The sequence below is a fragment of the Parafrankia discariae genome, assembly GCF_000373365.1.
GTDB lineage: Bacteria > Actinomycetota > Actinomycetes > Frankiales > Frankiaceae > Parafrankia > Parafrankia discariae.
In genome coordinates, this window is the sequence record NZ_KB891192.1 from 1 (window position 1) to 115,087 (window position 115,087).

Here is a 115,087-nt window from a genome sequence, read left to right on the forward strand (position 1 = left end):
CGCCGACCCGAGTGCGATCCGGCGGCTCGCCTCGGGTCGGCGGCGCTACGGCAACCTCAAGGACGAGGCCGCCGACTTCATCCGGGAGGCGATCGTCTCCCGCGCGCTACCCCCACGCAGCAAAATCGATCAGGACGAGGTCGCCGACGCGCTCGGGATCAGCCGCGCCCCGGTCCGCGAGGCCCTCATCGAACTCGCACAGAAAGGCTTCGTCGACGCCGTCCCCCGGCGCGGCGCGTTCGTCGCCGAGGTCACCGTCGAGGACATCGAGGACCACTACGAAGTTGTCGCCCTGGTCTCCGGAATGACCACCCGACGCGCCGTGCGCACCCTCACCCCGACGCAGATCGAGGAACTCGCCCGACTGCACCGCGAGATCACCACCACCGGCGAGGAGACCCGCCGCCGGAGCCTGGACCGCCGGTTCTTCCAGATCATCGCCACCGCCGGCAAATCACCACGCCTCGACGCGATCCTCGACTTCCTCGGCGGCGTCCTGCAGGGCAGCTTCTACTACGACGCCCCCGCCTGGGAGAACAACGAGACGAAATACCGCGAACGACTACTGACCGAGATCCGGGCCGGCGACGTCACGGCGGCGGCCCGCACCAGCGAGGAACACGTACGCTCCTGCGCCGCCGTCACCGTCGAACACCTACGCACCCGCGGCTACCTGCCACCGGCACCGGCGGCACCGGCGGTGTCACCCGCCGCCGGGCCCTGATCCTGTCGTAGGGCTATCGCGAACGGTGAGCGGTCGCGAAGGCGCGTAGCTCACGGGCGACGTCGGGGCCGGACGGCGTGTACATGACCTCGCGGAACCCCGCCTCGGCGAGCCGGCCGAGCTTGCGGCCGACGCCGGCGGCGTCTCCGACCAGGGTGCCGACGTAGACATCGCCGGCCATGGTGTCGACGTCGATGTGCTCCAGCAGGGGGCGGTCACGCTCGGAGAGGTGGGTGACATGGCCCTCGAAGGTGAGCAGGTGGCGCTCCTCCTCGGAAGCCAGGCCCTCGAGGGCCTGCCGCCACTGCTCGCCGCCGGGCAGCGCGTCCACCCCGGCCGCGCCGCGGACGGCGTAGGTGGTGTGCCAGCCCACGACCTGCCACGGGCCGATCGCCTCCCGGACCCGGTTCGAGTTCGGGTCCTCGCCGGGGTCCAGCACGGTTCCCGAGACCATCGTCGTGGTCGGCAGCGTCGGGTGCGGCGGCCCGATCGTGCCGTCAGCCACCTCCGGGGCACGCTTGTTGCCGCGCGGGCCGAGGACACTGAGCCACAGCGGCACCTCGACCGGCCGGGCGGCGGCCATGCCGGGCCAGTGCAGCATCCGGGCCGCCCGGCCGTCCAGCACCGTCGTCTCGCCGGCGAGCAGCCGGCGGACCGACGCGACGTAGTCGAACAGCGCGTCCAGCGGCATCGCCCGCTGCCCGATCGCCATCCGCGCCGTGTAGCCGGTACCGAAGCAGGCCCGGAAGCGACCGCCGGAGAGCCGGGCGATGGTGGCGATGCCGGACGCCATCGTCATGACGGAGCGCTGGGTCGGGATCAGGACCGCGGTGGCGAGACCGATCCGGGTCGTCCGGGTGGCGGCGAGCGCCAGGTGCGCGAACGGGTCCTCCCACAGCGGCGCCGAGTCGAAGATCCACACCCGCGCGTACCCGAGCTCCTCGGCGAGCACGGCGAGGTCGGCGAAGTCCGGACCCGGCGGGAGCCCGCACGACAACTCAAACTCGTTCGCGTCGGTCATGGGACCGTTTCTACCAGGCAATCGAGCGTGATGACATCGCAACCGACATCGCAACCGAAGACGCCCGGCGGAGGTATCAGTCTCCGCCCAAAGCATCCACCCAAATCCCTGTGTCGACTTTCCCACTGATTCATTCGAGCGTCAAGGCCGCCGACACGGACCCGCCGGCGGAACGATCAGGTGGACGCCGCCGGTCGAGATCCCCCGGTTTCCGTGGACGCACAATTCATCAGTCGACTAAGGTCCCAACAACTGCCTGGCGCCGTGGGACGGCGGATCCAGGAACCGAGTGAGGAGAAGCAGGTGCCGAAGGGATACGTGATCCTTACGGAGAACATCCACGACCCGGCGGGCATGGCGGCCTACAGCAGGGTTTCGGGGGCCACCCTCGCCGAGTACGGTGCCGCCGTGCGGGTCGTCGACGACAACGTCGAGCTCATCGAGGGCGAGTGGCCGGGCCGGCGGACGGTCGTCCTCGAGTTCGAGTCGGTCGAGCAGGCGCGCGAGTGGTACCACTCGGCCGGCTACCAGGCCGCGGTCCCGCTCCGGCGGGCGGCGGCCGACTGCAACGCGATCATCGCCTCGGGCTTCTCACTGTGACCCGCTGACCCGCGGGCCGGGTGTCCCTGGTAATTCCGGACTATGGACGCCCTCGAAATCACGCTGTTGGCCGCGGAAGCGGAAAAGAAGCGTCCCTCTCAAACGCCTAGCATTGAGGAGCCCGATGGCGACCGGACCAGGAGCAGCGAACCCGGAATCACCCGACTCGCCAGCGTCAGCGTCAGCGCCCAGGCTGCCACCGCTTCCGTTCGAGCAGTGGGACGAGGAGACCCGGTCCACCCTTCTGCGCTACCTGCGGCGACCCGAGCTCTACCTGTCGGGCGCCCCGGAGGCCCCGCCGATGCCGAAGGCACTCGGGCTGTTCGCGCACCACGTCCGGCTGAGCGAGACCTTCCTCGCGTTCACCGGTCTCTTCGCCGGCGACCACGCCACGCTCGACCCCCGCTACCGCGAGCTCCTCATCCTGCGGGTGGCCTGGCGCACCCGTTCCAGCTACGAGTGGTACCAGCACACCCGGATCGGCGTGCAGGCCGGCCTCACCACCGAGCAGCTGTACGCCGTCCCGCACGGGGCCGAGGCCGAGGTGTGGACACCGGTCGAGCGCGCCCTGCTGGCGGCGGCCGACCAGATGATCGACCAGTTCCGGGTCGGCGACGACACCTGGCGGCTCCTGGCCGCCGAGTTCGACGCGGGGCAGCTCCTGGAGCTGTCCTTCGTCATCGGCGGCTACCTCTGCCTCGCGGCGGTGCTCAACAGCGTCGGCCTGCAGCCGGACCCGCCGACCGAGCCGGTCGACGCACCCGTACTCCCCCCGGCGTGAGCCAAAACATCTAGATGCATCGCATTGGCGACCGAACGATCACACACGGCCGCCAACGCATCATCATCGCACCCCGGTAGGCTGGGCAGACCGCAAACACCCAGAGAAAGTCGATCATGGTGGCCCAGTCCAGGAAAGCACGGAGTCACGACCGGGCCACACCACGCGAAAAGCCTCAGCGCATCGCTGACGAGCTTCGGCGGCTCATCGTCGAAGGCGATCTTTCCGAGGGCGAGTCGCTCGGCCACGAGCCGGATCTGGTCGAGCGGTTCGGAGTCTCCCGGCCCTCCCTGCGCGAAGCCCTGCGCATCCTCGAGACCGAGGGCCTGATCTCGGTCCGGCGCGGTGTTCTCGGCGGAGTGGTCGTCCACCGGCCCGACCAGCGGATGACGGCCCGCACCGCGGCGCTGGTGCTTCAGGCCCGCAACGTACCGCTCGCGGATGTCCACGCCGCGCGCAGCATGCTCGAACCCGTCGCCGTGCGCTTCGTCGCCGCGTTGCCGGATCACGCCTCGGCGGCCACCGAGCTACGGCGGCTCACCGCCGAACAACTCGAGGTGATCGACGACCCGGAGGCGTTCGGAAACGCCAATTCGCGCTTTCACGCCCGGCTCGTCGAACTGGCCGGGAACCAGACACTGGGCATTGTCGCCGAAATGCTCAACGAGATCGTCGCCCGCGCCGTCGCCGCGGTCAGCCGGCCCGAGGACGGAAGGGAAACCACGGACACCCGGCTACGCGGGCTCCGCTCCCAGGCCCGACTGGCGACCCTCGTCGAGGCGGGTGACGCCACCGCCGCCGAGGAACACTGGAAAGAACACATGACGGTCTCGGGAAAGGCGCTGCTCGCCCAGGACGCCAAAACCGTCATCGATCTGATGCAGCATCAGTACTGATTTCGAGGTCAGCGGCCCTCGAAGACGGGCGGGCGGCGCTCGGCGTAGGCCGTGAACGCCTCCCGCATGTCCCTGGTGTGGACGTTCACCGTCTGGGCCAGTGCCTCGACCTCGAGGGCCTGGGCGAGTGACGACGTCCCGGCGGCGGCCAGCGCGCGTTTGGTCATCGACAGCGCCACCGGCGGCCCGGCCGCGATGGTGCCGGCGATCTCGCGGACCGCGGCGTCCAGGCCCGCCGCGGGCACGACCGCGTTCACGAAACCGATCTCGGCCGCCTGCGCCCCGCTCCCACTCCCGTTCGCGGGGCCCTCGCCGCCGGCGCCGCCGAGTTCCGCGCCGGTGCAGAAGTTCCCGCCGGCGCCGGTCAGCAGCAGCGCCCGGTCCGCCGGGTTCCGCGCGACCTCGGCCAGGATCCGGTCCAGGTCCGCCCAGTTGGCCCCGTTCAACGCGTTCTTCTTCTCCGGCCGGTTGAACGTGACCGTCACCAGGCCGTCGCCACGTTCGACAAGCGTCGGGTCCATCAGGTCGTCTCCCCGGGCAGCAGCACAGGCTTGATCACCCTCCCGGACCGCGACGCCTCCTCGGCGGCGTTGATCTCCGCGAGCGGGAAGGTCTCGACCAGCCGGTCGAACGGGAACAGGTCCTGCCGCCACAGGTCGATGAGGCGGGGAACGAGGAGGTGCGGGTCGGCGCCGCCCTCGAGGATCCCCGACACTGTCCTGCCGACCAGCGCCATCGGGCCCAGCGTCACCGGCCGGCTCTGGACGCCCACCAGCCCGCAGTGCCCGGCCATCCGCAGCACCGCGACCGCGTTCGCGATCGACTCGACGTTCGCCGTGGTGTCGAAGCTGAAGTCGGCGCCGCCGTCGGTGAGGTCCCTGATCCGCGGTACGAGGTCGGGATCGGTTCCGTCCAACGCGTGGGTGGCGCCGAGTTCGCGGGCCAGCTCCAGCCGATGCTGGTGGAGATCGACGGCGACGATCGGGGACGCGCCGACCGTCCTCGCCGCCAGGATCGCGGCCATCCCCACCGCGCCGGCGCCGAACACGACGAAGCTGGCGCCGGCGGTGACCTTCATCCCGACGAGCACCGATCCGGCGCCGGTCAGCATGCCGCAGCCGAGGGGGCCCAACTTCGCCAGCGGCAGGTCCCGGTCGACCGGGACCGCGTTGCGCTCGGTGGCCAGGCAGTGTGTCGCGAACGACGACTGCCCGAACCAGCGCGAAGAGATCGCGTTCCCCGCCGCGTCCCGCGCCCCCGTCGATCCGTCGGCACGTCGCCCGAACATGTTGCGGACCAGGAACGTGTCGCAGTAGGGCGGCAGGCCCTTCCCGCAGTTCCGGCAGTCACCGCAGAAGTCGAAGGTGAGCACGACGTGGTCGCCGACCGACACCCGTCGCACTCCCGCGCCGACGGCCTCGACCACGCCGGCGCCCTCGTGACCGGTGACGATCGGCGGCGGCGCGAACGACCTGGGCCGGCGGGGCACGAGGTCGGTCTGGCACATGCCCACGCCCACCACCCGGACCAGCAGTTCACCGGGACCAGGCGGGTCGAGCTCGATCTCCTCGAGCTCGTAGGGCCCGTCCAATCGGCGCAGCACCGCCGCGATCGCCTTCATCGAACGGCCTCCCGGCTCGGTGGTGTCCGCCGTCCGCCGTCCGACGGGCGCGGGCTTCGGGCCAGGATCGTAACCATTTGGTATAGATGTTTTCAACCGGTTACCCCGTTCGGCGGTGGCGGCAGAGACGGCGCGCACCGCGGGATGCCGTGCCGGCACCCACTCGTCGGCCCGGGCGGCGTCGTCGAGCAGACCCCGGAACGTCATGTCGTGGCCCTCTCCTGCGCGCGGACGGCGGCGGTCTTCCGGCGGTGGTGGCACCTACCGGCAATCATCTCGATTCTGAGGCTAGAAAAGTATAGATATATTACCTAGACTCCGCGATCAAGTGACCGGCGAACAGGCGGGCCCGCCGGAGGGACGGATCATGGAACAGGGCACCCGGAAGAGCGGCTTAGGTACCCGGCCGCGCGTGCGCGCACTGGTGGCGGCGGCCGTCACCGTGCTGGCGCTCGCCGGCCTTGCGGCGTGCGGCGGAGACGACGCCGACCCGGGCCGGGCGGCCGGCTGCGCGACCGACTTCATCCAGGCCGACGTGGCGATCACGGTTCTTCGGCGACGCCGGGCTGGAGCTGGACGTGGTCGCCATCCCGCCCGACCAGGCGGACATGACCCCGCAGATGATCCGGATCGCGGCCGGCGGACCGACCGAGGTGCACATCATCGGCGGTGACGCCTTCTGCATCTCGGCGTTCGAGGGGCTGCGGGCGGCGAACTTCGACGGGCCGGTCAGCGTCGTCAACCACTGAGCCGGGCGCTCGACGGCTTCACCGGGGACGTCACCCCCGCGCGGCTCATCGAGAAGATCCGCTCCGCGCCGGAGCTGCCGCTGCCTGCGGCACCCGGCCTGACCTTCCGCTGCGACGGCAAGGCCAACCCGCTCGTGCCGGCCGCCTGCACCCGGGGCGGGCTGATGACGACCCTCGACGCGAAGGGCGACCCGACCCTGCCCTACAAGCCGTTCGGCACCGAAGGCTGAGAAGCGAAGCTAATTTGCAGCAAAATAAATACATATTTTGCTATTCTGCCGGTCTGTCGCGGAAGGACTGGTCATGGATCTCGACGAAGCGGGCAGCGTCTTCACCGACCCGACGGCGTACGCGGACGAGAAACGGTGGCACACCGCCACCGCGCTGCTGCGCCGCGAGTCGCCGGTACACCGGATCGAGTCGGCCGGCTTCGCGCCGTTCTGGGCGGTCACCCGGCACGAGGACGTCCTGACGATCTCGCGGGACGCGCAGGTGTGGCACAACGCGCCGCGCACGGCCGTCAGCCAGGATCCGAGCGCGCCCGCGCCGCCGATCCGCTCCCTGGTGCAGATGGACGCGCCGGACCACCCGGTCTATCGACACATCAGCGCCGACTGGTTCAAGCCGGCCGGGGTCCGGCGGTTGTCCGACCGCATCGCCCAGCTCGCGAAACGCTTCGTCGACCACATGGCGGACCTCGGCGGCGAGTGCGACTTCGTCACGGACGTCGCCGCGCACTATCCCCTGTACGTCATCCTCTCCCTGCTCGGGCTGCCCGAGGACGACTTCCCGCGAATGCTCAGGCTCACCCAGGAACTGTTCGGTTCCGACGACGTGGACCTCGCCCGCAACTCGGGGGACACCGCCGCCCTGGAAACACTGCTGGACTTCTTCCAGTACTTCCAGGCGGTGATAGCGGACCGTCGCACCACCCCGACCGACGACCTCGGCTCGGTGATCGCCAACGCCGCGGTCGACGGCGGCCCGATCGGCGAGCTGGAGGCGGTGGGGTACTACGTCCTGATCGCCACCGCCGGGCACGACACGACGAGCGCGGCGATCTCGGGCGGCCTGCACGCGCTGCTCGAACACCCGGACCAGTGGCGCCGGCTGGCCGCCGACCCGGGCCTGGTACCCACCGCGGTCGACGAGATGATCCGCTGGGTGTCCCCGGTCAAGCACTTCATGCGGACCGCCGCCGAGGACACCACCGTGCGCGGCGTCCGGATCGCGGCCGGCGAGTCGGTGCTGCTGTCCTACCCCTCGGCCAACCGGGACGAGGACGTCTTCGCCGACCCCGGCGCGTTCGACGTCGGCCGGACCCCGAACAAGCACGTCGGCTTCGGCTTCGGCGCCCACTACTGCCTGGGCACCCATCTCGCCCGACTGGAGGGCCGCGCCCTCTACAACGAGCTGGTCCCCCGGCTGCGCGAGGTCGAGCTGGCCGGCCCGCCCGAGTACATGCGGACCCTGTTCGTCGGCGGTCCCAAGCGCCTCCCGATCCGCTACACGATCGCCTAGCCCGCCGCCGCGGACACCCACCCGAGCTGCTCCGGAGGCCGGGATGACCGAATCGGTGGGTGGACCGCGGGGCTGGATCGTCGACGATCCCGACGCGGCCACCGTGCCGTTCCTCGAGCGGTTCCAGGACCGGCTCTCCCCCCACCGACACGGACACGCTGTGCCGCACGGCCGATCACTTCGCCCGGTGGGGCCGGCGGGTCCGCACCCGCCGCACCCTCATCCACGGCGACTACCGGCTCGACAACCTCCTGTTCGGCGACGCCCACGAGGTGATGGCCGTCGGCTGGCAGTCGCTGGAGATCGGATTCCCCGGCCGCGACGTCGCCTACTTCCTGTCCACCGCGCTGCCGCCCACGCTCCGGCGCGCGCGGGAGCGGGCCCTGGTCCGCAGCTACCACGAGCGGCTCGTCCGGATGGGGGTCGAGGACTGTTTCCGGGACTACCGGCTCGGAACACCGCAGGCACCGTTACTCACCGTACTCGGCTGCGTCTACGCGACCAACGAGCCCACGGAGCACTCCGACCGGATGTTCCTGTCCATGGTCACAAATTCGTGCGCCGCCATTCGCGACCTCGGCACCCTGGATCTGCTCGACAGCCACGCCCGATGATCCGGGTGTTCCCCGGACCGGGAGAAGGCCCGACCGACGCACCGCCGGACGGCGCGGGCGAGTTCGACGAATGCGGCCGCCGACCGCGAATGCGGACCGGCCCGGGTGGCGGTGGCGACCGCGGCCGACGTTCTCCACCGTTCGGGTGCGGAACTCGGCCCACTATTGATGTGCCGCGAGCCTAAATGCGACCCGGCCGCATTCGCCGATCAGAACACGGCGGACGGACCGGTCGGTCGCGACGGCGGCGAGGGGTGGTCGGGCCAGGCCGGTGGACGGCGGAGCATGATACGCGGATGTCGCCGGCGGCACCGGCCGACCACGGCCGACTACGGCCGACCCGGGCGCCGCTCCGCCCGAGACTTCGGCGCAAACGCCGCCGGTCCCGCCGACGACTGACCGCCGACCCCTGGCGTGCCTCCACCCGCCGGCCTCCTACTACGCCAAACAGGGCGACGACTTCCGCGGCGGAGCCGCCAGCGCATCGATCATGATCTCGGCTTGGTCCCCTCGCCAGTCAAGATCACCTGAGGGCAACCTTAGACGTTGACGCTGACGTCGAAAGTTGGGAGCATGTGCTCGCTCGCCCGCCAGACAATAGCCGGCCAATCAACCATGGCCTTGTGAGAGCCGCCTGCTCCCGACACGGCTGTAATTCGTGGTTGATGGTTGTGCGATGCAGACAACTTCAAGACTCAGAGGTGGAAGGCATATGGAGAACACGGTGCCGCGTGACCGAACGAGGTGGTCGCGCCGGCGGTCAGCGAGGGCCCTCTTAGCCCTGCCCCTGGCCATGCTCCTGTTCGTCGCCGCGTGTAGCTCGGACGACGAGGACGCCTCCACCCCGACGGAGACGGCCTCGGCCACCAACGTGCTCGGCCCCGTCGACAAGGCCGCCGGCGAGCCCGTCAAAATCGGGGTCGTCTCGGACGGCCGGTCCGCCTCCATCGACAACTCCGTCCAGTTCTCCGTGGCCGAGGCCACCGCGAAATGGTGGAACGAGCACCACGGAGGCGTCGGCGGCCGGCCCATCGAGCTGGTGACGTGCGAGACGCAGGCGGACCCGGCCAGGGGTACCGACTGTGGGAACCAGATGATCGAGAAGAACGTCGTCGCGGTCGCGGTCGGCGAGTCGGCGGTGGCCGAGGGTGTGTGGCAGCCGCTGGCCGACGCGGACATCCCCGTGATGTTCTTCGGCGCCGGCAGTGAGTCGATCCTGTCCGACCCCAACAGCTTCACCGTGGGCGACCCGACGTTCGCGACCTTGCAGCAGCCGCTCATCCTCGCGAAGGACAAGGGCCTCAAGAAGGTCACCGAGGTCGTCATCGACGTGCCGGCCGCGCTGCACAACGCGCAGGACATCGCGCCGCCGCTGATGGAGAAGGCGGGTCTCGACTACCAGCTCATCCGGATCCCCCCGGGCACGGCCGACATGACACCGCAGCTGCAGAGCGTCGCGGGTGACAAGTCCAGCGTCGTGTTCATCGTGGGCAACGACTCGTTCTGCATCAGCGCGATCAACGGCCTGCGCTCGGTCGGGTTCGAGGGCACTGTCAGCGCCATCTCGCAGTGCATCACCGACGCCACCCGTAAGGCCGTGCCCGGTGACGCCCTCGAAGGGATGGTCATCGGCGCCTCCGTTCCGGTCGGCGGAAGCGACCCGTCCAGCGTCCTCTACAACACGGTGATCGAGACCTACGGGAAGGACATCGACACCGGCTCGTCCTCGGGCCGGGGCATGTTCGTCACGTTCGCCGGTCTCCTGACCTCGCTCGAGGACATCACCGGTGAGATCACCCCGAAGACCGTCACCGCCGCCATCAAGGCGATGCCCGAGAAGGAGCTTCCGGGCGCCGCCGGGCTGCACTTCCGGTGCAACGGCAAGGCCTACCCGGAGCAGCAGGCCGCCTGCGTGCGGGGTGGGTTGACGACGACCCTCGACAGCGATGGTCAGCCTACGGAGTACAAGGTTCTCGGTAGCTCGGCGATCCCGGACTGACGATCGAGATCCACACTCGTCGGGGGGTACTTCCTAGATAGCCGGTTCGGCCCCCGCTCGGACAACGTGCCGAGCGGGGGCCGAACCGGCCCGCGTTTTGCAGGACTGATCTGGACAATGCCGGGAGATCGTGATGGAACATATAGGTTCGCTGCTTCTCGGCCTGGGAAACGGCGGGGTTTTCGCGGCGCTGGGACTCGCGCTCGTGCTCACCTACCGGAGCTCGGGAGTCATTAACTTCGCGACCGGGGCGGTCGCGCTCTACGTCGCCTACTCCTACGCCTTCTTACGCGACGGCGAGTTACTCGTCCTGTTTCCCGGGCTCCCCGCGTCGGTCGACATCGGCGGAGACTGGGGACTGGCCCCCGCGGCCGCGCTCTCCCTGCTGTTCGGAGCACTGCTCGGCGCCCTTTTGTACCTGGTGGTGTTCCGGCCGCTGCGTGAGGCGCCCCAGCTGGCCCGGGCGGTGGCATCCCTAGGTGTTCTGGTGGTCATCCAGTCGGTGATGGCGATCCGGCTCGGTACGGCGCCCGTCAGCACCGAGGCGATCTTCCCGGCGGAACGGTGGGAGTTCGGCGGCGCGAAGGTGCTGTCCGACCGGCTTTATCTCGTCGTCGCCGTCGTGGTCCTGACGCTGGTACTGACCGCGGTGTACCGCTTCACCCGATTCGGACTGCTCACGAGGGCGGTCGCGGAATCCCAGACCGGCGCCTACGTCAGCGGCGTGTCCCCGGACCGAATCGCTTTGTTCAACTGGATGATCAGCGGCGTGACCGCCGGCGCCGCCGGCATTCTCATCGCGCCGTTGACCCCGCTCTCCCCGACCACCTACACGCTGTTCGTCGTGCCGGCCCTCGCCGCCGCCGTGGTCGGAGGCTTCGCCAATCTCATCCCGACCGTGGCCGCCGGCATCGCCATCGGCATGGTCCAGTCCGAAGCCCTCTCTCTCGCCTCCAACGACGCGTGGTGGCTGCCGAGAACAGGCGCGGCGGAGCTCGTCCCGCTGGTGGTGATCCTGCTGGCGCTGCTGGCCACCGGGCGCGGCCTGGTGGTCCGAGGCGGCCTGGTCCGCCAGCCGCTGGGCCGGGCACCCCGACCACGCTCGCTGACACTGCCCACGGTCTTCGGTACCGCCGTGGGCGTGCTCGCCCTGCTGGTCACCACCGGAACCTGGCGCAGCGCCGTCATCGGCACCTTCATCGCCGCGATCATCGGCCTGTCGCTCGTCGTCGTGACCGGCTACGCGGGCCAGGTCTCGCTGGCCCAGCTCGCGCTGGCCGGCAGTGCCGCGTTCACGCTGAGCGGCCTGACCCAGAGCTGGCACGTCCCGTTCCCGTTCGCGCCCCTGCTCGCCGCGCTCGTGGCCACCGTGCTGGGCGTGGTGATCGGATTACCCGCCCTGCGATTGCGGGGCCTGACTTTGGGCATCGTCACCCTCGCCCTGGCCTACGCCATCGAGGCCGTCTGGTTCCGTAACACCCAGATCGTCAGCAGCGCGGGTGCCAAGGTGACCCAGCCCAAGCTGTTCGGCCTCGACCTCAGCATCGGCACCGGCCACGCCTTCCCCCGCATTCCCTTCGGCCTGCTCTGCCTGGTGGTCCTGGTGGCCGTGGCCTGGGGTGTCGCCCGGCTGCGGACCAGCGCGCTGGGTTCGGCCATGCTCGCCGTCCGCGCCAACGAGCACTCCGCCGCCGGCATCGGGATCAACGTCGTGGCGATCAAGGTCGCCAGCTTCGCGATCGCGTCGTTCATCGCCGGCCTGGGCGGCAGCCTGCTGGCCTACCGGCGCGGTGTCGTCACCTTCGACTCGTTCACCGCGATCGGCGGACTGGCTCTGCTGTCCACCGCGTACCTGGCCGGCGTCACCTCGGTCTACGGCGGCATCCTCGCCGGCATCATGGCGGCCTCCGGCATCACCTTCGTGGCGATGGACCGCTGGGTCCACCTGGGCGACTGGTTCCCGGTCATCACGGGCATCGGTCTCCTCGTCGCCCTCATCGGTCACCCGGAGGGCCTCGCCACCGGCGGCCACCAGCTCGCCGACAGGCTGGACCGACTACGCCACCGCAAGCTCGTCCCGGCCGGGGCCGGGGCCTCGACCGCAATCGCGACCTCGATCTCGACCTCGACCGCCACGGAGCCGGCCGCGCCCACGAGCACCGGGACAACAGAACCGGCGGTGCCCGCGGTCACCGACACGACAGAACCGGCCGTGTCGGCGGTCGCGGACACGCCGGAACCAGCCGTGCCGGCGACCGCCGACACGGCAGAACCGGCTGTGCCGGCGCAGCCGGCGGCCACGGTGCTCGACATCTCCGGGCTCACTGTTCGCTACGGCGGCGTGACGGCTGTCTCCGAGGTCTCGCTGCGGGTCCACGCCGGCCAGATCGTCGGCCTGATCGGGCCGAACGGCGCGGGCAAGACCAGCGTGATCGACGCGACCACCGGGTTCGCCCAGGCCTCGGGCACCATCCAGCTGGTCGGTGAGCCCATCGAGGGCCTGCCGACCCACGCGCGGGTGCGGCGCGGCCTGGCCCGCACCTTCCAGTCCCTGGAGCTCTACGACGACCTCACCGTCGAGGAGAACGTCAGCGCGGCGCTGTTCGGCGCACGCGGCGAGGAGCGTCACCGCGCCCTGGCGGCCGCCCTCGACCTGGTCGGCATCGCCGACCGGGCCGACCGGCACGCCGACGAACTGAGCCAGGGCGAACGGCAGCTGGTCTCGATCGCGCGGGCCTGCGCCACCAGCCCACGGGCCCTGCTCCTCGACGAGCCGGCCGCCGGGCTCGACACCACCGAGACCTCCTGGCTCGGTGAGCGCATCCGCTCGATCAGCGACACCGGGGTCGGCGTGATCCTCGTCGATCACGACGTCTCGCTCGTGCTGTCCGTCTGCGACTACATCTACGTCCTCGACTTCGGCAAGGTCATCGCGGAGGGGACCCCCGCGACGATCCGCGCGGACCGAGCCGTCGCCGACGCCTACCTCGGCTCCGTCCACGACGCCTCGGCGGAGGTCGAGGCGGAGACGGCGGCGGCGGCGGAAGCCACCCCCGCGGACCCGACCCCCGTGGACAAGACCCCCACGCCGGCAGCGGAAACCACCGCCACGGACACCACACCGGCGCCGGCTGCTACGACAGCGGCGGAAACCACCCCACCGCCGGCGACGGAAACCACCACCACAGACAACGGCCCAGCCCCGGCAGCCGAAACCACCACCACCACGGACACCACACCGGCGCCGGCTGCTACGACAGCGCCGGCTGCTACGACAGCGGCGGAAACCACCCCACCGCCGGCGACGGAAACCACCACAGACAACGGCCCAGCCCCGGCAGCGGAAACCACCACCACGGAAACGACCCCACCGCCGGCGGCGGAAACCACACCCGCGGACACAACCCCAGCCCCGGCGGCGGAAACCACCCCACCGTTGGCAGCGCCTTCGACGGCGACCACATCCTCGGCGGTGACCCGATGACCATCCGACTGGAATGCGCCGACCTCACCGGCGGCCGAGGCAGCACCACCGCCTTCCGCAACGTCGATCTCGCCGTCGAGGCCGGGACGGTGCTGGCGCTGCTCGGTCCGAACGGCGCCGGCAAGACCACGCTGCTGCTGACCCTGGCCGGACTGCTACCGGCTCAGGGCGGGACCGTCAGTGTCGACGGCGCGCGGCTGCGCAGCGGCCGGCCCACCGCGGCGAACGCGGCCGGCGTCGTGCTCGTCCCCGACAACCGCTGCCTGTTCACCACCCTCTCCGTCGAGGAGAACATCCGGGTGGCGGCCAAGCGCAACGGCCCCAAGCCGCGAGATCTTCTCGAGTCCTTCCCGGCTCTCGAGAAGCGGTGGACCCTGCCGGCCGGGGCGCTCTCCGGCGGTGAGCAGCAGATGCTGGTCATGGCCCGGGCCCTGATCCAGCAGCCCCGGGTACTGATGATCGACGAGCTCAGCATGGGTCTGGCGCCCCTGATCGTCGAGGATCTGTTCGCCGCCGTCAGTCGCATCGCCAACGACCACAAGTGCGCGGTGATCCTGGTCGAACAGCACGTCAACCTCGCCCTCGAGGTGGCCGACGCCGCGGCCGTCCTCAACCGCGGTCATATCGTCCTGCGCGGGCCGGCCAAGGATCTGGCCGCCTCTCCCGAACTCCTGGAGAACGCCTACCTGGGCATTCACGGTGCGGAGGTCGAGCAGAGTCCTGCCGTTGCCGCGGGTTGACAGGGCGCCGGTGCGGTGCGGGTGGCCCACCGGCACCGCACCGCACCGGCCCGTGGCCGGAACGGCAGATGCGCCGCCTCGCGGGCGGGCCGTCCGGTCAGCCGGGCGGGCCGTCCGGTCAGCCGGGCGGGCGCCCGGCGGGGTGCCCCGGTTCCGGCTGGCTTCGGGGCAGGCGGCAGGCCCGCTGGGCGATGATGTTGCGCTGGATCTCGCGTAGATCCCGGTACCGATGGTCGGCACCGGCCGCGCGGACGCCCGCACCTGGGCCAGCACCGCCAAGGCCTATGTCGGACGGGTCGGCCCCGAGGCGATCCAGGACTGCGTCCAGCTGCACGGCGGGATCGGCGTCACCTACGACCTGCACCTGCACCTGTACCTGCGCCGGGCCCTGGTCGACGCCCGGCGCCTCGGCACGATCGACGACAGCCGCACCCGGGACCTCATCGGCGAGGGGCAGATCCTCGCCCTCGTCACCCGGGCCCTCGTCGAGTCGGTCAGCCGCAGGATGGCCGCCGGCGCCCTCCCGCACCACGCCGCCGCCATGGGCCGGTTGTTCAGTGGCACCGCGACCAGCCGGCGCGCGGCGATCGCGACCGAGCTGTGCGCCGACACCGGCGTGGTCTGGGCGCCGCACGAGGAGGTCGGTGCCCAGGTCGCCCGTGGCTACCTGGCCCGTCAGGCGGCCTGCATCGGCGGCGGCACGACCGAGATGGCCCGCAACGTGATCAGCGAACGGCTGCTCGGCATGCCCCGCGAGCAGCGGGCCGACACCGGGGCCTTCCGTGACGTCCCGCGCGGGCCGCAGGCGAGCGGCGCCCCCTGACCTGGGGCGGGCTCTGACCTGGGGGCGGGCCCGCCGGGCGGCTTCACCGGCCGGGTCGCGGCGGTGCCGCCCCCGACGGCTGCGGACCGGTGTTCGGCGCCAGCCAACGTCCGTCGGCCTGGATCCGCCCGGGTTCGGGCAGCACCTCCGCGGCCCGGCCCGCGATGGCCTCGACCAGCCGGATCGCCTGAAGCACAGACAGATTCAGAACGATCTCGGCGCCGGCATCCGCCTGCAACCGCACCGACACGTCCGCCATCGTCACATGCCCTTCGTCGCGGGTCTGATCGCCCCCTGTGTCGAGGAGGTGCTGGTGACGCTACGGGGTAAGCCCCCGGCGGCGTCGGGAAAGGTGGCCAGCGGCACTTCACCGCCACGATCCCCGGCGCCTCGACCAGTGTGCCCGCTACCGGCCCGGCTCGCGCTGCGCGAAGAGGGGCTCGCGCTGCGCGAAGAGGGGCTCGCGCTGCGCGAAGAAGAAGGACCGGGCGTTGTCGTAGAGCCAGGCCTGGCGGACCTCGTCGGTCAGGTCGAGGTCGGCGACCTGTTCGCCTTCCTCCTGTCGCCCCGCGCGGGGTACCTCACCGGCGCGGTCATCAACATCGACGGCGGCACCCGGTTCTGAGCCGGCCCGGTTCTGAGCCGGTCCGACTCAGAACCGGGCGGGGGACAAAACGTCCGGTCAGTCGCGGGTCACCCGCCAGCTGTCCCCACCCACCCGGTTACCGGGATTCCACCTGAAGATGTAGCCGCGGTCGTCGTCGTGGTTGTAGACGGCCGCGTAGAGCCAGCCGTCCTTCTGCCTGTTCTGCAGGCCGATGTGGTCCCCGTCGCGCAGGACCGTGCTGCCGGCGATGGTGAACCCGCACTGTTCCAGCACCCGGACGGTGCTGTTGATGGTCAGATCCTCGCCGTAGGGCCCCCGCAGCTCGCGGATACGCACGATTGTTCCGCTCCCGACGAATTCGGTGCCGCCATCGACCGAAAGGTTGTGCAGCACCTTCAGTCCGTTGTGACCGTAGGTGCTGATCTTGTCGCCGACGTCGATGTCCTCCCCGAACCGTGCGCCGTTGATGCCCTGTGTGCTCAGCTTGCTCCCGACCGTCAGGTCGTCGTTGGCGCTCAGCAGCCCGTTCACGTCGAGCCGGGACCGGGCGGTGAGAGTGCCCGAGACCGTCAGCTCCTCCTGGACCGTCACGTCGTCGCGGGCGGACAGCGACCGGTACACGTCGAGCGTGGACTCGGCGGTGACCGGGCCGGAGACGGTCAGTGTGGACGTGGCGGTGACCGGGCCGGAGACGGTCAGTCCGGTCAGGGTGGGGTTGTTGACGGCGATGGTGAGGCTGGCGTACTGCTCGACCGATTCGAAGCCTTCCGCGGCCTGCTGTCCGCCGCCGACGGCGGACGCCTTCACGATGAAGGTGGTGTCGCGCAGGACCGTGCCCGACGGGGCGGACCACGAGGTGCCGGTTCCCTCGAACACGGGGGCCGCGTTGCTGCCGTCGTACAGCCAGAAGTAGGAGCCGTTGCTCTCCCAGGAGAGCTGGAGGGACTCGCCGGCGTCGATCCTCGTCCTGGGGACGGTCGGCCTGTCCGTGCTGCGGGCCAGGAAGTTGCGCAGGTAGAAGACGGGCGGGATGACGGGCAGGGTCAGGGTCCGCGGATTCTTGCGGGTGAATTTCTGCGGTTGCGTGCCGGAGGATTCGACGATCTGCACGACGAGCGGGTCACCGGTGGCGGTGGCGATCAGGCCGCTGATGCTGAAGGCCAGGGGGTAGGTGACCGGATCGTTGGGGTTGGGGTTGCGGAAGGTGAGCTGATGATGCTCGGTGAGCTCCTGCTCGGTGTCCGCCACCAGCGACACCGGCTTCCATCTGTCGTTGTTCACCGCGATGCGCGGATTCTCGGTGAAGTACGCGGTGCCGCTCTGCGGGTTGACCGGCACCGAGATCGCGATCTTGTCGGCGTAGATGGTCTGGTCGCCATGGTCAACGGAGATGTTGATGCAGGCATTGGTGCCCTTCTCCGGGTCACCGCCCGCCTCGAGCGGTGACGGGCTGGTGGCGAGTAGGTAGTTGAACAGAGGGTTTGCGGCCATTGCGAATCCTCCTGGCGTGCGGGTCCTTACCGCGGTGTCCTGACGTGCGTCGGAGAGGGAACGTGGTTACTGCTCCGGGTCGGCGAGAAAGCGGAGCAGGCCGTCCTCGAGAAGAACGGGGCCGTCCGGGAACCGCGCCTCCAGCGGTGCCGGGATCAGCGCGTACGGCACCCAGGGAGCCTCACCCGGCGCCGGGCGCAGCCAGGACCACGAGCCGTTCTTCTCGGCCGGCCGGGGGAAGGCGAGCGTCTCGGGGTCGGCCTCGGGGTCGGCCTCGGGCGGGCTGGCCGGAGCGTGTTCGGTGGTGAGGACGGGACCGAAACGGAAGAGCGCCTGCAGGTGACGCAGCGCGTCGTCGGTGTGCCGGGGCGGGACGGTGACGGTGGCGGTGGGGGTGATGCCGCTGGTGGCGTGGACGGGGGCCCGCGGATCGAGGAGCAGGAGCAGCCGGGTGGGCGCCGGGTCGCCGAACGTCAGCGGAACGTAGTTCCCGGCCGACACGGCGCCGGGCGGCCCGATTTGGGTGGTGTAGTCCTGCCGGTCGTCGGGAGCGGTGACGCTGTGGAAGCAGTCGTAGTCGTAGGCCCCGTGCGGGTCGGTGGCGTAGTAGCCGATGAGGCCGTCGTCGCGGGCGGCCACGTCGCCGAGGCGGATCTCGAACTGGTCGCCGGTGAAGGCCGGCGGCGGCGGGTCGAGGGTGGCGGCCCATCCGGTGTCGCGGATGGGGGGTCCGTCGAGGGTCAGCCGGAGCTGCGCGGGGACGAGGGCCAGCGGGCGCCCGAGGAGGAGGGACAGGTTCTGGTCGGCGCGCTGGCCGAGCGGGTCGGTGGTCCACAGGGTGGAGTCGATGACGTCGAGGAAGGCTGTGAGGTTGGCTTCGGTGGCGAGCGTCGGGGAACCGATGAGGGCCGCGATCTCGGGGGCGTGGGCGGCGAGCTGCTCCGGGGTGGTGAGGGTGCTGCCGGGTGGGGGTTCCCACTGGCCGGTGCGCTGGCCGTCGGTTCCGGTGAGCAGCTGGTAGGTGCCGAGCAGGAGCCCCGCCGGGTCGTAGAGCAGCAGGCTGTGGTCGAGGTGGTTGGGGAGGATCCAGCCGCTGATGGGGCTGGGGTCGGCCGCGGTGCCGACGATCCGCGTGCCGGTCCGGGCGTCGAGGAGGTCGAAGTCGAGCCGGGCGGGTTGCAGGGGGCGCGGGGGTAGCTGGGCGACGGAGGCGATCGTCGGCGTCAGCGAGGTCTCGACGGCGAGGGCGGTGTCGACGGTGAGCGGGAAGTTGCGGTAGTCGTGCAGGCCGCTGCTCGCGGTGTCGGCGCTGACGACGTCCAGGACGCGGCCGAACTTGTCGTAGAGGAACAGCTCCTCGACGCAGATCTGCCCCTGTCGGGTCTCGTGGAAGGGGGCGCTGGCGCTGCCGGGCAGGTACGGGAAGCTGCTGACCCGGCCGCGGTAACGCGCGGGCAGCCCGTCCTCGGTGGCGGCGTCCGGGTAGCCGACGAGGTCGGCGACGGTGGGAAAGTCGGTGTCGTCGGTCGTGGGGCGGCGGAAGGCGCGCAGGTCGCGGGCGGCCAGGCGATCGTTGAAGCCGGTGAGTTCCTGGGCGAGTAGCCCCCAGTCGCCGATCGCGGTGAGCCAGGTGTCGAGCTGGTCCTGCTGGTCGTCGGTGCCGTGCTGGGCGACGTACTCCTTCAGCCTGGCGGCGAACAGGGAGCGGGGGTGCGGGCCGAGCGCGGAGACACCCGTGACGGTGACCCTGTCCAGGGGGATGTCGACGTCCTCCGGTGTGAAGCGGTAGTCGGTGCCGTCGAAGGTCCAGCAGCGCCGCGCGCCCACGGTGTGGGGGATGTGCCGGTAGGAGATCTTCCACTCCATGAACAGCGGCTCCCAGGGCTGGGTCCAGGGTTCCAGGCCCAGCTCCGGGAGGGTGCCGGTGTAGGCGCCGGGTGGGTGGGCGCTCAGGACGGCACCGACCTGCTCCGCCGGCTGGCCGCCGGCGGCGGCCAGCGCGGCGGCGTTGCCGGGATCGAGCAGGAAGTACTCCGCGAGCAGCCCGGGTACCTCGGGTGGGAAGGCGTCGAGACCCGCGACGGCGGGTACCGGGCCGCGGCCGGGTACCGCGGTGATCGTCGTGCCGGCGACCGTGACGGCGCTGATCAGCGCGGCGCCGTCGTCGGTGAGTGGCCGTACGGGTATGGGCTGGTCGGGGACGGTCGCGTCGGCCGGGGGCAGTATCCCCGACAGGCTCACCACGGGGTTGTTGCTCTGCGCGTACGGGGGACGCGGGACGGCCTTGAGCTCGGCGCCCCCGCCCAGCGCCTTCGCCACGGCGAAGGCGCCGACCCCGGCGAGGAACGCGTCATGGGCGCTGGCGTGGGGCTGGGTTTGGTCGGGCTGGGGGACCTTCGCGGCCAGTTCCCGCACCTGGGCGGTTCGGACGCCCACGGTGTGGGCGAGAGATCCCTCCTGCTCGGCGTCGAGCTCCCGCGCCATCAGGTCCTGGTCGGGGACGTCGTCGGGCGGGAACATCGACGCCCCCGCGATCCCGTTCTTCAGCCACAGGGCGTTGAGCCGCCACTGGAGGTCCCGCAGCTCGCCGAGCCGCTCGTCGAGCTGACGCTGATCGTCGTTGAGCGTGGCCAGCCACGCCGGCGGGACGAAGGGAGCCGGCGCCGCGGCCTCGGCGTTCGAGCCGGCGGCGGGCGAGCTGTCAGTGGGCGAGCCGGCGGTGGGCGAGCCGTCAGTGGGCGGGGGGTCGGCGGGGGGCGGTGTGACCGTCCAGCGATGGCCGCCGGTCGACGTGGCGAACGAGGCGTCGCGGACGTGGCGGCGTACCCGCTCGTCGCCACCCTTCTCCTCGGCGACGGCGAGCAGGTCGTGCAGGAACGCACGCAGCAGCGCCACGTCGGCGGCGGAGGGCGCGGCGCCGGTCGCGTGCAGCGCCTGGCCGGCGAGGGCGGTGAAGGCGTCCTCGGTGGTGTTGCCCAGGGCGACGCTCAGCGCGCCGTTGTCCTGGATCGTGTCCAGCGGGTCCGGGACGGGCGCCGCGCTCGCGGCGGGATCCCAGCCGACGGTCAGGGCCGTGCCCGCGTACAGGCTGCGGGTGATCGGGCTGACCGCGGCGTCGTGAGCGGCCTCGCCGGTCAGGCGGGGATCCTGCCAGCCGAGGTGCGCGAGCTGGTCGGCGTAGGAGGTGCCGGGCGGGCGGGACGCGAGGACGTCGGCGTCCGGATCGGAGTACCAGCCGACGACCCGGTAGCCGAGGGCGGTGGCGGACGTGATGTCGGAGAGGTCGTCGAGGAAGGAGAAGACGTTGGTGTTGTGCGGGGTGTAGGTGGTGAAGTACGGGTCCCCGCTGCCCATGGCGGTGACGAACAGGGGGTCGCGGCCGGCGCGTTCCGTCCACGGGGTGTCGGTGTGCGGGAAGGCGAGCCCGATCTGGACCTGCCCGGCGTCGGGGTCCATGGTGTTGCGGTACGGGTCCGGGCTGGCCTGCCAGGCGCGCAGGGTGGTGGCGTCGACCAGGTAGGGGCTGGAGCGCGCGAGGCCGTGTCCGTCGTCCTGCGCCCGCGGGCTGTACGGGCAGTCGCTTTCGATCACCCACGCCCTGGCGAGGCGGGTGCCGGTACCGCTGAAGCGGATCACCAGCCAGCGGTTGGGTACCAGCGGGTAGTCGATCTCACCGGTCGCCGGGTCCTGCACGCCGTGGCGCAGCCCCCTGGGCAGGGTCCAGTGCAGGTGGACGCCGGTGTGGCTGTGCACCGGGTCGTTGCTCTGGCGGTCTCCCCCGTCCGGCTCCGGGCTCAGGTAGTCGTCCAGCGCCAGGTAGGTGTGCTGCCAGCTGCGGAACGCGTCGCGGCCCTGGAGAGCCCGGTTGACCACGAGGACGTCGAGGTCGACGGGGACGACGAGCGCGGGGCGGGCGGTCAACCTCGGTCTCCGTTCGGGCCGGTGAAGCGGATGGCCTCGGGGACCTTGACCATCTGCAGGGCCAGGTCGGCGGGACCGAGGGGGCCGACGGCGGTGCCGTGCGCGGCGTCCAGAGCCGCCGCCAGCGCGGGGACGAGCGAACCGAGGTCCAGGATCCGGCCGTCGACTCCGACCCTGAGGTGATCCAGGACGGGGAAGGTGAGGTCGGTGCCGATCTGCTCGCCGAGTGGCAGACCCCGCGGTGAGCGGGGCGGGGTCAGCAGGTTGCGCAGCGGGATCAGGCCGTGGTCCTCGACACCGAACCGGAAACCCTCCTGGGGCTCCCTGAGCTCGACGGCCGCGGGCAGGCCGTCGAACAAGCAGAGCAGCACGGTGGGCGCGAGATGGTCCATCCGCAGGAGGGGCAGCGGCTCGCCGGCCGCGTCGCTGGCGCGTACGGCCAGGTTCGGCCAGCCGGAGACGAGCGCCGAGCGCAGCAGCAGACCGGATACCGGCCCGAACGCCGTGCCCACGGGTGCGGGGTCACCGGCCTCCATGTCACCGGCCTCGATGCCGCGCTGCGTCGCGCGGTACCCGGCCGCCTTCTCCGCCGCCGCGGCCCGGATCGTCGCGGCGACGATCTGGTCCTGGAGGGTGTCCCGACTGGACTGCGCGCCGATGCTGAGAGCACCGGAGACCAGGGCGTCCAGCCAGCTGGGGTCGAGGTGGAAGAAGCGCAGCGACTCCCGCGGCAGCATCCGTTCGTCGGGCACCAGGTGGGTGAACGGCACGGGGTGGAGCAGCAGAAGCCGGCCGAGCCAGTCCGCGACCCGGTCGAGGTGTTCCCCGAGGCCGTCGTCGGCGTCCATCGCGCCGGCGAGGGCGGCCCGGGTGGTGTGCGAGCGCAGCACGGCCTCGATCCCGCCGGCCGGGTCGGCGGACGGCGCGGCGGGCGCGGGCGGGGTCCACGGGTCCTGAGGCCTGCCCGGTGGCGTGCCGAGGGCGGTGAGCAGGTGGCCGTCGAGCAGGGTGCCGAACGCGGCGCGCGCCGTCCTCGGCCGCGGGCTCCCGCTGCCGTCCTGCCGCAGGTGGGTGCTGGTGGCCTGGTGGTGGAGGCTGTCCACCAGGTGCCGGGTGGCGTGCTTGAACGCGAGCAGGTGCTGGGCGAAGGGGGCGTCGGCGAGGGCGAGGGCCCGGCCGGTCTCGAACGCGGCGGCCAGCGACAGGTCGAAGCTGCCCCAGGCCGGGTCGTAGGCGATGAGCGCGTCGGCGGTGGTGGCCTGCGCCGCCCGGTCGGTGGCCAGGGGCAGCACGGGGATGAGCGGCCCTCGGTACCAGCCGTAGGTGGCCTCGCCCGAGCGGGTCAGGTAAGGCAACGGCAGGTACCCGTCGTCGATCCGCCGGACCACGTGTCGCCGCGCGGCGGTGTCGGTCTGCCCGGGCGGGCCGGGCAGGCGCAGCCACATGTCGTCGCGCCCGGCCCGGGTACCGGAGGGGGTCCGGGTGAGTCCTTCGGCGAGGTCGGCGAAGTCCGCCTCGCGGTCGGGCTGGGCCTGGAACGACCAGCTGCACAGGGACAGCAGCGCCACCGAGGAGCGGCCCTGGAAGTCCGGGGCGTCCGCGAGGATCCGTTCGTGGCCCTCCAGGGAGACGAGATGCACGATGTTCTTCGTGCCGGTCCCGGGGTCGGAACCGGGCGGGGCGGCGGCCGGGAAGCGGTTGGCGACGATGACGGAGAACAGCCCGTCCTCCTGGAGGCCCAGGATGGGCCGGTCCCCGGTGTTGGCACCGCGGCAGTGGGCGAGGAAGCGCAGCTCCTCCAGCCGAGGCGCCACGGCGTGGAACTCGGCCGCCGCGACCTGGATGTACACGCACGGGTCGCCGGGCCCGATGTCGGACTCCACGGTCAGCGCGGGCTTGAGCACGGCGGGGTCGCCGGCCAGGAACTCCGCCACAGTGGCGGAGATGGTGCGGGTCGGGGTGGTGAGGCCGCCGACGAGCTGGTCGTCGGTGAGCACCAGCAGTGCCAGCCACGGGGTGTCGCGCGAGGCCCCGCCCAGCGGACGTTCCCACGGCAGCATGGGGTCGCCGAGCACCACGTGCGGCAGGACCTCGGCGAACCTGCCGCTCGAGGCGTCGGGAGGCTGCTTGGCCACCACCGCGTCGGCGTCGATCCGCACCTGCGGGCCGCGGACGGTGAACTTCTGGGCGGCCGTGAACGGCCCGCCCACGACCGGCGCGCCGTCCTGCGCCCCGCCGCGCAGGGTGTGGGTGACCTCGATCCGGTAGTCGCCGGCGCGCAGGGCGGGCAGGTAGTGGTCGTGCAGCTCGATGTCCCCGAGGGGGATCGTGTCGCGGGCGGGGTGCTGCGGGCTCGGGCTCATCCGCGGCTCCCCGCTTCCTGCGCGCGCTGGACCATCGGCGCCTCGCTGTAGAAGTGGGCCGCGCCCGCCGCCAGGCCCGCCAGGGCGCTGTCGCCGAGATCGGTGAGCAGTTCGGCGTCGGCCAGGGCGGCGTACATCTGGTCGCGCCCGCTCCTCGCGTCGCCCCGGTCGAGGTGCCCGAGCAGATCCACGCAGGACGGGTCGGGTGCGCCGACGAAGTCGCGGTTGGCCACCGGCTCCCGGGGCAGCGGCGACAGACCGGGCGGCAGCTCGTCCTCGCTGTACTCGCTGAGCGGGAAGACCCCGCGCGAGCCGGCCAGCTCGGGCCGGGGCGCCTGGACGTCGAAGCCGACCGGCCGGTCCGGCAGCACCTCGGCGCTGGGTGTGGACGGCGTGTGGCTGAACGGGGTCGGCGGGGCACCCCACAGCGACGCGGGCACGCCCCGCGTGCGGGCGGTGAACGTCCAGCCGTCCGTCGACGCGGGCCTGTCCGCGTAGAAGAGCCTCAGCCGGTGCTCACCGACCAGGCCGGCGCGGTCCATGGGACGCACGTCGACCAGGGGGCCGTCCCCGGGCCCGGACGAGGCCAGGGGCGCGTCGCCCGTCCGCAGGTGGCTGGCCGGCACCGCGGACTGGGTGAACAGGCGCAGGTCCCGGGCCCGCGCCTGCCACACCTTGCCACCCGTGCCCTGGGCGCCTGCGCCCTGGGCGCCCGCGCCGGGATCCTCCTCGGCGCCGTCGACGCCGGAGACCGGCGCGATGGTGACGACGTCCGCCGGCTTCGGGAGCAGGCTGGCGAACACGTCCCACCCCAGCGCCTCGGTCTCGGCTCCCCCGCGGGAGCCGCCGAAGCTGACGGTCACGTCGATGAGGGGGAAGTGCGCGGTGACCGAACCGCCGGTCGGCGGCCCCCACAGGTGCAGGGTCGCGCCGATCGAACCGCTGATCGTGACGTGCAGGATCCCCAGGTTGAGGCTGCCGGACGCGCCGATGCTCACCGAGATGCGCGCGTCGAAGAAGAACGGCCGCCAGGACAGCAGCACGTCGGCCTGCGCCGTGAACCAGGCCCGGATGGGGCCCTCGTGGAAGAGGACCTCCAGCCGCGCGCCCGCCATCGCGCAGGACGGCGTGACGGCCAGATACGCCTGGGCCCTGATCGACACGCTGCCGCTGACCGCCCAGTCGATCCCCAGCCGCGGCGCGTCGGGGTAGTAGGAGGGTCGGCTGAACGCCGGGTGGTAGCCGCCGAGGGTGACGACGAACTGCCCGGCGTGCGGGTTGTTCCCGAACCAGGTCGCGGCGGCGAACCCGCCGGTGAGGTGGCAGGCGGGCGTCAGCACGTACGAGGCCGGGGAGAGCTGCGCGGCGATCTCGACGCTGCCCTGGATGGGCCGGATGACGGCCTCCACACCCAGCTCCGCGTAGACGTAGGTGGTGGTGGCGGACTCGGTGGGCAGCGGCAGCTGGATCGTCGCGAGGCCCAGCACGGCCAGCGCCAGCTCCGCGCCGAGCTCCGCGGCCAGCAGCACCTTGGCGTTCACCACCTCGGCCACGGTGAACTCCACCCCGAGGGCCAGCCAGTACGAGCCCTCGCGGGGGGCGATCCACCGCCGCGGCTGGCTGCCGACCACGGCCGGCTCACGCCCCTCCAGGACGTCGAGCACGTGGGAGGGCTTGTGCCCGGTGCCGGGGCCCTGCTTGTGCAGGCTCAGCAGCGGGAAGCCGGAGACCTCCCGGGGGCTCGGCAGCGTCAGCTCCCGGTTGAAGCCGAACCCGGCCATCAGCCCGGTGACGATGACCGGCGGCGGCCCGCCCAGCGGCGCCTCCAGCTGGGCGAAGACGAACAGCGAGGGCGCGCCGTCCGTCAGCTGCGCGTACGAACCGAGACCCGCCAGCGAGAAGCTCTGCAGGCCGACCGTGGCCGTGCCGTCGTACTGGAACGCCACCGTGGCGGGAAGCTGGTCGTCGGGCAGGTGCAGCAGCGCGCCGGAGATCTCCACCGGAGCGGCGCTGTAGCCGATCCCGAGGCCGTCGAGGCGGAACGTCGGCGCGAACCTGTCCAGCCGGGAGCCGACCGCCAGACCGTCGAGCGAGAGGGCCAGCGGGCCGAGGGCGACCGAGGCGTCCAGCGCGAACAGCAGCACGTTGTGCTGGTACATCACGCCGACCCGGTCGACGTGGACGATGCCGAGCTGCTTCTGCACCGACACCCAGTGGACGCTGGAGGCACCCGTACCGGAGGTGTCAGGCGCCTTGGACGGATCGGGCGCACCGGACGTGTCGGGGGTGCCGGGGGTGCTGGGGGTGCTGGGGGTGCTGGGGAGCTTGCCGCCGCCGGCGTTCGAGGACGGCACGCCGAGGGCGACCGCCGTGGTCTCCTTCCCGATCCGCAGATCGGCCAGCGCGGCGACGCCCGCCGCCAGCCCGGCCCGCGGGAGGGCCACCACCTTGGCCGGCCCGAGCAGCCGGTTGACCGTGGCGGCCGTCTGGGCGTCGAAGGCTCCGGAGCTGTAGAGGACCTGCAGGTTCTCCACGCTCACCGTCCCGAACGTCGACAGGAACCCACCGACGAGCGGAAGCTGGGAAAGGTCGAAACCCGCCGAGAGGTCCACCCCGAGGCAGAACCGGGCCGGGCCACCCGCCGGTTTCACCCGCACGAACTTGGCGTCCTTCAGCCCGATCCGCAGACTGTCGGGAACGTCGGCGGCCAGGTCGGCGGAGAAATGCGCGACCCAGTCCCGCAGAACGATCTCGGTGCCCTGCGCGGCACCGTGATATGTGGCGACGAGGATGTCGGCGCCGGACTTCTCCTCGTCGAAGTCGACCTCGAAGGCGAAGCCGTCGACGTCGAGCATTCCGCCGTAGCGCGTAGCCGAGCCGTCGCGGGTGACCGTCACCCGGAGCGTGGCCGTGACCCCGTCCGCGATGGTCAGGTCGCCTTCGCAGACGAAGTCGAGGGCGGCCGAACCGGTGGTGTACGAGAGCGTCAGGGTGGTGAGTTCGAGGGACCTGACCGGCCCGGGAACGTCGGTCAGCCCGAGTGCGTCGATCACCTCCGCCATGCCGAGGTTCGTGCCCGCCGTGAGGCCGCCGCTGAATTCCCAGCCGCCCTGCGCGCCGCCGACCTTCCCGGCCGAGATGTCGATGCTCAGCGCGGAGCCGATCGACACCGTGCCCCCGACCCGGGCCGTGAATCCCGCGCCGTTCGCGTAGTAGACGTAAAGAGACAGGGATCGGATCGCGAGGGGACCGATCGGCCAGTCACCGGAGGCCGTCATCCGAAGGAGGTAGTCGTCCCCGAGGACGGCGGCGAAGGACAGCTCACTGACGGCGCAGTCCTCGGGTATCTCACCCCCAGGTATGCCGAACGACTCCAGCAGGGACCGGGCAGGGATCGGTCGCGCGTCCGTCAGCGTGCCGGTGAGGGCCAGCCGGGGAAGCCACACGGCGACATCGAGCGGCAGCGCCCTGATGGTGAGCGAGGCCACGATCGCCATGGCGTCCACCTGATAGGCGGCCGGTTCGGCAGCCGCTTTCCTGATGAGGCGGTAATCAATGCCGGCGACATCGGCGGGGTCGAAGGCGAACGCGCGCAGCCCGTCCGTCGCCTGTTGCCAGACGGTGTCACCGCCGAGGCGCCTGCCGAGCTTCTCCAGCTCGGCGGCGAACGCGCCGGGACGCACCGGTCGCACGGCGGCGGTCAGCCGCCCGAGGTCGTCCGCGGTGACCGTCGACACGACCTCCACCGTGTCGAACACACCGCCGAGCGTGAGGGTGACCAGGCCCTGGCTCGTCACGGCCACCGACACGCCCGTCACCGCCATGGTCACGACGGCGCCGACGGGCCAGGCAGGCGACGCCCAGGTCAGCGTGAGTGAGAGCGTCGTCCGCCCGGCGTCCACCTCCGGCCGCCCGCTGCCCGCCGCGCCCTGGCAGACACCGTCCGGGAAGGTGGCCAGCATGGCGCGCAGCTGCGCGGGGAGCGCGGTGTCCGCGGCCCGCAGTGTCGGTGGATCACCCAGGCTCAGGAGATGCGCTTTCAGGGCGTCGAGATCCACTGAACCCCTCCCTCGGATCACGGACTTCCACTTGCGGGCACGTTCGAAAACCGCGGCAGGACACTTCCCGGCCGGTACGGTGCGCATCCGTCGTCGCACCGGGACCGACGGACGGTGTCACACCGGTCCGCTCGCTGTCATCCCTGGAACTCCGGCCCCTTCTTGCCGTCGATCCAGGTCCAGTTCTCGGCTTTGTACGCTTGAACTCCTATACACGCGGCCACCTCGCTCAGCGCATTCGAAGCGAGTTCGGCCGACGCTTTGTCGGACTTGTCGTCCAGGTATTTAGAGATCTCTGTGAAGGCTTTTGAAATCTTGTCGTAGCGCCCCTCCCTGTCGCTCCCGATTATGTGGGAGGCTATTTCGTCAAGATTGTCCTTGGGATCGTCAACCCGATCCCTGGGACCTATGAAGAGATTTCCTGGAATCCAGGTGTAGACGCTTATGAAATCATCCCACGGGTCGGGGCGCGACTTGGCCTTCGGGTCGTGGGAAACCGTACCGTTATAGATTCCGGAGGCCAGTTCCGCGGCCTGCGCGGCGTCGCTTTCGTGGATATTCCCAATGGGAGAAAGAAGCTCGGAGTAAGTTCCTTCCGTGATGCCGTCGCGGAGCTGGAGGAGGAACTTGAGATTCTCGGTTCTCCCGCTCTCGACGAGCTTGTTCCAGAAGTCCCGGAGCTTGCTGAGCGGCACTATGTGGTGGTACATGAGGTCAACCTTCTTGCCGGAGATCGTTTTGCCGGGAAGAGTCTTGAGCGGGTTGTTCGTCCTGCCCTTCAAGTTCAGGTTGTATTTTTCCGGCTCCACGATGCATCCCCCGTACAGCCACGATCCGCCAGGACGAAACACGGGACACGCCCCCGGCGCCGGTGTCTGCTTTCAGGCAACCGGCGGGACGGCGACAGTTCCCGTTATACACAGAGGGGTTCGCCACGGGTGCGCACACCACACCCAGGAGGATCAACGGGAACCCTCTGGACAACAGATTAAGGAACCCTCACTCCGAAGGGGAGCCATTTGCGGAAAGTCACGCAAAGTTATCACCGGGCCTTCCGGGCCGGCCGGGCCGGTCTTCGGCGGCCGCGCCGCGAAAGCTCGGGCGCGGGCATTCCCCGCCGAGCCCGTGAGCTGCGAAAGTGGCGAACTCCGACCCCGGCCGGACGGGTCACGTCGGCCAGGATCGGAGTCAGGGACCGGGTGCTTCGACGGGCAGCGGGTGGAACGCTGCGTGCGTAGAGGGGTAGGCGGGCCGGTACGTAACAGGGTGGCTGGGCGGGATCAGGTGCCGGTCTTCCCGCCGCCCTTCCGGTGGATCACGACGGTCGCCGGGCGGGGCCGGCCGGCCGGGTCGAAGTCGGGCCGGTTGCTGACGGCACGCGGGTTCTCCGGCGCCGGCTCGATGAACAGCCGGCCGTCGGGGTCGACCCACAGGCCGTCAGGGGAACCGAACAGTGGTCGCGGGGCCGGAACGTGCTCACCTTCGGGCCGGCAGGACGGGTCGCCGGCGAAGAAGGCGCGCGAACCCGACAGGACCGGCAGCGCGAACGGTTCCTCCGACCGGCGGCGGTGGGTGAACCGGACTAATTTCCCCAACCCTAACCAACGAACTTCTGTTCATCGCCATCGACAACGATTACCTCGCCATCACGAAGCGCTACAAAGGGAATGTGGTTGTCGATGTAGTAGCTGACCACCTTGTCGATGTCGGCGGACTCGGGATGGTCGGACTTGTAATGTGGCGCAACACAGTATGGAATCAGACCGGGACAGTCCCAGATGATTTCCTCGTCGTAGCCTTCCGGGATCACGCTTGGATCGTCCACCAGTTCGATTCCATGCAAATGTGGCTGCATGATGTCCACGCCGGCACTGTAACCACCGTAAACAATTGCGTCACCGTTGACCAGCTCGGGAATTACACTGTCTGCGCCGCTCCGCCTAAAAGCGCGTCGTAGCACGAAGACGTTGCCACCCCGCACCCAGATCAAGTCATAGCCGACTAACGCCTGCCTCAGTTCATCCGGCCTGCCAAAATATTGCCGCAGGTCCGTCTCCTCGGGCTGCAGGCCAATAGATTCCAAGCGTTCGACCTCTTGCGCGAGGTCGGTAGCGCGATCCTCGGGCGCCTTCCAGTCCTGCGCGTTGAGAATAAGCGCTGCTCGACGGCCGTCGCCGAGTAACCGCAGCAGCTCGTCGGGTTTGTTGCCGTTACGAAAGGAGGACAAGTACATTCGCATGCCTTTTAGTCTAGGGGCAGGCGACGGTTCCGTCACCCGGGACGGCGCCCGGTCCATGAGATGACGACAAGCCCGATGTCACGGTCCGCCACTGAGAACGTAGGGCGCGACCCGATCACCGTCAGTCCGCAGGTATACGGCCATGGCGCAGGGAAAAGGATGTACAGCTATCCAGCCAGAGATTTGAGCGTAACCTGGTTCGCTTTATCTCCCGCCGAAGTCGGGTGGCCGCCGCTCCTTGAACGCCGCGAGCCCCTCCCGGAAGTCGGCGGTACGGGACGTCAGTTCGAGCGCGGACGCCTCGTCCTGCATCGCCTCGGTCAGCCCCAGTTCCAGCTCGCGGTTGACCAGGCGCTTGGTGAGCCCGACGGCGACCGCGGCGGCCTGCCCGAGTGTCCCGACCAGCTCCGCGGCCGCCTTGTCGAGCTCGGCGTCGGGCACCGCCCGGTAGACGAGCCCCCACTCGGCGGTCTGCGCGCCGGACAGCCGCCCGAGCAGGAGCAGCTCCTTGGCGCGGGCGACGCCGACCAGCCGGGGCAGCAGCCAGGTCGCGCCGCTGTCCGGGCTGAAGCCCCGGGTCAGGTACGGCTCCCAGAACCGGCTGTCCTCGGCGGCCACGGTGAAGTCGGCGGCGAGCGCCAGCTGGAAGCCGAGGCCGGCGACGTGGCCACGGACCGCGCAGACGACGGGAAGCTGCACCTCGGTGATGAGCTGGACGAGCCGGTGTGCCTGCAGCGCGATGCGCCGCTGCACGCTGCCGGGACGCGGCTGGGCGCCGCCGGCGGTGTTGGAGGCGACCCAGTCGGCGCCGGAGCAGAAGTCCGGGCCGCGGCTCTCGATCAGGATCACCCGCAGCGTGTCGTCGGTGGCCGCGTCCTCGAGCGCACCGACGATCCGGCGTACCGCCGCGGCGTCGAGGGCGGTGCGGCCGGTCGAGGCCGATCCGCAGCACGCTGTCGTCCCGGTCGAGGGCGACGCCCGCCCCCGTGTTCACCGACAACCCGTTCCTCCCACGCGTGACGTGCGTCGCTGGGGCACCAGCCCTCTTCCCCCAAAATATCTAGAGATATAGCATGGCCTGGACGTTGGACCAGCTGCTGGCGGAGCCGATGAGAAACCGCCCACCGGTAGGCTGGATGGATCGCGTTCACGCGGCCGGCGGAGAGAAGGTCAAGCCAGGTGGCCGAGCCACGCAAAGCCCGCGGTGGACAGCGGCCCACGCTCCGTGAGAAGCCCCAGCAGATCGCCGACGAGCTCCGGCGGCTCATCGTGCGGGGCGAACTGGCGGAGGGCGAGTCGCTCGGCCGCGAGCCCGACCTGGTCGACCGGTTCGGCGTCTCCCGCCCGTCGCTGCGGGAGGCACTGCGCATCCTCGAGGCGGAGGGCCTGATCTCCGTCCGGCGCGGGGTGCTCGGCGGCGTCATCGCCCACCAGCCCAGCGAGCGGATGACGGCGCGCACGGCGGCGCTCGTGCTCCAGGCGCGCAACGTCCCGCTCGCGGACGTCTACAACGCCCGCGGCACGATCGAGCCGATGGCCGCCCGGCTGGTGGCCGCGGCACCCTCCCGAAAGTCCGCGGCCGCGGAGCTGCGCCGGCTCAGCGCCGAACAGCTCGAGGTGATCGACGACCCCGAGGCGTTCGGGTTCGCCAACGCGCGATTCCACGCCCGCCTCGTCGAGCTGGCCGGCAACCAGACCCTGACCATCGTCGCCGAGATGCTCGGCGAGATCGTCGCCCGCGCCGTCACCGCCGTCAGCCAGCCCGACGAGGGAAAGGACACCAGTGCCACCCGGCTGCGTGGCCTGCGCTCCCAGGCCCGGCTCGCCGCGCTCATCGAGGCCGGCGACGCCACCGCGGCCGAGAAGCACTGGGCCGAGCACATGGAGATCGTCGGGCAGGTCATGCTCGCGCAGCGCGCGAAGAACGTCATCGACCTGATGCAGCACGACTACTGACGCCGCCCGGACGGCCGCCAGCCGGGAGTGTCGGGAGCCGGGGAACACCGGGAGCGCCGTCGGGCCGGCGCGAGGGTCAGCTCACCCCGGCGGTGCCCGCGAGACCGAGAATGCCGATGGCCGCCGCCCGCATCTCGACTTTGCGCACCTTGCCGGTGACGGTCACCGGAAACTCGTCGACAATGTGGACGTAGCGGGGAATCTTGTAGTGGGCGAGCCGGCCGGTGCAGTACTCGCGCAGGCTCCGGGCGTCCAACGGTGCGGCGCCTTCCCGCAGGCGGATCCAGGCCATGAGCTCCTCGCCGTACTTCGGGTCGGGCATGCCGATGACCTGGGCGTCGAGGATGTCGGGGTGGGTGTGAAGGAACTCCTCGATCTCCCGCGGATAGATGTTCTCGCCACCCCGGATCACCATGTCCTTGATGCGGCCGGTGATTCTCACATAGCCCTCGTCATCCATCACCGCCAGGTCCCCGGTGTGCATCCAGCGCGCCGCGTCGACGACCTCGGCGGCCCTCTCCGGCTGGTCCCAGTACCCCGACATCACCGAGTAGCCACGGGTGCACAGCTCCCCCGGCGTGCCGCGCGGCACGGTCAGCCCGGTCTCCGGGGCGACGACCTTGACCTCCAGATGCGGGCCGACCCGGCCGGTGGTGGACACCCTGCGCTCGATCGAGTCGTCCACCCGGGTCTGCGTGGACACCGGTGAGGTCTCGGTCATGCCGTAGCAGATGGACACCTCCGCCATGCCCATCCGCTCGACCACCTGCTTCATCACCTCGACCGGGCACGGCGAGCCGGCCATGATCCCGGTCCGCAGGGAGGACAGGTCGAAGGACTCGAAGTCGGGATCGGCCAGTTCGGCGATGAACATCGTCGGCACCCCGTACAGCGACGTGCACCGCTCGGCCTGCACCGCGGCCAGCGTCGCCTTCGGATCGAAGGAGGGCGCGGGCAGCACCATGCACGCGCCGTGGCTGGTCGCCGCCAGGTTGCCCATGACCATCCCGAAGCAGTGGTACAGCGGAGTCGGAATGCAGATACGGTCCGCCTCGGTGTAACCGCACAGCTCGCCGACGAAGAACCCGTTGTTCAGGATGTTGTGGTGCGACAGCGTCGCGCCCTTGGGAAAGCCGGTGGTACCGGAGGTGTACTGGATGTTGATCGGGTCGTCGACGGACAGCTCGATCCCGGCCAGCCGGTCCGGATCGCGCTCGGCACGGCGCACCGAGTCCCAGTCCTCGCCGCCGAGCAGCACCACCCGTTCCAGGGCCCGGCAGCGCGGCCTGACCTCGTCGATCATGCCGGCGTAGTCGGACGTCCGGAACGTCCGCGCGGCCACGAGCAGGCGCAGGCCCGACTGGTTGAGCACGTACTCGAGCTCGTGGGACCGGTAGGCCGGGTTGATGGTGACGAGGATGGCGCCGATCTTCGCCGTGGCGTACTGGGTGAGCGTCCATTCGGCGCAGTTCGGCGCCCAGATCCCGACCCGGTCACCCGGCACGATCCCGAGGCCGAGTAAGCCGAGCGCCAGCGCGTCGACGTCGGCGCCCAGTTCGGCGTAGGTCCAGCGCCGGCCGGTCGCCCGGTCCACCAGCGCGTCCCGTTCCCCGAAGGTACGCACCGTCCGGTCGAGATTGTCCCCGATGGTCTCCCCGAGCAACGGAGTGTGCGAGATGCCGGACGAATAACTCGGCACGGCGCGTTCTGTGGGCATGGCGGCTCCCGAGGGCGTTCGGCGTCATATTTCTTGTTGGGCTGACCCTTTCCGGTGCGCTCAGGATCGCCACAGCCAACCGGTGTCCGCCACCCCCGGAAGTAAGTGTCCGGGCCGGGCCCGGTGCCGACCGGGTAGGTGCGCCGCACCATCCCGCGGAAGCGACGGAGGATTGAATGCATGTGCCCGCTGACCACGGCGGCTCGACGAATGAGGCGACACGGGAGGCACTGCGCGCGGGCCTGCGACAGGCACGGCGCCACAGTGGAGTTCCGGTGCTCTTCGCCGGCACGGTGTCAGGTGACCGGCTGGTCCTGACCGATTTCCTCGGCACCCGCACGACCAGCATGCGCGACCTGCACGTGAGTACCGGCGCGGGCCTGGGCGGGCGGGTCGTCGCCCAGGGGAGCCCGGCGGCCGTCGACGACTACGTCGCCGCCCGCACCATCACCCACGACTACGACCGTCCCGTACTGGCCGAGGGGATCTCATCGGTGCTCGCGGTCCCGGTCCGGGTGCGCGGCCGGTGCCGGGCCGTGCTCTACGGCGCCCTGCGGGAGCGGATGCCGCTCGGTGACCGGGCCCGCGAGGCCTTCCTCGCCGCCGGCTCGCGCCTGTCGCTGACGCTGGCCGCGCGGGAAGAGGTCGACGACCGGCTCGCGACGGCCGAGTTCCGGCCGGGGCTGCGGGATCTGGCGGACCTCGAGGAGGTGCGCGCGGTGCACGCCGAACTGCGCTCCATCGCGCCCGCGGTCACCGACCCCGAGCTGCGGCGCCGGACCGACGCCGCCACCGAGCGGCTCGCCCGGCTGGGCGCCCCGCTGGCCGGGACGCCCACGGTTCGACTGTCACCGCGGGAGACCGACGTGCTGTCCCAGGTCGCGCTCGGCCTCACCAACGCGGAGGTGGCCGAACGGCTCTCGCTCACCCCCGAGACCGTCAAGTCCTACCTGTACACGATCATGCGCAAACTGGACGCACGGACCCGGCACGAGGCGGTCGTGCGGGCGCGACGGCTGTGGCTGCTCCCCTGAACCCGAGCACCCCAGCACCCCAGCCCGCGGCGCCGGGCGACGCCGTGGTCAGCCCAGTCCGCACCCGATTCGGTTCAGTCCTCACCCGAGGTCGGCGCCGACCAGGGCGAGGCGGCGCGCGCCCGGTAGCCCTCGTCCGTGGCGGCCGCGGCGTCCAGTGTCAGCACCATCGGGACGTACACCTTCACCGACGGGTCGTCGGTGACCGGCTCCGGGCCACCCACCAGGACGAACCCGTGCCGCTCGTACACCCGCCGGGCCGGGCCGTTCGTCGGCACCACCCACAGCCGGACCCCGACCGCGCCGAGGGCCCGGGCCCAGTCCAGCACCGCCAGCAGCAGCGCGTCCGCCGCGCCCGAGCCGCGGGCCGCCGGCGCCACCCACATCGCCGCCAGCTCCCGCAGGTCCGGCGCCGCCGACGGGGTGTGCGCCGACACCGAACCGATCACCGCGCCGCCCCGCTCGACCAGGAACGTCACGTCCGCGGCTCCGGACGCGCCCACCCGGACCCGCTCCACCCAGTCCGCGACCGGCCGGGCCGCCTCCTCCGCGTGGGTGCGCCAGAACGCCCCCGGCGCGTCGGCCAGGGCCGCCAGCCGCACCGCCCGCAGGACCTCGGCGTCACCGGGCCCGACCCGCCGCACCCGCACGCCGCCAGGCCCGCCGACGGCGCCCACGCCCGCACCCGCACCGTCCATCACCGGCAAGTCTGCCAGCCCGGACCATCGGGAGGAGACGGGCTTCTACCGCCCTGTCGCGACCGCGGCCGGTCCGTGGTCCGCCAGTTCGTCCGGAGCACCGAGTTCGGCGACGCCGCCGGTGTCGACGAGGACGACCCGGTCCGTGCCGCGAACCGTCGACATCCGGTGGGCGACGATGAGCACCGCCCGGCCGGCCGTCGCCGCGGCCACCGCGGCCTCCACCATCCGCTCCGTTCCCGGGTCGAGCCCGGAGGTGGCCTCGTCGAGCACGACGACGTCGGCGTCGAGCAGGCACACGCGGGCGAGCGCGACGAGCTGCCGCTCCCCCGCCGACAGCAGCGCCCCGCCCTCGCCTACCTGGGTCGCCAGGCCGTCGGGCAGGCTGTCGAGCCACCCACCGGCGCCGACCGACACCAGCGCCCCGGCCAGCTCGTCCTCGGTGGCGCCGGGTCGCACCGCCAGCAGGTTGTGCGCCAGGGTGCCGTTCGTCAGCTGACCGTCCTGGGCGACCATCACGACCCGCGACCGCAGCGCCCGCCGGGTCACGTCCCGCAGGTCCACGCCGGCGTAGCTGACCCGGCCGGCGGTGGGGTCGAACAGCCGGGCCATCAGTTTCGCGAGCGTGGACTTGCCGGCGCCGGTCGGCCCGACCAGGGCCACCCGCTCGCCGGGACTGATCGTCAGGTCCACCCCGCGCAGGACGTCCGGCTGGCCGTCGGCGTACCGGAAACCGAGGTCCGCGGCGTGGAGCGGACCGGCCACCGGCAGCTCCCCGGTGCCCTCCGGCAGGTCCACCGGCTCGTCGAGCAGGCCGTAGATCTTGCGCAGCGCCGCGGCCGCCGATTCGAGCATCGTGACCAGGAAGCTCAGCGACTGCACCGGCTCGAAGGCGAGCAGCAGGTAGAGCACGAAGGCGCTGAGCGTGCCCACGGTCACCGCGTCCCGGGCGGCGAGGGCACCCCCGGCGGCCAGTACCGCCGCGATGCTGCCGACGGTCGCGAACTCCATGGCGGTCAGGTAGACCGACTGGATCCGCACCGCCGTGACGTTGGCGTCGAGCTGCCGGCCGCTGCGCCCCAGCAGCGACGCGGTCGTCGCGGCCTCCTGGCGCGAGGCCCGGACCACTCGAAGCCCGGCGAGCCGCTCGGTCAGCTCGGTCACGGTGTCCGCGACGCGGTCCCGCACCCGGGCGAACGCCGAGCGGGAGGCGCGGCGGAACCACACCGTCGCCGCGACCAGCGCCACCGCCGGCAGCAGGCAGACCAGCGCCAGCTGCCACGACAGGACGACGAGCACCGTGACCAGGAAGACGAGGGTGAGCACCGCCTGCGCGAACGGCACGACCCCGAGCTGGACGGCGTCCTGCAGCGCGTCGACGTCGGCGGTCATCCGGGACACCAGCGTCCCCGCCTGGGTCCGGTCGAAGTAACGCACCGACATCGACAGGACGTGGTCGACGGTGCGGCCGCGCAGCTCGAGCACGAACCATTCGCCGATCCGCCCCACCAGCTCGACCTGCAGCCGGGAGAGCACCAGACCGGCCACCGCCAGGCTCAGGTAGATCGCCCCGGCGCGGGTGATCACCCCGGTGTCGGGCCGGTCCCCCACCAGTCCCTCGTCGATGGCGTACCGCAGGATCCACGGGCCGGCCAGCGCCGTCGCCGTGGTCGTGACGAGCAGCAGCGCCGCCAGGGCGACCGCCGGCCAGCGCGGCCGCAGCAGCGTGAGCGTCCGCGCCAGCAGGCCGCCGCCGGCCGGCCGCGCCGGACGGCTTCCCGGCGGCGTCACGACATCGCCAGCGCGCCGCGGCCCGCCGGCGCCCCGGGGCCGGCGTCGAGGCCGGAGTCGGGGGCGGCGTCGAGGCCGGGATCGGGGCCGTCCGGGCCGCCGGTGTGGGCTACCAGCACCTGCCGGTAGCGCGCCGAGTTCTCCAGCAGGTCCTCGTGGGTTCCGGTCGCCGCGACCCGGCCACCGTCGAGCAGGACGACCCGGTCGGCGAGGGCGATGACGGCGGGCCGGTGCGCGACGAGGATCGTCGTCCGTCCCCGGACCACCGTCGCCAGCGACGCGACGATCTCGGCCTCCTTCGCCGGGTCCACCGCGCTGGTCGGCGAGTCCAGCAGCAGCACCGGCGGGTCCGCGACCAGCGTGCGGGCCAGGGCCAGCCGTTGCCGCTGGCCACCGGACAGACCGAGGCCGCGCTCACCGACCAGCGCGTCGTAACCACCCGGCCGGCCCGCCACCACGTCGTTCGCCCCGGCGAGTCGGACCGCCACCCGGAGCCGTTCGTCGTCGGCGTCCGGCGCGCCGAACCGCAGGTTGTCGCGGACCGTCCCGCTGAACAGGAACGCGTCCTCGAAGCCGACGCCCAGCTGGGCGCGTAGTTCGGCGAGCGGCCAGTCCCGGACGTCACGGCCGTCGACGCTGACCCGGCCGGCGCCGACGTCGTAGAAGCGGGGCACCAGCGCGCCGAGAGTGGTCTTGCCACTGCCGGTCGCACCGACCACGGCGACGCACTCCCCCGCCGCCACCACCAGGTCGAACTCCCGGAGTACCTGACGACCCGGCGCGTAGCCGAACGTCACCCCCTCGAACCGCACCTCAAGCCCGCCACCGGTAGGCCCGCCACCAGGCCGGGCGGCCGCCGGAGCATGCCTCGGAGCAGGCACCGGTTCCGCGACGGCCGTGATCGGCTCCTGCCGCTCGTCGAGGACGGCGGCGACCAGCCCGGCCGACACCACCGCGCGCTTCAGCTGGGACGCGGTCATGCCGGCGATCCGCAGCGGGCCGACGATCAACAGCCCGAAGTAGCTGAACTGGACCAGTTCGCCGACGGTCAGCGACCCGTGGGCGACCCGCAGCCCGCCGATCCACAACACGCCGACCAGGCCGAACGCCGGCAGCAGTTCGGACAGCGGCAGGTAGGTCGCCCGGACCGAGTTCAGCCGCAACGCGGCGCGCCGCACCTCACCGGCCTGGTCACGGACACGGCGCCGCTCGTCGTCCTCGGTGCCGAGGCCCTTGGTGGTCCGCACCCCGGCGATCGACTCCTCCACGGTGCTGGCCAGCGCGCCGAGCTCGGACTGCAGGGCCAGCGCCCGCGGCCCCAACCGCCGGGTCAGCCGGACGACGACCGCGAACACCGCCACGGCCGGGGCCATCGCGACCACCGCCAGCACCACGTCGATCCGGGCCAGCAGGACAGCCGTCCCGAGCAGCATCACCACGTTGGAGACCATGATCGGAATGTTGATCACGGGCTGCTGGGCCTGTTGCAGGTCGGTCGTGGCCCGGGCGACCAGGACGCCGCTGGGATGGCGGTCGTGGAACGCCGCCGGCAGCCGCACCACCCGCGCCAGCAGACGGTCCCGCAGGTCCGCCTCCACCACGAAGGCGAGGGTCTGCCCGTAGTAGCGCCGCAGCCCGGCGGAGCCGGCGCCGACCACCGCCAGCCCGGCGAAGAGCGCGACTCCGAGCCACAACTGGCGGGAGTCGGCGCCGAGCACGCCGGCGTCGACCGTCCGCGCGACGAGCAGCGGCGCGGCGAGCTTCGTCGCCGTCCAGAGCAGACCGGCCCCGATCCCGGCGGCCATCAGCCGCCGGTGGCGGCCCACCGCCGCCAGGACCAGGGCCAGTCCCGGTCCGCTCCTCACCGCCGGCGCCGCGGTGCTGCCGTCTCCGCGTGCCGCGTCACGCGGAGACGGCACCCGGCGCGCCCCCGGCGGCGTCCCGGGCCGCCACGCCGGCCCGCAGCGCCGGAATCAGCCCCTTTCCCCACAGGTCGACGTCGTCGAGCGGATCGAAACCGCGGATCAGGAACCGGTCGATGCCCAGGTCGTAGTACTTCAACAACTCCTCGGCCACCTGCTCGGCGGTGCCGACGTGCCCGGAGGAGTTCCCGCCCGGCCCGGTCAGCGCCGTGACGGCGAACCACAGCCGCTCGTCGTGGACCTCGGCCCGGGAGGCCGCCGCCTGCATCCGATCGGAGGCGACGCTGTTCTGCTCGCCGAAGAACTTCGCGGGGACGAAGCCGTTGCCGGCGCCGATCCGCCGGGCGGTCTCCGCCCGGATCGCCTCGGCCCGCTCCCACGCCGCCTCTTCGGTGTCGGCGACGATCGGTCGGGTCGAGAGGCTGAACCGCAGCGTCCGGCCGTGCTTGGCGGCCTCGGCCCGCAGCAGGGCGATCCGCTCGGCGGTCTGCTCGAGCGGCTCACCGAACAGCATGTAGACGTCGGCGTGCGCGGAGCCGGCGGCGACCGCGCCCGCGGACTGGCCGCCGAAGAACAGCGGGATACCGCCCGGGCTCGTCGGCAGGACCGAGCTGAAGGCGCCCTCGAACCGGTAGAACGGCCCGTGGTGGTCGAACGGCACCTGCGAGGTCAGGGCCCGCCGCACCACACTCATGAACTCGGCGGTCCGCTCGTAGCGGGTGTCGTGGTCGGCGAAGTCGCCGTCGCGACGCTGGTCGATGTCGCTGCCACCGGTGATGTGGTGGATCGCGACCCGGCCGCGGCCACCGGTCAGCGCGTCGAGCGTGGCGAGCTTGCGGGCGACCAGCGTCGGTGCGACGAAGCCGGGCCGGTGCGCGATCAGCACGCCGAGCCGCCGCGTCGAGTACAGCACGTGGGAGGCGATCGCCCAGCCATCCGGGCCGGTGGCGCCGTAGCCGATCAGGACGCGGTCGAACCCGGCCTCGTCATGCGCCCGGGCGAACCGGGTCAGGTAGTCGGTGTCGACCGTCGGCCCGTCGTGGGTGCCCCGGGTCTCGGACATCTCCTTGGTGCCGACCATGCCGATGATCTCGATGGTCATCGCGCGGTACCCCCGACCACCGCGGTGTCCTGCCCCGCCGGCCGGTCACCGGAGCCGGACGCCGTGGCCAGCGCCGCGGGCACCGGTGCGATCTCGTCGCGCCGGGCCGCCTCGCCGCGATCGCGCCGGGCTATCTCCTCGCGCACCAGCGGGATCAGGTGCCGGCCGTAGTCGATCGCGTCGTCGTAGGGGTCGTAGCCCCGGATCAGCAACGTCGTGACGCCGATGTCGACGTAGTCGAGCAGCGCCGCCGCGACCGTCTCCGGAGTGCCCACCAGCGCCGTGGAGTTCCCGCCGCCGCCGATCGCCGCGGCGAGCGGCGTCCACAGCGCACGGTCGTGCAGCTCGCCCTTGGCCGCGGCGGCCAGCAACCGCTGCGAGCCGACGTTCTGCGGCGCGTCGCGGTTGCCGCTGAAGCCGCGGAACTCCTTGAAGTACTCGGCGGCCTTGCTCACGTTCTCCTTGGTCGACGCCAGGATCCGGTGCGCCCGCTCCCAGGCCAGCTCCTCGGTGGCGCCGAGGATCGGCCGGAACGACACGCTGATGCGCGGCGGGGTGGTCCGGCCGGCCGCGGCCGCGGCGGCGTTGACCGAGGCGATCTGCTGGGCGGTCTCGGCCAGCGGCTCGCCCCACAGCGCGAAGACGTCGGCGTGCTTGCCGCCCACCCGGTAGGCCGCCGCCGACGACCCGCCGAAGTAGATCGGCAGGTGCGGCTGCTGCACCGGCGGCACCGCGGACAGGTGGTCCTCAAGCTGGTAGTACCGGCCCTGGTGGGAGAAGGGCTCGGTGGCGGTCCACGTCTTGCGGACCACCTCCAGGTACTCGTCCGTGCGGTCGTAGCGCTCGTCCTTGTCGAGATAGTCGCCGTCACGGCGCTGCTCGGCGTCGCTGCCACCGGTGATGATGTGGATCGCCACCCGGCCGGCCGAGAAATGGTCGAGGGAGGCGAAGTAGCGCGCCGCGACGGTGGGGAACACCACCCCGGGCCGGTGCGCGACCAGGTAGCCGAGGCGCTCGGTGTGCGCCGCCGCGTAGGCGGCGACCTGGAGGTTGTCGACCGATCCGCTGCTGTACCCGATGAGCACGCGGTCGAAGCCGGCGTCCTCGTGGGCGACGGCGAACCGCCGGGTGAAGTCGCGGTCCACGACGGGACCGCCGGCGAACCCGCTCGCCTCGGACCCCGGGCGGGTGGCTATCAGGCCAATGAACTCGACCGGCATGGTGGATACCTCTTTCCCGGGCACGGAACCTGACGGCGGCGCTCGGACGAAGGGGACAAGGGGGAGCACGCGGGCGGGGGCACCGGAGAACCGTGCCCTTAAAGTCGATCGGGAAAGTGAAGATTGCGGCACGGCGCCGCCCTCGGGGATCTATCGTGTGCCGTAGGGAGCGTCTCGGGCGGGCGTGAACGGGCGGGCGGGCCCGGCCCGGCTCCCGCCGGCCGACGGCCTCGACGCGTCGGTCAGACGGCCGGTGGCCTGACGTGACAGAGCGCGCTCGCCGTCCGCCGCAGATCGACGTGGCGCCGCTGCGCCGCACGCAGGCCCGAGGTCATGTTCGCAGACTGACCGAACCGAGCGAGGGTGTCAACAGGGGATAAACCAGTGACTACATCGCCACATAACGGCAGCATGCCACCCATACTCACGTGTTAACGTCGAGGTCGTCACTCCATCAGGGCATGAGCTCCAGCAGGCATCGAGCCGCGCGGGCATCAGGTCGCGCGGGTTTTCGAGTCATGCGGGCATCGAGCCGTGCCTCCTCCGGCATCCCCCGGTACGTCAGGAGGTGCGTCCCAGTGGGTCGGGTCGACCCGATGAACGCGTTCGACCGCAGCGCGGGCAGCCTGTGCCTCGATTTCGTCGCGACCATGCGCGACAGCTCGGACCAGCTGGTCGAGATGCTCTCGACACCCGGCGACCTCGCCGCCTGGTTCGACCTGACCGGTCTGCCCGTCCCCGCCGGCGGGCTCACCGCGCAGGACCTGGACGCCGCGCAGGCCCTGCGGGCCGCCGTCAACGCCGTGACCCGCGCGCTGATCGCCGGCCAACAGCCGGGCGCGGACGACATCCGGCTCATCAACACCACCGGTCAGCACCGGACACCCGTCTTCTTCCTCGGCGCGACCGGGCGGTCCCGGATCGCCGCCGCGGAACCGGACACCGCGGCCACCTTCTCCGTGATCGCCCGCGACACGATCAATCTCCTGTCCGGTGCCGATCTCGAACGTGTCCGGGCCTGCTCGGGGTGCGCCGCGCTGTTCTTCGACCGCTCCCCCTCCGGCCAACGGCGCTGGTGTTCGATGCGCCGCTGCGGCGAGAAGGCCGCCTCGGCCAACTACCGGCGCAGGTTGGCCGCCCGTTCCTGAACGCTCCCGGAGTCCGGAGTCCGGAGTCCAAAGTCGGTGGAGGTCGAATGCCCACGAAGCCGCCCGACCCGACAGCCGGCCCGGCGCCCGGCCCGGCGCCCGACGGCTTTCACGGGAGGCTGCACCGGGTCACGCCCGTCGGCCTCTCCTCGCGCACCGCCCAGACCGAGGGCATGCGCCGGGTCGAGGCGCTCTCCGGCGCGACCGTCGGATCCGTCGATCTCTGGATGGGGCAGACGCACGTCGCCGCGGCCACCTTGTCGGCCAACCACCACCACGGCCGTTCCGAGACCGGCATCTACGTCGTGCGGGGCCACCCCGGTTTCGTGTTCCTGGACGACGGCGAGGAGGTCCGAATCGACACCAGCCCCGGCGACTACATCTACGTGCCGCCGTGGGTGCCGCACCGCGAGGAGAACCTCGACCCCGACGAGGAGGCCGTCGTCGTGATCGCCCGCACCACGCAGGAGGCCATCGTGGTCAACCTCCCGGATCTGCGCTGGGTGGGACCGGTCGCGACCGCCCCCGTGTCGCCGGCCCGCCGCGAGTGGCACACCTACTGACGGGGACCCACCGGCTGACAAGACCTACCGGCCGGTCGCGACCGCCGCGTCGACCGTCTCCGCGGCCGCCGCGACGACGAACGGGACCCCCGCGTACGCGCAGGCGAGCGCCACCCCGACGGTCCCGACCTTGTTCGCCACGTCGCCGTTCGCGGCGATCCGGTCCGCACCGCGCGCCGTCCGCCGAGGCGCCGCTGCATGCCAGGATCGCGCGGCTCACCGGGGCGGGCGCCGTCATCCACGTCCACGCCCTGGCGCCGGTCGTCGCCGCCGGCCGGTGGCCGGAGGGATGGAGTTCTTCGACCTGGAGATGCTCAAGGCACTGGGCCGCCGCGCCGAAGACGATCGCGTCCGCCTGCCGGTGATCGCCAACAGCCAGGACATGGCGGTGCTGGGCGACCGGTTCGAGGCGGTGTGGCGGCCGGACCTGCTCCCGGCGGTGGTCGTGGCCGACCACGGGCTGTACGGCTGGGGCAACGACCTGCCGAGCGCCCGCCGGCACGTCGAGGCCGTGCAGTGGCTCGTGGAGTGGGCGCTGGAGAGCCGGTCGTAGCTCGGGCGCGGGCCGTCCTCAGGCCCGCGCGGCGCTCAGGTCCCGTTTGAGGACCCGTTTGAGGATCTTGCCGGTCGGGCCTTTGGGTAATTCGGGCAGCACCCGGATGTCACGGGGGTACTTGTAGGGGGCGAGCCGCTCCCTACAGTGCGCCGTGAGCTGCTCGGGCCGGGTCCGCGCGCCCGACCGCAGGACGACGAACGCGACGACCTCCTCGCCGAGCCGGTCGTCGGGCCGGCCGAGCACGGCCGCCTCGACCACGTCCGGGTGCTCGTAGAGCACCTCCTCCACCTCCCGCGGGTAGACGTTGTAGCCGCCGCGGATCACCAGGTCCTTCAGCCGGTCCACGACGAAGAAGTAGCCCTCGTCGTCCTGATAGCCGAGGTCGCCGGTGTGGAACCAGCCGTCGCGGATCGCCTGCGCGGTGTCCGCGGGCCGCTTGTAGTAGCCCTTCATCACGCTGTGGCCGCGGATCACGATCTCACCGACGTGCCCGGGGCCGCGGGACAGCTCCACCCCGTCGTCCCCGACCACCTTCGCCTCGACACCCCAGACCGACCGGCCGATCGAGAGCACCTTGCGCCGCTCGGCGTCGACGTTGAAGGTGGCGGTGGCGGCCGTCTCCGAGAGTCCGTAGCCCTCGAGGATCACCGCGCCGGGGAACTTCTCCTCGAACGCCCGGATCACCGCGCCGGGGATCGACGCGCCCCCGCAGATCACCCCGCGCAGCGAGGTCAGGTCGCGGCCGGCGGTGTCGTGCTGGAGCAGCGCGACGTACATGGTGGGGACACCGGCGAAGGTCGTGCAGTGGTGTCTCTCGATCGCGCTCACCACCGCCTCGGTCTCGAAGCGGGGCAGCAGCACCAGGGAGGCGCCGTACCGGACGAAGACGTTGAGCACGCTGCACAGCCCGAACACGTGGAACAGCGGCAGCACCGCGACGCCGGTGTCGTCGGGGCCCATGCCGAAGATCTCCCCGGCGACGGTGCACCCCAGGTAGAGCTGGAAGTGGGTGAGTTCGGCGCCCTTGGGCCGGCCGGTGGTGCCGCTGGTGTACAGCAGCACCGCGGTGTCGTCGGCCGAGGTCGGGTGGATGTCACCGGTGTCCCCGGCCGCGAGGAGTTCGGCGAAGGACCGGGTGCCCTCGGGAGGCGGGGCGCCGGAGACGCTGACGACGTAGGACGGTACGTCGCCGGCCGCACGCGCACCGGCCAGGGCGGTCTCGGTGAACCGTTCGAAGGTGATCAGGATCCTCGCGTCGCTGTCGTTCAGGTGGTAGGCGACCTCGGGACCGATGAGCAGCGGGTTGAGCGGAACCATCGTGAGGCCCGCCTTGAGGATGCCGAAGTAGCTGATCAGGAACTGCGGCAGGTTGGGTAGTTGAACCGCGACCTTGTCACCGGGTCTGAGCCCGAGGGCCCGCAGCGAGGCGGCCACCCGGCCGGAGGCGGAGTCGATCTGGGCGTAGGTCAGTGCGGCGTCACCGGCGTGCACCAGCGGCTTGTCCGGGGTGGCGGTCGCGGACTCTCGCAGGATCGTGACGAAGTTGAACGACATGACTGGTTCACCTTCTTTGTGGATTTACCGCGGCCTGACGCCGGAGCTCGTCGCGCGCCAGGGCGTTCTTGTGCACCTCGTCGGGGCCGTCGGCGAACCGGAGGGTACGGATCTGCGCCTGGCAGTAGGCCAGCGGCAGGTCCTGGCTGAGGCCGGCGGCGCCGTGCACCTGGATGGCCTTGTCGAGGATCCACTCGACGGCGGCGGGCGTGGCGATCTTGATCGCCTGGATCTCGGTGTGGGCGCCCTTGTTGCCGACGGTGTCCATCAGCCAGGCGGTCTTGAGCACCAGCAGCCGCAGCTGTTCGACCCGGACCCGGGCCTGCGCGATCCAGTCCCGGACCACCCCCTGCTCCGCGAGCGGCCTGCCGAACGCGACCCGGGCGCCGGCCCGCTCGCACATGAGCTCGATGGCCCGCTCGGCCGTGCCGAGGGAACGCATGCAGTGATGGATCCGGCCGGGTCCGAGCCGGGCCTGGGCGATCGCGAAGCCCTGGCCCTCCTCGCCGATCAGGTTGCTCGCCGGAACCCGGACGTCGGTGAACACGATCTCCGCGTGGCCGCCGTGCTCGTGGTCGTCGTACCCGAACACCTCCAGGCCGCGGCTGATCTCGACCCCGGGGGTGTCGCGCGGGACGAGGACCATCGACTGCTGGCGGTGCCGGTGGGCGCCGGGGTCGGTCTTGCCCATCACGATGAGGATCCGGGCGTTGGGGTTCATCGCGCCGGTGATCCACCACTTCCGGCCGTTGATGACGTACTCGTCGCCGTCGCGCGCGATCGAGGTGGTGATGTTGGTGGCGTCGGACGAAGCCACGCCGGGCTCGGTCATGGCGAACGAGGAACGGATCGTGCCCTCGAGAAGCGGCTCCAGCCATTCCTTCTTCTGCTCGGCGGTGCCGAAGAGCGAGAGCACCTCCATGTTCCCGGTGTCGGGGGCGGAGCAGTTGAGGGCGGGCGGGGCGAGGCGCGGGCTGCGGCCGGTGATCTCGGCGAGCGGGGCGTACTGCAGGTTGGTGAGCCCGCCGCCGTGCTCGCCCGGGAGGAAGAGGTTCCACAGGCCGCGCCGGCGCGCCCGCGCGCGCAGGTCGGCGAGCACCGGCGCGGAGTCCCAGGCCCACCTGTCGGGCAGCTGGCCAAGCTGTTCGCGGAACACCGCCTCGGCCGGGGTCACCTGGGTGTCCATGAAGTCGAGGAGGTCGCGGCGTAACTCCTCGGTCTTCGCGTCGAGGGCGAAGTCCATCAGGTGCGCTCCTTGAGTGCGCTCAGGCCGGCGTCGAGCAGGGGGTGGATGGCGTCGCCGATGTGCTCGAAACCCGGGCCGACGGTCTGACCGTGCAGGCCGCGGTAGTGGATGCCCTCGAGGATCGCGGCCAGCTTGAAGGACGCGAGTCCGAGGTAGAACCCGAAGCGGGACAGGTCACGGGCGCTGCGGTCGGTGTACCGCGTGAGGATCCCGGCCTCGTCGAGGAACCCGGGGGCCGAGGAGGCGTCGGCGAAGGAGCCGCCGAGCATCGCGCCCAACCGCTGGTAGAGCACCAGCAGCGCCAGGTCGGTCAGCGTGTCTCCCAGGGTGGCCATCTCCCAGTCGATGACCGCGGCCAGCCGGTCGGACCCGTCGACGAGGACGTTGTCGAGCCGGTAGTCACCGTGCACGATGCCCGACGCCGAGTCCGGGGGGACGTCGGCCGCGAGGCGGGCGTGCAGCTCGTCGGCGGCGGGCAGGTCGCGGCTGTGGGACGCGTCGAGCTGTTTCTTCCACCGGCCCACCTGGCGGGCCAGGAACCCCTCGGCACGGCCGAAGTCGGCCAGCCCGACCGCTGCCGGGTCGACGTCGTGCAGCACGGCGAGGGTGTCCACGAGCCCGCGCGAGATCAGCCGGGTGCGTTGCGGGCCGAGCGCCGCCAGCTCGGCGGCCTGACGGTACGGCGTGCCCGCCACCCGCTCCATGACGTAGAACGGCGCGCCCAGCACGGACTCGTCCCGGCACAGCGCGTACGTCCTCGGCACCGGCACCCCGGTGTCCCGCAGTGCCGACATCAGCCGGAACTCCCGCGCCATGTCGTGCGCGGTCGCGAGCACATGACCCAGCGGGGGGCGGCGGACGATCCAGGTGTTCCTCCCGTCGGACACCTCGTAGGTGAGATTGGACTTGCCGCCCGTGACCAGGCGGGCGGACAGGTCCCCCATCACCGCGGGCACGGCGCGGGTGAACCAGTCGGTGAGACGGGGCAGGTCGAGGCCGGGCGGCCTCTCAGGGATCATCAACGGACCCTCGGTTCTCCAGTCGTCGCTGAAGCCTGTTCATTCCGGCCAGCCACCGGTCCGGGTCGGCGGCCCGGGCGGCGTGGTACCCGCCCACCTTCGGATGCGGCAGGATCAGGAAGCGGCCATCCCGCAGGCCCTGCCACACCGCCTCGGCCACGTCCTCCGGAGTGAGCACGGCGTCCAGGCTGAGGAGCTCCTGGAACGCGCCGGCCTCGTCGAACATCCGGGTCCGCACCCCCTGTGGGCAGATCGCCTGCACGACCACACCCCGGTGCCGGTAGGTCGCGGACAGCCATTCGGCGAAGGCCACCGCGGCGTGCTTGCTGACCGAGTAGGTCGGACTGCCGAGCATGGTGAGAAGCCCGGCCGCGGACGCGGTGACCACGAACCTGCCGGCGCCCCGCTCCGCCCAGTCCGGCACCAGCAGGCGCGCGGCGCGCACGTGCGCGAGCACGTTGACCTCCAGGCTGGCCGTCCAGTCCGCCTCGGCGGCGGCCAGGCCCAGGCCGCGGTCGACACCGGCGTTGGCGAACCACACATCGATCCCGCCGAGCCGCGCGCGAGCGGACTCGACCAGCGCCGCGACCCCGCCCTCGGAGGCGGCGTCGCCGGGAACGGGGTGCCCACCGATCTCGGCGGCGACGCTCTCGGCCGCGTCGGCGTCGAGGTCGTTGACCACGACCCTGGCGCCCTCGGCGGCCAGCCGGGTGGCGAGGGCCCGGCCGATGCCGTGCCCGGCGCCGGTGACGACGACACCCTGGTCACGGACAGGCATGTCAGAAGCCACTGCTGAGGGTGACGCCGCCGTCCACGACGAGCAGCTGTCCGGTCATCCACGCGGCGTCGTCGGAAAGCAGGAACGCGACGACGCCGCCGACGTCCGCGGGCGTTCCGAGCCGTTTCAGCGGGTAGGCCGCGGCGACCTGCTCCTCCCGGCCCTCGTACAGCGCGGTGGCGAACGTCGTGCGCACCACCGCCGGGGCGACGGCGTTGACCCGGATGCCGGGGCCGAGCTCGACGGCGAGCTGCCGGGTGATGTGGCTGAGCATCGCCTTGCTCGCGCCGTAGAGGCCGATCCCGGGCGCGGGCCTCATCCCGGCGACCGAGGAGACGTTGACGACCGCGCCGCCGTGGTCCTTCATCCAGGCCTGGTGCACCTGCCGCACCCAGGACAGCACGGCGAGGCAGTTGACCTCGACGATCTTGCGGGCGGCGGACGGCTCCACCTCGATCATCGGGCCGTAGGTGGGGTTGATCCCGGTGTTGTTGACCAGCAGGTCGACGCTTCCGAAGGTGTCGATCGCCCGCTTGACCACCTCGGCCCGGTGGTCGGCGTCGTCGGCGTGGCCGGCCACGCCCAGTGCGTGCTCAGGTCCACCGAGGCGGGCGACGGCCTCGTCGAGCGTCTCCTGCCCGCGGGCGGTGATGACGACCTTCGCGCCGCCGGCGACCAGCCGCTCGGCGACGGCCAGGCCGATGCCCCGGCTTGCCCCGGTGACGATCGCGGTCTGTCCTGGGAACCTCGTGCACATCGCCCGGTCCTCCCGTTCGGTCGTTCGCCCGTTCGGTCGTTCGGTCGTTCGGCTCAGCGCTCTCCCGTTCAGCTCAGCCGCTCGACGACCATCGCCATCCCCTGGCCGCCGGCCACGCACATGGTCTCCAGCCCGAACTGCTTGTCGTGGTAGCGCAACGAGTTGATCAGCGTGCTGGTGATCCGGGCCCCGGTCATGCCGAACGGGTGGCCGACCGCGATAGCGCCGCCGTTCACGTTCAGCCTGTCCTCGTCAAGGCCGAGCTCGCGGGCCGACGCGATCACCTGGGCGGCGAAGGCCTCGTTGATCTCGATCAGGTCGATGTCGCCGACGGTGAGGCCGGCCCGGGCCAGTGCCTGCCGCGAGGCCTCGACCGGGCCGAGCCCCATGATCTCCGGCGAGAGAGCCGTGACGCCGGTCGAGACGATCCGGGCCAGCGGGGTGACACCCAGCCGCTCCGCCTTGGCGTCGGACATGATCACCACCGCGGCGGCACCGTCGTTGAGCGGGCAGCAGTTGCCGGCCGTGACCGTGCCGTCGGGGCGGAACACCGGCTTCAGCGCCGCGACCGCCTCCAGCGTGACGCCGGCCCGTGGCCCGTCGTCAGTGGTGACCCGGGTGCCGTCGGGAAGGGTCACCGGGGTGATGTCCCGGGCCCAGAAGCCGTCCGCGATCGCCTCCTCCGCGAGGTTCTGGCTGCGCACGCCGAACGCGTCCTGGTCCGCGCGGGTGACGCCTTTGAGCTGGGCGACGTTCTCAGCGGTCTGCCCCATCGCGATGTGGAGGTCGGGCAGCCAGCCCTCGCCGCGCGGGTCCGCCCAGGTCCCGCCACCGCCGGCGAGCTTCTCCGTGCGGGCCTGCGCCTCGGCGAACACCGGGTTCCGGGTGTCGGGCAGGGCGTCGGCGTTGCCCTTGAAGTACCGGCTCACGGTCTCGACCCCGGCGGAGACGAACACCTCGCCCTCCCCCGCCCTGATCGCGTGCATCGCCATCCGGCTGCTCTGCAGGCTTGAGGAGCAGTAGCGGTTCACCGTGGTGCCGGGCAGGTGGTCCATACCCGCCAGCACGGCGACGGCACGGCCCAGGTTGTTGCCGGACTCCCCCGCCGGCTGGCCGCAGCCGAGAACCAGGTCGTCGATGTCGGCCGGGTCGAGCTCGGGCACCTTGGCCAGCACCGCCCGCACCATCTGGACGGCGAGGTCGTCCGGGCGCATGTCCTTCAGGGAGCCCTTCACCGCGCGGCCGATCGGCGAGCGGGCGGTGGCGACGATCACGGCTTCCGGCATCGAGATTCCCTCCCTGCGAACCAGGCGTCGCGCGGTTCGGCCCGATCCGGCTCCGCCACGCGACCTCGACGCGTTCGTCGACCGGTTCGTCGACGGATTCGTCGCCACCCGAAGTACATACCGTCTGGTCGGTATTTAGGATGCCGGGAGCGATCAGGGCTGTCAACGGATACGGCACCGGCGACGTGGAACCTGGCCGGCCGTGGTCAGCGCACGGTCAGCGCGAAGTCAGACTGGCCAGCAGGAGGTCGGCGAAGGACCGGCCGATCTCGGGCCCGGAGAGCCGGCCGCGGGGCTTCCACCACATGGGAAGGTGGTGCACGGAACCGAAGAAGTAGTCGACGATCAGATCCGCGTCGATGTCGGCGCGGAAGACACCGGAGGACTGGCCCTCTTCTACCATCGAGCGGAAGGTCCGGTGGTAACGCCGACGTTCACGGCGCACCTCCTTCTGCTTCTCCTCGGTCAACTGGTGCAGCGAACGGAAGAAAATCGTGGCGCTCTCGAGGTTCTCGAGCGTCGTGACCACCACGTCGGCGGCCGCCGCGTGCAGACGTTCCTCGATCGGTCCCTCGTGGGCGGCGGCCTTCTCCAGCCGGTCCGTCTGCATGCGCAGCACCCGCCCGTAGATCTCGTAGAGCAGGTCGTCCTTGGAGCCGAAGTAGTGGTACATCGCGCCCTTGGTCACCCCGGCCGCCGCCACCACGTCCTGGACCGAGGTCCCTTCGAAGCCCTTCTCGGCGAACAGCTTGAGCGCGACACCGAGCAGCCGCTCGGGCACCGTCCGCCCGTCGACCGTGGACGGCGGGCGCCCGGTGCGGCGCACGGGCTGATCTGCCATCCGAGCGCTCCTCCTCGAGGCGACACGGTCAGAATATGCCGGCCAGCCGGGCCTGACGAAGTCGCCCGAGACCCGCCGGAGCGCGTCGTTCCGGCGCGTTCAGGGACCCGGTGCGTCCCCCGGGCCCCTGAACACCGCGAACGAACGTGAACGAACGTGAACGAACGCCAGGGTCAGCGCCGACGGAGGGCGGGCCGGGCAAGGGACGGCGGGACCCACCCGGCGTCCTCCGGGTTGACGTTGACGCCCGGCGGGACGATCTCGTCGATCCGGTCCAGCGTCGCCTCGTCCAGGGTGACGCCGACGCCGGTGAGCTGGCTCTCCAGGTGCTCCATCGTGCGCGGACCGATGATCGCAGACGTCACCGCCGGGTGGCGCAGCACAAACGCCAGCGCCAGCTCGATCAGCGTGACGCCCACCTCGGCGGCCAGGTCGGCGAACGCGATCGCGGCGTCGACCTTGCGCTGGTTCGCGGGCACGGACAGGTCGAACCGGTTCGGCACCCGGGCCATCCGGGCGCTCGTGACCTCGCCGCCGCCGCGGGTGTGGCGCCCGGACAGGAAGCCGCCGGCCAGCGGGCTCCACGGCAGCACCCCGAGCCCGTACTTCTGCGCCACGGGCAGCAGGTCGGCCTCGATCCCCCGGACGAGCAGCGAGTACGGCGGCTGCTCGGTGGCGAACCGCTCGCGGTTGCGGCGCTCGGCCACCCACTGCGCCTCGACCACCTCGTGCGCCGGGAACGTCGAGCTGCCGAAGTAACGGATCTTCCCGGCCCGGACGAGGTCGGTGAGCGCGCCGAGCGTCTCGTCGATGTCGGTCGACGGGTCGGGACGATGCACCTGGTAGAGGTCGATCCAGTCGGTGCCGAGGCGCCGCAGGCTGTTCTCCACCTCGGTGACGATCCAGCGCCGGGACAGCCCACGCCGGTTGGGCCCCGGGCCCATCGGCATGAACAGCTTGGTCGCGAGCACGACGTCGTCGCGGCGTCCGGCCAGCGCCTTGCCGACGATCTCCTCGGACTCGCCGTCGGAGTAGACGTCCGCCGTGTCGACGAAGTTGACGCCGGCGTCCAGCGCCCTGTGAATGATCTTTATCGAGTCGTCGTGGTCCTGGTTACCCCAGGCCCCGAACATCATCGCACCCAGGCAGAGCGGGGAGACCCGCACGCCGGTGCGGCCGAGTACGCGGTAGTCCATGTGCGCTAAGCATGTGCCAGAGAGCAACCTGGCGCAATCCCTGCCGCGGGACCCCCGCCTTCTCGACCCTCCTCCCGTCGAAGCACATCGGCTGAGCATCTCGCGCGCGGTCAGTCGTTTCGCATCACGGTGGTGAAGCGCTGCGCCACGTCGACGAGCTCGCTGCCGGGGGCGTCGCCGAGCAGCTCCGCCATGAGCGCGACGTCCTTGAGGAGCGTCACGTAGACCCTCGAGTCGGCCATGGCCCGCAGGGACTCGGCCCGCAGCCGGACCGACGAGCCGAGGCACGCCGAGCTGCTCGTCATCAGGATCGCCGCGAGGCCCTCGGGGTCGACGCCCAGGGACCGCCCGGCGCGCACCGCGTCGTCGGCGAGCGCGATCTGCGCGGACAGCAGGGTGTTGTTGATCAGCTTCGCCTTCGAGCCCGCCCCGACCCCGCCGAGGTGCACAGTGTGATCGGAGAGCGTCGAGAGCAGGTCGGTGACCTCGGCGAGGGTCTCGGCGTCGCCCCCGACCATGATGGTCAACGTGCCGTCGAGGGCCCGTTGCGCACCGCCGCTCACCGGTGCGTCCAGCACGCGCAGGCCATGCCCGGCCGCCCGCGCGGCGATCTTCTGTACCTGGTCGGGCGCCACCGTGGCGTGCACGAGCACGACGGCTCCGGGACGCAGGCCCTCGACCAGGCCGGCGGGCCCGAACATGACCTCCTCGACCCCCGCCGCGTCGAACACGCAGACGCCGACCGCGTCCAGCCCACCGCCCATCTCCGCCGGCGTCGCCGCGACGGTGACATCGGTGCCCGCGAACGGTTCCAGCGACGCCGCCCGGCGGGCCCAGACGGTGAGGTCGTGGCCCCCGGCCCGGATCCGCTGCGCCATCGGCAGGCCCATGCTGCCCAGCCCGATGAATCCCACCTTCACAGTGCCCTCCAGGCTTTGCGATCCCCACCCACCGCGGGGCGTCCCTACGCGATCGCGGGCACGATTTCCTCGGCTACCCACTGGGTGTAGTCGAAGTATTCCTCAATGTGGTTCACGCTGGGAATCGGCACCGAGCTCATCGTCACACCCAGCTCCTTGAACCAGCCGAGCCGATCGATGATCTCCTGCTTGGTCATGCCGGCCCGGGCCCGCGGGTCCTGCCTGACGACATGGCCGTCACCGACCCGCGAAGTGGCGAAGCCGTAGAACACCTCGGTGAGCCGGCCACTGTAATCGGGCTGCGACCTGATGTACTCGATCTTCGCCGGGATGTCCTCGGGCCGGGTGAGGAACGGCCACCAGCCCGAGGCGTAGCGGGCGGTACGCCGCAGCACCGGATCAGCGTCACCACCGAACCACACCGGCGGGTGCGGCCTCTGGACGGGCTTGGGCTCGAAGGCGACGTCCCGGAAGGAGACGTACTTCCCTTCGAATTCGGGTTCCTCCTTGGTCCAGAGCTCGATGATGGCCTGGATGTACTCCTCGCTGATCGCCCCGCGCTCGTGGAAGGGAACACCCAGGGTTTCGAACTCCTCTTCCAACCAGCCGACCCCGAAGGTGACGGTGACCCGGCCACTCGACAGCCAGTCGATGGTCGAGAGGGCCTTGGCGGTGACGGCTGGATGCTGTAATGGAAGGATCGCGATGCACGAGTTGACCCGGATCCTTTCCGTGGCCCCGGCCAGATAGGCCATCGCCGGGTACGCGCTGAAGTAGTGCGGCCCCGAGAGCTCGACATGGGACTTCGGTATCACGTGGTGTTCGGGCACACTTATCATGGCGTAGCCGAGCTGCTCGGCCCATTTGGCCAGACGCCTCTGGTCCGCGCCCGTCACCGCTGCCTCCCAGGGCTGACAGGTCGCCTTCAGCCGCAGCATGTGCGGCAGCGAGAATCCCAGCTTCACGTCTTCTCCTCACTGACCCGGGGCATCACAGCTGTTCGTTCATCGGCGTCGTGGCCGTCCGAGCCATACCCCACCTGGATGTCTCGTCGATCTTCAACCACGATCACCAGTGCCCAGCGTAGGACCTTACGCCCGACCCAACTTCTCGATCCAGTCCCGGCATAGCGCGGTCAAGCCGGCGGAGCCGACCCCACCCGGGCCCCGCTATGCGGGGCATCCGACCGCGTCGCGCTCCAGGGCCCGCACCGGCGCGAGTCGCACGCCACGCCACGCCACGCCACGCCAGACCACGGCACGGCCGGCTGCCCGGCCCCGACCGTTTGGCGGCGGGATGGAGGTTTTCCGGGGGCCGAGGTTCATCGAGATACACAACGACGCCGTCACACCGATGCTCGACCACAAGCATCCAGCATGTATAGGCCGGCCATTCCGGGAGATCTTTCCCGAGGTGGCGGACCGGCTTGTCCCGATGCTCGAAAAGGTGATGTCCGGCGACGGCGCGACCTGGGCGGAGGACTGGCCGTCCCGGCTCGATCGCCACGGTTACCTGGAGGACTGTTATTTCACCTTCTCCTACAGCCCGATCCGACGGCTCCCGGCCGGCGACGTCGTGGGAGTGTTCGCCGCGCTGCAGGAGACCACCCGGCAGGTTCTCGGCACACGACGCCTCCGATTTCTGCACGAGCTGGCCAGCGCCACCGCCGGGCAGAATTCGCAGCAGGATGTGTTCGCCCGTGGCGTCGAGATACTCGGCCGCTTCACCGCGGACATCCCCTGGTGTCTGGTCGTCCACCGGCGAGCGGAACCACGGCGGACGATCGCCGTGACGGCGTCCGCCGGCATCACGGTGGCACCCGGAAGCACGGGGCCGCCGTCCGTGCTCGAGGCCGGCGACGCCACCGCGGAACCCGAGGACATGATCTCCGCGGGACGGCCGTGGACTGTCAGTCGTCTTCCGGCCCGCCTGGCGTTACGCCAGTCGTCCGACGCCCCGCCCTCCACGACACGCTGACCGGGTCGCCGAACCGGGTGGCCCTGTTCGCGCAGCTCGAAAGCGCCATCGCCGAGGCCGGGAGGCGCCGGATACGGGCCGGCTTCCTCTTCGTGGATCTCGACGGATTCAAGCGGGTCAACGACACGTTGGGCCATCTCGCGGGCGATGACCTGCTCCGTCAGGTCGCCGAACGCCTCCGTCGCGCCGAGCAACCGATGATCAACCAGGTCCGCGTCGGCGTCAGGTCGTCATGTCGGGGACGGGCCTCGGGCTCGGTGGCCGGCGCACCCGGTTCCACCACAGGGAGAGGGCGACGGCCGCGGCGACGAGGAGGCCGCCGATGCCGGCGAACCAGGCGGCGATGTCCTTGTACTCGTGCGTCACGGTGATGGTGCGCGGCAGGTCCGCCAGGGCCTCCTGGAGCTGGCCCGCGTTCTGCGCGCGATAGTACGTGCCGCCGGTGGTGCCCGCGACCTCGCGCAGCGCGTCCTCGTCGATGGTCAGCGGGCTGCGGTCACCGGACCGGCCGCCCCCGCCGAAGCCGCCGAAGCCGCCGAAGCCGCCGAAGCCACGGCCGGAGGGGAAGGCGTCATCGCCGACCTGCGAGCTGTCGCAGACCATCGGCGCCGGCGTCGTCGTACCGAAGCCGATCGTGTAGACCCGCAGGCGGCGCGCGGCGGCCTCCTTCGCCGCCGTCTGCGGGTCCACGCCCTGGGTGTTGGCGCCGTCGGTGAGCACGACGACGACGTCGGCGGCGTAGGCCCCCGCAGCGTCTCCGGCACCGAGATTCACCCCGGTCGGGGGAACCGACGGATCGACGTCGGCGATGGCGTCGATGGACGCGAGGATCCCCTGACCGATGGCGGTGCCGCGCGACGTCGTGAGGCTCTTCAGCGCCTCCAGCAGCGTGTCGGTGTCGTCGGTCGGCGGAACGAGCAGGCCGGCGACGCCGGCGAAGGTGACCAGCCCGATGCGCGAGCCGCCCGGCTGGGCGCGGATGAAGTCGGCGGCCGCGTCCTCGGCGGCGGTGAGGCGGTTCGGGGCCACGTCGGTGGAACACATCGAGCCCGAGACGTCCAGCGCCAGCAGGATCGTCGTCGAGTTGGCCGCGACCGGCACGGTCGCCCGCGGGCGGGCCGCGCCGACGCCGAGAGTGACCAGCCCCAGGCCGAGCAGGGCGACGGGGACGTGCCGCTGCCAGCGCTTCCGGCCGGGCAGCGCGACGCGCAGCAGCGCGGCCGACGTCACCCGGACGGCGGCCCGGCGCCGGCGACGCCGGGTGAACCAGGCGACGGTGGCCAGCAGTGGCAGGGCGAGCAGCGTCACCAGTGCCCAGGGCCAGGTGAGGGACATCAGACGACCCTTCCCGTACGCAGGATCGTGAGGACTCCGCCGGCCGCCAGCAGCAGCACCGCGAACGCGATGAACGCCCCAGCCAGCGGCAGATCCTCGTTGTGCGTGGTCAGCCGCAGGTCGATGGCCGAGGCGACCCCGTCGAGCTCGGGGGCCCGCGAGGCGGGATGGTAGGAACCGCCGGTCGTCTGGGCGAGGGCCGTCAGCGTGTCCTGGTCCAGCGCGGTGTGCAGCCGGTAGCCGTCCACCTCGACGGTCGCCCCGGCCGCGGTCCCGACACCGACCGTCTCGACGTGCACCCCGGCGGCCGCGGCGGCCTGCGCCGCCGCCTCGACGGCGTCGCCGCCGCCCTCGGTACCGGTACCGCCCCCGCTGCCGCCCTCGACGTTGCCGCTGTCCTCGCCGTCGGAGAAGAGCACGATCGTCGCCGAGCTCCAGTACCCGAGGTCCGGCACGGTGCCGTCCGGTCCCGGCCGGACGGTCCGGCCGGTGATCGCGGACAGCGAGGTGAGGATGGCGTCGGCCAGCGACGTGCCGCCGGTGACGCTCAGCCGGTCGATCGCCGCGACGGCGGCCGCGTGGTCGGCGCTGGGCTGATGGGTGGTGAGCGCGCCGTTCTGGAAGGCGACCACACCGGCGTCGACGCTGGCGGGCAGGCCGTCGACGAACTCCCGGGCGGCCCGCTTCGCCGCGCCCAGGCGGGTGGGTGCCACGTCGGTCGCGTTCATGCTGTTCGAGACGTCCATGGCGACGATCACCGTCCCCGCGGCGCGGGAGACGGGGACGGAGGCCGCGGGCCCCGCCGCGGCGAGTGCGAGCACCGCGATCCCCGCGAGGCTGAGCCAGACCCCGGCCGGCGGCAGGCGTCGGCCGGCGCGGCCGCCGGCGCCGGCGGCCACACCCGCCGCGGCGAGCGCCGCCCGGCGCCGGCGGGACAGCCGCGTCGTGGCGACGGCGAGGGCCGCCACGACGAGCAGGCCGAGAACGAGCGGCCAGACGGCGGCGAGACTCACCCGCGCCTCCACCGGGTGCTGGCGACGACCGAGACGAGGGAGGTGAGCAGGTCGCGGTCGGTGTCGACGCGGTGCAGCGGGACCCCGGCGCGACGCATGCGCCCGGCCAGGTCGGCGTCGCGTTCCGCCACCGCGTCGCGCAGCCGGGCGCGCAGCAGCGGGTCACTGGAGTCGACGAGCAGCTGCTCACCGGTCTCGGCGTCCTCGACGAGGACGAGCCCCGCCTCGGGCAGACCGTCGTCGGCCGCGTCCACCACGCGCAGCGCCACGACGTCATGGCGGTGCGCCAGCCGCAGCAGCGGCCGGTCCCACTCACCGGTGCCGATGAAGTCGGAGATGACGATCACCAGCGACCGGCGCCGGACGAGCCGCGCCGCGGTCCCCAGCATCGTGGCGACGTCGGTGGTGGCCGCCCTCGGCGGTGCCGCGGCGGTGCGTTCGAGCTCGCGGCCGATGCGCAGCACCTGGGCGCGGCCGGTGCCCGCGGGCACCATCCGCGTCGTGGAGCCGTCGTAGAACAGCGCGCCGACCCGGTTTCCGGCGCGGCCGAACAGCCGCGCCAGTGTCAGCGCCAGCTCGGCCAGCACGTCGTGCTTCCCGCGGCCCGGGGCGCCGACCGTCATAGACGCCGACCGGTCGAGCACGAGCCACAGGGTCAGCTCGCGGTCCTCGGTGAACTGGCGCACCTGCGGCTCGTTCAGCCGGGCGGTCGCGTTCCAGTCGATGCGGCGGGCGTCGTCCTCCTCGACGTAGCCGCGCAGGCCGGCGAAGTCGAGGCCCGACCCGTGGTGGGTCGTGCGGTGGGCACCGAGGATCCGCCCGTCGAGACGGCGCACCACCCGCCATTCCAGCTGGAGCAGCAGCCGGTCGGACGCGCTCGCCATCACCGCTCCCGCAGCGGGACCTCGGGCATCCGCACGGCCCGCAGCACCCCGGCGATGACGGTGTCGGGGGCGACGTCGTCGGCCAGCGCCTCGTACGACAGCACGACCCGGTGGCGCAGCACGTCCGGGGCGAGCTCGTACAGGTCCTGCGGGACGACGTACTCCCGCCCGCGCAGGAAGGCCAGCGCCCGGGCGCTCAGCACCAGGGCGATGGACCCGCGCGGGCTGGCGCCGTAGGTGACGTAGCGGTCGAGCGTGCCCAGGCCCACCGTCCCCGGCGAGCGGGTGGCCGCGACGAGCCGTACCGCGTAGTCGACGACAGCCGGGTCGACGTACACCGCCTGGACGCCGGCCCGCATCCGCACCAGGTCCTCGGGCGTCAGGATCGCCTGGGTCGGCGCGGGCGGCCGCAGCGCCCGGTCGACGATGGCATGCTCCTCCACCGGGGCCGGGTAGCGCACGACGACCTTCATCATGAAGCGGTCGACCTGGGCCTCCGGCAGCGGATAGGTGCCCTCGGACTCGATCGGGTTCTGGGTCGCCATCACCAGGAACGGGTCGGGAACCTGGAAGGTCTCGCGCCCGATGGTCACCTGCCGCTCCTGCATCACCTCCAGCAGCGCGCTCTGCACCTTCGCCGGGGCCCGGTTGATCTCGTCGGCCAGCAGCAGGTTGGCGAAGACCGGGCCGAGCGTCGTCTCGAACTCGCCGGTGTGCTGGCGGTAGACGCGGGTGCCGACCAGGTCGGCGGGCAGCAGGTCCGGGGTGAACTGGATGCGCTGGAACTGCCCCCCGATCGCGACGGCCAGCGACTTCACGGCCAGCGTCTTGGCCAGCCCCGGCACGCCCTCGACGAGCAGATGGCCGCCGGAGAGCAGACCGACCGCCATCCGCTCCAGCAGCACGTCCTGCCCGACGATCGTGCGTTTCACCTCGAACAGCACCTGCTCGAGCGGACTGGCCACGGCGGTGGTGGCCGCGGGCGTCGCGGTCCTCCCACGCGGGCTGCCGACAGTGGCGTCCTGTGTCATCGTTACGTCGATACCTTTCGTGACGTCAGATCTGCGGCCCGCGGCCCCCGCCGGTACCGTCACCGCCACCACCGAGGGCGCTGCCGATGGGCACGGCGAAACCGATACCGGCGAAGGCGTCGTCCGAACCGGGGTCGGCGATGGAGACGACGATTCCGACGACCAGGCCGTCCGCGTCGAGCAGCGGGCCCCCGGAGCTGCCGGCGTTCACCGAGGCGTCGAACTGGATCAGGTTGGACAGCCGGCCGGTGTCCGTGGTCGCGGTGCGGCCGACGCCGGAGATGACACCGGAGGAGACGCTGTAGGTCAGGCCGAGCGGGTTGCCGACGGCGACCACCTCGCCGCCGACCTCGACCCGGCCGCCGAGCGTCGCCGGCACGACCGGCTGCGGCAGGGTCGCGGGGGTGAGTGTCGCGATGTCGGTGCCCGGGTCCGCCGAGGCGACCGTGGCGGTGGAGGTGGTTCCGTCGGAGAAGGTGAGGCTGATGGGCCCGCCGTCCGCGATGACGTGGTTGGCGGTGAGGACCGTGCCGTCGTTCGCCGCGACGACCCCGGAGCCGAGCGACCCGCCGCCGGTCCGCACCACCACCACCGAGGGCCCGACCCGCTGGTAGATGTCCGTGACGCTGGGGGGTCCGGTCGGGGTGGGGCTCGCCGTGACCGCCGGAGTTCCGGCGCCCCGCGCGCCCGGACTCCCGCCGGGCCGGGCCGCGAGCACCCCGACCGCCACGGCGAGCACGGCGATGGCGGCACAGCAGACCGGCAGCAGGATCTTGGTACCGCGCGGCCCGAACACGCGCCCGGTGGCCGCTCCGGACTCGGACCCAGACGCCATAACCGCACGTTAGGCCGCATACCTGAGCAGTACCTGAACATTGTCTGTGTACCAGCATGACGTCGACGGGACGCCTCGGTCGGGCAGGCTGGGTCAGCCGGGCAGCAGCAGCGCCGTGAGGGTGCGCTCGATCCAGCGGGCGAAGGCGTGGTCGTCGAGCCCGCGACCGTCAGGCGCGCGGTCGTCAGGCGCGCGGTCGTCGAGGTGGTGCTCCTCCAGCAGGAGCCAGACCGTGTACCAGTTGAGGGTCGACCAGACGTCGCGGGCGGCGGTGTCGACGGTCAGCCCGGGCCGCAGCGGCCCCCGGGCCGCCACCGCGGCGACGAACCCCCGCATGTCGGCGTAGCGGCGTTCCTCCTGCTCCCGCCAACGTTTCCCGAGAGCCTCGTCGACCGCGCTGGCCTGCATGAACGCCCGGCTGATCGCCGCCACACGACGGGCCGGGCCGATGCTCATCAGCCCGAACAGACGTAGTTGCTCACGCTGGTCGGGCGCGTCCAGCGCCGCCCGGAAGTCGGCCTGCTCGGCGAGGGGACGATCAGCCCGGTCCGCGTCCCCTCCCCCGGTCACCGCGCGTTCCAACGCCAGCTCCAGCAGACGCGCCTTGCCCGCCAGCGCGTAGACCGACTCGACCGCGACGCCGGCCTCCGCCGCGATGGCGCGCATCGTGGTACCGGCGTAACCGTGCGCGCCGAAGACCACGACCGCGGCGTCCAGGATCGCCGCGCGGGTGGCCTGGGCCTGGGCGGCCCGCAGCGGCGAGTGGTAGGCGCGAGTCGTCCTGCCGACCAATTTCACTCCATCATGACTGGGTCCAATACTGTCACGCTGCATCGATCATAGGGAAGGGAGCACCTCCGATGGCCAGCGCCACCGCCTACCTGCTGATTCACGAGGCCATCCGCGTGGAGACGCGCCGCCTGGCCGACTTCGCCACGGAGCTGGCCGCCGGCCGCCGCCACGCCGGACCGGCCCAGCTCGCCGCGCTGCGGGCGCACCTCGACGAGGTCGTCGACGTGATCCACCATCACCACGTCGGCGAGGACATGCACCTGTGGCCGCTGCTGCGGCGGTTCGCCGGCCCCTTCGAGCGCGTGGACGGGCTCGACCTCCTGGACGGACTCGGCAGCGACCACGACCTGCTGGACCCGCCGATGGAACGGGTCCGCACGGCACTCGCCCGCCTCACCGCGCCCGGCGCCGCCGCCGAGTTCGCCACGGCCTGCGCCACCCTGCTGACCCTGATGGACGAGCACCTGACCGCCGAGGAGTCCGTCGTCGTGCCGATCCTGATCGAGCGGGTACCGGACGACGAACTGGTCGCCATGGAGAAGCGGATGCAGCGCGGGAGCAGGATCCGGCTCGGGTTCGCGCTGCCGTGGCTCGACGCGGCCGACCCGGCCCGGATGGCCGAGGTCGCCGGCCAGCTCGGGCCGGTCCTCCCAGCGCTGCTGGCCCTCACCCGCCGCGGTTACCGGCGCCGCGTCCGCGCCGCCTACGGCGTCACCGTCACGAGCCCCGGGCCGGTCACCCTGCGAGGACAGGCCGAGATCGTCATCGAAGCCACCCCGGAGCAGGTGTACGAGGCGGTCACGGACGTCGTCCGAATGGCTCGCCACAGCCCGGAGTGCTACCGCTGCGCGTGGCTCGACGGGGCGGCCGAGCCGCTGCCGGGTGCCCGTTTCCGCGGCTGGAACCGCTTCCGGGGTGCCCGCTGGAGCCGGGAGTGCGAGATCGTCACCGCCGAGCCGGGCGTGGCCTTCGCCTACCGCACCGTACGCACCGCGACCAGGCCGGACAGCACGCTGTGGCGCTTCGAGCTGGCCCCGGCCGCCGCGGGCACCCGGCTCCGCCAGACGTTCGAGCTCTCCGGCGCGCCGCCCGTCATGGTGTTCGAGCGGCTGAGCGGCCGCGACACCAGCACGCCGAAGGCGATGGCGCGCACCCTCGCCCGGCTGCGGGACGACATCCTCAGCGGCTCGGGCGCGGGCAGCCCGGCCGGGCTCGTCGTCACCACCGGGCCCGACAGCGCCACCAGGCCCGTCGTCACCACCGGGCCCGTCGTCACCACCAGGCCCGACAGCGCCGCCGGGCCCGACAGCGCCGGCGCGTCGGACGTCGCCGGTGAGCCGGGTCCCACCCGCGGTCCGGACGCCGCCCGCGAACCGGGAGGCCACGGCCGCCTCGGCGAGGATCTGGTCGGCGCACGCATCAGCGGGCAGGGCGGGCGAGGCGAATGAGCCGGCGAAGGCGAAACGGATGAGGCCGCGGGAGGTCGACCGGACCGTTTGAGGCCAACGCCCCCAATATGAAGGAAATCACGGATCGAACGTGGATCTCCTGTTGAAGTGGCATCGAGGGCGATATCGTCGGCTGGCTGATCGGGCGATGTCCCGGTCCCGGCGACGTCCGCGCGTAGGAGGCCTGATGCCCCGCACCCGCGCCCGTTACACCAGGGGCGGCGGAGCCTGGCGGCTCGTCGCGGCACTGGCCGCCTGGTGGCTGTGGATCCCGCTGGCGGTGTTCGTCTGGTGGGCCTTCATCAGCCTTTTCCTGGCGGGAATCGGCCCGCTTCATCTCGGCCTGTGGAGCTGGCTCGACAGTTGGTACGCGGTCGATTCCGGGCAGCGCTGGCTGTACGTCCTCATCGGGGCGGTGGGCAGCGCGGTCCTGACCGGGGTGTACCGGGAGGACGCGCCCGGGATGTCGACCGTCATCGCGGTCCTGGCTGTCGCCCTCGCCGCCACCGCCGTCGTGATGTTCGTCCGGGCCGTCTGGGACAACGACAAGGACCTGGGCCGTTTCTACTCGGCGGCGACCACGATCGTCGTCCCGGATGTCGACGAGCCGCCGGCCGGTGTCGCCGTTCTCCTCGACGGGAACCCGGTCGGCGACGGCGACCGCTGCGACCTGCTGGAACCGGCCGGCGACGACGTGCCGGTCTGCATCCGGGAGGGGACCCTGCCGAGCGACGGCTGGGAGCCGCGGCTGGGCTCGCTCGACGGGGCCCGCTTCGTGATGACCCGGAGCTCGGGGGGCGCGGGGAACGTCTCCCTGATGGAGGACACCCTCACCTACCTCAACGGCGGTGACGGGAACGACGGCGGGCCCCGCTGGTCCGGGATCCGGGACGGCGCCGGCCGCGCCACCCCGCTGGACGGCGTGGTGGAATGGACCGGCGGGACCGAGGCTCCGACGGAATGCCGTTTCAGCGGCGACCATCGCATCGACCGGGCTTTCGCCGGCGAACTGGGCAACAGCCTGCCGAATCTGCTGAACGACCGCTTTCCACGACTGTTCTTCGAGATCGACGACGCCTGGGGCTACTGCCGCGGCACCGAGCCGGTCATCGTCCTGCCGGTCCAGGAGCAGATCCATTACAAGCACCGGACGGTCATGACCACCGGCGGGATTGTGATCGTCCGCGGCTCGCCGTCCGGCGGCGCGATCCTCGAGCACCGGCGGTCCGTCCGTCCGGGTGAGCTGCCCGGTCCCGTCTACCCCGACTCGCTCGTGGAGGCGCAGCGCGACTCGGTGCGGTGGGCCGGGGGGCGCGGGCTGATGGACCGGGCGAACTTCGGCTTCGTCCCCGGCGACTCCACGAACCAGGAAGGCAACCACGCGGACTACCTGCTGCGCAGCGTCGACGACGGCCGGCTCTACTGGGTGACCCCGGCGGCGCCCCGCGCGAGCGACTCCCAGCGGTTCGTCGCGTACGAGCTGGTCCCGGCGGACACGGTGAACGCGGGTGAGCTCAACCCGCTGTCGGTCTTCGTCCTCGACGACGACGATCGTCGTATCGTCAACATCGACCAACTGGTCGCGGCCGCGGTCGAGTACCTCGCCCGCGCCGACCCCGGGCTGGTGAGTTCCGGCGGAAAGATCGTCGAGTTCCTCCCCCTGCACGACGACGTGTGGCAGGGCTACGTCGAGATCAACGGCCGGGTCGTCTACCGGATCTCCATCAGCTATTCGAACCGGATCCCGACCGAACTGGTCGCGCTGGCCGCCCGGGGCACCCCGACGCCGCCGTCGGGCGGGGGCACCGCGACCCCGGCACCGGAGCGGACCCAGCCGCCCGCGGACCAGTGCGGACGTCCACCGGGCCAGCTCTCCGCCGGGCAGCTCGCCGCCTGCATCCAGGCGTTCGCCGACGAGCTCGCCAGCCGCGCCCCGGCGGCGACCGCGACCGGGTGAGAGGAACGCGTCCGGCCTGAAGATGCCCCGACGACAGCGTGAGACGGACGGACTCCAGTGGATCTTCATCTGAACGGCAGGGTCGCGCTCGTCACCGGAGGCTCGCGCGGCATCGGGTACGCGATCGCCTCCCGCCTGTCGGCTGAGGGCTGCCGGGTGGGAATCTGCGGACGCGATCCCGACACGCTCGCGGCGGCGACAGCCGGCCTCGGACGGGCCGACTCCGACGTCGTCGGCGTCGTCGCCGACGTGACCGGACCGGGCGAGGTCGAACGCTTCGTCGATACCGCCGCCGAGGCCCTCGGCGGCGTCGGCCTGCTGGTCGCGAACGTCGGCGGCACCGTCGGCGGGAGCCTGCTCGACTCCACCCCCGACGACTGGTCCCGGACGTTCGAGCTCAACACCGGGCACGCCGTCCGGGCGATCCGCACCGCCGTCCCACACATGCGGGACAACGGCGGCGGCGCGGTCGTCATCGTCTCGTCGATCTCCGCGTCGAAGCCGTCGCCGCAGGCGCAGTACGGGGCGGCCAAGGCCGCCGAGAACTACCTGGCCTCGGCCTTCGCCCGGGAGCTGGGCCCGCTCAATATCCGCGTCAACGCGGTGAGCCCGGGATCCGTCCTCTTCCCCGGCGGCGGGTGGGAGCTGTACTCCCGGCGGCACCCGGACGCGTTCGACGAGTTCGTCCAGCGAGACTTCCCCGCCCGCCGGCTGGGCACCGTCGACGAGGTGGCGGACGTGGTCACTTTCCTGCTCTCGCCCCGGGCCAGCTGGGTGAACGGAGCCACCGTCGCCGTGGACGGCGCCCAGGGCCGACCGAGCGCCAGCGGGTACTGAGCCGGCCGGCAGGGCGGCAGTCCGACGGGTCCCGCGAGCCGGCCACGATGGGCACCCGGCGTGCCGCGGTGAGACGGGCTGACGGAACCGGCCGGTGACAGCGCACAGGCGGTGACCCTCAGCACCCGAAACCTCACCAGTGGATGCTCGACGAGGGGCGGGAGATCCGCGGGGCCCGGTTCCGAGGCGGCCACCGCGCCCCCCATCCGAGGCTCGGGCGCAACTCACGCTACCATTAACGCTAACTTAGCTTAACAAGCTAACTACATCACCATCCGCAACATGGACAATACGCCGCGAATCCGACATCAATCAGAGCACCGGCTATTCTATTCATACCCAGCTGACGATTTGGAGCGTGCGTGAGCGGCTCGAGAAGCTCCACTGCGCAGGTCGGCATGATCGTGCGCGCCCCGAAGACCGCCGAGATCATTGCGACTCACCTGCGAGGTCAGGTGGTGCGGGGCGAGTTGCGGACCGGGCAGACCCTGCCGCCCGAGACCCAGTTGATGGAGCAGTTCGGTGTGTCGCGGCCGACCTTGCGCGAGGCGTTCCGCATCCTCGAGGCCGAGTCGCTCATCAGTGTCCGCCGGGGGAGCCGCGGTGGGGCGCAGGTGACCACGCCGGACCTTTCGGTCGCCGCCCGAGCCGTCGGGCTGCAGCTGCAGATCCAGGGGACGACGATCGACGACGTCTACCAGGCCCGGATGGTCTCCGAGCCCGCCTGTGCGCGGCTGCTCGCGCAGCGGCGCGAGGACCAGGACATCGCCGATCTGACCGAGGTGGTCGAGGCGCTGAAGGCCGAGGTCGCCAAGCACGGGACGTTCGTGCCGGACCCCGACGTCTGGTCGTCACTGACCTACCGCTTCCACGAACTGATCCTGCAGCGCTCGGGCAACAGGACCCTGGCGGTCCAGGGCGCGGTCCTGCAGGACATCGTGGCGACGCACATCCGCACGCGGGTCCAGCGCTACGACGAGAACGACACGCCGGAGCGCTTCCAGCGGGTGATCCGCTCGTACGAGAGGTTCATCAGCCTGATCCGGAACAGGAACGCCGACATGGCGGAGCGGCACTGGCGCTCGCACATGGAGGCCGCGGCCCAGTACCTGCTCAAGGACGACCTCAGGAACAAGTCCGTCGTCGAGCTGTTCTCCTGACCCGGCCGGCGCGCCGGCCGCCGGACCCGTTTCGGACGGACGTTCAGGCGGGTTTCGCCGGCGGCCGGCGGACGGGACGGTTCAGCGAGGGGCCATCCGGATGGCCCCGTCCAGCCGGACGGTCTCGCCGTTCACATACGGGTTCTCGAGCAGGCTGATCGCCATGTGGGCGTAGTCCTCGGGTGAGCCGAGCCGACTGGGATGAGGCACGGTGCGCTCGAGCGCCTCGCGGATGTCCGCGCGCAGCCGGGCCAGCATCGGGGTGTCGAAGACGCCGGGCGCGATCGTGTTGACGCGGATCTGCCGGCTGGCCAGGTCGCGCGCGGCCACGAGCGTGATTCCGTGCACACCCGCCTTCGACGCGGTGTAGGATGTCTGCCCGATCTGGCCGTCGAACGCGGCGACCGAGGCCGTCAGCACGACGGCGCCACGCTCGCCGTCGACGATCTCGCCCGCGGCGATCCGCGCGGCCGCCAGGCGCAGCACGTTGTAGGTGCCGATCAGGTTCACCCGCACGACCTCGGCGAAGGTGTCCAGGGCACCCGGCCGGTCGTCCCGGTCGAGGATGCGGACGCGGTCTCCGCCACGGCCGGCACAGTGCACGACCGCGCGCAACGTGCCGTGCGCCTGCTGGGCCACGTCCAGGGCGTGGTTCACCGAGGCCTCGTCGGCGACGTCGGTCTCGATGTACACGGCCCGGTCACCGAGCGCGGCGAGGACGCCCTCTCCCGGCGGGTTGAGATCGGCGATCGCGACCTCCGCTCCCGCGGCGGCCAGCCGTCGCGCGGTCGCCAGGCCCAGGCCGGACGAGCCGCCGGTGACGAATGCCGGGACGGACTTCAGGTTCATGACGCTCCTCGGGGCGACGGGCGGGAGAAACCGTCGATGCCGCGGCCCGGGTCTGGCCCGGCGTCAGGCATCGATCAGCTCGATGACGGTCGCGTTGGCCATACCGCCGGCCTCGCACATGGTCTGCAGGCCGTAGCGGACGCCGTGGTCACGCATGTGGTGGATCATGCGGGTCATCAGGATCGCGCCCGAGGCGCCGAGCGGGTGGCCCACCGCGATCGCGCCCCCGAGCGGGTTCAGCCGGGCGTGGTCGGCGCCCGTCTCGATCTCCCAGGCGAGCGGGACGCTCGCGAACGCCTCGTTCACCTCGTACACGCCGATGTCGGCGATCGTGAGCCCCGCCCGCTTCAGGACCTTCTCCGTCGCGGGGATCGGAGCGGTCAACATGATCACCGGATCGTCACCGGCGACCGTACCGGCATGGAAGCGCGCGAGCGGTCGCAGGCCCAGCTCGGCCGCCCGTTCGCTGGTCGTGATCAGTAGTGCCGCGCTGCCGTCGGAGATCTGGGAACTGTTGCCCGCGTGGATCACCCCGTCCTCGCGGAACGCGGGCTTCAGCGCACCGAGCTTCTCGAGCGTCGTCTCCCGCCGCACTCCCTCGTCGGCGGTGAGGACGCCGTCCGGTCCCTCGACGGGAACGAGCTGCGCGTCGAACGCGCCCGAGTCGGCGGCCGCCATCGCGCGGTGGTGCGACTCCAGGGCGAACTCGTCGAGCCGGGTCCGGGACAGGCCCCACCGGTGCGCGATCTCCTCGGCGCCGAGACCCTGGCTGAAGCTGTCCCGCTGGTAGCGCGCGCGCACCCGGGGGCCGAACGGCTCGCCGACGGCCCGGGCCGAGCCCAGCGGCACCCGGCTCATCGACTCGACGCCGCCGGCGACGACGAGGTCGTACTGGCCCGCCATCACCCCGGCCGCGGCGAAGTGGAGCGCCTGCTGACTCGAGCCGCAGGCCCGGTCCAGCGTCACGCCGGGAACGCTTTCCGGCCAGCCGGCGGCCAGCACGGCCAGGCGGGCGACGTTTGTCGACTGATCGCCGATCTGGGTGACGCACCCGAAGATGACGTCGTCGATGAGCTCGGGTGCGACCTGTGCGCGCTCGGTGAGCGTCCGGAGCACATCCGAGGCCAGATCGACCGGGTGAACGCCTCGCAGCGTGCCGTTGCGCCGACCGATCGGCGTCCGTACCGCTTCGACGATGACGGCGTCCCGCACGGCAACCCCCTTCATTGAGTTCAATAGGTTGAACATAATTCAACTGAGAGAACAAGCTAGGAGGCGACTCTCCGCCTGTCAACGTGGCCGCCCTCGAGGCCCGCACCGAGGCCCGCACCGCCACCACAAGATCGCCGAGGGCGGCCGGGCGGCGGCCGGCACTCGCCGGCAACCGACCTATCAGTTATCTTATTACACCTATAGCGTACGGTGAACGGATTGGACCGCCTCGGTCATGGCGCGGTACCGCCCGCTCGCCACGGAATCGACCATCCGGAAAGGCCCGCATGAGCACGCATGACTCGGCGTCGTCCGTCGGAGACAGCGCCCGCAGCCTGATCGCCCGGCGGATCTTCGGCGTGCTGGCGCTCGACCCCGCCGCGACCGCGCTGACCTTCGGTGACCGCACCTTTCCCTGGTCCTACTACGCCGACGCCATCACCGATCTGGACGCGCTGCTGGCCGAGTACCCGCGGGCCCGGCAGATCGGGATCGTGCTGCGCAACCGTCCCGGCCAGCTGTGCTCCGTGATCGCCACCATCGCCACCGGCCGGACGGTCGTGACGTTGAGCCCGCACCTCGGGGACACCGGCCTGGCCGAGGACATCGTCGATCTGGCACCCGACGTGGTGGTCGCCGATGAGGAGGACTGGGCCCGCGCCGCGATGGTCGAGGCCACGGCGGCTGTCGGCGCGATCGCGCTGTGCACCGGCCCCGGCCGGGCGTTCGTCCGGCACCCGATGCCGGCCCCGTCGTCCCCCGCGTACAAGCCCGCCGCCGACGTCGCCGTCCTCATGATGACCAGCGGCACCACCGGCCGGCCCAAGCGCGTCGAGCTCACCTACCAGCGGATGGCCGCGGCGTTCCGCGCCGCGGGAACCCCCGTCGACGAGGGCCGGGAGCTTCGCCTGCACCGGCGGACCGCCATCCTCTGGGCTTCGCTCGCCCACATCAGCGGCCTCTACTTCGCGATCGCCCACGCGATGGAGGGCAGGAGCATCGCCCTGCTCGAGAAGTTCGAGGTCCAGGCCTGGGCCGAGCTCGTCCGCCGCCACCGGCCGGGCTATGTCCGCCTCGCCCCGACCGCCATGCGCATGGTGCTCAACGCCGACCTGCCTCGGGACGTCTTCGAGAACGTCTTCGCCGTCGGTTCGGGGACCGCGCCCCTGCCCGCCGAACTCGCCGACGCCTTCGAAGACCGCTACGGGGTCCCGGTCCTCGGCACCTACGGCGCCACCGAGTTCGCCGGCGCGATCGCCGGCTGGACCATCGACGACAAGCGGGAATGGGGCACTCGCAAGCGAGGCAGCGTCGGGCGCGCGTACGACGGCATCGACCTGCGGGTGGTGGATCGCGACAGCGCGACGGTTCTCGCGCCGGGCGTGGTCGGGCTGCTCGAGGCGCGCGGGGGACAACTGTCCGACGACGGTGGTGCCTGGATCCGCACCACCGACCTGGCCTCGATCGACGACGACGGCTTCCTGTTCATCCACGGCCGGGCCGACGACGCGATCAGCCGCGGCGGCTTCAAGATCCCGCCGAGCGTGATCGAGGAGGCCCTGGCCCAGCACCCGGCGGTCGACGAGGCCTCGGCCGTGGGGCTCGCCGACCCGCGGCTGGGTGAGGTCCCGGTGGTCGCGGTCACGCTGAGCGCGCCCGCGACGGAGGCGGAGCTGATGGAGTTCCTCTCGGCCCGGTTGACGCGCTACCAGCGGCCGGTCGACCTCGCGATCGTCGACGCGCTGCCGCGTACCCCGTCGCTGAAGGTGAGCCGCGCCCTCGTCCGGGAACAGATCTTCGCCCGCCGGCCCACCGCGACCTGACAGGCGCGCCGGGGCCACAACGGCGGCCGCGACGACGCCGCGCACCTCGACGGGCGCGACGGGCGCGGGAGCTCGAGGACTCGACCGACGCGACGGGAGAAGAGGAGAACGGGTATGACCACACAGCAGACCTCGGCCTACGGCGTCCTCACCGACGAGGCGTTCGAACGGGCGCGGCGACGGACCGGGGTGCCGCAGCGCCTGCGCCCGCCGCACATCACCGAGGTGCACGTCGACGCCACCCGCCATTTCGCCTACGGCTACGGCGACGACAACCCGCTCTACTGCGAGCGCGACTACGGCCGCACCACCCGCTGGGGCGGGCTGATCGCTCCCCCGAACTTCCTCTACTGCATGGGCGAGAACGCCGCACCGGACCCGACGCCGGAGCAGAAGCAGCTACTGAAGGGCGACCCCTTCGCCGGCCTGGGCTCGTACCAGGCGGCCATGGAGTTCGAGTACTACCGGCCGCTGCGGGCCGGCGACCTGTGCCGGATGATCCGGGCGCAGGTCGGCGTCCAGGACAAGCGGAGCAGCTTCGGAGGCCGGTCGGCTCACGTGACCAACGACTTCCTGTTCGCCAACGGCGCGGGTGAGATCGTGGCCGTCCAGCGGGGCACCTGGATCAACGCCGAACGCCACACCAGCCGGCAGCGGTCGTCGGCCAAGCCACCGGTCGACTTCTCGCCCTACTCCGACTCCCAGCTCGCCGAGATCGACGCGGCCTACGACCGCGAGACCCGTCGCGGCGCCGTGACCCGCTATTTCGAGGACGTCGAGATCGGCGAGGAGATCCAGCCGCGGGTCAAGGGCCCGCTCGTCGTCACCGACATCGTCGTCTGGCACGTCGGCTGGGGCATGCAGCTCACCCCGCCCGGCGCGTACGGGATCTCACGCAGGATCCGCAGGAAGGCGCCGGGGCTGTACCCGCCGAACTCCCGCAACATCCCCGACACCGTGCAGCGACTGCACTGGGAGCCCGAGCGCGCCGCCGAACTCGGGCTGCCGATGAGCTACGACTACGGCGCCATGCGGGAGACCTGGCTGACGCACGCACTGACCGACTGGATGGGCGACGACGGCTGGCTGTTCAGGCTGCGCTGCGAACACCGCCGGTTCAACTACGTCGGCGACACCACCTGGGTGCGCGGGCGGGTCGTCGACAAGGTGCAGGTGGACGGCCGCAACGAGGTGCACCTCGAGCTGAGCTGCCAGAACCAGCGCGGTGAGACGACGACGCCGGGGACGGCCGTCGTGCTGCTGCCGACCCGCGAGGCCCCGGTCACGCTCCCCGCACCTCCGGCCGACACGCTCGACGAGCTCCTCGAGGTCGAGATCGCCCGGCTCGCGTGAGCGGCTGGATCCCTCCCCTGGGTCTGCGTCACCAGGTCCCCTTGCCAGCGAAGACTAATAATTAGATTATCTGTCTATATCGCGCACGTCGCCGCCTCCCGTGACGGTCCGGCGCGTCCAGCGACGAGGAGGGCGACTGCCCAGTGGACTTCGAACTCACCGAGGAGCAGGCGATGCTCCGCGAGGTGTCTCGAACGATGCTGTCCACCCACTGCCCTCCCGCCCGGGTGCGTTCGCTCGTCGGCTCCGGCGGCGACCTCGACGACAAGCTGTGGCAGCACGGCGTGGAGCTCGGCTGGACCGGCCTCGCGGCGCCCGAACAGCTGGGCGGCTCCGCCCAGGGGCTGGTCGAGCTGAGCCTGGTCGCCGAGGAGATCGGCCGCGCGGTCGCCCCCGGCCCGGTCGTCGAGACCGCGCTGGTGGCGCTCACCGCGGCCCGGTCCGGACACCCCGAGCTCGGCCCGGTGGCGGCCGCGCTGGCCAACGGCCAGGCGCGGGCCAGCCTCGCCCACCACGGCACGGTGCGCGCGGTACGCGACGGCGACGCACTGGTTCTCGACGGCCACGTGACGGCGGTCCAGGCCGCCGCGGCCGTCGACTGGCTGCTCGTGACCGCCTCGACGGACGACGGTCCCGCCGCCGTCCTGGTGCCGACGCCGCCCGGCGGCACCCGCCGCCGCCGCACGCTCGACGAGACGCGCGGCTGGTACGACGTGGCTCTCACCGGCATCCGGGTACCCGCGACCCACGTCGCCGCGAGCGGGCCCGCGCAGGTGCGGTGGCTGGTGGCCGCGGCAGGCGTCCTCACCGCCGCGGACGCCCTCGGCGCCGGGGAACGGCTGCTCGAGATGACCGTCGAGCACGTTCTGGTGCGCGAGCAGTTCGGCCGGCCACTCGGAAGCTTCCAGTCGGTCAAGCACAAGGTCACGGACATGCTCACGCTCGTCAAGGGCGCCCGCGCCGCGACCTACTACGCCGCGATGACGCTGGACGCCGGGACCGACGACGGTGATCTGGCAGCGAGCGCGGCCAAGGCGTTCACCGCCGAGGGGATGAGCGCACTCGCCGGCGAGGCGCTCCAGGCGCACGGCGGCATCGGCTTCACCTGGGAGCACGACCTGCACCTGTACCTGCGCCGGGTGAAGGTCGACGAGGTGCTGTTCGGCGCACCCGCCGAGCACTACGAGCGGGTGGTCTCGCTGCTGGCGCAGGCCCGCGGCGTCGAGGTCGGATCCGCCCCCGACCGGCGGCCGGCCGGGGACCGGTCACACCTCGGCACCTGAAGCGACCTCCCTGCGGCCCGGACCCGCCGCGAACCTGCCCGCCGCCGTCGGCCCCGCCAGCCGTCGGGAGCGGGTCATCCGAATTCCAGGGCCTCGATATTCCAGGGCCTCGACGGCCTCGACCGACCGCGGAGCGACGCATGTGGGATTTCTCGACCGAGCCTGAGTTCCAGGAGAAGCTGGACTGGATGGCACGATTCGTCCGCGAGGAGTGCGAACCCCTCGACCTGCTCTTCCCGCACGGGGGCGATCCGTACGACGTCCACAACAAGGCGTCGCGGGCCATCCTGAAGCCGCTGCAGGCGCAGGTTCGCGAGCAGGGGCTGTGGGCCTGTCACCTGGGACCGGAGCTGGGCGGCCACGGCTTCGGCCAGATGAAGCTCGCGCTGATGAACGAGATCCTCGGCCGCTCCTACTGGGCGCCCACCGTCTTCGGCACGGCGGCTCCCGACACCGGTAACGCCGAGATCCTCGCGATGTTCGGCACGCCGGAGCAGAAGCAGCGCTACCTGCAGCCGCTGCTCGACGGCGAGATCGTCTCCTGCTTCTCGATGACCGAGCCGCAGGGTGGCGCCGACCCCAAGGAGTTCGCCTGCACGGCGACCCGGGACGGCGACGAATGGGTCATCGAGGGCGAGAAGTGGTTCTCCTCGAACGCCCGCTACGCGGCTTTTTTGATCGTCATGGCGGTCACCGACCTCGACGCCGCCCCGCACCGGCGGATGTCCATGCTCGTGGTGCCCGCCGAGACGCCCGGCATCGAGATCCTGCGCAACGTCGGCACCATCAACGAGCGGGACGACTTCGACGAGGGCATCCACGGCTACATCCGCTACAACCGGGTGCGGGTCCCGTTGGACGCCATGCTCGGCGCGCCGGGCGAGGGCTTCAAGGTCGCCCAGGCCCGGCTCGGCGGCGGCCGCGTCCACCACGCCATGCGGGTCGTGGGCAAGTGCCAGCGGGCCTTCGACATGCTGTGCGAGCGGGCGCTGTCGCGGCACACGCAGGGCAAGGTCCTCGCCGAGCACCAGTTCGTGCAGGGCTTCGTCGCCGACTCGGCGATCCAGCTCCAGCAGTTCCGGCTGCTCGTCCTGCAGACGGCGTGGATCATCGACAACCAGCCGCACGGGGCGGCCCGCACCCACATCGCGATGTGCAAGGTCGCCCTGGCGCAGGTACAGCACGACATCATCCAGCGGGCACTGCACCTGCACGGCTCGCTGGGCACCACCCACGAAACCCCGCTCGGCGCCTGGTGGGCCGGCGTGCCGCAGCTCGCCCTCGCCGACGGGCCCACCGAGGTGCACAAGGCCACCGTCGCCAAGCAGGTCCTGAAGGGCTACCGCCCGGCGCCCGGCCTCTTCCCCACCGAGCACCTGCCGACCCGGCGCGCCGCCGCCCGCGAGCGGTATGCGGACGTTCTCCAGGAATTCGGACTGTGACCAGCGCCGACGGCCAACCCGCCGACCTGTTCGACCTCACCGGCAAGATCGTCCTGGTCACCGGCGGCAGCCGGGGCCTCGGCCGGGAGATGGTGCTGGCCTTCGCCCGCGCCGGCGCCGACGTGGTGATCGCCAGCCGCAAGCTCGACAGCTGCGAGCAGCTGGCGGCGCAGGTCGAGGCGCTCGGCCGGAAAGCCCTGCCGGTCGCCGCCCATGTCGGGCGCTGGGACGAGTGCGACAGCCTCGTCGAACGGGCCTACAGCCATTTCGGCCGGGTCGACGTCCTCGTCAACAACGCCGGCATGTCGCCGCTGGCGCCGTCCTCGGCGCTGACCTCCGAGGACCTCTTCGACAAGGTGATCGGGGTTAACTTCAAGGGCCCGTTCCGGCTGAGCTCGCTGATCGGACAGCGGATGCACGACGGCGACGGGGGCTCCATCATCAACATCTCGTCCAGCGGCGCGCTGTTCCCGTCCCCCCGGTTCGGGCCGTACGCCGGCGCGAAGGCGGCGCTCAACGCGCTGACCACCGTGCTCGCCCTGGAGTTCGCGCCCAACGTCCGGGTGAACACCATCTCCGCGGGGCCGTTTCTCACCGACATCTCCAAGCACTGGCCCGACGAGAGCAAGCGGACGTGGAAGAACGCGGCCGGCCGCGCCGGGAACCCGGAGGAGATCGCCACCACCGCGCTCTACCTGGCCTCCCCGGCCTCGAGCTACACCACCGGATCACTCATCCGGGTCGACGGCGGACTGCGCTGACCCCGGCACCTCCCCCGAGCCGCACCTCTCGCCTGTGCCCTGCCCCGCACTCGTGCCCCGCCCATCGTCCGCGCCTCGCCCTCCGCCGGGCTCCGGCCCCGCTCCCGCCGCGGGCCCCTGCCGGACGCTCACCGGGCTCCCCCGTCCTGCCGCCCACCTGCGGACCAGGACCTCCAGGAGCGCGCTCACCCACCCGGCCGGAGCACCGATCGCACCCGAACGCACAGGTCACGAGCGGAACGACCAGAAACGGGTCACCTAGTTAGATCATTGACAAAATCTAGCCGGTGGCCTACTAATCTAGTTCAATCATCTACCTGCTTGCTTCTCGGGCGGGCTGATCACTGGCGCGGGTGCACGGTCGCCCGCCTTACAGGAGCGGGACGACACATGATCCACATGGAACACAGACTCGCGACCCGGGCGACCCGCCGCGGGGCGGTGGCTGCCCTCGCCGCGGCGACGCTGCTCGGCGTGGCGGCCTGCGGGAGCGACAGCGGGTCGGACAGCGGTGGCTCGGGCCCGACCACCGCCAGCACCGCCATTCCCGCCGCCCTCGCGAGCTACTTCCCGGGCAAGGCCGCCAGCGGCGACCCGGTGAAGATCGGATTACTGAACACCGAGGGCGGTCCCGCGTTGTCCGACCCCGAGATCGGCGACGCCGCCGTCGCGGCGGCCGAGTACGCCAACGCCCATCTGGGCGGCATCGCCGGGCACCCGATCGAGATCGACCGCTGCGGGATCCTCGAGGACGTCGCCTCGTCGGTCAAGTGCGCGAACCAGATGGTCGAGGACAAGGTCGCGGCCGTCGTGGTCACCACGACCGGCTTCGGTGAGTCCATCGTGCCGATCATCACCAAGGCCGGCATCCCGTACGTGTCGGTGGCCGGGGCGAGCAGCGGCGAGTTCACCAGCAAGAACGCCTTCATGTGGACGGGCGGCTTCGCCGCGACCCTGTCCGCGATGGCCACGTACTCGGCCGAGCAGGGCTACAAGAAGGTCGCCGCCTTCGTGACCGACGTGCCGGCCGCGACCGGCGGGGCGGCCAAGATCGGCGTCCCCGCGTTCAAGGCGGCCGGGGTCGAGTTCACGGTCGTGCCGGTCACACCCGGCACGGCGGACGCGACGCCCCAGGTGACCAGTGGCCTCGCCGGCAAGCCGGACGCCGCGATCCTGATCTTCAACTCCACCGGCTGCACGACGGCGCTGCAGGCGCTCAGCGTGGTCAACCCGACCATTCCCAAGCTGGGCATCACCGGCTGCCTCGACCCGGCGACGGTCGACGCCGTGGGCGACGCGATCGAAGGTGCCAAAATCTTCGGCGTCTCCTCGGTCGAGACCGACGATCCCGAGGCGCAGCTCTACCGGACCGTGATGGCCAAGTACGCGCCCAAGGCGTCGATCTCGGGCTACACGCCGGTCGGTTACCAGGGAATGCTCGGCCTGATCCGGGCCACCGCCGACCTGACCGGCTCCGTCACCAGCGGCTCGATCCTCGCCGCCCTCGCGCAGGCCAAGGACGTCCCGCTGCCGGCCGGTACCGGCATCACCTTCACCTGCGACGGCAAGCAGCTTCCCGGCCTGACCACGGTCTGCTCCGCGGGCGAGATCGTCCTGACGGTGAAGGACGGCAAGGGCACGCAGCCCGAGACCGTCGACAACTGAGTCCAGGCCTCATCCAGAAGGGCGGCCGCACCGGCATGGGTAGCACCGACCTCGTCTTCCTGATCCTCGGCCTCGGTAATGGCGCCGTCTACGCGGCGCTCGGACTCGGCCTGGTCCTCACCTACCGCAGCTCGGGTGTGGTCAATTTCGCCACCGGTGCGGTCGCCCTCTACACCGCCTACACCTATGCCTTCCTGCGGCAGGGGAAACTGCTCAACCCGATCCCCGGCCTGACCGCGACCGTCGATCTCGGGATCGACGGGATGGGCTTCCCGGCGGCGTTCGCCCTCTCGCTGGTGGTCGCCGCGGTGCTGGGAGCGCTGCTCTACGCGGCTGTCTTCCGCCCGATGCGGGCGGCGCCCACCGTCGCGAAGGCCGTCGCGTCGATCGGCGTGATGATCGTCATGCAGGCCCTGCTCGCCGTCCAGGTGGGCACGACCGCGGTCTCGGTGGCGGCCATCCTGCCGACGCGCATCTACACAGTCGCCGGGCAGCGGGTGCCCGGCGACCGGCTCTGGTTCGCCGGCATCATCGTCGTGATGGCGGTCGTGCTGACCCTGTGGTTCCGGCTCACCCGGTTCGGCCTGGCCACCCGCGCGGCGGCCGAGTCCGAGAAGGGTGCCCTGGTCACCGGGCTGTCGCCGCAGCGCATCGCGCTGGTCAACTGGGCTCTGAGCACCATGATCGCCGGGGTCGGCGGCATCCTCATCGCGCCCATCGTCCCGCTGACCCCGGTGTCCTACACCCTGTTCATCGTCCCCGCGCTGGCGACGGCGCTCGTCGGGAACTTCACCAGGATCGGTACGGCGGTCACGGCCGGGCTCGTCATCGGCATGCTGCAGTCGGAGGCCACGAACCTGCAGACCAAGAGCTGGCTGCCGTCGTCCGGCCTCGCCGAGCTCGTCCCGCTCGCCGTCATCCTGATCTTCCTGGTCTTCCGGGGGCAGACCCTGCCCTCGCGCGGTTCGATCGTGCAGCAGACCCTCGGCCGGGCGCCGCGGCCGAGGTCGATGGTGCTGCCCGGGGTGACCATCGCCGCGGTGGGGTTCGTCGCGCTGGCGGCGACGCACGGTTCGCACCGGGCGGCGATCATCACCACGATCGTCCTGGCGATCATCGCGTTGTCCCAGGTGGTCGTCACCGGCTTCAGCGGCCAGATCTCGCTGGCGCAGCTGACCCTGGCCGGCGTCGGCGCGTTCGCCCTGACCCGCGTCCAGCACCAGCTGCACGTGCCGTTCCCGGTCGCGCCGCTGCTCGCCGCCGTCTTCGCGACGATCGTGGGGGTGGTGGTCGGCCTGCCGGCGCTGCGGATCCGCGGCCTGCCGGTGGCGGTCACCACGCTCGCGCTCGCGGTGGTGCTCGAGAAGCTGTGGTTCACCAACAAGGACCTCAACGGCGGGTTCAACGGCTCGCCGATCGACGACCCGAGCATCTTCGGCGTCAATCTCGGGATCGGCGCCGGCGCCGGCTACCCACGCCTCACGTTCGGCCTGTTCTGCCTGGTCGTCCTGCTGCTGGTGGCCGGCGGCGTGGTGCTGCTGCGCCGCAGCCGGCTGGGGGCGGCGATGCTGGCGGTGCGCGCCAACGAACGATCGGCCGCCGCCTCGGGCATCTCCGTGTCGCAGGTGAAGCTCGTCGCCTTCGCCATCGGCGGGTTCCTCGCCGGGCTGGGCGGCGCCATGCTGGCCTACCAGCAGACTGTGGCGGACTCGAGTTCGTACACCGCGATGGGCTGCGTCGCGCTGTTCGCCACCGCCTACCTGGCCGGTGTCACGTCGGTGTCCGGCGGCATCAACGCCGGGCTCATCGGCGCGGGCGGCATCATCTTCACCCTGGTCGACAAGGGCCTGCCGCTGGGTGTCTACGTCCTGCTGGTCGGGCTGCCCGTCCTCGCGATCGTCGCCGAGACCCGGCCGAAGCTGATCCCGGCGCTGTCCGGCGTGCTCGGGGTGCTGACCCTGGCGGCCTTCCTCCTCCACCGCGACTCGGTGGCCCTGGGCGATTACTACACGACCGTCAGCGGCGTCCTGCTGGTGCTCACCGTCATCCTCAACCCGGAGGGCATCGTCGGGCCGGTGCACGACCATCTGGGCGCGCTGCGCACCAGGCTCGGTCGCCGGTCGCCGGTCGCCCTCCCCACGCCGTCGGGGGACGCGGCGGCCGGGGGCGCGGCGGCCGCCGCCTTCGAGCTGTCGGTGCGCCGCGGCCCCCACGAGGTCACCGCGGGCCCGCTGCTGCGGGTCAGCGGCGTCGGCGTGCGCTACGGGGCCGTCGTCGCGAACCAGGACGTGAGTTTCGACGTCAACCGCGGCGAGATCATCGGCCTCATCGGCCCGAACGGTGCCGGCAAGACGACCCTGATCGACGCGATCAGCGGGTATGCCGACGCGACCGGGTCGATCGAGTTCCTCGGCCGCCGGCTCGACGGGCTCAGACCCCACCAGCGGAGTCGGCGCGGCCTGGGCCGGACCTTCCAGGGCATCGAGCTGTACGACGACCTCAGCGCCCGGGAGAACGTCCAGACGGGCACGATGGCGGACCGTTCGTCGGGCGACGGCGCCACGCCGTCGCACGTCGACATCGACCGCCTGTTCGCCATCCTGCATCTCGAAACGGTGGCCGACGCCCCGGTGCGAGAGCTGTCCGTCGGACAGCGTCAGCTGGTCTCCGTCGCCCGCGCGCTGGCCGGGCGCCCGGCGATCGTGCTGCTGGACGAGCCGGCCGCCGGGCTGGACACGACCGAGAGCCGCTGGCTGGGCGAGCGGCTGCGGGCCATCCGCGACGCCGGCGTCACCATCGTCATGGTCGACCACGACATGGGCCTCGTCCTGGACGTGTGCGACCGGATCGTGGTGCTCAACCTCGGGGAGGTGGTCGTAGTCGGCACACCGGCGGAGATCCAGCGCGACCCGGAGGTCACCCGTGCCTACCTGGGCACGACCCACGCGCACACAGAACACGGGCACGCGGAGCACGGACACACGGGGCAGGAACAGGCAGAGCAGGGGCACGCGGAGCGCGTGCACGCGGAGGAGGTGCGATGACCGCCGCCTTGCGGTGCGCCGGGACGAACGCCGGCTACACGGCCGGCCGGCCGGTCGTGCGCGGCGCCGACCTCACGCTCGAGGCCGGTGAGGTGCTCGCGCTGATCGGACCGAACGGGGCGGGCAAGACCACCCTGCTGATGACGATCGCCGGCCTGCTGCCGCCGCTGGCGGGGCATGTCGAGATCGGCGGGGTGGCGGTGAAGCCCGGCTCGGCGCGCTCCGCGGTGAACGCGGGGCTGGTGCTCGTGCCGGACGACCGCTCGCTGTTCAAGGGCCTCACCACCCACGAGAACCTGAAGCTGGCCGCCCGCCGCGGCGGCACGACGGTCGACCAGGTCCTCGACCACTTTCCCGGCCTGCGGCCCCGGATGAAGGTGGCGGCCGGGAACCTCTCCGGCGGCGAGCAGCAGATGCTGGCGATCGGCCGGGCGCTGATGCAGGACCCGAAGGTGCTGCTCATCGACGAGCTCAGCATGGGACTCGCCCCGGTGATCGTCGAGTCTCTCCTGCCGGTCATCCGGTGGGTGGCGGACGAGTCCGGCGTCGCCTGCATCCTCGTGGAGCAGCACGTGGCGCTCGCCCTCGCTGTCTCCGACACGGCGATCGTCCTCTCGCACGGCGACGTCGTGCTCCGGGGGGACGCCAAGGAGCTCGCGGCCGACGAGAGCCGGATCGAGCGCGCCTACCTGGGCCAGGCCAGCTGACCCGGAACGCCCAGGCGACGCCGAAGGGGTGCTGACGCTGCCAGCGTCAGCACCCCTTCGGCGTCGGATCTACTCAGCGGACTTCTTGCGCGTCTCGAAGGCCCGGGTCAGCGCCCGGTGCTCGTCCGACGTCAACAGGATGGTGTTGGCGAAGCGGTCGAAGTCGCGCGCCGTCTGCCGGTCGACGCTCGCGGCGATGTCGACGGCCGCCTTCGCCACGCCCGCCGCCTCCGAGGGCAGCCTGGCCAGCTTGCGGGCGAAGGCGCCCACCCGCTCGGAGAACTCCTCGGCCGGGTAGACGGCGTGCACGAGCCCGATGTTCAGGGCGTGGTGGGCGTCGACCTCCTCCCCGAACGCGAGCCACTTGCCCCAGTGCGGGCCGACCAGCCTGGTCACCCGGCTGACGCCGCCGGAGCCCGGGATGACGGCGAGCGCGGGCAGCTCGGGCAGGGAGAACCTCGCGGCGGTGGACGCCAGCCGGAAGTCACAGGACGCGGCCAGTTCGAGGCCGACGCCCAGGCACGGCGCGTGCGCGGCCAGGACGACGGGCTTCTCGACCGCCTCCAGCTCGTCGAAGACCAGGTGCAGCCGCCGGTACTCGTGGCGTAGCCGCCGGGGGCTGAAGCTGCCGTCCGCGGCGTAGCCGCGCTTGCCACCGGCGCCGCTCTGGCGGATGTCGATGCCGGCCGTGAAGTAGCGGCCCTCCGCCGCGATCACGAGCACCTTGAGGTCGTCGCGGTCACCCAGATCGGTCGCGGCCTGACGCAACGCCTCGATCATCTCGGGGCTGACCGCGTTGAGCTTCTCGTCGCGCGTGAGGGTGAGCGTCAGGATCCCGTCGGTCTCGGACCGACGGGTCTGGCTGACGTCGGCCATGACGGCTCCCGCTTGTCGTAGGAAAGGCGTTCCCGTGATGCCGGCCGTCACCGGCCGAGCCACACCGGGGGGCGCTTCTCGGCGAAGGCGGTCGCGCCCTCGCGGGCATCCTCGGAGGCGAACACCGGGGCGCACAACTCGGCCTGCCGCTGCCAGCCCTCCTCGGTCGTCCAGTCGGCCTGCGCCCGGGCGATCCGCTTGGTCGTCGCCACCGCCAACGGCCCGTTGGCGGCGATCTTGGCCGCGAGCTCGAGCGCCCCGGCCAGCGCGCCGCCCTCCGGCACGACCCGGTTGACCAGCCCCAGCGCCGCCGCCCGCCCGGCCGTCACCGGTTCACCGGTCAGCAGGAGCTCCAGGGCGGCCGAGAAGGCGATCCGGCGCGGCAGCAGCATCGCCGCGCCGCCGCCGGCCACCAGCGCCCGCTTGACCTCGGGTACGCCGAACTTGCTCGTCTCCGCGGCCACGACCAGGTCGCACGCCAGCAACAGCTCGAAGCCGCCGGCCAGGGCCCAGCCCTCCACCGCGGCGATCAGCGGCTTGTGCGGCGGCGTGATGGTGATGCCGCCGAAACCGCGGCCCTTGATGTTGGGGGTCTCACCGTGCAGGAACGCCTTGAGGTCCATGCCGGCGCAGAACGAGCCGCCGGCCCCGGTGAGCACGCCCACCCGCAGCTCGGGGTCGCCGTCCAGCTCGTCGGCTGCCGCCGCGATTCCTCGCGCGGCCTCGGCGTCGAGCGCGTTCCGGGCCTCCGGACGGTTGATCGTGATGACCAGGACGGCGCCCTGCCGCTCGACCAGCACCGAGTCTGCCATGCCGTCTCCTCGTTCTCGCGGTCCAAGTTCTCGTAGTGCAGCTCGCGTAGTCGAAGCTCTCGCGCTCGAAGCTCTCGCGTTGCGGGCGGCGCCGTCAGTCCGCGACGCGGATGACGACCTTGGCGGTCGGCGCCCGGTCGGCGACACGCTGCAGGGCGACGGCCACGTCGCCGAGGTCGTGCACCTCGGAGACGAGCGGCCGCATCCCCTGCGCCACCAGTTTCGCCAGCCCCTCGCGCGCCCGCGCCGTCTCCTCGGGCAGCCGCACCGACCACGTGCGCAGTTCGATCCCACGCACCGTGATGTTCTTCAGCAGGACGAGGTTCAGCGGGATCCGCGGGATCTCGCCGCCCGCGAACCCCACGACGACGAAGCGGCCGCCCCAGCGGATCGCGCGCAGCGCCGGCTCGGCCCACCGGTCGCCGACCGGGTCGACGACGAGGTCGGCGCCGCCGTCGGTGATCTCCTTGATCCGGAGCTTGAGGTCCTCCGTCGTGTAGTCGATGCACGCCTCGGCACCGAGCTCCTCGCAGACCGCCAGCCGCTCGGGTGACGAGGCCGCGGCGATGACGCGGGCACCGAGCCTGACGGCGATGTCGACCGCCGCGGAACCCACGCCGCCGGCGGCCCCCAGGACGACGACCCACTGCTCGGGCGCCAGCTCTCCGATCGTGACCAGGCAGTGGTACGCGGTCAGGTAGGTCACCCGGAAGGCCGCCGCCTCGACCATCGACAACCCGGGCGGGATCAGTGAGACCGCGGTCGCCGGCGCCAGCACCTGCTCGGCCATCGCGCCGGAGAACACCGAGCCGTGAACGGGATCACCCACAGCGAGACCGGTGACGCCCTCCCCCACCGCCGCCACCCGGCCGGCGAACTCGGAGCCGGGGGTGAAGGGCAGCGGGGCCGACACCTGGTAGCGATCCGCGATCAGCAGCAGATCGGGGAAGTTCAGCGCGGCCGCGGCCACGTCGACGACGACGTGGCCCGCCGTCACCTCCGGAGCGGGGACGTCACGGAGGACGACGTCGGCCGGACCGCCGTACACCTCGACGCGGGCGGCCCTCACCGCGTCTCCCGACCCGCGCGGCGGGGCCCGCAGGCGGCTCGGGCTCGGATCCTGCCTGGGTTCTCACCGGGTCGCTTGATGATCGAACCTCCGTACGTGGGCCGCGGCCGGGCCGGGACACCACACCCGTCAGACCTACCCTCAATTGTATAACTAAGTTATATTAGATTGCGCTGGACGGCAAGCGCCCGGTACCGGCGCGACCGCCCTCCGCCGGTGCTCCGGTCAGGCGCGGGCGTCACGGCGCAGTGACTCGGGCACCCAGGTGGGCGAACGCTTCTCGATGAAGGCGGAGAAGCCCTCGCGCGACTCGTCCCGCTGCAGGCTGTCGAAGAACGCGATGCGGTCGTGCAGCCCGACGTACTGGTCCAGCACGCGCTTGACGTCACGGCGGGCACCGGGGGCGGTCTGGCAGCACTGGGCGAGCGCCGCGACGGCCTCGTCCAGGAGCTCGTCATGCGGGACGACACGGCTCACCAGGCCCCACTCGAACGCCTCCCGGGCGGTGAACGTGCGACCGGTGAGCATCAGGTCGCGGGTGCGCACCGGCCCGACGAGCCGAACCAGGACCGAGGCGAAGTAGGTGTCCGAGATCCCGCGGAGCAGCTCCGGCACCCGGAAGGTCGCCCGCTCGCTCACCACGGCGACGTCCGCGCACAGCGCGATCATGAGGCCGCCGCCCTGGCAGATCCCGTTCACCGCCGCCACCACCGGCTTGACGCTCTGCCGCAGGACGTCGAAGGGAAGCACGTCGATGGCGCCGGGAACCCCGCCGAGGTGCAGCCAGTGGTCGTCGGCGTTCCTGCCCAGATCGCCGCCGGGGATGAACACGTCGCCGACCCCGGTGATCAGCAGGCCGGCGAGCGTCGGGTCCGCGTCGACCCGCCGGACGGCGTACCGCACGCCGAAGTACATCGCGGGCGTGAGCGCGTTGCGGGCCTCGGGACGGTCCACGACCAGGTGTCCGAACGGCTCGTGCCGCTCGAGTCTCAGGTACGGGGTGCCGAGCCAGTCGCCGTCGGGTGGGCGGGGCATGTCGGATCAGTCCCCCACGATCTTCAGCGTCTCCTGGACCAGTCCCGGCAGCGCGGACACCATCCGCGCCAGCGCGCCGTTCACCTCCCGGCCGGTCCTGGCCGCCCGCTTCAGCAGCAGCCCGGTCGCCGCCGCCTCCTTGTAGCGCGTCAGGGCGTGGAACCAGTCCAGGTCGGCGATCGGCACCCCGCGCCGGCGCTCGTAGGCCCGGATGACCTCGCCGGGCGTGGGGGTGCCGGCCGGCGGACCCGGTTCGGCCGCGGGATGACCGGCGTCATCGGTGAAGAAGGTCAGCCAGGCGAGGTCCACCCGCGGGTCGCCGACGGTCCAGATCTCCCAGTCGATGACCGCCGCGAGCCGGGCACCGTCGCACAGCGTGTTGCCCAGCCGGTAGTCGCCATGGTTGATCACGGGCGGCAGCGCCGCGGGGATCGTCGAAACCAGCGCGCCGGCGGCACGGTCGTAGTCGCCGCGCATGGCGTCGGGGAGGGTCTCGAAGGCACGGAGCCAGCGACCGATCTCCGCCGCCAGGTCCACCACCGGCTCGTCGGCGAGGCCGACGGCCGCCGGCTCGACATCATGCAGGTCGGCCAGGACGCCGGCCGCGTCGAGGAAACGGGCGCGTACCAGCTCGGGGGCGGGCCGGTCCGCGACCGGCCTGAGCACCGGCTCGACGCACTCCCCGGGAACCAGGTTCATCGCCATGTACGGCGGGATCCCGGGCGGCGATCCGGGATCGGAGAACAGGACGTCGGGCGCCAGCTGCCGCCGGCCGTCCCCCGGCCGCCCGTCGCGCAGCCCCCCGTCCTGCAGCCCCCCGCCCTGCAACGCCGCCTGCACGCGCGCCTGCCGCAGCACGTCGCGGTTGCGGACCGGCGCCAGGCCGGGCGGCGCGAGCTTGACCACGATCGGGGACTCCCCCGCCGGCACGCCGGCCACGTCGACGAGGAACGTCAGGCTCGACGTGCCGCCGGTCAGCGGGCGGACCTCACTGACCCGCGCCCCGTCACGCCACCTCGGCAGCCGGTCCGCCAGCCGCCTCGCCAGGTCGGCGGTCAGGGCTGATTCGGCCTGGTGAGCCGTCCCAGCCTGGTGCTCTGCCATGCGTGTCCCATCTCCTCAGCTCGGGTCGGCTAGACCGAGAGCGCGAACCCGCCGGTGACCCGCAGCGTCTCCCCGGTGATGAAGGCCGCCGCGTCGGAGACCAGGTAGAGCAGCGCGTTCACCACGTCCCGCTCCTCGCCCTCGCGCGCCAGGACCTGCTGCGCGAGGACGCGCGCCACCTCGGCCGCGGGCAGCTCGGCCCGCACGGTGTCGGTCAGGATCAGCCCGGGGGCGATCGCGTTGACCCGGACGCCGGCCGTGGCCAGCTCGCGGGCGAACTGCGCGGTGAAGCCGCGCACCGCGAGCTTGGAGACGCCGTAGGCGGTCCGGTTGGCATAGGCCGCCGAGGAGGAGATGTTGACGACGGCGGCGCCCGGCCGCCCGCCCATCGCGTCCTTCGCGGCCAGCGTGCAGATGACGACACCCATCACGTTGACCTCGAACAGCCGGCGGATCCGGCCGGCGCCGAGCTCGGCGGTCGGCTTGTTGAAGGCGGCCGAGTGCAGCCCCGCGTTGTTGACCAGGATGTCCAGCCCGCCGTGCGTGCGGACGATGTCGGCCACCACCTCGCCGACGCGGGCCTCGTCCGTCACGTCACAGGCGACCCCGGTCGCGCTGCCGCCGAGCGCGGTGAGCTCGGCCGCGGCGGCCGCGGCGACGTCACCGTCGATGTCGGCCAGCACGACATGCGCCCCGCGCTCGGTCAGCGCGGCGCCGAACGCCTTGCCGAAGCCGCGGCCGCCCCCCGTTATCAGCGCGACCTTGCCGGTGTGTTCCTTGGCCGGCGTCTCGGCGTCCGGCTTCTCGTCGGGCATGGATCTCCTTCGATCGTCGTCATGCGGCGGTCGGTGGTCGGTGGGTCGCCGGGCCGGAACGGCCGCGGGCGCCGCCGGAGCCCTAAGCGATCACACCCGCGTCGCGCAGCGCCGCCCGCTCCGTCTCGGTCAGCCCGAGCTCGATCAGGATCTCGGTCGAGTGGCTGCGCCAGCCCGACCGGGGACGTTCGACGGCCGGGGACGCGGACAGCCGGGGCGCGGGCGCCGGCTGCGCGACGCCGCCCCACTCGACGAACGTCCCGCGCTCGCGCAGCTCGGGCGAGGCCGCCGCCTCCGCCAGGCTCAGCACCGGCGTCACGCAGGCGTCGACGCCGTCGAACAGCTTCGCCCACTCGTCCCGGGTGCGCGCGGCGAACAACTCCCCCAGGACGCGCTCCTGTTCGGGCCACGTCGACCGGTCGTGCTGCGGCCACCGCGCGGGGTCGAGCCCGAGGTTCTCCAGCAGCAGCCGGTAGAACTGCGGCTCCAGCGCGCCGACGGCGACGAAGCCGTCGTCGGCGGTGCGGTAGGTGCGGTAGAACGGGGCGCCGCCGTCGAGCAGGTTGTCGCCGCGGCGATCGCTCCACAGACCGGCCGCGAGCATCCCGTGCATCATCGCCGTGAGGTTTGCGACGCCGTCGACCATGGCCGCGTCGACCACCTGGCCGCGGCCGGTCGCCGCGCGGTGGTGCAGGGCCGCGAGGACGCCGAGGGCGAGGTAGGAACCGCCGCCGGCGAAGTCGGCCAGCAGGTTGAGCGGCGGCAGCGGCGGCAGCTCGGCCGGTCCGGTCGGGTACAGGCCGCCAGCGAGGCCGGCATAGTTGATGTCGTGCCCGGCCTGTTGCGCGCGCGGGCCCGACTGCCCCCAGCCCGTCGCCCGCCCGTACACCAGGCGAGGGTTGACGGCCAGCAGCTCGTCCGGGCCGAGCCCGAGCCGCTCGGCGACGCCGGGGCGCATTCCCTCCAGGAACACGTCCGCCGTCTCGACCAGCCGCAGCACCACCGAACGACCCGACGGATGCCGGACGTCGACCCCGATGCCACGCTGCCCCCGGGTGCGCGGATCGTCCTCCAGCGGCAGGCCGGTGACGCCACCGGGCCGGTCGGCCCGGTCGATCCGGATCACCCGGGCGCCCAGGTCGGCGAGCAGCATGGCCGCGAACGGGACCGGCCCGAGCGCGCTCAGGCACACGACCGTGACGTCGTCCAGCGCCTGTGTCATGCGTCCCGCCAGACCGGAGCGCGCCGCTCCCGGAAGGCGGCCACGCCCTCGGCCGCGTCGCCGGAGGCGAACACCGGTTCGAACAGCGCCCGCTGCCGCTCGAAACCCTCGCCGACCGGCCAGTCGGCGGACTCCACCGCGACCCGCTTGGACGCCCGCACCGACATCGGCGCGCTGCCGGCGACCACGGCCGCGAGGTCGAGGGCGCCGGCCAGCGCCCCGCCGTCGTCGACCAGCCGGTTCACCAGGCCGAACCGGGCGGCGTGCTCGGCCCCGAGCGGGGCGCCGGTGAGGAGCAGTTCCATGGCGAGCATGTGGGGCAGCCGGCGCGGCAGGCGGAAGGCGCCGCCGCCGCGCGCGGCCAACCCGCGACGGACCTCCGGCAGCCCGAACCGCGCCCCGCGGCCCGCCACCACCAGGTCGCAGGCGAGGACGATCTCGAAGCCGCCGCCCAACGCCCACCCCTCGACCGCCGCGATCAACGGCTTCGCGGGCGGCCGTTCGACCAGCCCGGCGAAGCCGCGCACCGGGTCCGAGGTCTTCTCCCCGGCGGCGAACGCCTTGAGGTCCATGCCCGCGCAGAAGCTCGGGCCGGCACCGTGCAGCACCGCGACCCGCAGCTCCGGAGTCGAGTCGAGCAGGTCGAGGGCGGCCGCGATGCCGCGGGAGACCCCGCCGTTCACGGCGTTGCGCTGGTCGGGACGGTTGATCGTGATCGTGAGGACCCCGTCCTCACGGCGCACCAGGACGTCGTCCGAGGGAGCTGATGCTGGCAGCGGAGGCTCCTTGCTCAGGTTCTCTATAGAGAACATTGTTCTGGCATTAGCATCACCAGGTGCGCCGCACGCCGTCAAGACCGCACCTTCGAGGAGGACGAATGCCGGACCGAGACAGCCGGACCGGCCACGAACTCCACGCCCCCGCCTCGCGGGTACCGGCGATCGAGCGGGCCTTCGGCGTGCTGCTGTCGCTGACCCGGTCCGGGCCGGCGCCGCTGACCGAGATCGTGGCGGCCACCCGGCTCAACAAGAGCACGGCCTTCTACATCCTGCGTTCGCTCGTCGAGCTCGACGCGGTCCGCTACGACCAGCGCGCCCGCACCTACTCCCTCGGCCCGGCGCTCGTGGAGCTCGGCAACGCCGCCAGCCGGCAGTTCGACCTGGTCGCGGTGGCCCGGCGCGACCTGGCCGGGCTGGTCGCCCAGTTCGAGGCCACGGTCGTGCTCTACCGCCGGATCGGCACCGGCGAGGTGTCCATCATCGACCGGTTCGAACGTGACCACGGGGTGCACATCACCGTCGAGCCGGGCGCGCGGCTGCCGATCCAGGGCGGTTCGTTCGGGCGCGCGTTCCTCGCGTTCGACCCGCCGGCGACCGCGGCCGAGGCGCTGGCCGGCGGGCTGGTCCGGTTCACCGAACGCAGCACCACCGACCTGGCCGAGTTCGCCCGCGAGCTCGACGCCGTCCGCGAGCGCGGCTGGGCGGTCGATCACCAGGGCTTCGCCCTCGGCGTGAGCACGGTGGCGGCACCGGTGTTCGACACCGACGGCTCGGTGTCACTGGTCGCGGCGGCCGTCGGCTTCACCAGCCGCTTCACCGACGAGCTGACCGCGGACATCGGCGCCCGGCTGCGGCTGGCCTGCGACCGGATCGGCCGCCCCTTCGCGGCGGTCACCGCCGCCACCGGCCCGGTAGATCAGGCCGACGAGGTCCACGACCTCGACGAGGTCCGCTCACCGCAGGGCTGAGTGACCGAGCAGCGCCTTGCCCAGGTGCAGGATCTGGATCTGGCTGGTGCCCTCCGGGATCGTCGCCTCGCGCGCGTCGCGGAAGTAGCGCTCCACCGGCGACTCCTCCATCAGCCCGGCGCCGCCGTGCACCTGCAGGGCCAGCGTGGCCGCCCGGCCCGCCGACTCCCCGCAGTAGTACTTCGCCATCGAGCACTCGTAGCGACCCGGCTCGCCGGCGTCGATGGCCCGCGCGGCGTTGTACCCCAGCAGCCGTGAGGTCTCGGTGAGCGTGGCGATCTCCACCACCATCTGCTGGATGAGCTGGAAGGCGGCGATCGGCTTGCCGAACTGCTCCCGCTGCCGGCAGAACGCGATCGACGCCTCGAGGCAGGCCTGGGACAGGCCGACCGCGCCCATCGCCATGTTCAGCCGCCCCGCGTTCACCGCCTTCATGCCCAGCGACAGCCCGCCGCCCAGCGTGCCGAGCACGTTGGCCGCGGGAACATAGGTGTCCTGGAAGGACAGCTCGCAGCTGGTCGTCGAGCGAAGCGGCATGTGCGGGATGTCGTGCACGCCGAACTCGGACTCGGCGGCGTCGACCAGCAGCGCCGTCACCCCGTGATCGGTCCCGTCGTGATCGACCACCCGGGCGAACAGGATGCCGAAGTCGCAGCCCAGCGCGTTGGTGATGTAGAGCTTGCTGCCGTTCACCAGGTAGCCGTCGCCGCTGGCGCGCGCGATCGTGCGCAGCGCCCCGGCGTCGGAGCCGGCGCCGGGCTCGGTGAGCCCGAACCAGCCGAAGCGGCTCCCGGCCAGCAGCGGCTGCAGGAACCGCGCCCGCTGGTCCTCGTCGGCCGCGGCGGCCAGCGTCCGGGCGACCATGCCCTGGACGTTCACCGTCGTGCGCAGGGAGCCCCAGCAGCGGCCGGCCTCCTCCATGAGGATCGCCTGCATCATCATCGGCAGCTCGTCGCCGCCGAGCGCCTCGGGCACCCCGCCGCGGACGTAGCCGAAGTCGTAGAGCTGCGGCAGTAGCTCCCACGGGAAGGTGCGCGCCCGCTCGTGCTCCCCGACCTCCGGCGCGACCACCTTGTCGAGGAACGACCGGACCGAGTCGCGCAAGGCGCGTTCCTCGTCACCGAGGAGAACCGTCGACATCATTCACCCCACGCAATAGCCATTAATTAGTTAGCTCATTATACCTATCACGATAAGTTCCGGGAAGCGACGCCGACGCGTACTCCTTGAGCCGCTCGACGTCGGCGAGCCGCCCGCGGTGGGTTCCGGCCAGCGGCAGCCCGTTCAGCGTGGTCACCCCGCTCTCGGCGAACGCAGCCACCCGCTCCCGCACGTACCCGGGCGGCCCGATCAGCGAGACGCCACGCACCAGCCGCTCCGGCACCGCGGCAGCGGCCTGCGCCTTGCGCCCGGCGAGGTAGTGGTCCTGCACCTCGGCGGCCGCCGCCGCGAACCCGTAGCGGCCGGCGAGCTCGTTGTAGAAGTTCCGGCCCCGGGCACCCATGCCGCCGACGTAGAGCGCGAGGTGCTCGCGCACGGCCTGGACGGCGGTCTCGATCTCCACGGCGTCCTCGCTGATCAGCAGCTGGGTGGGCACCACGATGTCGAGCGGCCCCAATGTGCTCGGCCGCCGAGCCCGACCGGCCGCCAGCGCCGCACCGAAGGCGGCCGGCGCGGCCTCGGGGAAGTAGAAGATCGGCTCCCAGCCGTCGCCGATCTCGGCGGCCAGCTCGACGTTCCTCGGTCCCAGCGCGGCGAGCACGATCGGCACCGCGGACCGAACCGGGTGGTTGATCAGCTTCAGCGGCTTCCCCAGACCGCTGCCGCCGTGCGCGGCGTCCAGCGGCAGGTGGTAATGCCGGCCCTCGTAGCGCAGCGGCTCGCGCCGCCAGACCGCCCGGCAGATCTCGACGACCTCGCGGGTGCGCCCGAGCGGGGCGTCGTAGCGCACGCCGTGGAACCCCTCGACCACCTGTGGCCCCGACGCGCCCAGGCCGAGCACGAAGCGGCCGTCGGAGACGTAGTCCAGCCCGGCCGCCGTCATGGCCAGCAGGGCCGGGGTGCGCGAGTAGACGTTCAGGATGCTGGTGGCCAGCAGCACCGTCGAGGTCCTGGCCGCCAGGTAGCCCAGCTGGCTCACCGAGTCGAAGCTGTAGGCCTCCGGGAGCATGACCAGGTCGAGCCCGGCCGCCTCGAAGTCGCGCAGGTCCGCGACGGTCTCGGTGAAGCCGCCGGAGTACTTCAGCGGCATCCCGACCCTCACGGCGCCTCGATGACCACTGCGCCGCCCTGGCCGCCCGCGGCGCACATCGCCGCCACCGCGATCCCGCCGCCGCGCCGGCGCAGGTGGTGCGTCAGCGTGGTCAGCATCCGCGCCCCGGAGGCGGCGACCGGATGCCCGAGGCTGCAGCCGCTGCCGTACTGGTTGACCAGATCGTCCGGGACCCCCAGGAGGCGGCAGGCGGCGATCGGGACCGAGGCGAAGGCCTCGTTGATCTCCCAGGCGTCCACGTCGGCCACCCCGAGCCCGGCCCGCTCCAGCACCCGCGGGATGACCTCCACCCCGGCCATCCCGGTGCGGTGCGGGGCCACGCCGAGGGCCGTCCAGGCCCGCACCCGGGCCAGCGGGGTGAGGCCTCGCTCCCGGGCGAGGTCGTCGCTGACGATCATCAGGGCCGCGGCGGCGTCGTTCACGCCGCTCGCGTTCCCCGCGGTGATGCCGAAGCCCTCGATCTCGGGGCGCAGCGGCTTCAGCGTGGCCAGCTTCTCCAGCGTCGAGCCCCGCCGCGGGTGCTCGTCGACGGCGAAGCGGATCTTCTCCCCCGCCGCGACGACGTCGATCGGGACGATCTCGTCGTCGAAGACGCCGGCGTCGATCGCGGCGATCGCCCGGTCGTGGGAGCGCTTGGCCCAGGCGTCCAGCTCCGCGCGGGTGATGCCCACCTCCAGCGCGGTGTTCCAGCCGACGGCGAGGGTCACGTCGTCGGTGGCGCCCTCGTAGTAGGGAAAGGTGGGGTTGAACCCGGCGCGCGGCTCGTCCGATCCGGGCACCCGCCACGACAGCCTGGGGTTCATCGACGAGGAGTGGGTGCCGCCGGCGACGACCGCGCGGTCCATCCCGGCCCGGATCGTCGCCGCCGCGTTGCCGACCGCCGCGAGGCTCGCCGCGCAGTGGCGGTTCACGGCCTGGCCCGGCGCCGCCGTCAGCCCGGCCGCGAAGGCGGCGTACCTGGCGATGTCGCCGCCGCCGGCCAGCTCCTCGGCGAGGATGACGTCGTCGACGTCCTCGGGCGCCAGCCCCGAGCGGTCCACCGCGGCCCGGACGACCACCGTGGCCAGCTCCTCGGCCGGGGTGTCCCGCAGCGTCCCCTTGAACGACGTCGCGATGGGCGTGCGCACCGCACTGACGATCACGGCGTGGGCCATGGCTGTACCTCTCCTCGATGAACGGTGGGCTTGCCCGGCGCCGGGCCTGTCAGGCGCCGAGGTCGGTGAGCAGGTCGGTCAGCCACGTGACCGCCCGGGCCGCCGCCGGCCGGGTCCCGAGGGCGTCGATCCGCGGCCCGCTCAGCTCGCAGTCGAAGACGCCCTGGTAGCCGGCCTCGAGCAGCCAGCCCACGAGGCTCGCCAGAGGTACGTCGCCGTCGCCGGGCACGGCCCGGCAGGGCAGCGTCCGGTCGCCGAGGACCATGTCGCTGAGCTGCACATGCACGACGGCGTCGGCGTTCGCGGCGATCTCCGCCCGCAGTCCGCCTTCGGTCCAGACGTGGAACAGGTCCAGGCACACGCCCATCCCGGCCCGGCGGGCGAGCCGCAGCGCGTCGCGGAACGAATGGACGAACGTGAGGTCGGCGTACAGCCAGTTCGCCGGCTCGACCGCGAGGGTCACCCCGCGCCCGGCGGCGTGCTCGACGAGTTCGGTGACGGCATCCGCGTAGGCCGCGGCCCCCGCGTCCCAGTCCGCGCCCGGACGGGGTCCGGTCAGCCCGTACACCGTGCCCGCCCCGACGGCGGCGGCGTTGTCGACGTCCACCCGCGCCTCGCGCAGCTGTGCGGCGACGGCCCCGGCGCCGGACCGCAGATCAAGGCCCAGCGCCGCCGTCGTGGTCACCACGCGCACGCCGTGCCGGCGGCTCGCCGCGGCGACGGCCTCGGCGCCGGCCGCGCGTACTTTCGCCCCGGTCAGCGAGGCGTTCGTGACCCCGAGCGCCGCGACGGCCTCCAGGGTGTCGAGCGCGGACAGCTCCGGGAAGCACAGGCCGCTCACCGACACCCGCGGGTGCGGACTCACCGCTGCGCCGACAACGACTCGACCGGCGAGGACTCGACCAGTGCGGGCCCGGGCGGGCTCGTGGCGCCGTCGAGCAGGCCGAGGCTCGCGAGCGCGTAGCGCCGGCCTCGGCGCCCGCTGACCAGGTACGACGGCGGCGCGAGGTAGGCGACGTCGCGCGGCAGCGAGTCACCGCGACGAGCCAGTGCCGCGCGGCCGTCGGCCGTCGTCCCGCAGATCGCGATCTGCTCGACCATGTCGTCCGTGACCGCCGCGGCCATGGCGTCGCTGTCGCGGCGCGCGAACGCCGCGCGGATCGCCTCGACCTGCGGGACCCAGCCGTGATGGGCGACGTACGCGTCGTAGGTCTTGACGGTCAGATAGAACGCGATCATGCGCCGGGCGTCGGTGACCGCGCGCCCGGGGTCGTCGTCGTCGATCGCGGTGATCACCCAGCCGTGCTCGAGCGCCGGGGTGTCCCGCGCGGCGTCGGCCGCGCCCCGCGCCATCGCCGGCCGTACCACGTCCTCCCACCAGGTACGGGTGAACAGCCCGTGCCCGACGACCCCGTCGGCCACCCGCGCGGCGCTCGCCGCCATCAGCCGGTTGAACCCGGCGAGCAGGATCGGGGCGTCGATCCGGCCGAGGACGGGGGCGCCGACCGACGCGTTGACCCGGTAGAACTCGCCGTCGTAGGTCACCGGCTGGCCGTTCTCGGCGTGCAGCCACGCCCGGATCGCCCCGACCAGGTCCGCCATCCGCGCCACCGGGCGGTCGGCCTCGACGCCGAACCAGTCCCGGTTGATGCGGTAGGCCCCCGAGCCGAGACCGAGGAACACCCGCCCGGGAGCGTGCGCCCACGCGCTGCGGATCCCCGCCGCGTGGGCGTACGGCGTGCGCGCGAACGCGTACGCGATGGCCGGGCCGACCAGCGCCCGCTCGGTGCCGAGCGCCATCTCGGTCAGCGACGCGTAGGCCTCGTGGTCCACGAACTCGCCGCTGCAGAACGCCGTCATGCCGGCCTGCTCGGCGGCCCGCGCGGCCTCCGCCCCGCGCCACGGCATGCCGTAGCGCCGGCCCGCCGGTTCGACCGCGGCACCGATCCCGCCCGCGGCACCGATCCCGCTCGCGGTCAACGCTTGTCCCTCGGCAGTCCCAGCGCCCGCTCGGCGACGATCGTCTTCAGTACCTCGTTCGCGCCGCCCGCGATCGTGTAGGCGCGGGCGTAGAGGAAGGCGTCCTGCCACCAGCCGTCCGCCCAGGGGGCGTCCTCGTCCACACCGATGCCGCCGATGCCCTGCAGGGCGACGCCGGTCTCGGCCGCCTCCAGGTTGACCTCGCTGTAGAACACCTTGGCCAGCGGCGCGTCCGCGGGGTCCTCGGTGCGGTTGACCATGCGCGACTGCACCACCTTGCTCATCTTGTCGGCCACGTGGACGCGGGTAGCGAGCCGGCCGAGCCGCTGGCGGGTGCCGCCGTCCGCCAGCGCGGGCCGGCCGCCGACGGTGGCCTGCCCGGCGAGCGCGAACAGGTCGTCGAGCTGGCCGAACAGCTCGACCCCGCGGGCGCCCACGCCGCTGCGCTCGTGGCCGAGGCTCAGGTTGGCGACCCGCCAGCCGTCGTCGACCCGGCCGATCACCCGCTCGACCGGGATCCGCACGCCGTCGAGGAACACCTCGTTGAAGTCGTTGGTGCCGGTGATCTCGCGCAGCGGGCGGATGTCGACGCCCGGGCTGCGCATGTCCATCGCGAACGCCGTGACGCCGGCCTGCTTGGGGCCGTCCGTGCTCGTGCGCGCCAGCAGGTAGCCCAGGTCGGCGTGGTGGCCGTTCGTGGTCCACACCTTCTGCCCGTCGACCACGTAGTGGTCACCATCGAGGCGGGCCCGGGTGGACAGGGCGGCCAGGTCGCTGCCCGCGCCCGGCTCGCTGAACAGCTGGCACCACAGGTCCTCGGCGGTCCGGATCCGCGGCAGGAAGCGCCGCTTCTGCTCCTCGCTGCCGAACCCGAGCAGGGCTCCGGCCGCGAGCGCCGCGGCGCCGACCTCGCCCCAGGTGCGGGCCCGCGCAAGCTCCTCCGCGACGATGAACCCGTACTCCGGGCGGGCCCCCGGCCGGCCGCCGTACTCGACGGGCCAGGCCTGGCCCAGGTAGCCGGCGGCGTAGAGCCGGCCGATCCAGGCCCGCAGGCGGGGCATCTCCTCCGGTTCGGGCGCGCGGACCCCCGTGCGCCGGCGCGGTCCCGGGCCGTGCTCGGCGATGAACGCGCGAACCTCGGCCCGGAACTCCACCAGGTCCGGACTGGTCTCCAAGCGCATGGAGTCTCCTCAAACGTCGGTCAGCGCGGCGGCATCGCCGGGTCGTGCGGAAGTCCGAGCACCTGCTCGGCGAGCGTGTTGAGCTGGATCTCGCGGGTACCGGCACCGATCGTGGACGCCCTGGTCCGCAGGAATCCCTGCAGCCAGCGCCCACCCTGCACCGACCCGGGCTCGGTCTTCAGCAGCAGGCCGGCGGGCCCGAGCAGGTCGACCGCGAGCTCGTGGATCTCCTGCTCGAACTCCGTGATCAGCAGCCGGGACACCGACGACGTCGGGCCCGGCTCACCCTTGGCCAGGATGTCGGAGATGACCCGCTGGGCGTTGTACCGCATGACCCGCACCCGGATCTCCAGGTCCGCGAACCGGTCCCGGACGACCGCGTCCCCCAGCAGGCCCCGTTCCCGCGCGAGCTGCTCGAGCTCGGTGAGCACCCGCCGGTAGAGCGCGGCCTGGTTCATCGCCCCGGCGGCCCGTTCATGCCCGAGGCTCGTCCGGGCAAGCGCCCAGCCCTCGTTCTCGGCACCGACCCGGTCGGCGACCGGCACCCGGACATCGTCGAAGAACACCTCGGCGAACAGGTACCCGCCGGTCAGGTCGCGCAGCGGCCGCACCTGCACGCCGGGCGCGTGCGTGTCCACGATCAGGTAGCTGATGCCGCGCTGGCGGCTCTGCTGCGTCCCGGTCCGGACCAGCGTGAAGATGATGTCGGCGGTCGTCGCGTGCGACGTCCAGACCTTCTGGCCGTTGACGACATACTCGTCGCCCTGCCGGCGGGCGGTGGTGCGCAGGCTCGGCAGGTCCGAGCCGGCGCCGGGTTCGGAGTACCCCTGCACCCAGATCCGGTCGCCGCGCAGCATCGGCGCGAGCCAGCGTTCCTTCTGTTCCTGCGTGCCGTACCGGATGATCGTCGGGGCGGCGATGTTGAGGCCGGTGCCGAGCGGTCCGGGCACCCGCGCGCGGGCCAGCTCCTCCTGGTAGATCACCTGCCGTCCGAACGACAGATCCATCCCGCCGAACTCGCGCGGCCAGCTGGGGCCGGCGTAGCCGTGGTCGAACAGGGTCGCCAGCCAGGCCCTCGTCCAGGCGACCCGCTCGTCCGGCTTCTTCGGCGGGCGCCCGGGATGCCGGGTCACCAGGAAGTCTCGCAGCCGGCCGCGGAACCCCTCGTCGCTGTCCGGCCCGGTGTCGGTCTCGGTCGACGGGCCGGTGGCCGTCTCGCCGGTGGTCTCGGTCGCGGGGGCGGTGGTCGTCTCGGCGGCGGTTGCGGCGGCGGACCGGTCGGACCGGTCGGAGCCTGCTGGCGTCATGGTCACCGTTCAGATCCCGACCAGGTCCGCGAGCCGCTCGCGCTGCGCCCGCGGTGCCCCGAAGAACAGCTCGGAGGACTTCGCCCGCCGCAGGAAGAGGTGCGCGTCGTGCTCCCAGGTGAACCCGATGCCGCCGTGGATCTGGATGCACTCCTTGGCGGCGAGGGTGAACGCCCGCGACGCGTACGCCGACGCGACCGCCGCGGCGACCGTCCCCTCCGGGTCGTCGGCGGCCAGTGCGGCGTTGGCGTGGTAGACCGCCGAGCGGGCGCTCTCGACCTCGACGAGCAGGGCGGCGCACTTGTGCTTGATCGCCTGGAACGAGCCGATCGGCCGGCCGAACTGCTCCCGTACCTTCGCGTAGTCGACGGCGAGCTCGAGACACCGCGCCGCGCCGCCGATCTGTTCCGACGCCAGGGCCGCGAGTGCCCGGTCGTGGACCTCGCCCAGCCACGCCGTCGCGTCCCGGCCCGCGCCGACCCGGACCGCGGGCGCCTCCCGCAGGACGACCGAGGCGAGGTCCCGGGTGGGGTCGAGGCTGTCGAGCCGGGCGCGCACGACCCCGGGGTCCGCCCCCTCGACCGCGAACACCCCTGTCCCGTCCGCGGCCCGCGCCACGACCAGGAGCAGGTCGGCGCTGTGGCCGTCGAGGACGTAGTACTTCGGGCCGGAGACCAGCCACTGCCCGCCGCGCGGCTCGGCGCTCGTCGCCGGGTCGGTCAGCTCCCACGACCCCGACTCGCCGGCGACCGCCAGCGTCGCGGTCAGCGAGCCGGCCGCGATCCCGGGCAGCCACCGCTGCTGCGCCTCCTGGTCCTCGGACGTCGCCAGGGTCTGACCCGCCAGCACGGCGGTGCTCAGGTAGGGGGCCACGAACAGCGCCCGGCCCATCTCCTCCAGCACGATCCCGACCTCGACCTCGCCGAAGCCGGAGCCGCCGTACCGCTCGGGCAGGCCGAGGCCCACCAGGCCGAGCTCCTCGGCCAGCCGGGTCCAGACGTCGTCGTCGCGGTTGGCGGTCGAGTCCATCAGGCGCCGGACCGCGGCCGCCGGCGACCGCTCCGCCAGGAAATCGCGCACGGCCCGCCGCAACTGCTCGTGCTCGGCGGTGAAGCTGAGCCTCATGAGCCTCCCTCCCCTCTACCCTCTGGCGCAATATAACTATTTTAGTTTAATTGTTCAACTGTAAGCTGCGGTCGCGGGGCTCGACGGACAACGGAAGAGGGCGGTACGGCGATGGAGATCAAGGGCGCAGTGGCTTTCGTGGCCGGCGGCGGGGGCGGCTTCGGGGCCGCCACGTCACGGCGACTGCACGCGGCGGGCGCGAAGGTCCTCGTCGCCGACCTCGACGAGGACAAGGGCCGCGCGGTCGTCGAGGAACTCGGCGCGGGCGCGGCCTTCGCACGCACCGACGTGACCGACGAGGCCTCCGTCCAGGCGGCCCTCGACCAGGCCACCGGGCTCGGCCCACTGCGCATCGCCGTCGTCGCCCACGGCGGGCCGGGCGGCCAGCGCACCCTCGACAGGTCGAACGCCCCGGCGCCGCAGGGGTCGTTCACCCGCGTACTCGACATCTTCCTGGCGGCCACCTACAACATCGACCGGCTGGCGGCGGCGGCGATCGCCCGCTCGGAGCCGCTCGAGCACGGCGAGCGGGGCGTCATCATCAACACCGCCTCGATCGCGGCGTTCGACGGCACCATCGGCCAGGCGGGGTACAGCGCGGCCAAGGGCGGCATCGTCTCGATGACGCTGCCGCTCGCGCGCGACCTCGCCCCCGCCGGAATCCGGGTCGTCACCATCGCGCCCGGCACCTTCCTGACCCCGGCCTTCCGCAACGCCGACCCGGAGCAGCTCGACGCCTACTGGGGCGCGGCCGTGCCCTTCCCGAAGCGCATGGGACGCGCGGAGGAATACGCCCAGCTCGCCCAGCAGATCGCCGAGAACGTCTACCTCAACGGCGAGACGATCCGCCTGGACGGCGCCCTCCGCTTCACGCCCAAGGGCGCTTCCTGACCGTCCCCGAGCGGACGAGCGGGCCAGCCGCCGGGCATGCCCGGTATCGCGGCTGGCCCGCCACCGCCCGCTAGCGCGCCCAGACGACCGGCACCGTGTCGGGGCCGGAGCTGCGGCCGAGCTCGGTGATGACGGCATCGTCCGCGAGGCGGTAGTCGGGGATCCGCTTGTGCCACTCCTCCAGCGCGATCGCCAGCTCGTGGCGCGCGAGGTGCGAGCCCAGGCAGCGGTGCGGGCCGGCGCCGAAGGCGATGTGGTTGTTCGGCTTGCGGTCGATGAGCACCTCCGCGGGGCTGGCGAAGGCGGAACCGTCGCGCGTCGCCGCCTTGATGGGCAGCTGCACCATCGATCCGGCCGCGATCGGGCAGCCGGCGACCTCGATGTCCTTGGTGACCTTGCGCGCCGGGATGGTGAACGCGTAGGCCCGCAGGATCTCCTCGATGGCCGACGGGATCAGCGCCGGGTCCGCCACGATCCGCGCCCGGTCCTCGGGATGGGTCGCCAGGTGGTAGAGCGAGTAGCCGAGCGCGGCCGCGACGGTGTCCAGACCCGCCATGAACATGAAGAAGCAGTAGGAGAGGACCTCGTCGTCGGTCACCGGCCGGCCGTCGACCTTGAAGGCGATCGCGTGGCTCACCAGATCGTCCCCGGGCCTGCGCCGGCGATCGGCGATGACCGAGCCGAAGTACTCGTACACCGCCGCCATCGCCGTCGTCCGGTTGTGGGCGATCTCCTCCGGCGTCGAGCCGTTCGAGTGCAGGATGTTGGCTTCCCAGGCCATGAACCGGTCGAGGTCGCCGACCGGGAGCCCCATCAGCTCGAGGAAGATCGTCGTCGGGTAGTGGAACGAGAAGTCGGTGATCACGTCACAGGACCCGCGGTCGGCGAACGACTCGATGAGCCCGACCGCCCGCGACCGGATCCGGTCGTCGAGCCCGTCGATCGCCCGCGGCGAGAAGTACGGGCCGAGCTGCCGCCGCCACTGCCGGTGCTCGTCGCCGCCGAGCATGTGCGGGATCCAGCGGTAGCTGGGATCCGGCTCCATGACCGTGACCGCCTGGGTCGAGAAGGTGTCGGTGTCCTGGTAGGCGCTGAGGATGTCCTCGTACCGGGTGAGCACGTAGTAGCCGTTGGCGAAGGTGTTGCGCACCACCGGCGCCTCGGCGCGCAGCTGGTCGAAGAAGGCGGTCCACTCTCCGACCGGACGCTGTTCGTGGGGTGAGTAGGTCACGGCCGGGCACCGGCTCGGCGCCGGGTCGGTAACAGACATGCGGACTCCCTCCGTCGCTGGGTGATGGCGATCCGGTTGGTGGGCGGCCAGGCTGCGGCCGCCGAAGGACGCGGTCATCGCCGGGTCGCGGTCATCGCCGGGTCATTGCGCCGTGATGGCCCGTTCGGGGCAGGAGGCCGCGGCCTCGCGCGCCGTGTCCTCGCCCCCCGCCGGCACCTCGAACCCGGGGCGCAACGCGTAGCCGCTGTCGTCGATCTGGAACAGGTCCGGATCGGTCCCGTAGCAACGCGCATGGCCGGAGCACTTGTCCATATCGATAGTCACCCGCACCGAACCTCTCCTCTCCGCCTCACTGTGCACATTCGCGCAGGTCACCCGCTCGCGCGCGGCGCGCGTCGGCACCCGTCATCAGGTGATCGCGCCGGCCAGCTTGAGTTCGATCAGCCGTTCGTCGCTGAGCCCGAGATCGCGCAGGACGTCGTCGGTGTGCTCGGCGAACAGCGGACCCCGGCGCAACGCCGCCGCCTGCTCGTCGAACTGCACGGGGCTGGCCACCAGCTCCCTGGGCACGCCCTCGGCGTCCTCGACCGTCGTGATCATGCCGTTGGCCCGCAGCGAGACGTCGTTGGCCACGCCCCAGGCGTCCTGGACGACAGCCCACTGGCCCTCGATGTGCGCGAGCCTGGCCAGCCAGTCCTCGAGGGTGCGCCCGCCGATGATCTCCGCGACGATCTCGGCCGCCACGGGTGCCCGGTCCATCAGCTTCTCGACCGTGTCGAACCGCTCGTCGGAGACGAGCTCCGGCCGCCCCGCGACCTCGCAGAACTCCGCCCAGTAGCGACCGGGCTGCAGCATCGAGAACAGCAGCCACCGGTCGTCGGCGGTGCGGTAGGGGCCGACCAGCGGGTTGCGCGCCGAGCCGTGCCGCGGGGCGGGCGGCCGCGGCGGCGGACCGCCGGCCATCAGTGCGAGGTTGACGGTGAACTGTGTCGCCCAGGCCCCGACGCCCAGCAGGGACACGTCGACGACCGAGGTCTCCCCCGTGGTGGCGCGGGCGAACAGGGCCGCCGCCACGCCGCCGGCGATGGTCATGCCGCCGATGTTGTCGCCGAACCCGCCCGCGGGCATCGGGGCCAGCCGGTCGGCGCCGGGCGGGGTGGCTCCCGCGCCGCCGCCCGCGCGGGCCCAGAAGGCGGTCATGTCGTAGCCGCCCTTGCCCGCCTCGGGGCCGCGGGTGCCGAAGCCGGAGCCGCGCACGTAAATGATCTCTGGGTTGACCTTGCGGACGTCGTCGAGCTCGATCCGCAGCTTGGCGCGCGCGTCGGGCAGGAAGTTGGTCAGGAAGACGTCGCTCTGCCTGATCAGCTCGTCGAGGAGCTCGCGGGCCTGCGGGTTCTCCAGCGCCAGCCCGACGCTGCGCTTGCCCCGGTTCGGCCCCTCGACGATCGGCGAGAAGCTGCTGCCCTTCGCGATCGCGTCGACGCCCAGGACGTTCGTGAGCCCGCGCTGGCCGTCGCCGCGCACGGCGTGCTCGACCTTGATGACGTCGGCGCCCCAGTCCGCCAGGATCGCACCCGCCGCCGGGACGAAGGTGAACTGGGCCACCTCGAGCACGCGGATGCCCTGCATCGGTAGCTGCATGGTTCTCTGGATCTCCTCGGTTCCGGCTGTGCTCCCGCGAAGCGGGCGGTCGATCGGTCCGGTCTGTCGTCGCTCGGCGAGGGAGCTCGACGGGGGTCTCGACGGGGGTCAGCCCCGTCTCAGCAGCAGCGCGCCCCCCGGCGCCCCGCCGCCCGTGCAGACCACGGCCACCTCGGCGTCCGCGACCTGCCGCCCGTGCGCCTCGCCGCGCAGCTGGAGCATCGCCTCGCGGACGAAACCGAAGCCGTGGAGCCGCCCGGCGGAGAGCTGGCCGCCGTGCGGGTTCAGCGGGAGCCGACCGCCCCGGGCGATCCCCCGGCCCTCGTCGATGAACGCGCGCGCACCGCCGGGCTCGCAGAAGCCGAGCCCCTCGAGCCAGGACAGCGCGTTGAAGGTGAACCCGTCGTAGAGCAGGGCGACGTCGACGTCGTCGGGACGCAGCGCCGACCGGCTCCACAGGTGGCGCGCAGGTCCCCGGGTCTGCGGCTCGTGGGTCAGGGTGTCCTGGTCCCAGCTGATCCGTTCGAGGATCTGGGTGCCGACCGCGTCGACCAGCACCGCGGGCCGCGGGCGGTCGGGGACGGTCTCGACAGCCGAGACGACGACGGCCACGGCACCGTCCACCGGGACGTCGCAGTCGTAGAGGCCGAACGGGGTCGAGACCAGCCGCGCGGCGAGATAGTCCTCGATCGTGAACGGGTCGCGGTACACGGCTTCGGGGTTGCGGCTCGCGTTGTCGCGCGCGGTGACCGCGATCCAGCCGAGCGTCGACCGGTCGCCGCCGTAGCGGTGGAAGTAGTGCGAGGCCTGGAGCGCTATCCAGTTCGCGGCCGACATGGCGCCGTACGGTGCCCGCTCCTCGAACATGCCGGTGGCTCGGCCGGCCGGCGCCTCCCATCGGCCGGCGCGGACGAGCGCGGCGTGGGAGGACTCCCACACCGTCCGGAAGCACAGCACGTGGCGGCACAGCCCCGCGGCCACCGCCAGCATCCCCGCGACGATCGCCCCGGACTGGCCCGGGGTGTCCCCCGCGCCGTTGATCCAGGTCGGGTGCAGCTGCAACGCCTCGGCGAGCGGCGCTATCCCGCCCTCGGACATGCCCGGCCCGCCGACCCTGCCCGGATAGGTGGACAGCCCGTCGATCTCGTCGAGCGTGAGCCCGGCGTCCTCGACCGCCGCCAGGCACGCCTGGACGGTGAGCTCGAGCGGATCGACCATCAACCGGCGGCCCACCCGTGACTGGCCGACCCCGGTGAGGGCCACCTTCTCCTCGAATTTCGCCGCCGACACCGGCCTCACGGCCACTGCCAGCTCGCGCGGTTCGGGCACCGCGAGCGCCTCGCCCGCGCGGTCGGGATCCGGTTCGAACAACGGGATGTGGACGTCGTCGGCCTGCTCGAACAGCACCCGCACCGCCAGGCCGACCCGCACGTCCCCGGGCTCGCAGTTGACGATGTTGGTGGTCAGCCGGACGCCGTCGTCCTCCGCGAGCGCCACCACCGCCACCACGTACGGCGGCGGGAAGTCGGGTAACCACTGCTGGTGGTTGACGGTGAACCCGGCGACCACCCCCCGACCGGAGACCGCCGCCATCGTCATCGCGCCGCCACGGCAGACGCGGCAGCGCGGCAGCGGCGGATGGGTGAACGCCCCGCAGTCCCCGCACCGGAGGACGCGCAGCACGCCGTCCGCGCCGGACGTCCAGAACTCGCCGCTGGCGAGCGTCGGCTGAGGCCGCGGCCGCGTCACCGGCGCCGCCCCGGCGTGAGGGGCGCCGGGGGCAGGGGCTCCGGCCCGCTCAGGAGCGCGGGAAGTCGAAGACGTCACGGGCGTTGAGCTCGACGATCTGGTGGGCCTCGTCGTCGGGCACATCGAGGAGTGACTCGGCGATCACCTTGCGGCTGTTCGGCCACATGGAGTCCGAGTGGGGGTAGTCGATCTCGACGCAGATCCGGTCGACACCGATGGCGTGCCGGTTGGTCAGCCCGAACTGGTCGTCGATGTAGCAGCCCCAGAAGTGCTTGCGGAGCAGCTCGCTGGGGCGGGTGTCGAAGTCGATGGGCTGGTAGTAGCGGTGGCGGCCCCAGACCCAGTCGGCCCGCTCGGCGATGTAGGGCAGCCAGCCGATGCCGCCCTCGGAGAGCATGAACTTCAGGCCCGGGTGCTTCTGCAGCTGCCCGGAGAACAGCAGGTCCACGGTCGACCACATCAGGTTGGTCGCGTAGAGGGCGAACGACGTCGCGGGGGGCGCCTGGCCGGGCGCGGGCGGGTTCGGCGAGAGCGCGGCGGCCGAGAAGTTGAAGCCGGGCACGAAGCTGCCCGAGCCGAAGTGCAGGCTCACCGGGACCCCGGTCTCCTCCAGGACGTCCCACAGCGGACCCCAGTGGTCGTCGTGGAACGACGGCAGCCCGAGCGGGACCGGGCTGTCGGGAAACGAGACGGTACGGGCGCCCTTCGCCGCGACCCGGCGCAGTTCGGCCACCGCCTCGTCGAGGTCCCACAGCGGGAGCAGGGCGAGCGGCACGAACCGGTCGGGCGCCGACGCCGACCACTCGTCGATGCTGAAGTCGTTCCAGGCCCGCACGCAGGCCAGCCCCAGCTCGGGATCCTTGGCCCGCATGAACACCCGGCCGCCGAAGCCGGGGAACGACGGGAAGCAGCAGGCGGCCTGGATCCCGTCGAGGTCCATGTCCTTGACCCGCTCGACCGGGTCGTAGCAGCCCGGGATCATGTCGTCGAAGCGCAGCGGCTCCATCCCGAACTCCTCGGGAGTCTTGCCGGCGACCGCGTTCAACCCGATGTACGGGAAGACCTGGTCCTCCATGTGCCACACGTGCCGGCGCTGCTCGTCCTCGACGATGCGCGGGCCCGCGTCCAGGAACTTCCGCGGGAGCCGGTCGGCGAAGACCCGCGGGTGTTCGATGAGGTGATCGTCGACCGAAATGATCTGCATGTAGTCCTGGAGCGGCATCCAGCGTCCCTTCAGGTCCCCTCGACTGTGCCATCGATCATATAACCTATTGTACTACATTGTGCGATAGTGCCACTGGCGCAGCCGGCGTTCCACCCGAGGAGCGATGCATGGAGACAGAGCCGACCAGGCCCCTGGACGACGACCACGACCTGCTGAACTTCGACGAGACGGGCGGCCGGCTGCGGACGGAGATCGCGGCCGTCGAGGCCACGCTGTCCGCGGCGGAAGGCGAGGGCGCGGAGGCGGATGCGGGTGAGCGGCGTGCCGCCGCCGAGGCCCGCCTGGCGGCCCTGCGCGCCGCGCTGGCACGCAACAGCCGGAACGCGGCGGCGAGGCCCGGCGCGACCGGCTTCCTCACCTACGTACCCCCCGGGCGGTGACGCGGCGGGCGACTGTCAGAACGCGGGCGCCTGCGGCCGCAGCTTCACATAGCCTCCCGCGTCGACGCGGAGCTGGGTGCCGGTGATGAAGCGGGACTCGTCGGAGAGCAGGAAGAGAACCGCGTCGGCGATGTCCTCGGGCTCGACGTACGGGTCGCCCGTCGCGGTCATGGCCGGGAACGACGGCAGCACGTCCTCGAGGGTGGGCTCGGCCAGGTCCGGCCGGAACGCCCGGTACATGACGTCGTTGTTCAGCATGTCGGTGTTGACGTTGGTCGGGTGCACGGCGTTCACCCGGATGCTCTGGGCGGCCAGCACGACGGCGAGGTCGTGGACCAGCGACGCCACCGCCCGCTTGGCCCAGGCGTAGCCCAGGCCGCCCGACCCCTTGGCCGCGCTGTCCAACGTGCCGGGGATCAGCGCCGCCAGGCTCCCCGTCGCGACGATCGACGCCCCGGACAGCAGGTGGGGCAGGGCGACGTCGACGGCGTTGAAGACGCCTCCGAAGTCGACGCCGACCGCGTCGATGAAGGCCTGCGGTGCCGTCGTCCCGAGCGGGCAGATGCCGGCCTGGGCCACCACGCCGTCCAACCGGCCGAACTGGGCGATGCCCTCGGCGACGGCGGCGGCCAGCGCGGCCCGGTCACGGACGTCGGCGACCTGCGCGACGACGCGGCCGCCGCGCTCCTTGACCAGGCGGGCCGTCTCGTCCAGGTCGTCCCGGGTCGCCATCGGGTAGGGCGTGGAGGCGATGTCGGCGCACAGGTCGACGGCCACGACGTCGCCTCCCTCCGCCGCGACCCGGACGGCGTGCGCCCGGCCCTGGCCACGCGCCGCGCCGGTGATGAAGACGACCTTGCCGTCCATGCGTCCCACGAATGTGCTCCTGTCCCTTGTGTCCGAGGACGCCGCGCCCCTCGCTGACCTCGGCCCGACCCCACGTGAGCTGCTTGCCTTCGCCTGTGACTGCCGCCATACTAAAATAGTTCAATCAATTATTCTAGTGTTCTAAGAGGGTGGTATCCGATGTCGGCGCTGACCTACCAGCTGTACATCGACGGCGCGTGGCGGGACAGTGACGGCGACGGCGTCCTCGAGGTCCTCAACCCGGCGACCGAAGAGGTCATCGGCGCCGTCCCCGACGGGACCGTCACCGACGTCGACCGGGCCGTAGCCGCCGCCCGACGGGCGTTCGACGAGGGCCCGTGGCCGACGCTCAGCGCCAACGAGCGCGCCACCGTGCTGCTGCGCATGGCCGACGTGATGGAGCGGCGCGTCGACGAGCTCAAGGAACTCAGCGTCCGAGAGGCCGGCTCGACGCGTGCCCTGGCCGACACGCTGCAGGTCAGCGTCCCACTTCACCATTTCAGAGACATGGCTGAGCGGGTGCTGCGGCAGTTCCCGTTCGAGCGGGCGATGCTGCCGACGGTCGGGCCGACGCTCGCCCAGGGGGTCGTCCGCCGCGAGCCCTACGGCGTCGCCGCGCTCATCTCGGCCTACAACTTCCCGCTCTTCCTCAACATCCTCAAGCTGGCCCCGGCACTGGCCGCGGGGTGCACGGTCGTCCTCAAGCCGGCGCCGACCACCCCGCTCGAGGCGTTCGTCCTCGGCGAGATGGCCGACGAGGCCGGCCTGCCGCCCGGCGTGCTCAACATCGTGAGCGGTGGCATCGCGGCCGGCGAGGCGCTGACCACCCATCCCGGGGTCGACATCGTCAGCTTCACCGGCTCCGACACCGTGGGCCGGCTGGTCTACACCCAGGCGGCGCAGTCACTGAAGAAGGTCGTGCTCGAGCTCGGCGGCAAGTCCGCCAACATCATCACCGCCGACGTCGACCTCGACCTCGTCGTCCCGACGATCGTCAACGGCATGACCACCCACGCCGGCCAGGGCTGCAGCCTGCTGACCCGGACGCTGGTGCACCGCTCACGCCTCGACGAGCTCGTCGGCCTGGTCAAGCAGCGCCTCGATCACATCACCGTCGGCGACCCGGCCGACCCCGCCACGACCATGGGACCGCTGATCAGCGCGGCCCAGCGGGCGAAGGTCGAGAGCCTCATCTCCGCCGGCCGCGCCGAGGGCGCGCAGGTCGCCTACGGCGGAGGCCGGCCCGCCCACCTCGACAAGGGGTTCTTCGTCGAGCCGACGCTGTTCGTCGACGTCGACAACTCGATGACGGTCGCCCGCCAGGAGTTCTTCGGCCCGGTCGGCGTCGTCATCGCCTTCGACGACGACGACGAGGCGGTCCGGCTCGCCAACGACAGCGAGTTCGGGCTCGGCGGCGGGGTCTGGGCGCAGTCCCCGGTACGCGCCTACGAGATCGCCAAGCGGCTGCGCACCGGAATGATCTACATCAACGGCGGCGGCGCGGGCTCCAGCCCGCACACCGCGTTCGGCGGCTACAAGCAGAGCGGGCTCGGCCTCGAGCGCGGCGAGTTCGGCCTCGAGGAGTTCCTGCTGTCCAAGAGCATCATCTGGAGCGCCCGCTGAGCGGGCCGGAGACTCGGGCGAACTCATGAACCTGATCGGCACCAGTCGAAAATCCTTAGCCGTGATCACCGGCGCCTACGGCGGAACGGGCCGCGCCGTGGCCCGCCGGCTCGGCGGGCGCCACCGGCTCGTCCTGTCCGGCCGCAACGAGGTCGCGCTGGCCGCGCTGCACGACAGCCTCACCGAAGAGGGCTACGACATCGCCCTCACCGTCGCCACCGACGTGGCGAGCCCGGACGGCGTCCAGCGGCTCGCCGCGGCGGCGGGCGAGGCCGGCACTCTGGGCACGCTGGTCCACACCGCTGGCCTCTCCCCCGCCCTCGCCGGCCCGCGGACGATCGTGGAGGTCAACCTCCGCGGGACGGCGCACCTGCTCGACGCGTTCCTGCCGCTGGCCGGCCCCGGCAGCTCGGTGGTCTGCATCGGCTCGGTGGCGGCCCACACCTTCAGCTCCTCGCCCGCGGTCGACGCCGTGCTCGACGACCCGCGCGCCAGCAGCCTCGCCGTCGACCTGGAGCGGCTCCTGCTCGCCGCCGACCCGAACCCGACCCCCTACTTCTTCGCCGTACGCGCCTACGGGGCGTCGAAGCGCGGCGTCCTGCGGCTGGTGGAACGGTCGGCCGGTGCCTGGGCCGAGCGTGGTGCCCGCATCCTGTCGGTCTCGCCGGGCACCGTGCTGACCCCGATGGGCCGCCAGGAGATGGCGGCGAACCCGCTGGCCGCCGCGGCCGCGGAGGTGACCCCGCTACGGCGGCTGGGAATGCCCGCCGACATCGCGGCGGCGATCGACTTCCTCGTCTCCGACAGCGCCAGCTACATCACCGGGTGCGACCTGCGCGTCGACGGCGGCATCGTCGCCGCCCGGCGTCATCCGGCCGACGCTCCCCGTCCCGCCAGCCAGCCGACTCCTGTGAGCGAGCCTCGTGTCGCCCTCGATCCAGCCTGAGAACTTCTTCCAGCTCGGCTACGTCACCCGCGACCTGGAGGGCGCGATCGCGCGCTTCCGGGACGACCACCAGGTGGCCGAGTTCCGCCGCATCGACACCACGGAGCCGGGTGGACCGCCCGGCTCGCAGATCGCCCTCGCCTACAGCCGCGGGGTGATGGTGGAGATCATCGAACCGGTGCCCGGCCGGGAGGGCATCTACCTCGACGCGCTGCGGCCCGACGGCGGCGTCAGCCTGCACCACCTGGGCTATCTCGTCGACGACGTGGCCTCGCTCGACGAGCTGGCCGAGCGGTTCCAGGCGGCGGGCGTCGGGATCCCGATGCGTTTCTCGCAGCGGCTGGGACTGTCTGCGATCTACGCCGACACCCGCCCGGGGATCGGGCACTTCAGCGAGTTCGTGTTCCGCCACGACGAGGGCAAGGAACTGTTCGCGCAGCTCCCCCACAGCTGACGGGGGCCGCTCGGCGAGCGGTGGGACGGAGCCGGGCCGGGGCGCGCGGGCACGCGGGAGACTGGCCGGCATGCCGAGGGACAGCGAGGTCGGGTGGGCTCGGGCGAGGGTCTCCGTGCCGCGGGCGCGGGCCGGGCCCGGCCAGGCGATCACGCGGCGGCTGGCGGCGGCGCTGCTGATCCTGGTCGGAACCGTGATCGTGGTCTACCTGGGACGCGACGGCTACGCCGACAACCAGGGAAACCCGCTGAGCCTGCTGGACGCCGCCTATTACGCGACCGTCAGCCTGTCGACGACCGGTTACGGTGACATCGCCCCGCTCACGCCGAGCGCGCGGCTGGTCAACGTCCTGGTGGTCACCCCGGCCCGGGTGATCTTCCTGATCCTGCTGGTCGGCACGACGCTGGAGGTGCTGACCGAGCGATCCCGGGAGGCCTTCCGGGTGGAGCGGTGGAGGAGACGGGTGAACCAGCACGTGGTGGTCGTCGGCTACGGCGTGAAGGGGCGCAGCGCGGTCCGGGCGCTGCGGGAGGACGGCGTGCCCGCGGAACAGATCGTCGTCGTCGACCCCGACCACCGGGCGCTCGCCGACGCCGGCCGGGACGGCCTCACCACCGTCACCGGCTCGGGCACCCGCACCGCCGTGCTGCGCGAGGCGCTGACCGAACGCGCCCGGGCGGTGATCGTCGCGACCAACTCCGACGAGGCGAACGTCCTGATCACCCTGACCGCCCGGGACCTGGCACCGACGGCAGTGATCACCGCGGCCGTCCGGGAGGCCGAGAACATCCCGTTGCTCCGCCGCGGTGGGGCGGACCAGGTGGTCACCAGCTCGGACGCGGCCGGGCGGATGCTGGGCCTGGCGACCCGCAGCCCACGGGTCGTGGACGTGGTCGAGGACCTGCTCACCTCCGACGTGGGCCTGCGGCTCACCGAACGTCCCGCGGCCGGGCACGAGGTCGGCCGCGGGCCGCGGGAGTGCGCGGATCCGGTGCTCGCCGTCGTCCGCGCGGGCCGGCTGCTCCGGTTCGACGACCCGGCCGCGGCCCCGATCCGCGCGGGCGATCTGCTGATCACGGTTCGCGACGTCGGTGACCCCGCCGGCCGGGAGTCTTCTCCCGACAGCCAGGACCGCTGAGGGGTGCGGGCTCTCACAAGTACCGGGCACCAAACGACGACTCGTCGCTCATCACATCGGTGAGGATGTCACGGGTTTCCGGGCCCGGATCGGCATCCACCTCGAAATCGGTACCGGGGTCCGCTCTCCGCACGAACACACGCCAGCCAGCGGCCGCGACGGTGGTCACCGGGAGCACGATCGGCGCCTCATCCGCGAGCACACACACGAGGACGGCGCACGGCTGGTTCGAGACGGTCACCACCGTGACACCACAACGTAGAGGGATTCGCCTCCGCTTCCAGGCATGCCAGCATTCGTCGAACGGGAGATCAAGCAGAATCGAAGCAGCCGAGGCGCGACTCAGCGCCGGCTGCCATTCCTGGCACCACCGTTCGTCCAGGAGGCAGGTGGCGCTGACCGAGGCGTAGATCGGCACCGCCGACCGTCGGATGATCTCAAGGAGGCTGCCCGGGTCGGGGACCGATCGCAGTCCCACGCCGCCCGGTCGGAGCGGATCGGGAGACTGGACGCAGGTGACGGGGGTGTCCCCGGACGGCAGTCCCCCGAGGTCGTCGATGACGAACTGTTCCCGCAGCGTTGCGGCGGGCCGGACCGTGACAAGCAGATGGGGCCCGGTCCGCCCGGGCCGCGGCGGGGGCGGACTGGTGCGGTCTGCGACGACGACCTCGGCTCGGCGAGGCGCGCGCAATCGCAGGGTCTCCCGGGCGAAGGCGGCTGCCAACCCCACTCGGCCGTCGGTGTCGATCCGTGGCGGCGTGGCCGCACCGCTGTATTCGGCGTACCGAGTGCTGACCGCCCGCAGCATGTCCAGATGGTCGTCACGGCTCATCGTCTGGGTTCCCGACTCCGCGAGCACCTCCCCGACGCGCACGAGGCACCTGGCGAACACGTCGCCGTGCCGCAGCCAGGGTGCGTCCGACCACAGCTCCGCCGCAGCGCCCCGCAGGATCTGCAACCGGGTATCGGGATGATCCCGAACAGGCACCATCGACAGGCGGAAACGCCGAATGCCCTGCTCCACCAGCGTGAACAGCGCCGGTGACTGCATACAAGCCGTCAGGGCCGCCGCGACGGCGCTGCATCGCACCGCCGGGTCGATGTCGGGGCCGGGTGCCAGAGCGAGGGCTTGTCGGAGGTAAACGACGTAGTTCGGATAGCGGCGCAACGCGAGTTCCGCGTTCTCCCCACTCACGAGTGCACGCTGGACGCTCGCATGAGTGGCGAAACACTCGTGGGTGGTACGGCATGAGTCGACAAGATCCGACAGGGTCTCTCGGCGGCTCTGTTCGCTGTCGTCCGGGCCCGGCATCGCCAGCGCGGCAAGCACCGTCCCCCAGGACGTCGAGTCGTTCAGAAGCGCGTGCGCCAGTTCGTGAAGACCTGCCAGATCGAGGTCGGTTCCGGCCTTGCCGGCCGGGCCCACCCCGGCGGTGACCTGCCAGCGAAGCTGATCAAAACGACCGGAGGAACTTCCGGACAGGTCAGCGGAGAAAGCCAGCGCGTGGCGGTACACGGCCGGGTCTTTGGCCATGAGGCACCTCCGGGGTCTCCTGGTCGGCACCGGCGCGCACGCGGACGCGATGTCAGCGCACCGGCTGGCGCGCCAGAAAAAAATCAGGATGTCCGTGCCAGCCACCGGCCCTGTCGGTCAGGATGAGATGAGACCAACTGTTTCCGTGCTGAATTGTACCGGCGACCACCGACTGGAGGCGTGGTGTCAGCTGGGTTGCCCTCACCTGCTCTCGGCGCCGACTTCCTCATTTCCTGCTCGAATCGCGAGAGGCAGTGGGCAGAATGGGTCGCCTGGGAGCTGGAATCGGCTGGGTTCCGTGTTCGTCTTTGGTCCCGCGATGTACTGCCGGGCGAGAACTTCGTCCTGTGGACGGGTCGGCAGCTCGGGGACACCAGGTTTCTGGTGGCGCTGTACTCACCGGCCTACTTCCAGTCCGGCCGGTGCATGAGCGAGCTGTCCTTCGGGTTGCGGCGCGGCATCCTCCTGCCTTTTCGGGTCGTGCCCTGCCAGCCGCCCGAAATGCTCGGGGTGACCATGTACGAGACGCTGTTCGGTCTGGCCGAACAAGCCGCGCGGCGCCGACTGCTACGCGCCGCCCGCGCGTCGCTCGGCTCCTCCGTCTCCGTGTCGGCCGAGCCGGAGCGCGGCGGCGGCGGTCGCCCGACATTCCCAGGGAGTCCGCGCCCGGTGCGGAAGGCGCCGGCCCGCAACGCCTGGTTCGTCGGCAGAGAGCAGCCGTTGGCATCGCTGCGTGGCTGGTTCCGGTCAGCCGATCCGCACCGGCTGACGACCATAGCCCTCACCGGAGTGGCGGGGGCCGGGAAAACCCAGCTCGCCATCGAATACACCCACCGGTACGGTGACGCGTACTCGCTGGTCTGGTGGCTGCCGGCAGCGCTACCCGAGGCGCTGCGCGAGGCGTTGGACGCTCTTGCCGACGTCCTCGGCCTTCCCGACGATCACGACCGCGCGCGACGTGCTCGGCGCGCGCTGCGATGTCTGTCCCAGCCCTCGGACTGGCTGCTCGTCTTCGACGACGTGCGGCGCCCAGAGCTGCTGGCCGAGTGGCTACCGGACGGCAACGGCCATGTGTTGGTGACGGGCCGCAGCCGCGTCCTGCGCGATTTCGGGCAGACCTTGGAGATCGGAAGCTTCACACCCGAGGAGTCGAGGACGTTGCTGCGTGGCCGGGCCACACACCTGCTGGACGACGACGCGGCCCGGGTGGCGGACGCTCTCGACCACCTCCCGCTCGCTGTCGGCCAGGCAGGCGTTTTCCTCGACACCACCAAGGTCACGGCGAGTAGCTACCTGGCGCTGCTGAAGGACGCCACCATCGAGGTTCTCGCGCACGGCCCGGTCGACTATCCCGCGGGCCTGGTCGGCTCGGTCACGACGGCGATGACCCTGCTACGGGAAAGTGAACCCTTGGCGGCGTGCGCGCTGCGCGAGGCCGCCTTCCTCGCACCGCAACCGCTGCCGCCGGTGGTACTCCGGGCACTCGCGCAGCCGGTCGCCGAGATCAAGGCTACCGGGACTGGGACCGAGGGCATGGTGGCGAGGATGCTGCGCGGTGTGGAAAGCTCCGGACTGGCCCGGGTCGACGGCGGGACCTTCCAGCTCCATCGGCTGACTCAGGCGGTCATCCGCGATGGCCTGGAGGAGAGCGACCGTGCCTGGACTGTTGACCGGATCAGGGCCCGGATCGCGGACGCGACGCCGACGGCTCCCGACGATCCGACCACCTGGCCGGTGTACGGAGCCCTCGCCGCGCATCTTCTGACACTGCTGGAGCACGTCTCGGACGGCGGATCAGGGTTCCGTGCCGCGGTGCTGGACATCGCCCGCTACCTGACGCGCAGCGGCCAGTACGACTCCGCTCTGGCCTGCGCGGCCCGGGCCGCCGAGGCCTGGCGCGATCATCGCGGCGAGGACCACCGTGACGTGCTCGCCGCCGCGCACTGCCACGCCGAGGCGTTGCGGGCAAGCGGGAGGTGCGCGGAGGCCGAGCAGTCCGACCGCCTGACCCACGAACGCCGGCTGGCGACACTGGGGCGACTTCATCGCGAGACGCTGCTCTCAGCGGACGCACTGGCCGTGGACCAGTGGCGCATGGGCCGAAGGCGAGAGGCACTGCGCGGGCACTCTCGGGCCTACCGGGCGGCGCGGCGGGCGTTCGGTCCCGACGACCATCAGACTCTCGAGCTGGCCAGCAACCTCGCGCTTGACCTCTACGGGCTGGGAAACACCGACGCGGCGCGGGCGCTGGACGAACAGACGCTGGCCCGCCGTCGCGAGCTGCTCGGCGACGAACACCCCGCGACGCTCGCCTCAGCCCGCAGCCTCGCCCATGACCTCCGCAAGCTCCGGGCGCACCACGAGGCTCTGGCACTTGACAGCGAGACGTTCACGGTGTCGCAACGGGTCCTCGGCACCGATCATCCGGACACCCTTCTGGTCGCGAGCAGCCTCGCGGTGGATCACTACGCGACAGGCGACTAAAGGCTGTTTCGTAACTCGGTTTGGGTGGGGTGTGGCCGGTCCGCGTGACCGGTCAGCCGGTCCGGCTGATGTTGTAGAGATGGGCGATCCCGGCCGCGGTGATCCCGAGGGTGCGGGCCTGGCGGCGGTAGTCACGCAGGATCTTCCAGGTCTTCATCCCGGCGAGGGCGTGTTCGACGCGGGCCCGGACCTTGCGGTGCACCCTGTTCAGCTCCTCCTTCCACTCCGACAGCGGCTGTCCGTCGAGGGGTTTCCGATACG

The 115,087-nt window shown here is 72.0% G+C and carries 96 protein-coding genes and 5 pseudogenes; 39 read left to right on the forward strand and 62 right to left on the reverse strand.

Annotated features, from left to right (window positions below):
• Window positions 1-724, forward strand: a 724-nt coding sequence (locus B056_RS36035; protein ID WP_018501773.1) for a GntR family transcriptional regulator, incomplete at its 5' end; no start/stop codon positions are given.
• Window positions 725-737: 13 nt separating this feature from the next.
• Here the strand turns inward: B056_RS36035 and B056_RS0110265 are convergent.
• Complete coding sequence (locus tag B056_RS0110265) at window positions 738-1,841, reverse strand: LLM class flavin-dependent oxidoreductase (RefSeq protein ID WP_268258366.1); 1,104 nt, start codon at window positions 1,839-1,841, stop codon at window positions 738-740.
• A gap of 207 nt (window positions 1,842-2,048) precedes the next feature.
• Between B056_RS0110265 and B056_RS0110270 the strand changes: the two genes are divergently transcribed.
• The 3 genes from B056_RS0110270 (at window position 2,049) to B056_RS0110280 (ending at window position 4,022) form a co-directional block, all read left to right on the forward strand.
• Window positions 2,049-2,345, forward strand: a complete 297-nt coding sequence (locus B056_RS0110270; protein ID WP_026239531.1) for a DUF1330 domain-containing protein — start codon at window positions 2,049-2,051, stop codon at window positions 2,343-2,345.
• Window positions 2,346-2,469: 124 nt separating this feature from the next.
• Window positions 2,470-3,126, forward strand: coding sequence for a carboxymuconolactone decarboxylase family protein (locus tag B056_RS0110275; protein WP_020572427.1), 657 nt, complete (start codon window positions 2,470-2,472; stop codon window positions 3,124-3,126).
• Window positions 3,127-3,242: 116 nt separating this feature from the next.
• Window positions 3,243-4,022, forward strand: coding sequence for a FadR/GntR family transcriptional regulator (locus B056_RS0110280; protein WP_026239532.1), 780 nt, complete (start codon window positions 3,243-3,245; stop codon window positions 4,020-4,022).
• 8 nt (window positions 4,023-4,030) lie between these two features.
• Here the strand turns inward: B056_RS0110280 and B056_RS0110285 are convergent, their stop codons facing one another.
• Both B056_RS0110285 and B056_RS0110290 read right to left on the reverse strand, forming a co-directional pair.
• A complete protein-coding gene (locus B056_RS0110285) occupies window positions 4,031-4,543 on the reverse strand; it encodes an enoyl-CoA hydratase/isomerase family protein (protein WP_018501778.1) in 513 nt (170 codons plus the stop codon).
• Window positions 4,543-5,643 carry an NAD(P)-dependent alcohol dehydrogenase gene (locus B056_RS0110290; RefSeq protein WP_018501779.1) on the reverse strand — a complete coding sequence of 367 codons (1,101 nt, stop codon included), beginning with the start codon at window positions 5,641-5,643 and terminating at the stop codon, window positions 4,543-4,545. The genes B056_RS0110285 and B056_RS0110290 overlap by 1 nt, the downstream gene beginning before the upstream one ends.
• 578 nt (window positions 5,644-6,221) lie before the next feature.
• On the opposite strand from B056_RS0110290, the gene B056_RS42645 reads away from it, so the two are divergent.
• The 7 genes and pseudogenes from B056_RS42645 to B056_RS0110335 all read left to right on the forward strand — a co-directional run.
• On the forward strand, window positions 6,222-6,392 hold the full coding sequence (locus B056_RS42645; protein WP_154676958.1) for a hypothetical protein: 171 nt from the start codon (window positions 6,222-6,224) through the stop codon (window positions 6,390-6,392).
• 303 nt (window positions 6,393-6,695) lie between these two features.
• Window positions 6,696-7,913: a cytochrome P450 gene (locus B056_RS0110310; RefSeq protein ID WP_018501783.1), complete on the forward strand. Its 1,218-nt coding sequence runs from the start codon at window positions 6,696-6,698 to the stop codon at window positions 7,911-7,913.
• Window positions 7,914-7,972: 59 nt separating this feature from the next.
• Window positions 7,973-8,527, forward strand: a complete 555-nt coding sequence (locus tag B056_RS36040) for a phosphotransferase (RefSeq protein ID WP_051105587.1) — start codon at window positions 7,973-7,975, stop codon at window positions 8,525-8,527.
• A 793-nt stretch (window positions 8,528-9,320) separates the two neighbouring features.
• Window positions 9,321-10,526, forward strand: coding sequence for an ABC transporter substrate-binding protein (locus B056_RS0110320; protein ID WP_018501784.1), 1,206 nt, complete (start codon window positions 9,321-9,323; stop codon window positions 10,524-10,526).
• Window positions 10,527-10,659: 133 nt separating this feature from the next.
• Complete coding sequence (locus tag B056_RS36045; RefSeq protein WP_018501785.1) at window positions 10,660-14,010, forward strand: branched-chain amino acid ABC transporter permease/ATP-binding protein; 3,351 nt, start codon at window positions 10,660-10,662, stop codon at window positions 14,008-14,010.
• Entirely contained in the window at window positions 14,007-14,750 is a 744-nt protein-coding gene (locus tag B056_RS0110330) for an ABC transporter ATP-binding protein (RefSeq protein WP_018501786.1), read from the forward strand. The genes B056_RS36045 and B056_RS0110330 overlap by 4 nt, the downstream gene beginning before the upstream one ends.
• Before the next feature lie 232 nt (window positions 14,751-14,982).
• Window positions 14,983-15,573 (forward strand): annotated as a pseudogene (locus B056_RS0110335) (acyl-CoA dehydrogenase family protein); the annotation flags it as partial.
• Between the two features lie 43 nt (window positions 15,574-15,616).
• On the opposite strand, the gene B056_RS0110340 reads toward B056_RS0110335, so the two are convergent.
• Window positions 15,617-15,832 carry a hypothetical protein gene (locus B056_RS0110340; protein ID WP_035751184.1) on the reverse strand — a complete coding sequence of 72 codons (216 nt, stop codon included), beginning with the start codon at window positions 15,830-15,832 and terminating at the stop codon, window positions 15,617-15,619.
• A 6-nt stretch (window positions 15,833-15,838) separates the two neighbouring features.
• Here B056_RS0110340 and B056_RS44305 point away from each other — a divergent pair, with 6 nt between their 5' ends.
• Window positions 15,839-16,198 (forward strand): hypothetical protein, encoded by a 360-nt coding sequence (locus B056_RS44305; RefSeq protein ID WP_230202931.1) that lies wholly within the window; start codon window positions 15,839-15,841, stop codon window positions 16,196-16,198.
• A gap of 57 nt (window positions 16,199-16,255) precedes the next feature.
• On the opposite strand, the gene B056_RS0110350 is transcribed toward B056_RS44305, so the two are convergent.
• The 8 genes from B056_RS0110350 to B056_RS36050 form a co-directional block, all read right to left on the reverse strand.
• The gene (locus tag B056_RS0110350; RefSeq protein WP_018501790.1) at window positions 16,256-17,671 is read right to left on the reverse strand and encodes a hypothetical protein; all 1,416 of its coding nucleotides are present in this window, start codon (window positions 17,669-17,671) and stop codon (window positions 16,256-16,258) included.
• 66 nt (window positions 17,672-17,737) lie between these two features.
• A complete protein-coding gene (locus tag B056_RS0110355; protein ID WP_018501791.1) occupies window positions 17,738-21,592 on the reverse strand; it encodes a hypothetical protein in 3,855 nt (1,284 codons plus the stop codon).
• On the reverse strand, window positions 21,589-23,955 hold the full coding sequence (locus B056_RS0110360; RefSeq protein WP_018501792.1) for a hypothetical protein: 2,367 nt from the start codon (window positions 23,953-23,955) through the stop codon (window positions 21,589-21,591). Before B056_RS0110360 ends, B056_RS0110355 begins: the two co-directional genes overlap by 4 nt.
• On the reverse strand, window positions 23,952-28,013 hold the full coding sequence (locus B056_RS0110365; RefSeq protein WP_018501793.1) for a DUF6603 domain-containing protein: 4,062 nt from the start codon (window positions 28,011-28,013) through the stop codon (window positions 23,952-23,954). Before B056_RS0110365 ends, B056_RS0110360 begins: the two co-directional genes overlap by 4 nt.
• Window positions 28,014-28,150: 137 nt before the next feature.
• Window positions 28,151-28,822 (reverse strand): hypothetical protein, encoded by a 672-nt coding sequence (locus B056_RS0110370; RefSeq protein WP_018501794.1) that lies wholly within the window; start codon window positions 28,820-28,822, stop codon window positions 28,151-28,153.
• A gap of 471 nt (window positions 28,823-29,293) precedes the next feature.
• Window positions 29,294-29,608, reverse strand: a complete 315-nt coding sequence (locus tag B056_RS44310; protein ID WP_018501795.1) for a hypothetical protein — start codon at window positions 29,606-29,608, stop codon at window positions 29,294-29,296.
• 2 nt (window positions 29,609-29,610) lie between these two features.
• Window positions 29,611-30,252 carry a Type 1 glutamine amidotransferase-like domain-containing protein gene (locus B056_RS0110380; RefSeq protein WP_018501796.1) on the reverse strand — a complete coding sequence of 214 codons (642 nt, stop codon included), beginning with the start codon at window positions 30,250-30,252 and terminating at the stop codon, window positions 29,611-29,613.
• Window positions 30,253-30,456: 204 nt separating this feature from the next.
• Complete coding sequence (locus B056_RS36050) at window positions 30,457-31,146, reverse strand: enoyl-CoA hydratase/isomerase family protein (RefSeq protein ID WP_230202936.1); 690 nt, start codon at window positions 31,144-31,146, stop codon at window positions 30,457-30,459.
• Window positions 31,147-31,431: 285 nt separating this feature from the next.
• On the opposite strand from B056_RS36050, the gene B056_RS0110390 reads away from it, so the two are divergent.
• Window positions 31,432-32,208 (forward strand): FadR/GntR family transcriptional regulator, encoded by a 777-nt coding sequence (locus tag B056_RS0110390; RefSeq protein ID WP_018501798.1) that lies wholly within the window; start codon window positions 31,432-31,434, stop codon window positions 32,206-32,208.
• A 76-nt stretch (window positions 32,209-32,284) separates the two neighbouring features.
• Here B056_RS0110390 and B056_RS0110395 read toward each other — a convergent pair whose 3' ends face one another.
• The gene (locus tag B056_RS0110395; RefSeq protein WP_026239535.1) at window positions 32,285-33,925 is read right to left on the reverse strand and encodes an AMP-binding protein; all 1,641 of its coding nucleotides are present in this window, start codon (window positions 33,923-33,925) and stop codon (window positions 32,285-32,287) included.
• A gap of 176 nt (window positions 33,926-34,101) precedes the next feature.
• On the opposite strand from B056_RS0110395, the gene B056_RS0110400 reads away from it, so the two are divergent.
• A complete protein-coding gene (locus B056_RS0110400; protein WP_051105588.1) occupies window positions 34,102-34,959 on the forward strand; it encodes a LuxR C-terminal-related transcriptional regulator in 858 nt (285 codons plus the stop codon).
• Between the two features lie 74 nt (window positions 34,960-35,033).
• On the opposite strand, the gene B056_RS0110405 is transcribed toward B056_RS0110400, so the two are convergent.
• From B056_RS0110405 to B056_RS46000, 6 genes are all read right to left on the reverse strand, one after another.
• Complete coding sequence (locus tag B056_RS0110405; RefSeq protein ID WP_018501801.1) at window positions 35,034-35,657, reverse strand: GNAT family N-acetyltransferase; 624 nt, start codon at window positions 35,655-35,657, stop codon at window positions 35,034-35,036.
• A gap of 45 nt (window positions 35,658-35,702) precedes the next feature.
• Complete coding sequence (locus B056_RS0110410) at window positions 35,703-37,448, reverse strand: ABC transporter ATP-binding protein (protein WP_018501802.1); 1,746 nt, start codon at window positions 37,446-37,448, stop codon at window positions 35,703-35,705.
• A complete protein-coding gene (locus B056_RS0110415) occupies window positions 37,445-39,313 on the reverse strand; it encodes an ABC transporter ATP-binding protein (protein ID WP_230202932.1) in 1,869 nt (622 codons plus the stop codon). The genes B056_RS0110410 and B056_RS0110415 overlap by 4 nt, the downstream gene beginning before the upstream one ends.
• Window positions 39,314-39,350: 37 nt before the next feature.
• Window positions 39,351-40,472, reverse strand: coding sequence for an LLM class flavin-dependent oxidoreductase (locus B056_RS0110420; protein ID WP_018501804.1), 1,122 nt, complete (start codon window positions 40,470-40,472; stop codon window positions 39,351-39,353).
• The gene (locus B056_RS0110425; RefSeq protein WP_018501805.1) at window positions 40,469-41,692 is read right to left on the reverse strand and encodes an LLM class flavin-dependent oxidoreductase; all 1,224 of its coding nucleotides are present in this window, start codon (window positions 41,690-41,692) and stop codon (window positions 40,469-40,471) included. The genes B056_RS0110420 and B056_RS0110425 overlap by 4 nt, the downstream gene beginning before the upstream one ends.
• A gap of 242 nt (window positions 41,693-41,934) precedes the next feature.
• Window positions 41,935-42,114, reverse strand: a complete 180-nt coding sequence (locus tag B056_RS46000; protein WP_407672345.1) for a putative leader peptide — start codon at window positions 42,112-42,114, stop codon at window positions 41,935-41,937.
• Window positions 42,115-42,288: 174 nt separating this feature from the next.
• On the opposite strand from B056_RS46000, the gene B056_RS0110430 reads away from it, so the two are divergent.
• Complete coding sequence (locus tag B056_RS0110430) at window positions 42,289-42,840, forward strand: CGNR zinc finger domain-containing protein (RefSeq protein WP_035751194.1); 552 nt, start codon at window positions 42,289-42,291, stop codon at window positions 42,838-42,840.
• A gap of 47 nt (window positions 42,841-42,887) precedes the next feature.
• A complete protein-coding gene (locus tag B056_RS36055; RefSeq protein ID WP_018501807.1) occupies window positions 42,888-43,403 on the forward strand; it encodes a cupin domain-containing protein in 516 nt (171 codons plus the stop codon).
• A gap of 30 nt (window positions 43,404-43,433) precedes the next feature.
• On the opposite strand, the pseudogene B056_RS40545 reads toward B056_RS36055, so the two are convergent.
• Window positions 43,434-43,574 (reverse strand): annotated as a pseudogene (locus B056_RS40545) (S-methyl-5-thioribose-1-phosphate isomerase); the annotation flags it as partial.
• Here B056_RS40545 and B056_RS36060 point away from each other — a divergent pair.
• A pseudogene (locus B056_RS36060) lies at window positions 43,568-43,956 on the forward strand (class II aldolase/adducin family protein); the annotation flags it as partial. The pseudogenes B056_RS40545 and B056_RS36060 overlap by 7 nt on opposite strands.
• Before the next feature lie 18 nt (window positions 43,957-43,974).
• Here B056_RS36060 and B056_RS0110445 read toward each other — a convergent pair.
• The 10 genes from B056_RS0110445 to B056_RS0110490 all read right to left on the reverse strand — a co-directional run bounded on the left by B056_RS0110445 (window position 43,975) and on the right by B056_RS0110490 (window position 54,521).
• Window positions 43,975-45,513: a long-chain-fatty-acid--CoA ligase gene (locus B056_RS0110445; RefSeq protein WP_018501810.1), complete on the reverse strand. Its 1,539-nt coding sequence runs from the start codon at window positions 45,511-45,513 to the stop codon at window positions 43,975-43,977.
• Window positions 45,514-45,520: 7 nt separating this feature from the next.
• Window positions 45,521-46,756: an acyl-CoA dehydrogenase family protein gene (locus B056_RS0110450; protein ID WP_018501811.1), complete on the reverse strand. Its 1,236-nt coding sequence runs from the start codon at window positions 46,754-46,756 to the stop codon at window positions 45,521-45,523.
• Window positions 46,756-47,778, reverse strand: a complete 1,023-nt coding sequence (locus B056_RS0110455; RefSeq protein WP_018501812.1) for a phosphotransferase family protein — start codon at window positions 47,776-47,778, stop codon at window positions 46,756-46,758. The genes B056_RS0110450 and B056_RS0110455 overlap by 1 nt, the downstream gene beginning before the upstream one ends.
• Window positions 47,768-48,556 carry an SDR family oxidoreductase gene (locus B056_RS0110460; RefSeq protein WP_018501813.1) on the reverse strand — a complete coding sequence of 263 codons (789 nt, stop codon included), beginning with the start codon at window positions 48,554-48,556 and terminating at the stop codon, window positions 47,768-47,770. The genes B056_RS0110455 and B056_RS0110460 overlap by 11 nt, the downstream gene beginning before the upstream one ends.
• A gap of 1 nt (window position 48,557) precedes the next feature.
• Window positions 48,558-49,313 (reverse strand): SDR family oxidoreductase, encoded by a 756-nt coding sequence (locus B056_RS0110465; protein WP_018501814.1) that lies wholly within the window; start codon window positions 49,311-49,313, stop codon window positions 48,558-48,560.
• 68 nt (window positions 49,314-49,381) lie between these two features.
• Window positions 49,382-50,599, reverse strand: coding sequence for an acetyl-CoA C-acetyltransferase (locus B056_RS0110470; RefSeq protein ID WP_020572431.1), 1,218 nt, complete (start codon window positions 50,597-50,599; stop codon window positions 49,382-49,384).
• 217 nt (window positions 50,600-50,816) lie between these two features.
• Complete coding sequence (locus B056_RS0110475; RefSeq protein ID WP_026239538.1) at window positions 50,817-51,440, reverse strand: TetR/AcrR family transcriptional regulator; 624 nt, start codon at window positions 51,438-51,440, stop codon at window positions 50,817-50,819.
• 173 nt (window positions 51,441-51,613) lie between these two features.
• Entirely contained in the window at window positions 51,614-52,636 is a 1,023-nt protein-coding gene (locus B056_RS0110480) for an aldo/keto reductase (protein WP_018501818.1), read from the reverse strand.
• A gap of 110 nt (window positions 52,637-52,746) precedes the next feature.
• Window positions 52,747-53,556, reverse strand: a complete 810-nt coding sequence (locus tag B056_RS0110485) for an NAD(P)-dependent oxidoreductase (RefSeq protein ID WP_018501819.1) — start codon at window positions 53,554-53,556, stop codon at window positions 52,747-52,749.
• A 44-nt stretch (window positions 53,557-53,600) separates the two neighbouring features.
• On the reverse strand, window positions 53,601-54,521 hold the full coding sequence (locus B056_RS0110490) for a TIGR03619 family F420-dependent LLM class oxidoreductase (RefSeq protein WP_018501820.1): 921 nt from the start codon (window positions 54,519-54,521) through the stop codon (window positions 53,601-53,603).
• A 331-nt stretch (window positions 54,522-54,852) separates the two neighbouring features.
• Here B056_RS0110490 and B056_RS36065 point away from each other — a divergent pair, with 331 nt between their 5' ends.
• Entirely contained in the window at window positions 54,853-55,533 is a 681-nt protein-coding gene (locus B056_RS36065; protein ID WP_018501821.1) for a PAS domain-containing protein, read from the forward strand.
• 17 nt (window positions 55,534-55,550) lie between these two features.
• Window positions 55,551-55,661: pseudogene (locus tag B056_RS45735) on the forward strand (hypothetical protein); the annotation flags it as partial.
• 94 nt (window positions 55,662-55,755) lie between these two features.
• On the opposite strand, the gene B056_RS0110500 reads toward B056_RS45735, so the two are convergent.
• The 6 genes from B056_RS0110500 to B056_RS0110525 form a co-directional block, all read right to left on the reverse strand.
• Entirely contained in the window at window positions 55,756-56,868 is a 1,113-nt protein-coding gene (locus tag B056_RS0110500; RefSeq protein ID WP_018501822.1) for a VWA domain-containing protein, read from the reverse strand.
• Window positions 56,868-57,881 carry a VWA domain-containing protein gene (locus B056_RS0110505; RefSeq protein WP_026239539.1) on the reverse strand — a complete coding sequence of 338 codons (1,014 nt, stop codon included), beginning with the start codon at window positions 57,879-57,881 and terminating at the stop codon, window positions 56,868-56,870. Before B056_RS0110505 ends, B056_RS0110500 begins: the two co-directional genes overlap by 1 nt.
• Complete coding sequence (locus B056_RS0110510; protein ID WP_018501824.1) at window positions 57,878-58,765, reverse strand: DUF58 domain-containing protein; 888 nt, start codon at window positions 58,763-58,765, stop codon at window positions 57,878-57,880. The genes B056_RS0110505 and B056_RS0110510 overlap by 4 nt, the downstream gene beginning before the upstream one ends.
• Window positions 58,765-59,796, reverse strand: coding sequence for an AAA family ATPase (locus B056_RS0110515; protein ID WP_018501825.1), 1,032 nt, complete (start codon window positions 59,794-59,796; stop codon window positions 58,765-58,767). Before B056_RS0110515 ends, B056_RS0110510 begins: the two co-directional genes overlap by 1 nt.
• Before the next feature lie 25 nt (window positions 59,797-59,821).
• Window positions 59,822-60,631: a S1C family serine protease gene (locus B056_RS0110520; RefSeq protein WP_018501826.1), complete on the reverse strand. Its 810-nt coding sequence runs from the start codon at window positions 60,629-60,631 to the stop codon at window positions 59,822-59,824.
• A gap of 93 nt (window positions 60,632-60,724) precedes the next feature.
• Window positions 60,725-61,423, reverse strand: coding sequence for a TetR/AcrR family transcriptional regulator (locus tag B056_RS0110525; RefSeq protein ID WP_018501827.1), 699 nt, complete (start codon window positions 61,421-61,423; stop codon window positions 60,725-60,727).
• Window positions 61,424-61,491: 68 nt separating this feature from the next.
• Here B056_RS0110525 and B056_RS0110530 point away from each other — a divergent pair, with 68 nt between their 5' ends.
• The 4 genes from B056_RS0110530 (at window position 61,492) to B056_RS0110545 (ending at window position 66,825) form a co-directional block, all read left to right on the forward strand.
• Window positions 61,492-62,871 carry a hemerythrin domain-containing protein gene (locus B056_RS0110530; RefSeq protein WP_018501828.1) on the forward strand — a complete coding sequence of 460 codons (1,380 nt, stop codon included), beginning with the start codon at window positions 61,492-61,494 and terminating at the stop codon, window positions 62,869-62,871.
• A 187-nt stretch (window positions 62,872-63,058) separates the two neighbouring features.
• On the forward strand, window positions 63,059-64,828 hold the full coding sequence (locus B056_RS0110535) for a hypothetical protein (protein ID WP_018501829.1): 1,770 nt from the start codon (window positions 63,059-63,061) through the stop codon (window positions 64,826-64,828).
• Between the two features lie 57 nt (window positions 64,829-64,885).
• Window positions 64,886-65,665 (forward strand): SDR family NAD(P)-dependent oxidoreductase, encoded by a 780-nt coding sequence (locus tag B056_RS0110540; RefSeq protein WP_018501830.1) that lies wholly within the window; start codon window positions 64,886-64,888, stop codon window positions 65,663-65,665.
• Between the two features lie 398 nt (window positions 65,666-66,063).
• Window positions 66,064-66,825 (forward strand): FadR/GntR family transcriptional regulator, encoded by a 762-nt coding sequence (locus B056_RS0110545; protein ID WP_018501831.1) that lies wholly within the window; start codon window positions 66,064-66,066, stop codon window positions 66,823-66,825.
• Between the two features lie 81 nt (window positions 66,826-66,906).
• On the opposite strand, the gene B056_RS0110550 is transcribed toward B056_RS0110545, so the two are convergent.
• Both B056_RS0110550 and B056_RS0110555 read right to left on the reverse strand, forming a co-directional pair.
• Entirely contained in the window at window positions 66,907-67,674 is a 768-nt protein-coding gene (locus tag B056_RS0110550; protein WP_018501832.1) for an SDR family NAD(P)-dependent oxidoreductase, read from the reverse strand.
• A gap of 63 nt (window positions 67,675-67,737) precedes the next feature.
• A complete protein-coding gene (locus tag B056_RS0110555) occupies window positions 67,738-68,886 on the reverse strand; it encodes a thiolase family protein (protein ID WP_018501833.1) in 1,149 nt (382 codons plus the stop codon).
• A 287-nt stretch (window positions 68,887-69,173) separates the two neighbouring features.
• On the opposite strand from B056_RS0110555, the gene B056_RS0110560 reads away from it, so the two are divergent.
• The 8 genes from B056_RS0110560 to B056_RS0110595 all read left to right on the forward strand — a co-directional run bounded on the left by B056_RS0110560 (window position 69,174) and on the right by B056_RS0110595 (window position 80,964).
• Window positions 69,174-70,709 (forward strand): class I adenylate-forming enzyme family protein, encoded by a 1,536-nt coding sequence (locus tag B056_RS0110560; RefSeq protein WP_018501834.1) that lies wholly within the window; start codon window positions 69,174-69,176, stop codon window positions 70,707-70,709.
• A 114-nt stretch (window positions 70,710-70,823) separates the two neighbouring features.
• Window positions 70,824-72,062, forward strand: coding sequence for an FAS1-like dehydratase domain-containing protein (locus tag B056_RS0110565; protein ID WP_018501835.1), 1,239 nt, complete (start codon window positions 70,824-70,826; stop codon window positions 72,060-72,062).
• 143 nt (window positions 72,063-72,205) lie between these two features.
• Entirely contained in the window at window positions 72,206-73,345 is a 1,140-nt protein-coding gene (locus tag B056_RS0110570; protein ID WP_018501836.1) for an acyl-CoA dehydrogenase family protein, read from the forward strand.
• Between the two features lie 140 nt (window positions 73,346-73,485).
• Window positions 73,486-74,787 carry an acyl-CoA dehydrogenase family protein gene (locus tag B056_RS0110575; RefSeq protein WP_018501837.1) on the forward strand — a complete coding sequence of 434 codons (1,302 nt, stop codon included), beginning with the start codon at window positions 73,486-73,488 and terminating at the stop codon, window positions 74,785-74,787.
• Entirely contained in the window at window positions 74,784-75,548 is a 765-nt protein-coding gene (locus B056_RS0110580) for an SDR family NAD(P)-dependent oxidoreductase (RefSeq protein WP_018501838.1), read from the forward strand. The genes B056_RS0110575 and B056_RS0110580 overlap by 4 nt, the downstream gene beginning before the upstream one ends.
• A 390-nt stretch (window positions 75,549-75,938) precedes the next feature.
• Window positions 75,939-77,213 (forward strand): ABC transporter substrate-binding protein, encoded by a 1,275-nt coding sequence (locus tag B056_RS0110585; protein WP_018501839.1) that lies wholly within the window; start codon window positions 75,939-75,941, stop codon window positions 77,211-77,213.
• 35 nt (window positions 77,214-77,248) lie between these two features.
• Entirely contained in the window at window positions 77,249-80,257 is a 3,009-nt protein-coding gene (locus tag B056_RS0110590; protein ID WP_018501840.1) for a branched-chain amino acid ABC transporter permease/ATP-binding protein, read from the forward strand.
• A complete protein-coding gene (locus B056_RS0110595) occupies window positions 80,254-80,964 on the forward strand; it encodes an ABC transporter ATP-binding protein (protein WP_020572432.1) in 711 nt (236 codons plus the stop codon). The genes B056_RS0110590 and B056_RS0110595 overlap by 4 nt, the downstream gene beginning before the upstream one ends.
• A gap of 69 nt (window positions 80,965-81,033) precedes the next feature.
• Here the strand turns inward: B056_RS0110595 and B056_RS0110600 are convergent, their stop codons facing one another.
• The 8 genes from B056_RS0110600 to B056_RS0110635 form a co-directional block, all read right to left on the reverse strand.
• Window positions 81,034-81,840, reverse strand: coding sequence for an enoyl-CoA hydratase/isomerase family protein (locus B056_RS0110600; RefSeq protein WP_018501842.1), 807 nt, complete (start codon window positions 81,838-81,840; stop codon window positions 81,034-81,036).
• Between the two features lie 47 nt (window positions 81,841-81,887).
• Window positions 81,888-82,652 carry a crotonase/enoyl-CoA hydratase family protein gene (locus B056_RS0110605; protein ID WP_018501843.1) on the reverse strand — a complete coding sequence of 255 codons (765 nt, stop codon included), beginning with the start codon at window positions 82,650-82,652 and terminating at the stop codon, window positions 81,888-81,890.
• Window positions 82,653-82,746: 94 nt separating this feature from the next.
• Complete coding sequence (locus B056_RS0110610; protein ID WP_018501844.1) at window positions 82,747-83,721, reverse strand: NADPH:quinone oxidoreductase family protein; 975 nt, start codon at window positions 83,719-83,721, stop codon at window positions 82,747-82,749.
• Between the two features lie 225 nt (window positions 83,722-83,946).
• Window positions 83,947-84,756, reverse strand: a complete 810-nt coding sequence (locus B056_RS0110615) for an enoyl-CoA hydratase/isomerase family protein (protein ID WP_018501845.1) — start codon at window positions 84,754-84,756, stop codon at window positions 83,947-83,949.
• 6 nt (window positions 84,757-84,762) lie between these two features.
• A complete protein-coding gene (locus tag B056_RS0110620) occupies window positions 84,763-85,860 on the reverse strand; it encodes a phosphotransferase family protein (protein ID WP_018501846.1) in 1,098 nt (365 codons plus the stop codon).
• Between the two features lie 29 nt (window positions 85,861-85,889).
• The gene (locus tag B056_RS0110625) at window positions 85,890-86,675 is read right to left on the reverse strand and encodes an SDR family NAD(P)-dependent oxidoreductase (protein WP_018501847.1); all 786 of its coding nucleotides are present in this window, start codon (window positions 86,673-86,675) and stop codon (window positions 85,890-85,892) included.
• Window positions 86,676-86,757: 82 nt separating this feature from the next.
• Window positions 86,758-87,897 carry a CaiB/BaiF CoA transferase family protein gene (locus B056_RS0110630; protein WP_018501848.1) on the reverse strand — a complete coding sequence of 380 codons (1,140 nt, stop codon included), beginning with the start codon at window positions 87,895-87,897 and terminating at the stop codon, window positions 86,758-86,760.
• A complete protein-coding gene (locus B056_RS0110635) occupies window positions 87,894-88,709 on the reverse strand; it encodes a crotonase/enoyl-CoA hydratase family protein (protein WP_051105589.1) in 816 nt (271 codons plus the stop codon). The genes B056_RS0110630 and B056_RS0110635 overlap by 4 nt, the downstream gene beginning before the upstream one ends.
• A 65-nt stretch (window positions 88,710-88,774) precedes the next feature.
• Here B056_RS0110635 and B056_RS0110640 point away from each other — a divergent pair, with 65 nt between their 5' ends.
• Complete coding sequence (locus B056_RS0110640) at window positions 88,775-89,644, forward strand: IclR family transcriptional regulator (RefSeq protein ID WP_018501850.1); 870 nt, start codon at window positions 88,775-88,777, stop codon at window positions 89,642-89,644.
• Here the strand turns inward: B056_RS0110640 and B056_RS0110645 are convergent.
• The 8 genes from B056_RS0110645 to B056_RS0110680 form a co-directional block, all read right to left on the reverse strand.
• Window positions 89,630-90,787, reverse strand: coding sequence for an acyl-CoA dehydrogenase family protein (locus B056_RS0110645; RefSeq protein WP_018501851.1), 1,158 nt, complete (start codon window positions 90,785-90,787; stop codon window positions 89,630-89,632). The genes B056_RS0110640 and B056_RS0110645 overlap by 15 nt on opposite strands.
• Before the next feature lie 19 nt (window positions 90,788-90,806).
• Window positions 90,807-91,907 (reverse strand): LLM class F420-dependent oxidoreductase, encoded by a 1,101-nt coding sequence (locus B056_RS0110650; protein ID WP_026239543.1) that lies wholly within the window; start codon window positions 91,905-91,907, stop codon window positions 90,807-90,809.
• Window positions 91,904-93,070 (reverse strand): thiolase family protein, encoded by a 1,167-nt coding sequence (locus B056_RS0110655; protein ID WP_018501853.1) that lies wholly within the window; start codon window positions 93,068-93,070, stop codon window positions 91,904-91,906. Before B056_RS0110655 ends, B056_RS0110650 begins: the two co-directional genes overlap by 4 nt.
• A gap of 49 nt (window positions 93,071-93,119) precedes the next feature.
• On the reverse strand, window positions 93,120-93,935 hold the full coding sequence (locus tag B056_RS36070) for a sugar phosphate isomerase/epimerase family protein (protein ID WP_051105590.1): 816 nt from the start codon (window positions 93,933-93,935) through the stop codon (window positions 93,120-93,122).
• On the reverse strand, window positions 93,932-94,978 hold the full coding sequence (locus tag B056_RS0110665) for an LLM class flavin-dependent oxidoreductase (protein WP_035751214.1): 1,047 nt from the start codon (window positions 94,976-94,978) through the stop codon (window positions 93,932-93,934). Before B056_RS0110665 ends, B056_RS36070 begins: the two co-directional genes overlap by 4 nt.
• Window positions 94,979-95,046: 68 nt before the next feature.
• Window positions 95,047-96,231, reverse strand: a complete 1,185-nt coding sequence (locus B056_RS0110670) for an acyl-CoA dehydrogenase family protein (RefSeq protein ID WP_018501856.1) — start codon at window positions 96,229-96,231, stop codon at window positions 95,047-95,049.
• A gap of 20 nt (window positions 96,232-96,251) precedes the next feature.
• Window positions 96,252-97,544: an acyl-CoA dehydrogenase family protein gene (locus B056_RS0110675; RefSeq protein WP_020572434.1), complete on the reverse strand. Its 1,293-nt coding sequence runs from the start codon at window positions 97,542-97,544 to the stop codon at window positions 96,252-96,254.
• Window positions 97,545-97,547: 3 nt separating this feature from the next.
• The gene (locus B056_RS0110680; protein WP_018501858.1) at window positions 97,548-98,663 is read right to left on the reverse strand and encodes an acyl-CoA dehydrogenase family protein; all 1,116 of its coding nucleotides are present in this window, start codon (window positions 98,661-98,663) and stop codon (window positions 97,548-97,550) included.
• 111 nt (window positions 98,664-98,774) lie between these two features.
• Here B056_RS0110680 and B056_RS0110685 point away from each other — a divergent pair, with 111 nt between their 5' ends.
• Entirely contained in the window at window positions 98,775-99,554 is a 780-nt protein-coding gene (locus tag B056_RS0110685; protein WP_018501859.1) for an SDR family NAD(P)-dependent oxidoreductase, read from the forward strand.
• Between the two features lie 70 nt (window positions 99,555-99,624).
• Here B056_RS0110685 and B056_RS0110690 read toward each other — a convergent pair whose 3' ends face one another.
• The 5 genes from B056_RS0110690 to B056_RS0110710 all read right to left on the reverse strand — a co-directional run bounded on the left by B056_RS0110690 (window position 99,625) and on the right by B056_RS0110710 (window position 105,397).
• The gene (locus B056_RS0110690; protein ID WP_026239546.1) at window positions 99,625-100,824 is read right to left on the reverse strand and encodes a cytochrome P450; all 1,200 of its coding nucleotides are present in this window, start codon (window positions 100,822-100,824) and stop codon (window positions 99,625-99,627) included.
• 102 nt (window positions 100,825-100,926) lie between these two features.
• Window positions 100,927-101,109, reverse strand: a complete 183-nt coding sequence (locus B056_RS0110695; protein ID WP_326828225.1) for a ferredoxin — start codon at window positions 101,107-101,109, stop codon at window positions 100,927-100,929.
• An 84-nt stretch (window positions 101,110-101,193) separates the two neighbouring features.
• Window positions 101,194-102,426, reverse strand: coding sequence for a CaiB/BaiF CoA transferase family protein (locus tag B056_RS0110700; RefSeq protein ID WP_018501862.1), 1,233 nt, complete (start codon window positions 102,424-102,426; stop codon window positions 101,194-101,196).
• A gap of 108 nt (window positions 102,427-102,534) precedes the next feature.
• Window positions 102,535-104,175 carry a thiolase C-terminal domain-containing protein gene (locus tag B056_RS0110705; RefSeq protein WP_018501863.1) on the reverse strand — a complete coding sequence of 547 codons (1,641 nt, stop codon included), beginning with the start codon at window positions 104,173-104,175 and terminating at the stop codon, window positions 102,535-102,537.
• A 49-nt stretch (window positions 104,176-104,224) separates the two neighbouring features.
• Window positions 104,225-105,397 carry an amidohydrolase family protein gene (locus B056_RS0110710; RefSeq protein ID WP_018501864.1) on the reverse strand — a complete coding sequence of 391 codons (1,173 nt, stop codon included), beginning with the start codon at window positions 105,395-105,397 and terminating at the stop codon, window positions 104,225-104,227.
• 110 nt (window positions 105,398-105,507) lie between these two features.
• Here B056_RS0110710 and B056_RS0110715 point away from each other — a divergent pair, with 110 nt between their 5' ends.
• A complete protein-coding gene (locus tag B056_RS0110715; RefSeq protein WP_018501865.1) occupies window positions 105,508-105,780 on the forward strand; it encodes a hypothetical protein in 273 nt (90 codons plus the stop codon).
• Between the two features lie 15 nt (window positions 105,781-105,795).
• On the opposite strand, the gene B056_RS0110720 is transcribed toward B056_RS0110715, so the two are convergent.
• Complete coding sequence (locus B056_RS0110720) at window positions 105,796-106,656, reverse strand: mycofactocin-coupled SDR family oxidoreductase (RefSeq protein ID WP_026239548.1); 861 nt, start codon at window positions 106,654-106,656, stop codon at window positions 105,796-105,798.
• A 150-nt stretch (window positions 106,657-106,806) separates the two neighbouring features.
• Here B056_RS0110720 and B056_RS0110725 point away from each other — a divergent pair, with 150 nt between their 5' ends.
• The 4 genes from B056_RS0110725 (at window position 106,807) to B056_RS36075 (ending at window position 110,808) form a co-directional block, all read left to right on the forward strand.
• Entirely contained in the window at window positions 106,807-108,270 is a 1,464-nt protein-coding gene (locus B056_RS0110725) for an aldehyde dehydrogenase family protein (protein ID WP_018501867.1), read from the forward strand.
• 61 nt (window positions 108,271-108,331) lie between these two features.
• Window positions 108,332-109,216, forward strand: a complete 885-nt coding sequence (locus B056_RS0110730; protein ID WP_018501868.1) for an SDR family oxidoreductase — start codon at window positions 108,332-108,334, stop codon at window positions 109,214-109,216.
• Window positions 109,194-109,670, forward strand: coding sequence for a VOC family protein (locus B056_RS0110735; RefSeq protein ID WP_018501869.1), 477 nt, complete (start codon window positions 109,194-109,196; stop codon window positions 109,668-109,670). Before B056_RS0110730 ends, B056_RS0110735 begins: the two co-directional genes overlap by 23 nt.
• Before the next feature lie 70 nt (window positions 109,671-109,740).
• Window positions 109,741-110,808, forward strand: a complete 1,068-nt coding sequence (locus B056_RS36075; protein ID WP_018501870.1) for a potassium channel family protein — start codon at window positions 109,741-109,743, stop codon at window positions 110,806-110,808.
• 13 nt (window positions 110,809-110,821) lie between these two features.
• On the opposite strand, the gene B056_RS0110745 is transcribed toward B056_RS36075, so the two are convergent.
• Window positions 110,822-112,342: a hypothetical protein gene (locus B056_RS0110745; protein ID WP_154676962.1), complete on the reverse strand. Its 1,521-nt coding sequence runs from the start codon at window positions 112,340-112,342 to the stop codon at window positions 110,822-110,824.
• A gap of 183 nt (window positions 112,343-112,525) precedes the next feature.
• On the opposite strand from B056_RS0110745, the gene fxsT reads away from it, so the two are divergent.
• On the forward strand, window positions 112,526-114,826 hold the full coding sequence (gene fxsT / locus B056_RS0110750) for an FxSxx-COOH system tetratricopeptide repeat protein (RefSeq protein WP_230202935.1): 2,301 nt from the start codon (window positions 112,526-112,528) through the stop codon (window positions 114,824-114,826).
• Between the two features lie 52 nt (window positions 114,827-114,878).
• Here the strand turns inward: fxsT and B056_RS44320 are convergent.
• A pseudogene (locus tag B056_RS44320) lies at window positions 114,879-115,087 on the reverse strand (IS5/IS1182 family transposase); the annotation flags it as partial.

What these genes read in the sequence shown, in the direction of transcription:
- B056_RS0110265 (WP_268258366.1), bottom strand. Translation starts at nt 1,841, where the DNA reads ATGCTTTGGGCGGAGACTGATACCTCCGCCGGGCGTCTTCGGTTGCGA.
- B056_RS0110275 (WP_020572427.1), top strand. Translation starts at nt 2,470, where the DNA reads ATGGCGACCGGACCAGGAGCAGCGAACCCGGAATCACCCGACTCGCCA.
- B056_RS0110280 (WP_026239532.1), top strand. Translation starts at nt 3,243, where the DNA reads ATGGTGGCCCAGTCCAGGAAAGCACGGAGTCACGACCGGGCCACACCA.
- B056_RS0110285 (WP_018501778.1), bottom strand. Translation starts at nt 4,543, where the DNA reads ATGGACCCGACGCTTGTCGAACGTGGCGACGGCCTGGTGACGGTCACG.
- B056_RS0110290 (WP_018501779.1), bottom strand. Translation starts at nt 5,643, where the DNA reads ATGAAGGCGATCGCGGCGGTGCTGCGCCGATTGGACGGGCCCTACGAG.
- B056_RS0110310 (WP_018501783.1), top strand. Translation starts at nt 6,696, where the DNA reads ATGGATCTCGACGAAGCGGGCAGCGTCTTCACCGACCCGACGGCGTAC.
- B056_RS0110320 (WP_018501784.1), top strand. Translation starts at nt 9,321, where the DNA reads ATGCTCCTGTTCGTCGCCGCGTGTAGCTCGGACGACGAGGACGCCTCC.
- B056_RS36045 (WP_018501785.1), top strand. Translation starts at nt 10,660, where the DNA reads ATGGAACATATAGGTTCGCTGCTTCTCGGCCTGGGAAACGGCGGGGTT.
- B056_RS0110330 (WP_018501786.1), top strand. Translation starts at nt 14,007, where the DNA reads ATGACCATCCGACTGGAATGCGCCGACCTCACCGGCGGCCGAGGCAGC.
- B056_RS0110340 (WP_035751184.1), bottom strand. Translation starts at nt 15,832, where the DNA reads ATGGCGGACGTGTCGGTGCGGTTGCAGGCGGATGCCGGCGCCGAGATC.
- B056_RS44305 (WP_230202931.1), top strand. Translation starts at nt 15,839, where the DNA reads ATGCCCTTCGTCGCGGGTCTGATCGCCCCCTGTGTCGAGGAGGTGCTG.
- B056_RS0110350 (WP_018501790.1), bottom strand. Translation starts at nt 17,671, where the DNA reads ATGGCCGCAAACCCTCTGTTCAACTACCTACTCGCCACCAGCCCGTCA.
- B056_RS0110360 (WP_018501792.1), bottom strand. Translation starts at nt 23,955, where the DNA reads ATGAGCCCGAGCCCGCAGCACCCCGCCCGCGACACGATCCCCCTCGGG.
- B056_RS0110380 (WP_018501796.1), bottom strand. Translation starts at nt 30,252, where the DNA reads ATGCGAATGTACTTGTCCTCCTTTCGTAACGGCAACAAACCCGACGAG.
- B056_RS0110395 (WP_026239535.1), bottom strand. Translation starts at nt 33,925, where the DNA reads ATGCCCACAGAACGCGCCGTGCCGAGTTATTCGTCCGGCATCTCGCAC.
- B056_RS0110400 (WP_051105588.1), top strand. Translation starts at nt 34,102, where the DNA reads ATGCATGTGCCCGCTGACCACGGCGGCTCGACGAATGAGGCGACACGG.
- B056_RS0110405 (WP_018501801.1), bottom strand. Translation starts at nt 35,657, where the DNA reads ATGGACGGTGCGGGTGCGGGCGTGGGCGCCGTCGGCGGGCCTGGCGGC.
- B056_RS0110420 (WP_018501804.1), bottom strand. Translation starts at nt 40,472, where the DNA reads ATGACCATCGAGATCATCGGCATGGTCGGCACCAAGGAGATGTCCGAG.
- B056_RS0110425 (WP_018501805.1), bottom strand. Translation starts at nt 41,692, where the DNA reads ATGCCGGTCGAGTTCATTGGCCTGATAGCCACCCGCCCGGGGTCCGAG.
- B056_RS46000 (WP_407672345.1), bottom strand. Translation starts at nt 42,114, where the DNA reads ATGGGTGGCATGCTGCCGTTATGTGGCGATGTAGTCACTGGTTTATCC.
- B056_RS0110430 (WP_035751194.1), top strand. Translation starts at nt 42,289, where the DNA reads ATGAACGCGTTCGACCGCAGCGCGGGCAGCCTGTGCCTCGATTTCGTC.
- B056_RS36055 (WP_018501807.1), top strand. Translation starts at nt 42,888, where the DNA reads ATGCCCACGAAGCCGCCCGACCCGACAGCCGGCCCGGCGCCCGGCCCG.
- B056_RS0110445 (WP_018501810.1), bottom strand. Translation starts at nt 45,513, where the DNA reads ATGTCGTTCAACTTCGTCACGATCCTGCGAGAGTCCGCGACCGCCACC.
- B056_RS0110450 (WP_018501811.1), bottom strand. Translation starts at nt 46,756, where the DNA reads ATGGACTTCGCCCTCGACGCGAAGACCGAGGAGTTACGCCGCGACCTC.
- B056_RS0110455 (WP_018501812.1), bottom strand. Translation starts at nt 47,778, where the DNA reads ATGATCCCTGAGAGGCCGCCCGGCCTCGACCTGCCCCGTCTCACCGAC.
- B056_RS0110460 (WP_018501813.1), bottom strand. Translation starts at nt 48,556, where the DNA reads ATGCCTGTCCGTGACCAGGGTGTCGTCGTCACCGGCGCCGGGCACGGC.
- B056_RS0110465 (WP_018501814.1), bottom strand. Translation starts at nt 49,313, where the DNA reads ATGTGCACGAGGTTCCCAGGACAGACCGCGATCGTCACCGGGGCAAGC.
- B056_RS0110470 (WP_020572431.1), bottom strand. Translation starts at nt 50,599, where the DNA reads ATGCCGGAAGCCGTGATCGTCGCCACCGCCCGCTCGCCGATCGGCCGC.
- B056_RS0110475 (WP_026239538.1), bottom strand. Translation starts at nt 51,440, where the DNA reads ATGGCAGATCAGCCCGTGCGCCGCACCGGGCGCCCGCCGTCCACGGTC.
- B056_RS0110480 (WP_018501818.1), bottom strand. Translation starts at nt 52,636, where the DNA reads ATGGACTACCGCGTACTCGGCCGCACCGGCGTGCGGGTCTCCCCGCTC.
- B056_RS36065 (WP_018501821.1), top strand. Translation starts at nt 54,853, where the DNA reads ATGGAGGTTTTCCGGGGGCCGAGGTTCATCGAGATACACAACGACGCC.
- B056_RS0110500 (WP_018501822.1), bottom strand. Translation starts at nt 56,868, where the DNA reads ATGTCCCTCACCTGGCCCTGGGCACTGGTGACGCTGCTCGCCCTGCCA.
- B056_RS0110510 (WP_018501824.1), bottom strand. Translation starts at nt 58,765, where the DNA reads ATGGCGAGCGCGTCCGACCGGCTGCTGCTCCAGCTGGAATGGCGGGTG.
- B056_RS0110515 (WP_018501825.1), bottom strand. Translation starts at nt 59,796, where the DNA reads ATGACACAGGACGCCACTGTCGGCAGCCCGCGTGGGAGGACCGCGACG.
- B056_RS0110520 (WP_018501826.1), bottom strand. Translation starts at nt 60,631, where the DNA reads ATGGCGTCTGGGTCCGAGTCCGGAGCGGCCACCGGGCGCGTGTTCGGG.
- B056_RS0110530 (WP_018501828.1), top strand. Translation starts at nt 61,492, where the DNA reads ATGGCCAGCGCCACCGCCTACCTGCTGATTCACGAGGCCATCCGCGTG.
- B056_RS0110535 (WP_018501829.1), top strand. Translation starts at nt 63,059, where the DNA reads ATGCCCCGCACCCGCGCCCGTTACACCAGGGGCGGCGGAGCCTGGCGG.
- B056_RS0110545 (WP_018501831.1), top strand. Translation starts at nt 66,064, where the DNA reads ATGATCGTGCGCGCCCCGAAGACCGCCGAGATCATTGCGACTCACCTG.
- B056_RS0110550 (WP_018501832.1), bottom strand. Translation starts at nt 67,674, where the DNA reads ATGAACCTGAAGTCCGTCCCGGCATTCGTCACCGGCGGCTCGTCCGGC.
- B056_RS0110560 (WP_018501834.1), top strand. Translation starts at nt 69,174, where the DNA reads ATGAGCACGCATGACTCGGCGTCGTCCGTCGGAGACAGCGCCCGCAGC.
- B056_RS0110565 (WP_018501835.1), top strand. Translation starts at nt 70,824, where the DNA reads ATGACCACACAGCAGACCTCGGCCTACGGCGTCCTCACCGACGAGGCG.
- B056_RS0110575 (WP_018501837.1), top strand. Translation starts at nt 73,486, where the DNA reads ATGTGGGATTTCTCGACCGAGCCTGAGTTCCAGGAGAAGCTGGACTGG.
- B056_RS0110585 (WP_018501839.1), top strand. Translation starts at nt 75,939, where the DNA reads ATGATCCACATGGAACACAGACTCGCGACCCGGGCGACCCGCCGCGGG.
- B056_RS0110590 (WP_018501840.1), top strand. Translation starts at nt 77,249, where the DNA reads ATGGGTAGCACCGACCTCGTCTTCCTGATCCTCGGCCTCGGTAATGGC.
- B056_RS0110595 (WP_020572432.1), top strand. Translation starts at nt 80,254, where the DNA reads ATGACCGCCGCCTTGCGGTGCGCCGGGACGAACGCCGGCTACACGGCC.
- B056_RS0110600 (WP_018501842.1), bottom strand. Translation starts at nt 81,840, where the DNA reads ATGGCCGACGTCAGCCAGACCCGTCGGTCCGAGACCGACGGGATCCTG.
- B056_RS0110605 (WP_018501843.1), bottom strand. Translation starts at nt 82,652, where the DNA reads ATGGCAGACTCGGTGCTGGTCGAGCGGCAGGGCGCCGTCCTGGTCATC.
- B056_RS0110615 (WP_018501845.1), bottom strand. Translation starts at nt 84,756, where the DNA reads ATGCCCCGCCCACCCGACGGCGACTGGCTCGGCACCCCGTACCTGAGA.
- B056_RS0110620 (WP_018501846.1), bottom strand. Translation starts at nt 85,860, where the DNA reads ATGGCAGAGCACCAGGCTGGGACGGCTCACCAGGCCGAATCAGCCCTG.
- B056_RS0110625 (WP_018501847.1), bottom strand. Translation starts at nt 86,675, where the DNA reads ATGCCCGACGAGAAGCCGGACGCCGAGACGCCGGCCAAGGAACACACC.
- B056_RS0110630 (WP_018501848.1), bottom strand. Translation starts at nt 87,897, where the DNA reads ATGACACAGGCGCTGGACGACGTCACGGTCGTGTGCCTGAGCGCGCTC.
- B056_RS0110635 (WP_051105589.1), bottom strand. Translation starts at nt 88,709, where the DNA reads ATGTTCTCTATAGAGAACCTGAGCAAGGAGCCTCCGCTGCCAGCATCA.
- B056_RS0110640 (WP_018501850.1), top strand. Translation starts at nt 88,775, where the DNA reads ATGCCGGACCGAGACAGCCGGACCGGCCACGAACTCCACGCCCCCGCC.
- B056_RS0110645 (WP_018501851.1), bottom strand. Translation starts at nt 90,787, where the DNA reads ATGATGTCGACGGTTCTCCTCGGTGACGAGGAACGCGCCTTGCGCGAC.
- B056_RS0110655 (WP_018501853.1), bottom strand. Translation starts at nt 93,070, where the DNA reads ATGGCCCACGCCGTGATCGTCAGTGCGGTGCGCACGCCCATCGCGACG.
- B056_RS0110665 (WP_035751214.1), bottom strand. Translation starts at nt 94,978, where the DNA reads ATGCCGTGGCGCGGGGCGGAGGCCGCGCGGGCCGCCGAGCAGGCCGGC.
- B056_RS0110670 (WP_018501856.1), bottom strand. Translation starts at nt 96,231, where the DNA reads ATGCGCTTGGAGACCAGTCCGGACCTGGTGGAGTTCCGGGCCGAGGTT.
- B056_RS0110680 (WP_018501858.1), bottom strand. Translation starts at nt 98,663, where the DNA reads ATGAGGCTCAGCTTCACCGCCGAGCACGAGCAGTTGCGGCGGGCCGTG.
- B056_RS0110685 (WP_018501859.1), top strand. Translation starts at nt 98,775, where the DNA reads ATGGAGATCAAGGGCGCAGTGGCTTTCGTGGCCGGCGGCGGGGGCGGC.
- B056_RS0110690 (WP_026239546.1), bottom strand. Translation starts at nt 100,824, where the DNA reads ATGTCTGTTACCGACCCGGCGCCGAGCCGGTGCCCGGCCGTGACCTAC.
- B056_RS0110700 (WP_018501862.1), bottom strand. Translation starts at nt 102,426, where the DNA reads ATGCAGCTACCGATGCAGGGCATCCGCGTGCTCGAGGTGGCCCAGTTC.
- B056_RS0110710 (WP_018501864.1), bottom strand. Translation starts at nt 105,397, where the DNA reads ATGCCGCTCCAGGACTACATGCAGATCATTTCGGTCGACGATCACCTC.
- B056_RS0110715 (WP_018501865.1), top strand. Translation starts at nt 105,508, where the DNA reads ATGGAGACAGAGCCGACCAGGCCCCTGGACGACGACCACGACCTGCTG.
- B056_RS0110725 (WP_018501867.1), top strand. Translation starts at nt 106,807, where the DNA reads ATGTCGGCGCTGACCTACCAGCTGTACATCGACGGCGCGTGGCGGGAC.
- B056_RS36075 (WP_018501870.1), top strand. Translation starts at nt 109,741, where the DNA reads ATGCCGAGGGACAGCGAGGTCGGGTGGGCTCGGGCGAGGGTCTCCGTG.
- B056_RS0110745 (WP_154676962.1), bottom strand. Translation starts at nt 112,342, where the DNA reads ATGGCCAAAGACCCGGCCGTGTACCGCCACGCGCTGGCTTTCTCCGCT.